Origin of the sequence: Methylobacillus caricis, from assembly GCF_020532705.1 — a bacterium.
In the GTDB taxonomy this organism is placed as follows: Bacteria; Pseudomonadota; Gammaproteobacteria; order Burkholderiales; family Methylophilaceae; genus Methylobacillus; species Methylobacillus caricis.
Genome location: NZ_JAJAVD010000001.1, coordinates 286,603 through 401,945, shown reverse-complemented (window position 1 = coordinate 401,945; position 115,343 = coordinate 286,603). Strand labels below are relative to the sequence as shown.

106 protein-coding genes and 1 CRISPR repeat array (2 of these 107 only partly in view) are annotated in these 115,343 nt (G+C 51.2%); of the genes, 57 read left to right on the top strand and 49 right to left on the bottom strand.

Going from position 1 to position 115,343, the window contains the following annotated elements; all coding sequences use genetic code 11:
* Positions 1-229: the 3' portion of a hypothetical protein gene (locus LG200_RS01965; protein ID WP_226755921.1), read on the top strand. 62 nt of this gene lie to the left of the window's left edge; the window shows 229 of its 291 coding nt (coding positions 63-291); its start codon lies off the left edge, out of view; the stop codon is at positions 227-229.
* A gap of 485 nt (positions 230-714) precedes the next feature.
* On the top strand, positions 715-2,760 hold the full coding sequence (locus tag LG200_RS01960) for an AsmA family protein (protein ID WP_226755920.1): 2,046 nt from the start codon (positions 715-717) through the stop codon (positions 2,758-2,760).
* 1,002 nt (positions 2,761-3,762) lie between these two features.
* Here the strand turns inward: LG200_RS01960 and LG200_RS01955 are convergent.
* Entirely contained in the window at positions 3,763-4,278 is a 516-nt protein-coding gene (locus tag LG200_RS01955) for a hypothetical protein (protein WP_226755919.1), read from the bottom strand.
* Between the two features lie 483 nt (positions 4,279-4,761).
* Here LG200_RS01955 and LG200_RS01950 point away from each other — a divergent pair, with 483 nt between their 5' ends.
* Positions 4,762-5,034, top strand: a complete 273-nt coding sequence (locus tag LG200_RS01950; protein ID WP_226755918.1) for a hypothetical protein — start codon at positions 4,762-4,764, stop codon at positions 5,032-5,034.
* A 135-nt stretch (positions 5,035-5,169) separates the two neighbouring features.
* On the opposite strand, the gene LG200_RS01945 is transcribed toward LG200_RS01950, so the two are convergent.
* The 4 genes from LG200_RS01945 to LG200_RS01930 form a co-directional block, all read right to left on the bottom strand.
* The gene (locus LG200_RS01945; RefSeq protein ID WP_226755917.1) at positions 5,170-5,307 is read right to left on the bottom strand and encodes a hypothetical protein; all 138 of its coding nucleotides are present in this window, start codon (positions 5,305-5,307) and stop codon (positions 5,170-5,172) included.
* A 511-nt stretch (positions 5,308-5,818) separates the two neighbouring features.
* A complete protein-coding gene (locus LG200_RS01940) occupies positions 5,819-6,232 on the bottom strand; it encodes an HhH-GDP family DNA glycosylase (protein WP_226755916.1) in 414 nt (137 codons plus the stop codon).
* Between the two features lie 49 nt (positions 6,233-6,281).
* On the bottom strand, positions 6,282-6,470 hold the full coding sequence (locus LG200_RS01935) for a DUF3008 family protein (RefSeq protein WP_226755915.1): 189 nt from the start codon (positions 6,468-6,470) through the stop codon (positions 6,282-6,284).
* Positions 6,471-6,645: 175 nt separating this feature from the next.
* On the bottom strand, positions 6,646-7,824 hold the full coding sequence (locus LG200_RS01930) for a zinc-dependent alcohol dehydrogenase (protein ID WP_226755914.1): 1,179 nt from the start codon (positions 7,822-7,824) through the stop codon (positions 6,646-6,648).
* A gap of 305 nt (positions 7,825-8,129) precedes the next feature.
* On the opposite strand from LG200_RS01930, the gene LG200_RS01925 reads away from it, so the two are divergent.
* Complete coding sequence (locus LG200_RS01925; protein ID WP_226755913.1) at positions 8,130-8,387, top strand: hypothetical protein; 258 nt, start codon at positions 8,130-8,132, stop codon at positions 8,385-8,387.
* On the opposite strand, the gene LG200_RS01920 is transcribed toward LG200_RS01925, so the two are convergent.
* From LG200_RS01920 to ku, 3 genes are read right to left on the bottom strand one after another with little or no spacing between them, the layout of a single operon-like run.
* Complete coding sequence (locus LG200_RS01920) at positions 8,378-8,824, bottom strand: hypothetical protein (protein WP_226755912.1); 447 nt, start codon at positions 8,822-8,824, stop codon at positions 8,378-8,380. The two genes, LG200_RS01925 and LG200_RS01920, sit on opposite strands and share 10 nt — an antisense overlap.
* A 19-nt stretch (positions 8,825-8,843) precedes the next feature.
* Positions 8,844-11,351 (bottom strand): DNA ligase D, encoded by a 2,508-nt coding sequence (gene ligD / locus LG200_RS01915; RefSeq protein ID WP_226755911.1) that lies wholly within the window; start codon positions 11,349-11,351, stop codon positions 8,844-8,846.
* Positions 11,352-11,361: 10 nt separating this feature from the next.
* Positions 11,362-12,210: a non-homologous end joining protein Ku gene (ku, locus tag LG200_RS01910; protein ID WP_226755910.1), complete on the bottom strand. Its 849-nt coding sequence runs from the start codon at positions 12,208-12,210 to the stop codon at positions 11,362-11,364.
* Positions 12,211-12,562: 352 nt separating this feature from the next.
* Here ku and LG200_RS01905 point away from each other — a divergent pair, with 352 nt between their 5' ends.
* A complete protein-coding gene (locus tag LG200_RS01905) occupies positions 12,563-12,832 on the top strand; it encodes a hypothetical protein (RefSeq protein ID WP_226755909.1) in 270 nt (89 codons plus the stop codon).
* Between the two features lie 170 nt (positions 12,833-13,002).
* Here the strand turns inward: LG200_RS01905 and LG200_RS01900 are convergent, their stop codons facing one another.
* The 6 genes from LG200_RS01900 to LG200_RS01875 all read right to left on the bottom strand — a co-directional run bounded on the left by LG200_RS01900 (position 13,003) and on the right by LG200_RS01875 (position 21,665).
* Positions 13,003-16,587, bottom strand: a complete 3,585-nt coding sequence (locus LG200_RS01900; RefSeq protein ID WP_226755908.1) for a TonB-dependent receptor domain-containing protein — start codon at positions 16,585-16,587, stop codon at positions 13,003-13,005.
* Between the two features lie 73 nt (positions 16,588-16,660).
* Positions 16,661-17,638, bottom strand: coding sequence for a FecR family protein (locus LG200_RS01895; protein ID WP_226755907.1), 978 nt, complete (start codon positions 17,636-17,638; stop codon positions 16,661-16,663).
* Between the two features lie 25 nt (positions 17,639-17,663).
* Complete coding sequence (locus LG200_RS01890; RefSeq protein ID WP_226755906.1) at positions 17,664-18,158, bottom strand: sigma-70 family RNA polymerase sigma factor; 495 nt, start codon at positions 18,156-18,158, stop codon at positions 17,664-17,666.
* Between the two features lie 207 nt (positions 18,159-18,365).
* Entirely contained in the window at positions 18,366-19,088 is a 723-nt protein-coding gene (locus LG200_RS01885; protein WP_226755905.1) for an endonuclease/exonuclease/phosphatase family protein, read from the bottom strand.
* 29 nt (positions 19,089-19,117) lie between these two features.
* Entirely contained in the window at positions 19,118-21,307 is a 2,190-nt protein-coding gene (locus LG200_RS01880) for a VTT domain-containing protein (RefSeq protein ID WP_226755904.1), read from the bottom strand.
* 67 nt (positions 21,308-21,374) lie between these two features.
* Positions 21,375-21,665, bottom strand: coding sequence for a hypothetical protein (locus tag LG200_RS01875; RefSeq protein ID WP_226755903.1), 291 nt, complete (start codon positions 21,663-21,665; stop codon positions 21,375-21,377).
* Positions 21,666-22,000: 335 nt separating this feature from the next.
* On the opposite strand from LG200_RS01875, the gene LG200_RS01870 reads away from it, so the two are divergent.
* The 5 genes from LG200_RS01870 (at position 22,001) to LG200_RS01850 (ending at position 32,832) form a co-directional block, all read left to right on the top strand.
* Complete coding sequence (locus LG200_RS01870) at positions 22,001-24,142, top strand: alpha-1,4-glucan--maltose-1-phosphate maltosyltransferase (protein WP_226755902.1); 2,142 nt, start codon at positions 22,001-22,003, stop codon at positions 24,140-24,142.
* Positions 24,143-24,144: 2 nt separating this feature from the next.
* Positions 24,145-27,531: a maltose alpha-D-glucosyltransferase gene (gene treS, locus LG200_RS01865; RefSeq protein ID WP_226755901.1), complete on the top strand. Its 3,387-nt coding sequence runs from the start codon at positions 24,145-24,147 to the stop codon at positions 27,529-27,531.
* A 38-nt stretch (positions 27,532-27,569) separates the two neighbouring features.
* Positions 27,570-29,432, top strand: coding sequence for a malto-oligosyltrehalose trehalohydrolase (gene treZ, locus LG200_RS01860; RefSeq protein WP_226755900.1), 1,863 nt, complete (start codon positions 27,570-27,572; stop codon positions 29,430-29,432).
* Positions 29,425-32,274 (top strand): malto-oligosyltrehalose synthase, encoded by a 2,850-nt coding sequence (gene treY, locus LG200_RS01855; protein ID WP_226755899.1) that lies wholly within the window; start codon positions 29,425-29,427, stop codon positions 32,272-32,274. The genes treZ and treY overlap by 8 nt, the downstream gene beginning before the upstream one ends.
* Positions 32,275-32,376: 102 nt before the next feature.
* Complete coding sequence (locus tag LG200_RS01850; protein WP_226755898.1) at positions 32,377-32,832, top strand: hypothetical protein; 456 nt, start codon at positions 32,377-32,379, stop codon at positions 32,830-32,832.
* Between the two features lie 239 nt (positions 32,833-33,071).
* On the opposite strand, the gene LG200_RS01845 is transcribed toward LG200_RS01850, so the two are convergent.
* The gene (locus LG200_RS01845) at positions 33,072-34,028 is read right to left on the bottom strand and encodes a methyltransferase (protein ID WP_226755897.1); all 957 of its coding nucleotides are present in this window, start codon (positions 34,026-34,028) and stop codon (positions 33,072-33,074) included.
* A 175-nt stretch (positions 34,029-34,203) separates the two neighbouring features.
* Between LG200_RS01845 and LG200_RS01840 the strand changes: the two genes are divergently transcribed.
* The gene (locus LG200_RS01840; protein ID WP_226755896.1) at positions 34,204-35,652 is read left to right on the top strand and encodes an iron-containing redox enzyme family protein; all 1,449 of its coding nucleotides are present in this window, start codon (positions 34,204-34,206) and stop codon (positions 35,650-35,652) included.
* A gap of 29 nt (positions 35,653-35,681) precedes the next feature.
* Here the strand turns inward: LG200_RS01840 and LG200_RS01835 are convergent, their stop codons facing one another.
* Entirely contained in the window at positions 35,682-35,936 is a 255-nt protein-coding gene (locus LG200_RS01835; protein WP_226755895.1) for a hypothetical protein, read from the bottom strand.
* Between the two features lie 136 nt (positions 35,937-36,072).
* Positions 36,073-36,963 (bottom strand): SDR family oxidoreductase, encoded by an 891-nt coding sequence (locus LG200_RS01830; RefSeq protein ID WP_226755894.1) that lies wholly within the window; start codon positions 36,961-36,963, stop codon positions 36,073-36,075.
* A 249-nt stretch (positions 36,964-37,212) separates the two neighbouring features.
* On the opposite strand from LG200_RS01830, the gene LG200_RS01825 reads away from it, so the two are divergent.
* A complete protein-coding gene (locus LG200_RS01825; RefSeq protein WP_226755893.1) occupies positions 37,213-37,692 on the top strand; it encodes a nuclear transport factor 2 family protein in 480 nt (159 codons plus the stop codon).
* A gap of 813 nt (positions 37,693-38,505) precedes the next feature.
* Here the strand turns inward: LG200_RS01825 and LG200_RS01820 are convergent.
* From LG200_RS01820 to sodC, 3 genes are all read right to left on the bottom strand, one after another.
* Positions 38,506-38,946, bottom strand: a complete 441-nt coding sequence (locus tag LG200_RS01820) for a hemerythrin domain-containing protein (protein ID WP_226755892.1) — start codon at positions 38,944-38,946, stop codon at positions 38,506-38,508.
* Between the two features lie 152 nt (positions 38,947-39,098).
* Positions 39,099-40,709 carry a phospholipase D family protein gene (locus LG200_RS01815; RefSeq protein ID WP_226755891.1) on the bottom strand — a complete coding sequence of 537 codons (1,611 nt, stop codon included), beginning with the start codon at positions 40,707-40,709 and terminating at the stop codon, positions 39,099-39,101.
* Positions 40,710-40,802: 93 nt separating this feature from the next.
* Positions 40,803-41,315, bottom strand: a complete 513-nt coding sequence (gene sodC, locus LG200_RS01810; protein WP_319004526.1) for a superoxide dismutase [Cu-Zn] SodC — start codon at positions 41,313-41,315, stop codon at positions 40,803-40,805.
* A gap of 168 nt (positions 41,316-41,483) precedes the next feature.
* Here sodC and LG200_RS01805 point away from each other — a divergent pair, with 168 nt between their 5' ends.
* Positions 41,484-41,765 carry a hypothetical protein gene (locus LG200_RS01805; protein ID WP_226755890.1) on the top strand — a complete coding sequence of 94 codons (282 nt, stop codon included), beginning with the start codon at positions 41,484-41,486 and terminating at the stop codon, positions 41,763-41,765.
* Between the two features lie 54 nt (positions 41,766-41,819).
* Here the strand turns inward: LG200_RS01805 and LG200_RS01800 are convergent, their stop codons facing one another.
* Positions 41,820-42,056 carry a hypothetical protein gene (locus LG200_RS01800; RefSeq protein WP_226755889.1) on the bottom strand — a complete coding sequence of 79 codons (237 nt, stop codon included), beginning with the start codon at positions 42,054-42,056 and terminating at the stop codon, positions 41,820-41,822.
* Between the two features lie 46 nt (positions 42,057-42,102).
* The gene (locus tag LG200_RS01795) at positions 42,103-42,297 is read right to left on the bottom strand and encodes a hypothetical protein (protein ID WP_226755888.1); all 195 of its coding nucleotides are present in this window, start codon (positions 42,295-42,297) and stop codon (positions 42,103-42,105) included.
* A gap of 257 nt (positions 42,298-42,554) precedes the next feature.
* Between LG200_RS01795 and ybaL the strand changes: the two genes are divergently transcribed.
* Positions 42,555-44,222, top strand: a complete 1,668-nt coding sequence (ybaL, locus tag LG200_RS01790; RefSeq protein WP_226755887.1) for a YbaL family putative K(+) efflux transporter — start codon at positions 42,555-42,557, stop codon at positions 44,220-44,222.
* A 33-nt stretch (positions 44,223-44,255) separates the two neighbouring features.
* Here the strand turns inward: ybaL and LG200_RS01785 are convergent, their stop codons facing one another.
* The 3 genes from LG200_RS01785 to LG200_RS01775 form a co-directional block, all read right to left on the bottom strand.
* Positions 44,256-45,392, bottom strand: coding sequence for a GNAT family N-acetyltransferase (locus tag LG200_RS01785; protein ID WP_226755886.1), 1,137 nt, complete (start codon positions 45,390-45,392; stop codon positions 44,256-44,258).
* Between the two features lie 176 nt (positions 45,393-45,568).
* On the bottom strand, positions 45,569-45,781 hold the full coding sequence (locus LG200_RS01780) for an osmotically-inducible lipoprotein B (RefSeq protein WP_226755885.1): 213 nt from the start codon (positions 45,779-45,781) through the stop codon (positions 45,569-45,571).
* Positions 45,782-46,002: 221 nt separating this feature from the next.
* On the bottom strand, positions 46,003-46,572 hold the full coding sequence (locus LG200_RS01775) for an EF-hand domain-containing protein (protein WP_226755884.1): 570 nt from the start codon (positions 46,570-46,572) through the stop codon (positions 46,003-46,005).
* A 364-nt stretch (positions 46,573-46,936) separates the two neighbouring features.
* Here LG200_RS01775 and ompR point away from each other — a divergent pair, with 364 nt between their 5' ends.
* Entirely contained in the window at positions 46,937-47,665 is a 729-nt protein-coding gene (gene ompR / locus LG200_RS01770; protein WP_226755883.1) for an osmolarity response regulator transcription factor OmpR, read from the top strand.
* A 12-nt stretch (positions 47,666-47,677) separates the two neighbouring features.
* On the top strand, positions 47,678-49,042 hold the full coding sequence (locus tag LG200_RS01765; RefSeq protein ID WP_319004525.1) for a sensor histidine kinase: 1,365 nt from the start codon (positions 47,678-47,680) through the stop codon (positions 49,040-49,042).
* Here the strand turns inward: LG200_RS01765 and cysG are convergent.
* Positions 48,963-50,366 carry a siroheme synthase CysG gene (gene cysG / locus LG200_RS01760; protein WP_226757273.1) on the bottom strand — a complete coding sequence of 468 codons (1,404 nt, stop codon included), beginning with the start codon at positions 50,364-50,366 and terminating at the stop codon, positions 48,963-48,965. The genes LG200_RS01765 and cysG overlap by 80 nt on opposite strands.
* A gap of 144 nt (positions 50,367-50,510) precedes the next feature.
* On the opposite strand from cysG, the gene miaB reads away from it, so the two are divergent.
* The 5 genes from miaB to LG200_RS01735 all read left to right on the top strand — a co-directional run bounded on the left by miaB (position 50,511) and on the right by LG200_RS01735 (position 54,646).
* Complete coding sequence (miaB, locus tag LG200_RS01755) at positions 50,511-51,839, top strand: tRNA (N6-isopentenyl adenosine(37)-C2)-methylthiotransferase MiaB (protein WP_226755882.1); 1,329 nt, start codon at positions 50,511-50,513, stop codon at positions 51,837-51,839.
* Positions 51,840-51,849: 10 nt separating this feature from the next.
* Positions 51,850-52,833 (top strand): PhoH family protein, encoded by a 984-nt coding sequence (locus LG200_RS01750; RefSeq protein WP_226755881.1) that lies wholly within the window; start codon positions 51,850-51,852, stop codon positions 52,831-52,833.
* Position 52,834: 1 nt separating this feature from the next.
* A complete protein-coding gene (gene ybeY, locus LG200_RS01745; protein ID WP_226755880.1) occupies positions 52,835-53,284 on the top strand; it encodes an rRNA maturation RNase YbeY in 450 nt (149 codons plus the stop codon).
* A 9-nt stretch (positions 53,285-53,293) separates the two neighbouring features.
* Positions 53,294-54,160 (top strand): HlyC/CorC family transporter, encoded by an 867-nt coding sequence (locus LG200_RS01740; RefSeq protein WP_226755879.1) that lies wholly within the window; start codon positions 53,294-53,296, stop codon positions 54,158-54,160.
* A 75-nt stretch (positions 54,161-54,235) separates the two neighbouring features.
* Positions 54,236-54,646, top strand: coding sequence for a hypothetical protein (locus LG200_RS01735; RefSeq protein WP_226755878.1), 411 nt, complete (start codon positions 54,236-54,238; stop codon positions 54,644-54,646).
* Positions 54,647-54,729: 83 nt separating this feature from the next.
* On the opposite strand, the gene mscL is transcribed toward LG200_RS01735, so the two are convergent.
* Positions 54,730-55,149 carry a large conductance mechanosensitive channel protein MscL gene (gene mscL / locus LG200_RS01730; protein ID WP_226755877.1) on the bottom strand — a complete coding sequence of 140 codons (420 nt, stop codon included), beginning with the start codon at positions 55,147-55,149 and terminating at the stop codon, positions 54,730-54,732.
* Between the two features lie 127 nt (positions 55,150-55,276).
* Between mscL and lnt the strand changes: the two genes are divergently transcribed.
* The 8 genes from lnt to hmpA all read left to right on the top strand — a co-directional run bounded on the left by lnt (position 55,277) and on the right by hmpA (position 63,743).
* Positions 55,277-56,755, top strand: coding sequence for an apolipoprotein N-acyltransferase (lnt, locus tag LG200_RS01725; protein WP_226755876.1), 1,479 nt, complete (start codon positions 55,277-55,279; stop codon positions 56,753-56,755).
* Positions 56,756-56,892: 137 nt separating this feature from the next.
* Positions 56,893-57,831, top strand: coding sequence for a glycine--tRNA ligase subunit alpha (gene glyQ / locus LG200_RS01720; protein WP_226755875.1), 939 nt, complete (start codon positions 56,893-56,895; stop codon positions 57,829-57,831).
* Entirely contained in the window at positions 57,828-59,936 is a 2,109-nt protein-coding gene (gene glyS, locus LG200_RS01715) for a glycine--tRNA ligase subunit beta (protein ID WP_226755874.1), read from the top strand. The genes glyQ and glyS overlap by 4 nt, the downstream gene beginning before the upstream one ends.
* Positions 59,937-59,941: 5 nt before the next feature.
* Complete coding sequence (gene gmhB / locus LG200_RS01710; protein ID WP_226757272.1) at positions 59,942-60,484, top strand: D-glycero-beta-D-manno-heptose 1,7-bisphosphate 7-phosphatase; 543 nt, start codon at positions 59,942-59,944, stop codon at positions 60,482-60,484.
* Between the two features lie 8 nt (positions 60,485-60,492).
* The gene (locus LG200_RS01705) at positions 60,493-61,203 is read left to right on the top strand and encodes a lysophospholipid acyltransferase family protein (RefSeq protein WP_226757271.1); all 711 of its coding nucleotides are present in this window, start codon (positions 60,493-60,495) and stop codon (positions 61,201-61,203) included.
* Entirely contained in the window at positions 61,200-61,913 is a 714-nt protein-coding gene (locus LG200_RS01700) for a M48 family metallopeptidase (RefSeq protein WP_226755873.1), read from the top strand. Before LG200_RS01705 ends, LG200_RS01700 begins: the two co-directional genes overlap by 4 nt.
* Positions 61,914-61,981: 68 nt before the next feature.
* On the top strand, positions 61,982-62,431 hold the full coding sequence (locus tag LG200_RS01695) for an RrF2 family transcriptional regulator (protein ID WP_226755872.1): 450 nt from the start codon (positions 61,982-61,984) through the stop codon (positions 62,429-62,431).
* Positions 62,432-62,537: 106 nt separating this feature from the next.
* Complete coding sequence (hmpA, locus tag LG200_RS01690) at positions 62,538-63,743, top strand: NO-inducible flavohemoprotein (protein WP_226755871.1); 1,206 nt, start codon at positions 62,538-62,540, stop codon at positions 63,741-63,743.
* 67 nt (positions 63,744-63,810) lie between these two features.
* Here hmpA and LG200_RS01685 read toward each other — a convergent pair whose 3' ends face one another.
* The 12 genes from LG200_RS01685 to LG200_RS01630 form a co-directional block, all read right to left on the bottom strand.
* On the bottom strand, positions 63,811-64,011 hold the full coding sequence (locus LG200_RS01685; RefSeq protein WP_226755870.1) for a (2Fe-2S)-binding protein: 201 nt from the start codon (positions 64,009-64,011) through the stop codon (positions 63,811-63,813).
* 185 nt (positions 64,012-64,196) lie between these two features.
* The gene (gene bfr / locus LG200_RS01680; protein WP_226755869.1) at positions 64,197-64,676 is read right to left on the bottom strand and encodes a bacterioferritin; all 480 of its coding nucleotides are present in this window, start codon (positions 64,674-64,676) and stop codon (positions 64,197-64,199) included.
* 13 nt (positions 64,677-64,689) lie between these two features.
* Positions 64,690-65,175, bottom strand: coding sequence for a bacterioferritin (gene bfr / locus LG200_RS01675; protein WP_226755868.1), 486 nt, complete (start codon positions 65,173-65,175; stop codon positions 64,690-64,692).
* Between the two features lie 169 nt (positions 65,176-65,344).
* Positions 65,345-67,771, bottom strand: coding sequence for a heavy metal translocating P-type ATPase (locus LG200_RS01670; RefSeq protein WP_226755867.1), 2,427 nt, complete (start codon positions 67,769-67,771; stop codon positions 65,345-65,347).
* A gap of 7 nt (positions 67,772-67,778) precedes the next feature.
* Positions 67,779-68,576, bottom strand: a complete 798-nt coding sequence (locus tag LG200_RS01665) for a FixH family protein (protein WP_226755866.1) — start codon at positions 68,574-68,576, stop codon at positions 67,779-67,781.
* 4 nt (positions 68,577-68,580) lie between these two features.
* Positions 68,581-70,020, bottom strand: a complete 1,440-nt coding sequence (ccoG, locus tag LG200_RS01660) for a cytochrome c oxidase accessory protein CcoG (protein ID WP_226755865.1) — start codon at positions 70,018-70,020, stop codon at positions 68,581-68,583.
* A gap of 98 nt (positions 70,021-70,118) precedes the next feature.
* Complete coding sequence (ccoP, locus tag LG200_RS01655) at positions 70,119-71,063, bottom strand: cytochrome-c oxidase, cbb3-type subunit III (protein WP_226755864.1); 945 nt, start codon at positions 71,061-71,063, stop codon at positions 70,119-70,121.
* A 15-nt stretch (positions 71,064-71,078) separates the two neighbouring features.
* Entirely contained in the window at positions 71,079-71,246 is a 168-nt protein-coding gene (locus LG200_RS01650; RefSeq protein WP_226755863.1) for a cbb3-type cytochrome c oxidase subunit 3, read from the bottom strand.
* Positions 71,247-71,257: 11 nt separating this feature from the next.
* A complete protein-coding gene (gene ccoO / locus LG200_RS01645) occupies positions 71,258-71,992 on the bottom strand; it encodes a cytochrome-c oxidase, cbb3-type subunit II (protein WP_226755862.1) in 735 nt (244 codons plus the stop codon).
* A gap of 41 nt (positions 71,993-72,033) precedes the next feature.
* Positions 72,034-73,491, bottom strand: coding sequence for a cytochrome-c oxidase, cbb3-type subunit I (gene ccoN, locus LG200_RS01640; protein ID WP_226755861.1), 1,458 nt, complete (start codon positions 73,489-73,491; stop codon positions 72,034-72,036).
* An 80-nt stretch (positions 73,492-73,571) separates the two neighbouring features.
* Complete coding sequence (locus LG200_RS01635) at positions 73,572-74,147, bottom strand: SCO family protein (RefSeq protein ID WP_226755860.1); 576 nt, start codon at positions 74,145-74,147, stop codon at positions 73,572-73,574.
* A gap of 93 nt (positions 74,148-74,240) precedes the next feature.
* A complete protein-coding gene (locus tag LG200_RS01630; protein ID WP_226757270.1) occupies positions 74,241-74,900 on the bottom strand; it encodes an OmpW/AlkL family protein in 660 nt (219 codons plus the stop codon).
* A gap of 287 nt (positions 74,901-75,187) precedes the next feature.
* Between LG200_RS01630 and LG200_RS01625 the strand changes: the two genes are divergently transcribed.
* Complete coding sequence (locus LG200_RS01625) at positions 75,188-76,108, top strand: branched-chain amino acid transaminase (RefSeq protein WP_226755859.1); 921 nt, start codon at positions 75,188-75,190, stop codon at positions 76,106-76,108.
* Positions 76,109-76,136: 28 nt separating this feature from the next.
* Positions 76,137-76,325: a zinc-finger domain-containing protein gene (locus tag LG200_RS01620; RefSeq protein ID WP_226755858.1), complete on the top strand. Its 189-nt coding sequence runs from the start codon at positions 76,137-76,139 to the stop codon at positions 76,323-76,325.
* A 77-nt stretch (positions 76,326-76,402) separates the two neighbouring features.
* On the opposite strand, the gene murI is transcribed toward LG200_RS01620, so the two are convergent.
* Entirely contained in the window at positions 76,403-77,236 is an 834-nt protein-coding gene (gene murI, locus LG200_RS01615; RefSeq protein WP_226755857.1) for a glutamate racemase, read from the bottom strand.
* Positions 77,237-77,338: 102 nt separating this feature from the next.
* Between murI and LG200_RS01610 the strand changes: the two genes are divergently transcribed.
* From LG200_RS01610 to LG200_RS01585, 6 genes are all read left to right on the top strand, one after another.
* Entirely contained in the window at positions 77,339-77,884 is a 546-nt protein-coding gene (locus tag LG200_RS01610) for a cob(I)yrinic acid a,c-diamide adenosyltransferase (protein WP_226755856.1), read from the top strand.
* 352 nt (positions 77,885-78,236) lie between these two features.
* Complete coding sequence (locus LG200_RS01605; protein WP_226755855.1) at positions 78,237-79,808, top strand: alginate export family protein; 1,572 nt, start codon at positions 78,237-78,239, stop codon at positions 79,806-79,808.
* 189 nt (positions 79,809-79,997) lie between these two features.
* Entirely contained in the window at positions 79,998-80,195 is a 198-nt protein-coding gene (locus LG200_RS01600; RefSeq protein ID WP_226755854.1) for a YezD family protein, read from the top strand.
* A gap of 41 nt (positions 80,196-80,236) precedes the next feature.
* Positions 80,237-81,247, top strand: a complete 1,011-nt coding sequence (locus tag LG200_RS01595; protein WP_226755853.1) for a sulfate ABC transporter substrate-binding protein — start codon at positions 80,237-80,239, stop codon at positions 81,245-81,247.
* Positions 81,248-81,320: 73 nt separating this feature from the next.
* On the top strand, positions 81,321-81,659 hold the full coding sequence (locus LG200_RS01590; protein WP_226755852.1) for a DUF2325 domain-containing protein: 339 nt from the start codon (positions 81,321-81,323) through the stop codon (positions 81,657-81,659).
* Positions 81,660-81,731: 72 nt separating this feature from the next.
* On the top strand, positions 81,732-81,947 hold the full coding sequence (locus tag LG200_RS01585; RefSeq protein WP_226755851.1) for a TOBE domain-containing protein: 216 nt from the start codon (positions 81,732-81,734) through the stop codon (positions 81,945-81,947).
* A gap of 110 nt (positions 81,948-82,057) precedes the next feature.
* Here LG200_RS01585 and LG200_RS01580 read toward each other — a convergent pair whose 3' ends face one another.
* The 3 genes from LG200_RS01580 to epsC all read right to left on the bottom strand — a co-directional run bounded on the left by LG200_RS01580 (position 82,058) and on the right by epsC (position 85,904).
* A complete protein-coding gene (locus LG200_RS01580; protein WP_226755850.1) occupies positions 82,058-83,971 on the bottom strand; it encodes a family 2A encapsulin nanocompartment cargo protein cysteine desulfurase in 1,914 nt (637 codons plus the stop codon).
* Entirely contained in the window at positions 83,958-84,875 is a 918-nt protein-coding gene (locus LG200_RS01575; protein ID WP_226755849.1) for a family 2A encapsulin nanocompartment shell protein, read from the bottom strand. The genes LG200_RS01580 and LG200_RS01575 overlap by 14 nt, the downstream gene beginning before the upstream one ends.
* A 72-nt stretch (positions 84,876-84,947) precedes the next feature.
* Positions 84,948-85,904, bottom strand: a complete 957-nt coding sequence (gene epsC, locus LG200_RS01570; RefSeq protein ID WP_226755848.1) for a serine O-acetyltransferase EpsC — start codon at positions 85,902-85,904, stop codon at positions 84,948-84,950.
* 396 nt (positions 85,905-86,300) lie between these two features.
* Between epsC and LG200_RS01565 the strand changes: the two genes are divergently transcribed.
* The 5 genes from LG200_RS01565 (at position 86,301) to LG200_RS01545 (ending at position 91,226) form a co-directional block, all read left to right on the top strand.
* Positions 86,301-87,290, top strand: coding sequence for a sulfate ABC transporter substrate-binding protein (locus tag LG200_RS01565; RefSeq protein WP_226755847.1), 990 nt, complete (start codon positions 86,301-86,303; stop codon positions 87,288-87,290).
* 14 nt (positions 87,291-87,304) lie between these two features.
* A complete protein-coding gene (locus tag LG200_RS01560; RefSeq protein ID WP_226755846.1) occupies positions 87,305-88,216 on the top strand; it encodes an EAL domain-containing protein in 912 nt (303 codons plus the stop codon).
* Between the two features lie 148 nt (positions 88,217-88,364).
* Entirely contained in the window at positions 88,365-89,201 is an 837-nt protein-coding gene (gene cysT / locus LG200_RS01555) for a sulfate ABC transporter permease subunit CysT (protein ID WP_226755845.1), read from the top strand.
* A 10-nt stretch (positions 89,202-89,211) separates the two neighbouring features.
* Entirely contained in the window at positions 89,212-90,105 is an 894-nt protein-coding gene (cysW, locus tag LG200_RS01550; RefSeq protein ID WP_226755844.1) for a sulfate ABC transporter permease subunit CysW, read from the top strand.
* Positions 90,106-90,146: 41 nt separating this feature from the next.
* Positions 90,147-91,226 (top strand): sulfate/molybdate ABC transporter ATP-binding protein, encoded by a 1,080-nt coding sequence (locus LG200_RS01545; RefSeq protein ID WP_226755843.1) that lies wholly within the window; start codon positions 90,147-90,149, stop codon positions 91,224-91,226.
* 301 nt (positions 91,227-91,527) lie between these two features.
* Positions 91,528-92,101: a CRISPR direct-repeat array (repeat unit 38 nt; unit sequence TGTTCCGATACCCCACCATCGGAATGCCTGATAAACTC).
* A 39-nt stretch (positions 92,102-92,140) separates the two neighbouring features.
* Here LG200_RS01545 and cas2 read toward each other — a convergent pair.
* The 3 genes from cas2 to cas9 are packed head-to-tail and all read right to left on the bottom strand — an operon-like array spanning position 92,141 to position 96,799.
* Positions 92,141-92,449, bottom strand: coding sequence for a CRISPR-associated endonuclease Cas2 (gene cas2 / locus LG200_RS01540; RefSeq protein ID WP_226757269.1), 309 nt, complete (start codon positions 92,447-92,449; stop codon positions 92,141-92,143).
* 14 nt (positions 92,450-92,463) lie between these two features.
* On the bottom strand, positions 92,464-93,384 hold the full coding sequence (cas1, locus tag LG200_RS01535) for a type II CRISPR-associated endonuclease Cas1 (protein WP_226755842.1): 921 nt from the start codon (positions 93,382-93,384) through the stop codon (positions 92,464-92,466).
* Positions 93,377-96,799 carry a type II CRISPR RNA-guided endonuclease Cas9 gene (cas9, locus tag LG200_RS01530; RefSeq protein ID WP_226755841.1) on the bottom strand — a complete coding sequence of 1,141 codons (3,423 nt, stop codon included), beginning with the start codon at positions 96,797-96,799 and terminating at the stop codon, positions 93,377-93,379. The genes cas1 and cas9 overlap by 8 nt, the downstream gene beginning before the upstream one ends.
* 242 nt (positions 96,800-97,041) lie before the next feature.
* On the opposite strand from cas9, the gene pcnB reads away from it, so the two are divergent.
* From pcnB to panC, 5 genes are read left to right on the top strand one after another with little or no spacing between them, the layout of a single operon-like run.
* Entirely contained in the window at positions 97,042-98,415 is a 1,374-nt protein-coding gene (pcnB, locus tag LG200_RS01525; RefSeq protein ID WP_226755840.1) for a polynucleotide adenylyltransferase PcnB, read from the top strand.
* Between the two features lie 3 nt (positions 98,416-98,418).
* Positions 98,419-98,901 (top strand): 2-amino-4-hydroxy-6-hydroxymethyldihydropteridine diphosphokinase, encoded by a 483-nt coding sequence (gene folK / locus LG200_RS01520; RefSeq protein WP_226755839.1) that lies wholly within the window; start codon positions 98,419-98,421, stop codon positions 98,899-98,901.
* 9 nt (positions 98,902-98,910) lie between these two features.
* Positions 98,911-99,558, top strand: a complete 648-nt coding sequence (locus tag LG200_RS01515) for a deoxynucleoside kinase (protein ID WP_226755838.1) — start codon at positions 98,911-98,913, stop codon at positions 99,556-99,558.
* A 6-nt stretch (positions 99,559-99,564) separates the two neighbouring features.
* A complete protein-coding gene (panB, locus tag LG200_RS01510; RefSeq protein ID WP_226755837.1) occupies positions 99,565-100,353 on the top strand; it encodes a 3-methyl-2-oxobutanoate hydroxymethyltransferase in 789 nt (262 codons plus the stop codon).
* An 8-nt stretch (positions 100,354-100,361) separates the two neighbouring features.
* A complete protein-coding gene (gene panC / locus LG200_RS01505; protein WP_226755836.1) occupies positions 100,362-101,195 on the top strand; it encodes a pantoate--beta-alanine ligase in 834 nt (277 codons plus the stop codon).
* 247 nt (positions 101,196-101,442) lie between these two features.
* Here panC and LG200_RS01500 read toward each other — a convergent pair whose 3' ends face one another.
* A complete protein-coding gene (locus tag LG200_RS01500; RefSeq protein WP_226755835.1) occupies positions 101,443-103,188 on the bottom strand; it encodes a DUF4153 domain-containing protein in 1,746 nt (581 codons plus the stop codon).
* 96 nt (positions 103,189-103,284) lie between these two features.
* On the opposite strand from LG200_RS01500, the gene panD reads away from it, so the two are divergent.
* Genes panD through LG200_RS01480 form a run of 4 tightly spaced genes read left to right on the top strand, consistent with a single transcriptional unit; the run spans position 103,285 to position 105,941 of the window.
* Positions 103,285-103,665 (top strand): aspartate 1-decarboxylase, encoded by a 381-nt coding sequence (gene panD / locus LG200_RS01495; RefSeq protein ID WP_226755834.1) that lies wholly within the window; start codon positions 103,285-103,287, stop codon positions 103,663-103,665.
* Positions 103,665-104,024: a ribosome silencing factor gene (gene rsfS, locus LG200_RS01490; protein ID WP_226755833.1), complete on the top strand. Its 360-nt coding sequence runs from the start codon at positions 103,665-103,667 to the stop codon at positions 104,022-104,024. Before panD ends, rsfS begins: the two co-directional genes overlap by 1 nt.
* 10 nt (positions 104,025-104,034) lie before the next feature.
* A complete protein-coding gene (gene rlmH / locus LG200_RS01485; protein ID WP_226755832.1) occupies positions 104,035-104,502 on the top strand; it encodes a 23S rRNA (pseudouridine(1915)-N(3))-methyltransferase RlmH in 468 nt (155 codons plus the stop codon).
* On the top strand, positions 104,502-105,941 hold the full coding sequence (locus LG200_RS01480) for a cryptochrome/photolyase family protein (protein WP_226755831.1): 1,440 nt from the start codon (positions 104,502-104,504) through the stop codon (positions 105,939-105,941). Before rlmH ends, LG200_RS01480 begins: the two co-directional genes overlap by 1 nt.
* On the opposite strand, the gene LG200_RS01475 is transcribed toward LG200_RS01480, so the two are convergent.
* Complete coding sequence (locus LG200_RS01475) at positions 105,931-106,935, bottom strand: class 1 fructose-bisphosphatase (RefSeq protein WP_226755830.1); 1,005 nt, start codon at positions 106,933-106,935, stop codon at positions 105,931-105,933. The genes LG200_RS01480 and LG200_RS01475 overlap by 11 nt on opposite strands.
* Before the next feature lie 216 nt (positions 106,936-107,151).
* On the opposite strand from LG200_RS01475, the gene LG200_RS01470 reads away from it, so the two are divergent.
* Positions 107,152-107,865 carry an MlaA family lipoprotein gene (locus tag LG200_RS01470; protein ID WP_226755829.1) on the top strand — a complete coding sequence of 238 codons (714 nt, stop codon included), beginning with the start codon at positions 107,152-107,154 and terminating at the stop codon, positions 107,863-107,865.
* 105 nt (positions 107,866-107,970) lie between these two features.
* Here the strand turns inward: LG200_RS01470 and pmbA are convergent, their stop codons facing one another.
* A complete protein-coding gene (pmbA, locus tag LG200_RS01465; RefSeq protein ID WP_226757268.1) occupies positions 107,971-109,269 on the bottom strand; it encodes a metalloprotease PmbA in 1,299 nt (432 codons plus the stop codon).
* A 98-nt stretch (positions 109,270-109,367) separates the two neighbouring features.
* Here pmbA and yjgA point away from each other — a divergent pair, with 98 nt between their 5' ends.
* The 5 genes from yjgA to LG200_RS01440 form a co-directional block, all read left to right on the top strand.
* Entirely contained in the window at positions 109,368-109,910 is a 543-nt protein-coding gene (gene yjgA, locus LG200_RS01460; protein WP_226755828.1) for a ribosome biogenesis factor YjgA, read from the top strand.
* A gap of 237 nt (positions 109,911-110,147) precedes the next feature.
* Complete coding sequence (locus LG200_RS01455) at positions 110,148-113,033, top strand: monovalent cation/H+ antiporter subunit A (protein ID WP_226755827.1); 2,886 nt, start codon at positions 110,148-110,150, stop codon at positions 113,031-113,033.
* The gene (locus LG200_RS01450; RefSeq protein WP_226755826.1) at positions 113,021-113,350 is read left to right on the top strand and encodes a Na+/H+ antiporter subunit C; all 330 of its coding nucleotides are present in this window, start codon (positions 113,021-113,023) and stop codon (positions 113,348-113,350) included. The genes LG200_RS01455 and LG200_RS01450 overlap by 13 nt, the downstream gene beginning before the upstream one ends.
* A complete protein-coding gene (locus LG200_RS01445; RefSeq protein ID WP_226755825.1) occupies positions 113,347-114,879 on the top strand; it encodes a monovalent cation/H+ antiporter subunit D in 1,533 nt (510 codons plus the stop codon). The genes LG200_RS01450 and LG200_RS01445 overlap by 4 nt, the downstream gene beginning before the upstream one ends.
* On the top strand, positions 114,879-115,343 hold the 5' portion of the coding sequence (locus LG200_RS01440; protein ID WP_264193799.1) for a Na+/H+ antiporter subunit E. Its footprint extends 24 nt past the window's final position; only the first 465 of its 489 coding nucleotides appear in the window; the start codon lies at positions 114,879-114,881; the stop codon falls past the right edge of the window. The genes LG200_RS01445 and LG200_RS01440 overlap by 1 nt, the downstream gene beginning before the upstream one ends.

The following is a 115,343-nucleotide window of genomic DNA, read 5'->3' as shown; positions in this document are numbered from 1 at the left end:
CTATTTAATGTGGATTTCGATTGTTATCGCGCTCGTTTTTCTTGGCTATACAATACAAAGCGCACATGACCCTGTTAATCAAGAAAAAGTCATTAGCCGTGATGTGATTAATGCATGCTGGAATGACTACGCTAATAAATCATTGGACAAAACAACCAAGAATTTTATTGCTGATACATGCAATAAGCTTGAGGCTGATTTCAGGTCAAAATATAACGAAGCCCCATAGGGGCTATTAATCTGGCATATCAATTCCCATTTCAAGTAGTACCTCCTCGCAAGCAATTTGCAGGGCTTCAAGCGATGTTAAGGAGCAATACCCCAACAACCCCTCCCATCATTGCTATCCCCATAACGGTCATGCCGAGAGCAACCCAAAGCTCTAGTTCCGGTTTCATTTCTTCTCCTTAATTTTCCCGAGTCAGATGTTATCTATGAAGTGGATTTCTCACTATCGGGGTTTGTCTGACATCTCATAACCCTTAAAAATGTGAGCCTCATAGAAAACTACATGTCCGTATAGAAAAAAGAAGGTCTCGGCTAACCCCTGTAAAGCTAAACCTACGCACTATCCGCTTTTATCCTACGTAAATTTTAGGGCTTGCCTGACAGAGGTTCTAACCCCTGGCCGTCATACTTAATCGCCAGCATTGTTTTTTCTCAATGGCTTACGTCGATCGCTATTTAACCTGGTCAAGGGATAAGTCACTAAAAATGTTTGAGACACTTTCCAGAGGTAGAAGAGTAACCACTTCAAGGAGCTTCCTTAATTCATTCCTAGTAATCGTCGGTACCCTAATATTACTAGTGCTGCTTTTTGAATTGCTGGGCTGGCCATTTCTAAAAACCCCTTTGACTCACTTGATGGAAAAGCAGCTGGAACGATCCGTCAAAATTGAGGGACCGTTCAAGATTAGGTTACTGGGGGGGATTCGCGCGCAAGCGGGTAGTTTGTGGATTTCTGCGCCTCAAGGTTTTTCTGAGCCTCACCTTGTATCTGCTCAAGAGATCGAGCTCAAGCTCAGGTATTCGGATTTATGGGGCATTCCACCCGAAGACCCTTATATGATCAAAGGCATTCAGGTAGGCCGGCTGGATGCCCGCTTAGCGAGATTGGAGAATGGTGACTCCACTTGGCAGTTCAGCAAGGAAAAGCATGATGCTCCTCGCCCCTTTCCCATCATTCAATCCCTAGTGGTGAAACATGGCACCGTCAACATTGATGATGTGCTGACAGACGCCAAGCTTAAGATCGATTTCAATACCAAAGAAGGGGCTGCCCAAGCTCAATCGACTTCCGAGGTCAAGCTTGATGGACACTTCCGTGGGCAGCCTATGCATGGCCAGCTGACTACACAGGGGTTTCTACCTATCGCCAACCAGTCCAAGGATTCACCCCCGGTATCTTCAACTGGTTGGCTTGAGTATGGCAAAGTCACACTGAAATTCAGCGGATCTGTCTACGATGCTCTGGGGGAACAAAAGATCAAAGGCAATCTGCATATTTCAGGTTCATCCTTAGGGCAATTAGGCGATTTGTTCAATGTCACCCTTCCCACCACCGAGGCTTTCACCATTGATGGCGATTTGAACAAAAATGAAACTGGCTGGGGCGTCAAAGTGACTTCTGCCAAGGTAGGCAGAAGCCAACTATCGGGTGATTTCCATTACGACCCACGCCCCGAGAAAGCTACATTGAATGGCGAGCTCAAAGGTAAACGATTCATCCTGGCTGACCTTGCCCCGGCCTTTGGTAATGATCCCGGCTCTCCCGACAAAGACAAGGTTTTCCCCGACAAGCCGCTGAATTTTACCAGCTACAACCGCATGAATGCCAATATTGGTGTAGATATTGATTATGTGGACCTAGGCAAAGCCTTCCGTGAGCCCATTGCTCCGCTGAAGGCAAATTTGAACCTAAACAAGAATAAACTATCCTTGGCCAAGATCAGCGCCAAGACAGCGACAGGCAGCTTATCGGGCACCATTTCAATAGATGCTCACGAACAGCCCGCCACCAATCTTAATGTTGATCAAGACAAACCCCATCGTCCACCAGAGTGGGCAGTAGATTTGGTGCTAAAGGAAATTGACCTGGGAAAACTGATTGCGGTTTCTCCTTCGCGCGAGAAACAATTTGAAGCGGGAAAGACGCAAGAGAAAAGCTATATATCAGGCAAGCTGAATGGAGAAATTGCAGTCAAAGGCATTGGTGAGTCAACCTCGCAATTGCTGAGTAGCCTGAATGGGGAAGCATCCCTGCATGTGGTTGATGGAGATATCTCCCACCTGGCCATGGAAGGCGTTGGCATTGACGCCGCACAAGCCTTGGGAATCATAATCAAGGGGGATGCCAACCTGCCAATGGAATGTGCGGTCGTCAATTTCAAGGCCAAGGACGGCGTGGCCTTCTCACAGCTATCCTTGATAGATACTCCAGTCACGATGCTTTTATTGAACGGCGATATCCAGTTGCACCAGGAGCAGCTCAACCTAAAAATGAGGGCCTATCCTAAAAACTTCTCTCCGTTGACTGCCAGGTCCCCGATATTGATCAATGGCACGTTCAAGCATCCCAGTGTAGGCATTAAGAAAGCCCCAATCGCAGCAAGAGTTATTGGGGGAATCGGATTAGCGGTGATTAATCCATTTGCGGCCATCATTCCCTTTCTGGATCCTGGTGAAAGTGACCCTATGAAGATCAAAGAATGCAAAGCCACTGCCGAAAAGATAAAGCAGAGGGTTGATGAGTCATCCTAAGGTTTCAGTCGAGGATTTTTTGATTTCCTCAGTTTACGGATGGCGGCGAGTGTTCCGTCAATAGCTACTTCATTTCGGCGTTCTTTTCCGTTGGAATCAAGACTAAAAACAAGTGGGATAAGGAGAGCCAATTTGGAAAATTTCGACTACAAGGGAAAGCATGTACAGGTTCTCTTCAAATTTTTTGATGCTGGATTTGTATGGATAGTCCTCATTAGTGGCAGATTCGTCGGTCCCCCTGATGAGGAAAAAACTCTATACCCAACTTCCAAAGAGGCTTGCCTGGCTGGAATAGACTTCGCCAAGAATTACATAGATTCGATAGGGTAAGACATGTGCAGATGATTGCGCGGAGGCGCTTATTTCACAGCATTATGTAGACGTTTTTTATCTGGAAAAATACCAAAAACCGTAAGATAGTCTTATATTTTTCCATCTATTTAAGGTGTAGTATAGGATTGTACTAGCTTCGCATTTCGTAGTTAGTATATCTCTTTGCTCAACATAGAGAACCTTTCGCGCCTCAGTCCTCCCCGATCAGGCGCGCTTTTTTGCCTGTCGTAATGCCACCCCAGTATACGAACCCGCCCCGCAAAAATTTCAGGCTAAGAGCTAAGCAAGGCAGCGATAGATGGACCCTGTTGACAGTACTCGTGTTGGCGCTGGAACGTTGATGAAAAAAACCTCTGATGGGAAATCTTGCGCGCCTAGACATCTTCACCCAACGAAGTATCTGGAGTGATATGCCAAATCGTCGAGTTGTTAGTCAACGACGGGGAGAATCCTGAAGTGTTTGGAGTGTATGCCAGATTACGGATCGTGTCTTTGAATTGCGGTCGCCATGGATATTTCCAGATAGAATCAGGCCACGCGACTCTCAATATCTGGCTGGGACTGGAATTGGGGATTCAAACATAAATTCAACCTAGCCTAAGTTCCAGTTGCCTTTAGGCAAGTCAATCGGATAGCTATGCAAAGATAGCTATCCAATCCTAACCGTTTCTATGAGTAGATGTTGTAGCCTTGATTTTCTTCCCACTCTCTGGCTAACCTTTGTGAGTCATCCTCGTTGCGTGAGCGGACACCAATTAATATGCCGCCTTTACTCACGCCCTCTTCATATTCCTTAAGCCGGTCTTCCGGAATTGCCCAGCCTATCAGCGCTCCCACAATTCCCGCAGAGACACCCCCAGCACCCGCTCCTGCAATGGCAGCGGCCAAAGGGCCTGCCACTACAAGTCCTAAACCAGGCAATGCCAATACCGTGCCGGTTGCTGCAATAGCAGCGGCAATGGCACCTGCTGTGGCTCCAATTGCGCCTCCAATCGCAGCTCCCTCTGCAGACTTGTTACCTACTTCAGTTTCCAGAGTCTTATTTTTTCCATAAAAGCGTTCGCGCGTCTCTTCAGACATAACCACATCAATTTCATCAGCACGGTAACCCGCGTTGGTTGCGCTCAAATATGCTTGCTCAGCACTTTCTTGATCATTGAATAGACCAGTAACTGTTTGTGCCATGATGCCTCCAATTAATAATTATGAGTATCAGATATTTTTCTGATGATTGAAGTATGGGGTAACTCTAAGCCATAGGGCGTAGGCTACTACCTGAGATGATTGTAAGATCACTACACAAAGTGATGTAGGTTAATAGCTACGTCAGCCTTCACAGAGTTGATTACATACATGTACTGAAGGGTTTTGGATAGGATTATCCTGCGGACATGAGGGTGGTTTAGAATTTTTTACTGTGAGATTCCCTGTAAAGATGTAGGAAATCTCTGGCGCTAATAAAGGCACTATTCCGACATAATAAATATTTATTCAGTATTTAATATGATGGTAAATTTCATCAGTGATAATAGGCCTTTCTAATCTTATCCAGCCTATCATTCCAGTTTCTATCAATAATTCATCTATAACTTTGTTGTACCCTGAAAATTATTAGAACTCCTAACAGTAACTACTGCCAAGAATTTACTAACCATAAGGATAAATATTATGAGTGTATCCATATTTGACCAAATTGTAGTTGACAAGGAAGTACACTTTAAGGCCCTGCAAGATGGGGTGACGTACAATGGTGTAGTTTCTGCGCCCGTTTTACAAAAATGGGCACAATTGACTGAAGTTGAAATTATTGAGGATTTAAAAAAACTGGAAGTATTCCAGCAATTTGAACAGGAAATCGGAAGCGCCATAGAGAAAATTATTCACTCAGGAAAGCAGGGCGTAAATAACAATACTATACTGATAGGGCCAAACGATTTATAGAACTCAACTGTATAAACCTTCAGCTAATAAATTGCCTTCCCCATTTTAATTCCCTTAGTGAAGTTACCAGGCTCCAGCTCTACATCAAACAAAGCTTTCTGCATTCCATGCTAATTGGGTTGCAGGACTCTTTTCCTAGTCTTCAATTGAAACTTTCTCAAGATGACCCACATCAATGGCGGCATGGATAAAACTCCCTGCACGAGTTGAATATTTGCCTATAGTCGATGCCTTGCCACGATGACAGAGGCGTAGCTGGGGATTATGCGCCATTTGTACTCAGTCGTCATCGAGAGGATGTGCCCGCGGCTCATAGCTCCTGGGCAGGTTGGGAAGCGAAGCTGGCCGGCTGATCCTGATAGCGGCTAAAATGCATACTGTACAAATGTACAGCGCATATATGTCATTTCACATAGCAAAAGCTGTTTTCTGTAATTTATGCTATGCCAATCTGGCAACCGTCAGATAACCAATCAATTAATAACCAATAACAAGAAAGAAATAATAATGGAAAAAAAACCCGACTGGATAGGATGGGGAGTGCTTTTGCTCGCTATCCTTTTTATTTGTTTAATGGGTCTTGGCAACTGGTTATGGGCCGGAGGAATGGTTTAAGCCTTCACCCCATATGGATCAGAGCTTAATTTCAATTCTGATCCAGATAAACCTTTAACCACAAAAAAGCACAGGCTACTCCTGTGCTTTTTTCAATCAATCCTCGGAATAATCCCCATTGTCGTTATGATGGATAATCTGTAGAACCTTGCAGCATGCCTATCAAGATTTAAATCTCACGTAAAAATATTTCTGCAACCTTAGGTCCCACGCCTTTTATTTCCTGCAGTTTGTCGCTAAGGTCTTTTTTGTCTTTCGCATCGGAAATTATTTGGCTGATCTTGCCGTGATATTTTTCTTGCAGGAATGCAGCCATATCCAACATATTTCTGGCCGTAGACTCGTCGTACCGTTTGTAATGCCCTTGGCCAAGCAAATCCACGAGCTGCTGCCAGGATCGGGCAGATATTTGCTTGGTCGAGTAAATGCCGCTATCCATAAACACTTTCCAGGTATTGACCGCTATTTCTTGAGATATGCGGTGTCCAAACAAATAGCAAGCCAAGAACCATTTGAATAGCTCAGGCTCTTTACCTGACTTTGGATCCAAACCAAGCTCGCCAGCTCCGACCTTTCCACTCATATCTTTCCTCCGGCCGTCCATTTACCTGGATGAAATGGCTCTGGCCTAGTTATTTCTTGGCGTTATGTTCGGGTTTGTTCTTGCGTGAGGTAGAGGCCATTTTGTGCAGTTCTTTTTCACTCATTGATTTCTCCATAGAACGGGAAGCACCTTTAAGCTCACTCTTACTCATATCTCCACGCTTGGCTGCCAATGCAGCGCCTGCTGCTTTTTGCTGGGCTTGTGACTTTGCTGGCATGATGAAACTCCTTTAATAGATTAATTTGCTTAATACGGACTATATTCAGCACCATAGTGGCTACATAATAAAAACAATTTATATAATTCCTAACCCCCTCTTGTCCTATTAAATTGTGAGAATTCAACAACAATTGCAAGGCGGACTCTATTGTCAGGCTTGATTGGCTCAACGCTTACTGCACGCTTGGCAAGCCGGGCGTAAGGACTACCTTTCTACAGTCTTGTGACGCTTCATTGAAAATTTGGTAACCCAGCACAGCATCCTCAAGTGACATTCGATGCGTGATAATGTCAGCCGGCTGCAAATCACCGTTTTCAATGAACTCAAGTAATTCAGGCAAATAACGGTGAACATGGGTCTGCCCCATTTTGAAGGTCAGCCCCTTGTCAAAGGCATCTCCCACCAAGAAGCCGTGAATAAACCCTGCGTACACCCCAGGAATGCTAACAGTGCCTCCCCGCCGGGTCGCCGCGATACATTGCCTGATGGCTTCCCCGCTGCTGGTTTCCAGCTTGAGGGCGGTGAGGGCTGTCTCGATGGCGCTGCCCTTAGCCTCAAAACCGACTGCATCAATCGAGGCATCTACTCCCCTGTGATTGGTTTTTCCAAGTATTGCCTGGGCGGGATCATCATGACTTAAATTGATACTAATGGTTTCGTATCGCTCTGCAGCAAAATCAAGACGGTATTGAAGGTCATCAATCATGAAGATGGTTTCCACACCCAGCATGCGAGCACAAGCCGCGGCCATCAGGCCAACAGGGCCGGCCCCGAAGATTGCCAGAGTCCCGCCCTCGCGAACGCCAGCATTAAGAACGGCTTGATACCCTGTGGGTAGGATATCGGTGAGAAAAAGGACCTGCTCGTCCACTAGGCTGCCGTTGACCTTGAAAGGCCCCACGTTTCCCCGGGGCACCCTAACCAATTCGGCCTGCCCCCCGGGCACGCCACCATACATATGGCTATAACCAAACAGGGCTGCTGGAGGCGTGGCGCTTTTTTTATTGAGGCTGGCACCAGGGCCGGCATTCGTGGTTTCGCAAGCAGCAAATTGCTGCTGGTCACAGAAAAAACAATGTCCGCAGGCAATCACGAATGGAATGATGACCCGGTCGCCTTTTTTGACGTTGGTAACTTCATTGCCCACGTCCTCCACAATTCCCATGAATTCATGCCCCAGGATGTCACCATCATGCAGCTCAGGAATCTTGCCGCGGTACAAGTGCAGGTCAGAACCGCAGATAGCGGTCGATGTGACACGCAGAACGACGTCATCAGGATCGTGCAATACAGGATCTGGAACAGTTTCGACTCGGACATCTTTGCTGCCATGGTAAGTTAACGCGCGCATGGGAATCTCCTGATGTTGATATTTTTCAAACGGGAATGGCGAGGGCATGCTAAAAAAACAACTGTAGCGATATATGTTAATTTTTTTGCAATGGATATATCGTAAGTGCATGTCTTAATCTCTTGTAAGACTTACAACACGATCAAGACAATAATTGGTTAAAGGATTGCAGTAATTAAATTGCTAATGTAATTAAATCAGACAAATCCAAATGAATTTATCCTCGTAATAATCAGCATATTCTTACATGGTTTAAATTTTCTCCATTGTATGGTTAGTTTTCAATTAACATTAAGGAGATAACCATGAAATCATTATTATTAATCAGCGCTTTTTCCCTAGGTACCATATGCATTTCTGTACAGGCTGAAGAAATCAACCCGCGAACTCTTGATGACAAGAATACGCTTCAACAACAGCAAGAAAGGGCTAGCCAGGATGGAAAATCAAAATCGCTAAATAATGCTACTGATCAACAATCAGATCCCAAAGTTAAAAACAAACACAACAAGGAGAAATCAAAAACTGATCAAGAAAATCAATCTACCAGAACTCATCCCTGAGCAACTTGATCAATTGATGTCATAGAAGGCCACCGATCATGAACCCAAGAGCATTCAGGAGGTGAATCGGTGGTCACAATATAGAGCCTTTCCTCCAAATGCCTTTTGACGATAACAGCTTGGATTGCGTTACCCTCTGGTACATCGAACCAATGCAAGTTGCCATCCTTGTCCTTTTCCATATATCCCTGAACCGCAAGATTGACTAGCTCTGGTTCAAACTTTCCCCATTGGCCTTGCTCCAACGAATCGTTGCTTGCCCATCCTCCTTGAATGAAATCAACCAGTTCAGGACTGGTTTCCTCCTCACGCCTCCCCCACTTCACCCATTCAATAACGCCCATATCTCTCAATACAGGTATGTATGCTTTGGGGTTAGAAAAATATACTTTCCACTCTTTATGGGCTAGGTCTAAGTATCGTAGTCCCTCGCACATGATTTTCTCCTAAAGTCGGTTAGGTAAACATTTGTAGCAATTTAGCGCTCAAGCGCTGTTTCGTTTGCAAATAGTCTTTCCAGGGATCGGATTCCATATTTTCCAAACGTGTCATTACATTGCCAATGTTAAAAGTATCCGCCTGGACCTCAGGGCCAACCTCATCCCAGTCCAGAGGGGTGGCTACCGGAGCAAAGGCTTTTGCACGAGTGGAATATGGCACTACTGCGGTTGCCCCTGCGCTGTTGCGCAGGTAATCAATAAATATCAGGCCATCACGTTTTTTCTTGGATAGATTTGTAGTGAAACGATCAGGAGCATGAGTCTGCAAATGACGGGCAATGCCATGAGTAAACTCTTTCACTACCTCCCAGGAATGCTCGGGCTTGATGGGAATTTCGATATGCAGGCCCTTGCCGCCAGTTGTTTTGACAAAGCTTCTCAACTCCAGCTCTTCCAATAGGCCATGTAACAATAAGGCTGCTTCCGTTACATTTCCCCAAGATAGTCCAGGGGCAGGATCAAGATCAAAAATCATTTTGTCGGCAAGATGCGTTTTAGGTGAGCGAGAGCCCCAGGCGTGCAGTTCCAGCACGCCAAGTTGCACTAATTCGATCACTGCGGATAAATTGTTTGCCGAAAAGTATTCTGAATTTTTGTCTGAAGTGTTGATATTCACGGCCTTTAAATGGCTTTTGCTATCCAAACTTACATGCTTCTGGAAAAAGCAATGTTGATCGTAGCCTTCAGGGCAGCGCACTATGGAAAGGGGCCTATCCTTGAGATAAGGCAGTATCCAGTTTGCTACCGATTCATAGTACCGGGCCAGGTCTAGCTTGGTGAAACCGCCATCTGTGAATAGAGTTTTTGATGGATGGGAGATCCTGATGTTTGCAACTTCCACTGGGCTGGGCGAGCTTTGTGAGGAATTTTTTACTCCTTCGCCACTACCAGCAAGTCGCTCAGTAGGCTGCGCTGTTTCATGGGTCACATGCCGGGCCGCCTTGTCATCGCGCAAACCAACAAAGCTTGCATGTCGAATACGGCCAGCGCTTGTCCATTCAGCAAACTTAACCTCCGCCACCAATGTCGGCTTAAGCCAATGAGCCCCCAAAGCGTCCCGCCCGGTCGGAGGGTTCGCAAAGGCTGGATTGTTGATATGCAAGGTCTTGAATTGGCTGGCTATCAACCTGAGGCTGCCCTGGTTAAAGCCGGTGCCCACACGGCCGGCATACTGCAACATCCCCTCTTCATCATATACGCCAAGGAGCAGGGCTCCGAATTCCTCACGGCGGCCCGAGGGATCAGTATAACCCGCCACCACAAACTCCTGCCGCTGGCCGCACTTAACTTTAAGCCAATCACTGCTGCGTCGCTGTTGGTAAGGGCTCTCGGCATGCTTGACCACGATGCCCTCCAAGCCGTGCATGCAGGCATGTTTTAATACCTCGGATGCATGTCCCTCCAAGTGCTCGCTGAAATGCAAGGGACCCTGCTTCCCCTGACTTTCCAAAAGAGTCTGTAGAAGCAGCTTGCGTTGTTTCAATGGTTGTTTGGTTAAATCGTGTCCATTGAGATAAGGCAAATCAAAGATGAAATAAGCCAGATCAGCTTCGTTGCCAAGTTTGAAGGAAGTCTGCAAGGCCTGAAAACTGATGCCCCCTTCTTCATCAAATGCGACAACCTCCCCATCGAGCCACGCACTCTCGACAGGCAACTTGGCCAGCGCGCCAGCCAGGTTTTTCCATTTATTGGTCCAATCATTACCATTCCGCGAATATATTTTCACGTCGCCATGTTCAATTCGAGCCAATGCGCGATAACCGTCATATTTAATCTCGGAAAACCATTGGTCTCCCTGAGGTGCCTGAGTCACCAGGGTAGCAAGCTGTGGCTTGATTAAATCCGGCATTTGCTTGGTCGGGGCTGCTTCCATGGCTAGGTCGCCATCGACACTTTCCAGAGCGGGGCCATCATCTTGAATAAGGCTCACGGAGGCAGTGGCCGTTTCTGTTATCTGCGCTTCAGGGCCATGCCGGGCCTCTTCGTCTTTCTCCTTGATCAGCAGCCAGTTGGGCTGATTGTCCTTTTCCCCGGGCTTGGCTTTCATGCGCACCAAAGCCCATTTGCCGCGCAGCTTCACGCCATTGAGCCGGAACTTGAGGGCGCCTTGCCGGTAGCCTTCTACCGGGTCGCCTATGGCCTCCCATGTTCCCTTGTCCCACAACATGACATGGCCTGCCCCATATTGGCCCTTGGGGATATCTCCCTCGAAAGTCCCATACTCCACAGGATGATCCTCTACCTCGACTGCCAGGCGCTTGTCATTAGGGTCCAGGCTCGGTCCTTTAGGCACCGCCCAACTTTTTAGGGTACCTTGCAGCTCCAGCCTGAAATCGTAGTGCAGCCGACGGGCATCATGCTTTTGGATATAGAACGCAAGTTGACGGCCTGATTTTTCTACCTTGCCGCGCGGTTCATGCGTCAACTTAAAATCACGTTTCCCCCAGTATTGCTGCAAGCCCATGCTCTTCTCCTCAGGCAGTCTGCTTACGATTAGGTTTGGAAGAACCAGAGCTGATACGCTTGACTTTATCGCCTATGCTGGCTTTGAGCAGTTGCATGAGATCGACCACATTGGTGGTCTTGGTTTCAACTGGTTCCTCGTCTGGCTCGGTGAGCACATGGGTTTGCTTCGCCTTCACCTTTTTCTTGACCAGGGTCAGGATGTCCTTCTTGAAGTTATCCTCATATTGTGAGGGGTCCCATGCTTCGCTCATGTCCTTTACCAATGACAGGGCCATTTCCACCTCCTTGGCTGAAACCTGGCTTTGCTTGCTGCCTGTCTTGGGCTGAGGAATCTCGGGCAATTCGCGGATTTCTTCCTGGTAACGCAGCAGGTTGAGAATAATGGCATCTTGCTCAGGTATGAGGGCGGCCAAGTGCTGTTTGGTGCGTATCACCACCTGTCCCAGCCCCAGTTTGCCCGACTGTTCCAAAGTCTTGCGCAGAAGAGCGTAGACTTTCTCCCCACCTTTTGTTGGCACCAGATAATAGGGCTGGTCGAAATACATGGGAGGGATATCGCTTGCATGGACAAAGGACAGGATATCGATGGTCTGGGTGCTCTCGACGTTGGCTTTCCTGAGGTCAGCGTCCGTCAGTACTACGTACTGGTCTTTTTCGTAAGCATAGCCTTTTACGATATCCTGCTGGGTGACTTCCTTGCCAGTCACCTTGTTGTATCGGCGGTATCCCACGGGGGCAAAATCCCGCTTGTCCAACAAGTCAAGATCAATGCCAGATGCCGCGCTGGCCGAATGCAGCTCTACCGGGATATGAACCAAGCCGAAACTGATGGCACCTTTCCAGATAGGACGAGACATAAGGCAATTCCTTTGGAAGAAAGACTTTCATTTTCCGCAAACCATGAGCTAAACGCGCATCAGCTTTATTCTGAATCTGGTGTAGGAAAAGCGTGCAAACCTTGAAAAGAGGCTGTGTCATTCAAGCTGGCAGTCATAGTGAAGCAGATCAGGCCAGTCAACAGGGGCTTGGAAGCAATGTCCAAGTGCCTCTCACGAGCCGTCAATTTATCGTTTTGACTAGAACAGCCAAGCAAGATACAGATTGCTGCGTTGGTGGGTGTGTCTGAAAATAATTAACACATTGGGGCGCATGTATTGCTTATAAAAGATACCCTTCCTCTCATAGGGTTTTGTATGGAGTAAACAACCGATGAAACTTGTGATAATTTTCATGCTTGCCGTTATTTCTACCTTGGCACAGGCTGGGCATATCAACGACCCCAGGGAAGAAGCCCTGCAACGCCAGCAGGTGGAAAGCATCCGACAATATGACCGCAGCGGCCATCGCGAACCATTGGGCGGTTATAACGGGCGCTTGGGGGATACACCTCAGCGCCCTATCACTAATGACACCGACGAAAACGAAAAAACAAACCAGGCCAAACCCTACGACAATCAATACGATTGGCAAAAGCGCTAATGACTCAGAATGAAAAAAGACTGAGCACCAATACTCCAAGTTCCAATGTCAGTAAAAGGAAAAACATACTTGGCAGGATAATAAGCCAGCAATCATGGTCCTGCCATTGGCTAAGCAACCGGTTCAAGCCAAGCCAAACTTTATGCAGAAGCTGCATAGCTTGAGTATCGTTATTTTCTTGGATCAAACGAGTAACTCAAACTGATCCAGGCTGCTCTAGGCGCTCCGGGAGCAAGGAAATTGGTCATTAGCCAGTCGTTAGAGTTATGGTTATAGCCATCTGGCCCAATAGCACCATAAACAGAGGGGGAGAATGGATTGCGTCCTAATTGACCTGCTGAGAAATACTCTTTATCTAACAGGTTGTTGACTCTCAATCCCAATGTCCACTCGGGGGTAAGTTGATAGCTGGTTTGCAGGTTGAGCACCAAATAGCCAGGAGTAGTACCTGGATTATTTGCAGCTTGCCTAATCACTGGAATAATGGCGCCATTATCATCTTTGACAGAGTCGTAGAGCACTTCACCTGTGCGGTGCTTGTTGTTTTCATTTCCGCGCACAAAAGCAAAGGAGTGAGCTACCGCAGTGAGACCAACCTGCCACTTGGGAGTAACCTGATAGCTTAAGGTGGCATTGAGGTTATGTAGCGGCACACCCGGCATACGGTCGCCAGGGTTAACTTTGATACGGCGGCTATATTCTTGATTGCCGAAATACTCTTCTACTGAACTGCTATTGTCATTGGCTGGCATCCAGAAACTATCCTGGAAGGTAGCTTCTGTAAGGGCATAATTCAGCCGCAAACGCCATTTCTCAAATGCAGCAGTAATTCCTGCTTCGAGTCCTTGTCGACGGGTATTGCCTATGGTGTCGAAGAAATTGCGATTGCCGGGATAGCCGATCATGTAAATGTCGTCACGCAGGTCGGTACGGTATACGCCGAGATTCCATTCCATGTAGTCATTGATCCTGCCACGCATACCAAAATCAAATGTTGTGGCTTTAATTTGTGGCAGGTAGGGGTCACCTGACAGCGTCGTAGGCAACGAACAGGCCCGGTTTTCAGCTAGACTTCTTGGAACATAAATCGGGTTCCCATTCGCATCATTACCTCTATAACTAGGAGTTCTATCAAAAGCACAACCCAACTCCACCACAGAAGGTACACGTGTACCTTGGCTGACATTGCCATAGATATTCAGGTCAGGCGTTGCTTGCCAGGTAGCCCCTAGTGAAGGATTCAGGGAGTAATAGCTGAATTTCTCTTTTTCAGCGGCATTCAGGAGATTAGAGGCGTCTGGAACGGTATAGCCAGTCGTTGGATCATTGGCGCAGTTAGGCCATGTACCTATACAAACGTTGTAATAATCAGGCGATGCTTGTAGCTGTGCCAGGTTCCAGACATAAGAACCCCAGGTGCGCGAAGCAATCTTGTTCTTGCCCTTGGTGTCGTCGTAACGCAAGGCACCCGTGATATTCAGGGTCTCAATTGGACTCCAGGTTTCACTGGCATAAATGCTCTTGGTAACTTGACGACCCTTGAAATTGCTGTTGCTGATTTCCTCGCTGGCAGCAGCATATTGGTCACGGATTTCATCAGGTGCCAGATAAGCATCGCGTTCTGCATCGAACATTCCAAACATCTGTCCGCTTTTGTAAGTAGCAGAAGGCATATCTACTGACGCGCCAACCATGAATTTATGTTTTTCATAATTCCAGTTGAATTGGATGGAAGCACCATCGGTGACCTGATTAATCGTGGTATCAGTAATGACAGCAGTGGGCGTACCTTCCACATAACCAGTACCAGTACCATTGTTATAGGCAGCGCCATCTACAGTCGTCCAGCCACCATTCGGACCGGGAACTTTGAGTTCATCGTTATCGACATCACCTTGACAGGCGGCAGCGTTAGCTGGAGGAAGAATCAACAGGACATGTTTGAGACCAATGCCATCACCAGGGGTTGGGTCATTTCCTTCACCATCAGGGGTGTAATAGTAGAATGCAGTTAATCCATAAGAAGAAATATTTCTAGGAAGAGTTGCAGTTCTGAGCGATGAAAGCGTAGTTTGTGTGGAGTAGCTATATTGCGGTCCCTCTACCGAATAGTCTACATATGGTGGTTCAGGGTTAGTGGCGTTGCTTGAGCCTGGAGTGAAGAGGTTATTCTGATTCCAGTTCTGGTTGTATTTCATCATTGCTTGAGCATATGCAGCAAATTCTGGATCTAAATCTTGGTTGATAGCGTTAGCAGGTAGACTGTTAAATGCGGCTTCAATTGATGGAGATAAATAGAATTGAACCAACGGATGATCTGGGTCTTGCCCATTCAACTCTCCAACGCTTTGTATGCCATCAGGTACTTCAACGACTGCGTAATCAGGTAATCCATATTTATTGGTACTATTAAATATGCAGGTATATTGCTCGCCATCAGCAAGATTTCTTCTTACAAATTGGTTTTCAAATTCTGTATAAACATCCGCGCCACGCTGTTTGCGCTTGCTGTTCCTGCGATACACCTGCCCAGTAATCGAAAAGTTATCATTAACGAAATAGCTGCCCGAGAGCTGGAATTGCAGCAAGCGGTTATCAGTCGTGTCGGGGGAAGTAAAGACGCCGTTGCGGTCTTGTTGATACATTTCATTTGGGATCAGGCCGTTACCGGTCAAATCATTCCATGAGACCAGGGTGCTTAAGTTGAGGTCGAGCTTGTCGCCTCGGTAGCTGCCTTTGGCGAATACCTGATTGACTCTACTCGGAGAATTTTCGCGCCAGCCGTCCTCAAGGAAGATATTCGCAGCTGCAAAGCCAGCAATGGTGCCGTTGTTCCAGCCACCCTCGGCTTGCAGTTGACGCCTGCCAAACGAACCGGTGAGGATTTCAGCATCGATTTTGGTGTTATTGAAACCGTCCTTGGTCTTCATGGAAAGGGCCCCTCCCAGGGTACCCAGGCCAAATATGGGATTTGACCCAGGGAACACATCAAAGCTGGCCAATGCATTCATGGGAATCATGTCCCAGTTGACGACATCACCGAAGGGTTCGTTGACACGGATGCCATCGAGAAAAACTGAAAGACCTTGCGGGGTACCGATCTGGGGACCTGCAGTAAACCCACGATACTGCACATCCATCTGGAAGGGGTTGCCTTGGTAGTCATTCACGTTGACTGATTGCAGCCTGGAGTTCATGAGGTCAGCGATACTGAGCGAGTGTGCTTCCTTGATGTCCTTGGCAGTGAGGCTTTGTACGTTGCCGGGGATTTGTTCCTTGGTCAAACCAGTGCCACCTAATGGGCCGATTTCGTAGAAGCGTTTGGAACGCACGTCAATTGCATCAAGCTTGAAATGCTCAGTTTTAGAACCAAGGTCCGGTAAAGACTTGTCTTCGATGGGTGCTGGGCGTAGCTCGTAAATCCCCTGCTTGTCAGAAATGACCTCGAGCCCCGAGCCTTGAAGCAATCTTCCAAATGCTTCCTCCGGGGTATACGTTCCTTTGAGAGCCGGGCTTGTCTTGTCTTTGATGATGGCAGGGTCATAAACCAATGGCTTGCCAGTCTTCTGGGAAAGGCGATTCAGGGCAGAGCCAAGGTTACCTGCTGGGATATCGAACTCACTTCTTGTGTTAGGAAGTGAAGTGTTAACCCCGCCTCCCGCAATTGCTGGCTGGTTTGCCAATGCAATACAGAATAAGAGGCCGGCACCCTTTGCCAAAGAGTTGATGTAAGCCAGCTTGATAGTATCGCCCATGAAAATACCCTCGTGATGAATTTCATGGACATTGACGAATGGGTTTTGGAAAGTGATAGGGGAAAGTGAAAGTTTATTTTCTTTCCTCTGAGCCAGCCTTCCTTTCCACTACCGTGAGATATGGATAGCGTTGGATGGATATTGGCAACAACTTGGACAGCATTGCAAAAGCTCTATCAATATCAGTGACTGGCACCACTCCTGACACGTCTAGATCACCGATGGACGCAGAATCGAAATAGATTTTTCCTGGCACATATCGCTCCAGCTCATGCAATACAGTTGATAAGGGAGCCGATTCAAAGCTGAGATAGCCACCAGTCCATGCCGTGATTTCATCAACATCGACGGGGTTAGCTTGCATACCAGGCTTGATCTCTGCCACGCCTGTTGCGGGGGTGAGATTCAAGCACTCAATCCTCTTGTGCGCAAAATAACCGCCAGCCGTGCAGACTTTCACAATAGATTCAATCACTGCAACCGAGGTGCTGCCAGCAACGGTTTTAACTAAATATTGAGTGCCGAGCGCTTGGGCGGTGCCGTGCTCGGTTTCCACAATGAATGGCCTTGTAAGGTCTTTAGCGACTTGCACCACAATTTCGCCTTGCCTCAATTTGATTAATCGGCTGGTACCGGAATAGGCTATGTCAATAGCTGACCCGGTATTCATTTTGATACGGCTGCCATCATCCAAGACCAGGTCCCTCATCTCTCCGGCAGTCGTGCTGTAATCTGCAAGGTAATGGTCACCAATTGAACTGTTCACCAGCGCCCACATTGATACAGCAGCAAGGAACACAGAGAGGCTGGCTTTGATGCCCATGGTAATTTTTTTCTTGGATGGCATATCCAGCAATGCTGACTTGGCACTCGCTGGGTCCAGGTGCTCAAAAGAGTCCCAGAATTTTTCCACAATTTTATATGCCTTCTTGTGCTCTAGGTCTTCATTCAACCATGTTTCAAAAGCCTGCTGCTCGGCTACGGTTACTTCACCAGAGGTAAGCAAAGTCTTCCAGGCAGCAGCCTGTTCGATATGGTTGGGATCTTTCACAAAGGCCTATATAACAAAATTGTGATCAAAGCTCACTGACACTGCAGCATTTAACGATCACTTGGGCAAGGTATTGCCTTACGCGGGGAATGGAGATGCCAAAATGTACTGCAATTTCAGCATGCTTCATGCCGTCAAGCCTGTTCATCAGGAAAATCTCTCTCGCTTTTGGCGAAACCGAATCAAGCATATTGGCAATAGCCACTAAAGATTCTACAGCTATGGCCAATTGCTCTGGGGAGTCAACAAATTGTTCCGACTTGGATAACTGCAGGAATTGAAGATATGTAGTTTCCAAATGGCGACGACGGATCATATCTATCATGATCCGTGTAGCCGTAGTCGTCAGGAAAGCCCGGGGTTGTGCAAGCTCGGAAAGATTCGAGTGATTGAGTAATTTAATAAACGTATCTTGCGTAACGTCAGCGGCTTGGTGTTGGCATTTAAACTTGCGTACCAAATAGCTGCGTAGCCAAAAATAATGAGACGTATAGAAAACCTCGAAGATATTATTGCTCATCTATCTCAACCAGTTGGAATTTTAAGAATATTTAGCAAGATAAATGCCTGTTAATAACATATTGAATATTAGTTAATAATATTTTCAATATCTTACAATATGGTTGTATATAACCGCATTGTGGCTATATATAACCACCAAATGCGCATGGGTAAAAGGAATCCTAATAGCTATGGATATGCCTGCCATAATTTCTTTTTTTACTAATCAAACTCTGGTACTGGAATACTCAAGCTCTACAACAATAGGCAAATGATCAGATAAGCGTCTTATTCCTTCCCCTGGTAAACGATGAGCAGTGACCTTTATACCGGGAGCGTCATGCCACACCCTGTCCAGACGGAATATTGGGCAGATTGAAGGAAAGGTGGGCTTGCAAGGCAAGGGAGTCAAGTGCTGGTTCAGGTGCCGGAGCAAGGCTGACGGTATTTGCCACTCGTTGATATCGCCCATCAATAACATGGGGTTAGGCTCTTCTTCCTCAACAGCCTGCATCAGCCTCAACAAATTGCGGGCCTCAGATCTACGCTCGAAAATTGAAAGTGACAGATGGGTGCCGATCACCCTCAACTTGCCCCATGGGCCCTGTATCAGGGCATCTGCTGCATGGCGCGGCTCAAGGCTGGGGTGTGTTTCCAGGTTATGCAGCAGGCCACGGATAATGGGATAGCGACTTACAATCAGGTTGCCGTACCATCCCTCCCCCTCTTCCATGCTGGGGCAAGCTAACCGGTAAGGACGCTCCGGGCCAGACAGCGTATCAACATCTGTTGTCATGCCTCCATGCGATTGACGGGTTTCCATTTCCTGGAATACGCCGATATCGATATCCATCCGTTGCATCAAGCCATGGATACGGCTCAAGTCACGTCTTCCATCCAGGCTCCGTCCACCGTGGATGTTGAAACAAAGCAGTCTTATTCTTTGCATACATGATCGCTTTTAGGCCTATTAAACACTTACTCTTGGTGTCCGCTTTTCTGCCAGCGCCTGGCGAAAAAATGTGTCAGCACAATGACAAGTATCCAAAGCCCCAGGCCGATTCCCACCAGGAAAAAATTCCTGGGCTCAGGATGTTTGAACAGCTCCACTGCCGACTGGCCAATGAAAACCGATACCAGGGTACCGGGCAACAAGCCCAATACAGTAGCAATCAACAGCGTCATATAAGGTACTTTCATCATTCCCAACACCAGATTGACCACAGTAAAAGGGGCAATTGGCATCAACCTCAATAATGTCAGTCCCACCACCCCGCCATTCTTGGCATATTGGGATATTTTCCCTGCATGCCTGCCGAGCACGGCCTGCAAAGATTGTTGTCCCAGGCCAAGCCCTGCTGCCCATCCTATGCTTACACTGATGAGAGAACCAAGCATGGCAACCAGGAACGCTTCCAAGGGAGCGAAGACTATGACGACTGTCCCCGTCATGACGACGTGGGGGAAGAAAATCAGCGTACCCACTACATAGGCCGCCATACCCGCAGGGAACGCCCATGCGGTATTGCGCACCTGCTCCAATAGCGGCACGATCTTTGCCGGCGTGGCAAACTCAGCGAGTGGCGTCACTTTCCAGACCAGGGCAAGCGCTGCAGCAAAAATTATGGCAAAAATAAGCCGGAACGGCACTCCCCGTTTTTTTGCCGCTGGCCCGCGGCGCGAAGTCATGAGCTCCGGAAGGATGGGGCGCGAAGGGTCGGCAAAACGTTTGGCAAGGCGGGTGAAGCGCTCATTCCTGTATCGCTCGTCATTGACTTTGCGCAAATGCTGGCGGCTGTGGGGGACATCAATGAGAAACTCGGCTATATCCACACCTTCGTCCTTTACCATATGCTCAATTTCCACCAGCTCGCGCCCAGTATGCTCGCGGATCAGGTCATTACGCATCGCTGCGACCTGTCCACGCTGCAGGTCACTTTCGGCCTCAATGACAATATCGCACTCGCTGTCCAGCGTCATGGAACGATTATTGATATTGCTGGAACCGATGCGGATATATTTGTCATCCACCACCATGACCTTGGAATGAATGCGTATCGCTCTTTCTTCATCCTGCTCGCAACTGACCGGATAAGCCAGTGCAATCCGGTCGGCCACTCCATGGGCCTCGACGATTTCGCGGAAAATCACCCTGCCGTGATACATGGCCTTGCGTTCCATAATACCCTGGCTGTTATAGCAGCTGACCAACAATACCCTGAGCCTGGGATTTTCCTGCAGCCTGCGGTTGAGGGCCTCAGCTATTCTCTGTTGCGTGAAGAACTGGTTTTCCATGTAAATGAAAAACTCTGCCCGGGAAATCATATCCAGATATAGCCGTTCGATCTGGCGAATCAATGGTTGGCGACGAAACCGCGGCATGGTCAATGCCACGCCCAGGCCTGCCTGCTGCATCACCGGCTTGATGCTGGCGGGCCAACTGGCTGGCAACTCATCGTCATGCGCCTTGCGCAGCGCCAAGGCCCTGCGGCCATTACCAAAATGCCATCGGTAACGGGCCAGTCGAGCCAACACAGCTGCAGCAGGTCCTGCCAGCAACATCTGAACGTCATGGTAAGGGTCAAACTTTTTTTCCAGGCCCATTTTCAGGCTGCCATCTGGGTCGGTGCGGTCGGGGTTGCGTGTATGGTGATGACGGTTGTCCCAGCGCGCTATCGCCACATCCATGCCCCCGCAAAATGCCACTTCATCGTCAATCACGACCACTTTTTGATGATGGCTCGCCCCTAACGGCAGTTGACCATCAAAAAGAAAATGCAGATTATCCGGTCCGCTCAGCTTCCATTTGGCCTCAGAAAAGCTTTCCCTGTCCGCCGATAAAAAGATTGAGTAATTCCAGCGGTTAAGATAAATCTGTATCTCAGGCGCCTGGCGTGCCTTCCATTGCAACAGTTCGAACAAGGTTGTAGGACAGGACAATGCCTCTGCCTCGGCGCCACGGATCAGGTCAATCCGGCTGTCTATATCCCATCCAAGTATAAAAATGGAACGCTGCGCACTACAAATTGATTCATGCAGCGCCCGGTAGTAATTGGCACAATCGATTACTGGCGCCATGTAGCTGGCGCGAGCCTGCTTCCAGCAGTTATGGCCGGTGCGGAATAATGCAATGGCATTTGGTTTGTGTGCGGCGGAACCGTGCTTCATCGATCATCCCCAAATTATGAAAGTGGCTTCCAGGCCTGTGGCGTAGCGCTTCATTTCAAGCAAGGCTTCACTTTTTGGGCAATTTCCTGTCTTCAATATCCGGCGTCCTGGTGCGAGGATCATTGTGCAGCCCTTCGGCTGGAACTTCAGGCGGGACAATCACGCTATCACGCTCCCCAGGCATTGAGGGCGGTGCTTTCAGGCTGTCCGAATCGATTTTGCAATCCGGTTTGCTGGTCGTTTGGGAGCTATCGCACGGCGGAACCGTATTGTCCACAGGCGCGGGATCGGCCTGCACTCCCAAGGGGGAAACAATGGCTAGCAAAAATGCAGCCACCCACATCAGACGTTTATCCATTTTCCTGTCCTCCAATATTGGATCACGCATATATCAATCTTTCGTAAAAGCACCAGCCCTGTCGGTGAGCTCATCAGCACTTTGTTGTATGTAACTGCTAAATCCACGCAGATGCAACACAGCCCGAAACTCCCTAAAACTCACAACACAATGATTTTAAAAACAAATCATGACGCACGTAAAAATAATCCTACAAGCAAATCAGTAGCCCTCTTATCGGTGACAGCTCGTCCTTGTTCTTATGATGATTCAACTGTCATGGCCTTTTTCATGCCATCTACAGCTTTCATCACGGCCTATCTCACCCACCCAGTTCAAGCAGGAAAGTACGGATTATGGTTAGAACAGCCCCGCATTCCGCCAAGCAACATAGTCCCCCCCCTGACCTGTCCCATCGTCATGGGGAACGCGCCTGCCTGCTGCAGGCCCCCAGGATTGTGGTAGACCAGGTAAGTCCATCTGTGGATGGAGGCCGATTTCCTGTTAAGCGGCTGGCATTTCAGCCCGTCGAGGTGGAAGCCGATATTTTCATGGATACCCATGACAAGCTGGATGCCCAACTGCTCTGGCGGGAACCTGGAAGTCAGCTCTGGCATGCCGTGCCCATGGCACTGGCAGACAACCACCGGTGGCGTGCAAGTTTCACTCCCAGCCTCCCTGGCCTGCACTTGTTTGCGGTTGAAGCATGGCATGACCGGTTTGCCACTTACCGTGACGGCCTGCTGAAAAAGATGCGGGCAAGCGTGGACATCATCATTGAGCTGGAAGAGGGCCGGCTGTTATTGGAGCGGATATTGTCTCAATCCAGGCAGCAGGCCGAGAACAAACCAGGTTCGGGTGACGAGTTCCTGAAGAAGGCAGTCAAGGCGTTAAGAACGCCGGCCGCCACCGAAAAATTGCTGCAAACAACCGGCTGCACGGTGGATCCGGCATTAACCACCCTGTTGCAGCCCTATGCAGCAAATCAGCAGAAAAGTCTGCAATTGCTGCTTTCCGCCGAATTGCGTGACCAAGTGCGCAAGCTGGATCTACATGAGTTCCTGGCACGCAGCCGCGAATACCCCGTGCGTGCCGAACGAAAGGCAGCAGCGTTCTCCAGCTGGTATGAGATGTTTCCCCGCTCGCAAAGCGGGGATGCCGGCCGCCATGGCACGTTTGATGACGTGATCCAGCGCCTGCCGGCTATTCATGCAATGGGTTTCGACACCCTATACTTTCCTCCCATTCACCCCATAGGCCGCCGCAACCGCAAAGGCCGCAACAACAGCCTCACAGCCCAGCCAGGCGAGCCTGGCAGCCCTTACGCGATTGGATCGCGGGAAGGGGGCCATGAGGCTATCCACCCTGAGCTTGGCACATGGGATGACTTGCGCCGCCTGAGGTACGAGGCGGCCATGCTGGGCATGGAACTGGCGCTGGACTTTGCCATTCAATGCGCCCCGGACCACCCCTGGCTGGAGGAGCACCCGGAATGGTTCGACTGGCGCCCCGACGGCAGCATCCGTTATGCCGAGAACCCGCCCAAGAAATACCAGGATATCGTCAATGTCGACTTCTATGCCGAACAAGCCGTGCCTGACTTATGGATAGCCTTGCGAGATCTGCTGCTGCTATGGGCTGAGCAAGGCATACGCGCCTTCCGCGTAGACAACCCACATACCAAGCCGCTGCCGTTCTGGGAATGGGCGATCAGCGAGGTTCAGGCCCGATATCCTGATGTCATTTTCCTGTCCGAGGCATTTACGCATCCCAAGATGATGAACCGCCTGGCCAAGATTGGCTTCACCCAGTCCTACACCTACTTCACCTGGCGCAATACCAAGCAGGAACTGACTGAGTATCTGCTGACGCTCAACAGCCCTGAGCAGCGCGAGTTCTTCAGGCCGCATTTCTTTGCCAACACCCCAGACATACATCCACGCTACCTGCAGCATTCAGGCCGACCAGGGTTCCTGGTGCGTGCAGTGCTGGCTGCCACATTGTCAGGTCTTTGGGGGATATCCAGCGGGTTCGAGCTGTGTGAGGCCGCAGCCTTGCCGGACAGCGAGGAATTCCTTAACTCGGAAAAGTATGAAATCCGCGCCTGGGACTGGCAACAGCCAGGCAACATCATAGAAGAAATCAGCGCGCTCAACCGGCTACGCCGCCAATATCCATCCTTGCAGACTCACCTGGGCGTGAGTTTCCATCCCTTCAGCAATGATCAGGTCATCTTTTATTCAAAAGCCGATCCGCACGACTCGCCTCCCCTCAGGCGGCTGATCGTCATCGCCGTCAATCTCGACCCTCACCACGTGCAGCAGGGCACCATGGAGCTTCCCCTGCATTTGCTCGGGCTGGGTGATCACGATCAAGTAGCGGTGGAAGACCTGCTGCATGGCTACCGCTTCGATTGGCACGGGAAATGGCAGCAACTGCGCATGGACCCGCAGGAAATGCCCTATGCAATCTGGCAAATCCAAGTGAAGGAGCAATGAAAATGGCCAAGGGGCAAGCGTTCAAAAGAAAAGCCAAGGCAGAAAAAGACCTGCACTTCAACGACGACCCTTTATGGTACAAGGATGCCGTCATTTACCAGGTGCATATCAAGTCATTTTTTGATGCGAACAACGACGGCATTGGAGACTTTGCGGGCCTCATACGCAAGCTGGACTATATTGCCGAGCTTGGCGTCAATACCATCTGGCTGCTGCCGTTCTATCCATCGCCAAGGCGCGACGACGGCTATGACATTGCGGAATACCGTGGCGTGCATGCCGACTACGGCACCTTGTTTGATGTAAAACGATTTATTGCCGAAGCCCACAAGCGCAGCCTGCGCGTGATCATTGAACTCATCATCAATCATACCTCCGACCAGCACCCTTGGTTCCAGCGTGCGCGCCATGCCAAGCCCGGCTCAGCAGCCCGCAACTTCTACGTTTGGTCCGATACGGACACCGCCTATAGCCAGACGCGCATCATCTTCACCGATACCGAAAAGTCGAACTGGACCTGGGACCCTGTCGCAGGTGCTTATTATTGGCACCGCTTCTTCTCGCACCAGCCCGACCTGAACTTTGATAACCCGCAAGTGCTGAAATCGGTCATCAGTATCATGCGTTTCTGGCTGGACCTGGGAGTGGATGGACTGCGGCTCGATGCGGTCCCCTACCTGATCGAAAGGGAGGGCACCTCGAACGAGAACCTGCCTGAAACCCATGCCATCCTCAAGCTGATCCGCCGCGAAGTTGACGAGAACTACCCCGACCGCATGCTGCTGGCCGAGGCCAACATGTGGCCGGAAGACGTACAGCACTACTTTGGCGATGGAGAGGATGAATGCCATATGGCATTCCACTTTCCATTGATGCCCCGCATGTACCTGGCGCTGGCGCAGGAGGACCGTTTTCCTATCACCGATATCTTGCGGCAGACACCCGATATCCCAGCCAATTGCCAATGGGCCATCTTCTTGCGCAATCATGACGAACTGACCCTGGAAATGGTCACAGACAGCGAACGCGCCTATATGCTCAATTTCTACGCGTCTGAAAGCCGGGCCCGCCTCAATGTAGGGATACGCCGCCGGCTGGCTCCGCTGCTGCAACGCGACAGGCGGCGCCTGGAACTGCTCAACAGCCTGTTGCTTTCCATGCCGGGCACGCCCGTGATTTACTACGGCGACGAAATCGGCATGGGAGACAATATTCACTTAGGAGACCGCGACGGCGTACGCACCCCCATGCAATGGACCCCGGACCGCAATGGCGGATTTTCCAATGCCGACCCGGCCCGCCTCGTGTTGCCGCCCATCATGGACACCCAGTACGGCTATCATGCCATCAATGTAGAGTCGCAAAGCAGCGATCCGCATTCCCTGCTCAACTGGATGCGCCGCCTCTTGGCGGTACGCAAGCAGTACCATGCATTCGGCCGCGGCACTATGCGCCTGCTTTATCCCAACAACCGCAAAATACTGAGTTACCTGCGTACCCATACGCCTGGCGGCGAGAAGCCTGATGAAGAGCAGGTGATCCTCTGCGTGGCCAATATCTCGAGCTCCGCACAGGCAGTGGAACTCGATCTTTCGGAATTTTCCGGCTATGACCCGGTAGAAATGCTGGGAGGATCGGTATTTCCTCGCATCGGGCAGCAACCTTATGTATTAACACTGTCCGCCTATGATTTTTATTGGTTCCGCCTGACCAGGGACAAGGATTCTCCCAATACAGAAGGCAATAGCGGCAACTCCCTGCCGGAATACCTGACCCTGGTAATTAACAAGGGCCTGCCCAGCTTGTTTGGCCTTCCGCTACGCAAGACCATGGAAGAAGACATATTGCCTGCCTACCTGCCCTGCCAACGCTGGTACGCCGGCAAGCAAGACCATGACCAGACCGAGATCGGGTTAAGCCTGCTGGGAGTACTGGAACCGCTCAAGCCCGGTGGATCCTCGGTCTTACTGAGTGAAGTGAATACCAGCACCGCTGCAGGGCAGGAAAAGTATTTCCTGCCTATGGGGATTTTTCCCGATGGCCAGGAAATCCCTGCTTTGGCCCAGAAACTGGCATTTGCGCGCGTACGCCAGGGGCCGCACGTGGGCGTGCTCACCGACGCATTCGCCCTCGATAGCTTTGTCTGCATAGTGGTACAGCACCTGATGAACCAGAGCACGCTCAACACTGAGGCAGGGGAAATCCACTTCAACAGTACCCAGGCCTTGCGGCAGAATGAACTCAAGCCCGACCCGGAAATCAGGCGTACCAGCGGCGAGCAGTCCAACAGCTCTCTCATTATCAGCGACTTGGCCGTCATGAAAATATTACGGCGCATCCACCCCGGCATCAACCCCGAGCTGGAAATGGCGCGCCATCTGGTCGCGATAGGCTACGCCAATACGCCTGCCCTGCTGGGTGACGTCACCTTTATAGCCGAGGACGGCGTGCCACGCACCCAGGTAATCCTGCAGGCTTTTGTGCACAACCAGGGCGACGCGTGGCAATGGACACTGGACAGGCTGGGACGGGTGCTGAATGACAGCAATTCGGCCGACATCGTCAAGCAGGCGCTGGCGGTTGATGACGCCAGCCCGCTCAAGGAACTGACCAGCTTCGCCAGCATGGTGGGGCAGCGCCTGGCTGAGTTCCACAATGCCCTCGGCATGACTTCGCCTGATGCGGCCTTCAATCCGGAAACCGCTTCCAGCGCCCAGGTTGATACTTGGCGCGCCAATATTCATATGCAACTAGATGAGGTGCTTGAGCTATTGGAGCGCGGAACATGGTCCAGCGATGAGGATGCAACAAACGCCTCCGCCGTACTTTCACGCCGCGAGCAGTTGACCGCCGCTATAGACAGGCTGGCGCAACACGGCCTTGAGCAGCCGCGCATCCGTATCCATGGTGACTTCCACCTGGGCCAGGTTCTCGTGATTTCAGGCGATGTAATGATCATAGACTTTGAGGGAGAGCCTGCACGCAGCCTGGAACAGCGGCGCCAGAAAGACCATCCTCTGCGCGATGTGGCAGGCCTGCTGCGTTCATTCTCGTATGCAGCCGCCTACGTGGAAAAGAGCGATATGGCAAAGCCTGCAAGCGATGGCGCAGAACGGCGCCAGGCAATGCTGCAAAAGTATGAGGAATGCTCGACGCATGCGTTTATGCAGGCCTACTGCGTACATAGTACCCAGCCTGAGGAGCCAAGCGACGCAGAAAGCTGCCAAAACCTGCCGCCCACTGAGCAAGCCATTCTGCATTTATATCTTCTGGAAAAAGTCATTTATGAAATCGCCTACGAGGCTGCCAACCGGCCGTCCTGGATAGGCATGCCATTACGCGGCCTGCTAGGAATGCTGCAGGAAATCAATGAAGAAGGCCAGAGCTAGGCTGACAGTATTTTCACTCACCGTTAAAGGATCAAGCAATGACGCTATACCCACAAGCCAATGAGATGCTGGATGCCAGCAGGCACAACAGCCATATGCGGCTGTTGCCGGCTGGCGCGCAAATCCTCGGGCCGGGAGAGGTGAGGTTCAGGCTGTGGGCACCCAATGCAGAGAAAGTGAGCGCGATACTGGGAAACGGGCAAGAGTACGAGATGGCTGCTGAAGCTGGTAGCGGCTGGTTCAGCCAGGAGATCCCGGCAAATGCAGGAACCCAGTACCGCTACCAGATACGCGACAAGCAGGGTGCTGAACTGCTGGTACCCGACCCATGGTCCCGCTCGCAGCTGGACAGCGTTCACGGCAATAGTGTAGTGATAGACCCCCAGGCCTATCCCTGGCGCAATCCGGACTGGCAAGGCCGGCCATGGCATGAAACCATTTTGTATGAAGCCCATGTGGGCGCCCTGGGAGGATATCAAGGGGTGCGTGCGAGATTGCCGCAATTGGCCGCCATGGGCTTTACTGCCATAGAACTGATGCCGCTTGCCAGTTTTCCCGGTGGCCGTAACTGGGGTTATGACGGCGTGCTGCAGTTTGCACCTCAATTCTCCTATGGTTCGCCTGATGATTTGAAAGCCCTGGTGGACGATGCCCATACCCTGGGGATAAGCGTTCTCCTGGACGTGGTATATAACCACTTCGGCCCAGACGGCAATTACTTGCATCATTATGCCCCCCAGTTTTTCTGCCATGAACACCAGACGCCATGGGGCGATGCCATCAACTTTTCCCATCCGGAGGTCATAGAGTTTTACAGCGAGAACGCGCTCTACTGGCTGCAGGAATTCCAATTCGACGGTTTACGCTTCGACGCCTGCCATGCCATCTGGGATCAGGACTTTCTGCTGAACATTGCCGCAAGGATACGCGAGGAGTTCCAGGACAAGCGCCTCGTTCACCTGGTCGCGGAAAATGACAACAACTCAGTGACGCTTCTGCAAAACGGTTATGACGCCCAATGGAACGATGATAGCCACCATGTATTGCACGTGTTGCTTACCGGGGAAACCGAGGGTTACTACTCCGATTACGCAGAAAATACCATAGACAAACTCGCCCGTTGCCTGGGAGAAGGGTTTGTCTACCAAGGAGAAACCTCGGCCCATCGCAACCACACTCCGCGAGGTGAGCCCAGCAGCGGGCTCGTGGCGTCCAGTTTTGTCATGTTCCTGCAGAACCATGACCAGATCGGCAACCGTCCATTTGGGGAGCGACTGACCACCCTGGCCCCAGAACATGCACTCAAGGTGGCAAGCGCTTTACTGCTGCTGAGCCCGCATGTGCCGCTGATGTTCATGGGCGAGGAATACGGCGCTACCGAGCCTTTCATTTACTTCACCAGCCATGCGGATCCGGCACTGGCCAAGGCTATACGCGAAGGCCGGAGGGCCGAGTTCTCCACTTTCGCACAGTTTCAGGATCCGCTATTGGCAGACAGCATCCCCGACCCGAATGCCGAATCCAGCTTTAACCGCTCCATTCCCCATGACCATCAAACGGTGGAACAAACTGCCTGGCGCGAGTGGATCAGCCATTTATTGCAACTACGCCACCTTCACCTCCTGCCCCACCTGCTGCTATGCCGCGCCCTGCGCTATGCCGCCTTTGGGCCTTATGCAGTTTATGCCCAATGGCAATTGGGTAACGGCTCTGTTCTCACCCTGGTGGCTAACCTCGGCCCGGAAGCTGCCAGCAAACAGCTTGATGACCTGGTGTCAGGCCCTGCCCAGGTATTGCTGGATCACGGAAACGCCCAGGCCGCCCTGATTGCAGGGCAAATGCCTGCTTACAGCGTCATGGCTTGCCTTGAATCCCCACTTCCACTGGTCGACCATGCCTAGATCGGACATTACCGCCACCGTACGCCTGCAGTTTCATCAGGGCTTTACCTTTGACCATGCCCTGGAACGCATTCCCTACTTCGCCAGCCTGGGCATCAGCCATGTCTACGCCTCGCCCATACTGGCCGCGCGCAGCAGCTCAACCCATGGCTACGATATTGTTGACCCCACCCAAGTCAGCGCGGAACTGGGGGGGGAACAGGGCTTAAGGCGCCTGGTCGATGGATTGCGTGCCGCCGGCATGGGCCTGATCGTGGACATCGTGCCCAACCATATGGGGGTTGGCGGCGCGGAAAACCCTTGGTGGCAACATGTTTTTGAATGGGGACAGAATAGCCCTTACGCCTTCTGGTTCGACATAGACTGGCACTCCACGGACCCAGCCCTGCATAACAAGATTTTGGCTCCCTTCCTGGGAGAACCTTATGGGGAAGTACTGGACAAGGGGGAGCTAAAACTTACCTATAACCAAGCCACAGGCCAGATCGCAGTCGCTTATTACGACAACCTGTTCCCGATTGCGCTGCCAGACTATCCTGCCGTCCTGCATCAGGCAAACAGCAAGCTGCTTCAACCGGTAATAGATGCTCTGGATAAACTGGATGACCAATTGCCCTTCCAGCGGTTGAAAAAAACAGTGATGCCAGCCCGGCAAGCCCTGCAGGAGATTGCCAGCAGCGCCGCGGGCAAAGCTGCTCTTGAATCGGCCCTCTCCCATTACAATCGCGCTGATAGTGCAAGCCGCATGAAGCTCCACCTGTTGCTGGACCGTCAGCACTACCGTCTCACATGGTGGCGCAACGCGGCAGACGAGATCAATTGGCGCCGGTTCTTTGAGGTAAGCGAGCTGGCCGGCATCCGGGTTGAACTGGATGAGGTATTTGAGGCAACCCACTCATTGCTATTCAGTCTTTACCGCCAGGGCCTGGTGGACGGGGTACGGCTGGACCATATCGATGGACTGGCCCACCCTCGGGAGTATTGCACCAAACTGCGGGCAAGATTGAAGCAGCTATGCAAGCACAGGCCCAAACACCTGCAGCAAAGCCCCTACATCATTGCCGAGAAAATTCTCGGCCCAGGCGAATGGCTGCGCAAGGATTGGCTTTTGGACGGCACCACGGGCTACGAGTTCATGGATCAGGTGAGCGCCGTCCTGCATGATCCACGCGGTGCCGTGCCGCTCACTGCCTTCTGGCAGAAAACCACTGGCGACCGGTACGACTTTGCACACCATGTCCGCAGTGCCCGCTATCAATTGCTTTCCGAAAACCTGGTGGGCGAATTCAATGCCACGGCTGCCGCAATACACCGTATTGCCCGGGCCGAGCTGCGCACCCGGGATTACTCCCTCGCCGCCATCAAGCGCGTACTGGCAGAAATCCTTGTCCACTTTCCTGTCTATCGAAGTTATGTTGGCACAACCGGTCCAGACCAGATCGACCATGCCATCTTCCAGGCCACCGCCACCAACGCCCGGCGCACCCTGGGCCAGGTTGACAAGCCATTGGTGGATATCGTGCTTGGCTGGCTAAGCGCGGAGCTGGTGATTGCTGATCCCGAAAGCCAGCTCTCAGACCTGTCACAGCGCGCCATCACGCGCTTCCAGCAGCTGATACCGCCGTTATGCGCAAAATCCATGGAGGATACTGCCTTCTATCGTTTTGGACGCCTGCTTTCACGCAATGAAGTGGGAAGCGACCCGGATCACTTCTCCCTTGCACCGCAAGACTTTCATCAAACCTGCATCAAGCGCCGCAAGCTTTACCCAAACACCATGCTTAGCACGGCCACCCATGACCACAAGCGCGGCGAGGACACCCGGATGCGGATTGCCGCCCTGAGCCAGATGCCCCAGCGCTGGGAAACAATGGTGCAGGAATGGCTCACCATGAACGCGCGCTTCCACCAGGACATATGCCCGGAAGAAAACTTGACCGTCAGCTACAATGCCCCCCGCTCCCAGCATGAGATCATGCTCTATCAAATGCTGATCGGCGCTTGGCCTTACGAGTTGCATATTGACGATGCTGAAGGCCTCAAGGCGTATGCCGACCGTCTCAATCAATGGATGATAAAGAGCGTTCGCGAGGCAAAGCGCTTATCTGGCTGGATGCAAGTGAATGAGGAATATGAAAACGCCTGCAGCAGCTTGCTATTCAATATCCTGGACCCGGAACAAAGCATGTTGTTCCTGCAGTCCGCATACGCCTTTGTACAGGAAATATCCGCCACCGGGGCAACCAACAGCCTGGCTCAAACCCTGTTGCGCCTGACGACTCCCGGCATTCCCGATCTTTACCAGGGAACCGAGCTTTGGGATTTCAGCCTGGTAGATCCTGACAACCGCCGCCCCGTGGACTACTCACACAGGGAGCAATTGCTGGAATCCAACGCGGCACTTCCGGACAAAGTGGCACTCTGGCAAAACGGAGCAATCAAGCAGCACCTCATCCGCAATCTATTGCAGCATCGGAAAGAACAGCCAGACCTATTCAGCCGAGGGGACTATATCGTGCTGAAAGTCACAGGGCCGCGTGCTGCCCACGTGCTGGCATTTATGCGCAGCTTTCATTTTCAGGCAATTATCGTCGTGGTGCCAAGGCTTGCTGCTCTTTATATGGAAGGAAGGCAAAGGCTGGCCCTGAACCTGGAGGCGTGGAAAGACACTGTCATTCACCTGCCTGCCGAACTCAATGCGGAAGCGCTGGACATAGTCTCTGGCCAGCCGCGCCACATTTATGCAGGACTGATCAAAGTGAATGAGCTCTTTTCCAGCCTGCCGTTAGCCGCGATCTCAGTGGATATCCGTGCTGTAAAAAACAAGGGGCGTTCCTCATGACTTGCAAAGAGATTCTTACAATGCAATCAGTATTTATCTGATGCCGGTGGCCATGGCCTGTGCCTACTATGAAGCTCGGATCAAATTTTAAGGAATATCACCATGAGCTCCCATATTGATGACAAGCACCGGGGCCAAGAGCCTGATTATGGTATTTATCGCCAGACTTTGCAGGATCCTGAAAAGGGCAAGGGTTTGGATCAGGCACTGGACGGCATTGTTGAGGATAATCCCGACATCCACCTTCAGAACCGCAATGTCAGTGGCGGCCAGAATGTTCCGTCCTCCCATGCCATCCCTGGAAACAAGCTGAAACACGCTGAGGAGGAAGGCCATGGCGAAGAGGCCACACAGGCGTTGAAGGCGAATACCCTGCCTCATGAGACAGAGCACAACAAGCCTATCAAGCCAGATCCAGAACAGCCCTACCAGCCTACCGAGCCTGATGAGCCAGACGTGCAGCCCGAAATCATTGATGAAAATAATGAAGGCGAAAGCCCTGAATCCAAAGTGGCTCCTGCTCCTGAGGGGTTCGTTATCAAGGAAAACATCAGGTAGACCGACAATCCCAGGAGTGTAGGATGTTTAAATTCAGCGTGGTCGAAGTCTCTATGGTTGCCATTGCCGGCGTTTGGCTGCTTTATAATTTCGCCTTACTTTGATAGAGCCCATGTACAAAGCCGTTTGCACATAACGGCTCTCCGTCGTTTCAAAAGTATGCAGACGCAGCTTCCGGGCCATTTTCTCGGAAGTGTTGCCCGTAGCTCTGGCATGCTCAAAAGGGCGCCTTGGCAACCCTAACGTGCCGGCTTATTTACAATCAATTCCACTGCAGCCAGTCTATCTACGCTAGCGTAAGCAGGATTACGGAGTTCTTCCCCAAAAATATCCGGATCTATTTCCCGATATTGATATTGCATCGTGCTTCCGCCCAACATGGATTGCACCTCCCGCAAGAAAAGGTCTTCCCCGTTCACCACGGCAATCCCCGTATACAGCAATAAAGTCCCTTGGGGAGCGAGCCGATTCATTGCAGCCTCCACAATCTGTAAAGATATCCCGGCCCCCAACAAGCCGCCACCATGGCGGTAGGCACGTTCCGAGGCATCCACGAGGTAAGGAGGATTGGCAACAATCAAATCAAATTCACCCTGTAGTTCACGCAGAAGGTTGCTGTTTTTCCAATGAAGATTGGAAAATCCGCTGGCCACGCCATTTGCGTGGGCAAACGCCAAGGCCTTGTCGTTAATATCCACACCGTATACCTGGGCCTGGGGCAGGTTCTGGGCCAGGAGGATAGCACCGGCGCCACTGCCACATCCTATATCCACGGCACACCGCACCTCAGGTTGGTAGAGGGCAAGATATTGCTCGATTACACGGGAGAACCGGTAGGTATCCGGACCAAAAAATATAGCGTCTGCCTCAGTGGTGGGAAATGCTGAATGCAAGAACAGTTGCCCAGCCATGCTGGAGACCCGGAGCCGGCTGCGCCATGCATTTCCATCAAAATCCAGGGCCTCGGCTTGCTCCAGCAAGGCGAACAGCTCTTTTCCCGCCACTTCAGGCTTAAAAGGCCGGTTCCATCCAAAAATTCCTGCCAGGTCCCTGCCCAGCTCATTTCCTGGGCGGCGATTCACTAATTCATGGCTAGCGGGAGAGATGGTGATGAACTCATATTCATGCCGCTGCAGCAATTCAAGGATAGCGGACAAGGCAGAGATCTTTTCGCTCGATATTGTCTTTACGGTCATAGGATGATGTCCTGGAAAACCAGGCTTCCAAATTTGCTTATTTCCAGCCTAACAGAATAAGCGCGGCTTGCCTGTCGTCCCAGTCTTACAGCAGATTAATCCTCTTCCTGATAACTGGCATGGAGAGATGAAATGAAAATAAAGGAATCAAATTCTTCTTGGATGACAGGAACAAATGCATATATTGAGCCAATCTGCCCCTTCCCCGTTGCAGGATACGGTAAAGACAGGGATATCGCCGCGAGAGCTGTATTTCAGCCTGCTGCGCGATTCTGGCGCGGACAGCAGCCGGGCCAGCGGACTTGCGTTCCTGCAGCAGCAGCTTGAGAATTGTACCGAAGACGCCTCCCCCATCCCCGCTGACATAGAACAGCTGGAGGACTGGATAGTGCAAAGCAGCCAAGATGCTGGCAGGGAATATCAAAAATACCTGCAATCACGCAAGAATGGGGCACCCCGCCGCTATTTCAGCAGCAAGGCACACGCATTGAACTTCATCAAATCGGTAGCTCCCACAAAAATGGTCGACGGGGCATGGCTTTACGGCCTGGTCAAACGCTGGAATGACCCTGGCTTCAGTGCATTGCTGGATATATATCTTGAGGAACTGGGTGATGGGCATGAGGAAAAAAATCATGTCGCCATTTATCGCAAATTGATTCACTCCTATGGATGCGAACAATGGAAAACCCTGGACGACCGTTATTTTACCCAGGGAGCAATTCAGCTGGCGCTAGCCGCTCATGCCGACCAATTTCTACCAGAAGTCATAGGCTTCAACCTTGCTTACGAACAATTGCCGCTTCATTTGCTGATTACCGCAGCTGAGCTGAACGAGCTCAATATCGACCCTTATTACTTCACCTTACACATCACCATCGACAACGCGCTATCCGGGCACGCTATTAAAGCGGTCAATGCAGTACGCGATATCATTCCACAATTCAACGACCGCCAGGATTTCATCAGGCGGTTGTGCAATGGAGCCAAACTCAGCAACAGCGGACTGGGATCAGTTGAGATCATAAAGTCCTTTGATCTGGAAAAAGAGGTACTGCAGATATTCCGGGAGAAAGCGACTGTTGGCCAGTTCATGCACCATCATCATTGCCGGATCGGCGGACTGAGTTTGCAAGAATGGTTATCCAATGGCGATCAAATACCGGTTTTGCTGCAGGCGCTACAGGATCATGGGTGGATTAACCGCCATCGTGATCCGCAAAGCTCAAGGTTTTGGAAACTCATTGATGGCCATCAAGGCCAGATGTTCGGAGTATTCACCCCCTATGAAAAACAGGTGCTTTATGACTGGACAGCGGGAGATATTCTAGAACAATTGCCAAAACGTGATCGGCTGGGTGAGTCTTGGCGGGTACAAAAGCGCCGTAAAGACAAGTATCAGAATACCGAGAAAACCGATCCATCCTCGAATATCATTCAATTGGTAAAATCCGACAATGCCCCGCAAACCGATGAACAGCGCCTTTTCAACCAGCAGCTTGAAACCATTACCGACAAAGACGTATTAATGCGGCTATTGGGAGCATGGATATCCCCTGCCATGCACCATTACCCTATAGGGCTGGTTGCGACACGCATTTTTAAAGCAGAGTTACTAAACTAAGCCAGCCTGGCGTCCTATCATGATCGCGCTCATGCATTTTCCTGCATGGGGAGCGCAGGCTCGCTTTTATGTAATCCACGGACATTCATGATGGCCAAGCCAAACTGAAGGACGATCAAGGCATACGCCTCGGCATACCATCCCCAAACCACCCAGAGCACATTGCTGCAAATGAAAACCCAGAACCCCCAATTGCGCTTGTATCGGGAAGACGACCCGACCAGCCAGGCGGCAGCGATGGTCACAATCATGGCAGGCCACTGCAGCAAACTCAAGTAGTCCATATCTTTCCTCGATAATGTGCCCCAATTGGCATGATGAAATATCCCATTCTATGCTTCCGATGGAAGTTTTACGCCGAAAGCGGCCTCGGGCAGCGGTAAATTCAGGCAAGCCTGTGATAGGCAGCTTGCATGGGGTTTACCCATTCACCACGGTGCCTCCATTCGGGTGTATGACTTGTCCGGTCATGTACGAGGAGTCATTGGAAGCGAGGAACACATAAGCAGGCGCTACCTCGCTCGGCTGGCCTGGACGTTTAAGCAAAGTTTCCTTGCCGAATTCCCCCACCTTATCTGCAGGAAAACTCGCAGGAATCAGAGGGGTCCATATCGGGCCTGGTGCAACCGCGTTCACATAAATTTTCCGCTCACTCAACTCTACCGCCAATGAACGCGTAAATGAAACGATCGCGCCCTTGGTTGCAGAATAATCCACCAATACAGGGTTGCCCTTGTAAGCAGTGACAGACGCGGTGTTGATAATATGCGCACCCTTTTTCAGGAAAGGCATTGCTGCCTTGACGATATAAAACATTGAAAATATATTGGTACGGAAAGTGAGTTCCAACTGCTCCTGGTCAATATCTTCTATACCACGTTGCGGATGCTGCTGTGCTGCATTGTTGACGACGATATCCAGTTGGCCAAACTCTTTGACTGTACTTTGCACTAGTTCCTTGCAAAAATTTTCCTGCCCAACATCTCCTTGGATAGCAATTCCTTTAACCCCCTGCTCCTTGATAAGGTCTAACGTTTTCTCAGCATCACCACGTTCGTGGTCACTCAAATAATTGATGACTACATTTGCACCCTCTACCGCAAAATGCACCGCCACGGCACGACCAATACCGCTATCCCCTCCAGTAATCAATGCCGCCTTGCCTTCCAGCTTCCCACTACCGCGGTATTCCGGGTCTATGTATTGAGGACGTGGCTCCATATCCGACTCCACCCCAGGTTGCCGATCCTGCACCTGCGCGGGCTGATCCATTTCACGGTGGTCATCCTTGGTCTCATATTCTAAGGTCATGGTAGTCTCCTGTTTCATCAAGTGAACTGAAAGTTTCATGCTAACGTGCAAGTTGTTATTTCCCTTATCAGCCAATACTTAAATTCGTGTCGGACTTTCTTTATGCAGAGGTTCCATTTTCTGATGTCATAGCAGATAGGGGCAGCCCAGGAACGGTAGATGCAGTTGTCGAACATTTGGCAAGTTATGTGATTAAATTACGCTATGAATTAGCCCAAATAAGCCCCCCCTTCCAATCAGGAGAACGTCATGACATCCGTTGATGAAGCTAAACCACCCTTCCCGCCTTTCACCAGGGAAACCGCTATACAAAAAGTGCGAATGGCAGAAGACGGCTGGAATAGCCGTAACCCAGAACGGGTGTCATTGGCCTATACAAGCGATAGTCAATGGCGCAACAGGGCTGAGTTCGTCACAGGCCGCAAGCAAATCGTCGATTTCCTCGACCGCAAATGGAAGCGAGAGCTCGAATACCGGTTGATCAAAGAGTTATGGGCATTTGATGGAAACCGTATTGCGGTTCGATTTGCTTATGAATGGCATGATGATTCCGGCAATTGGTATAGGTCTTATGGAAATGAAAACTGGGAATTCACTGAGACAGGCCTGATGCAATACAGGCATGCCTCTATCAATGACCTGCCTATCATGCCAGAAGATCGCAAATTCCATTGGCCTCTGGGAAGGCGCCCTGATGATCATCCGGGGCTGACCGCGCTAGGATTATGATCCCGCTCTGATCATTCAAATGTAATTGAACAACCTCGGGGGGAGGAACTGACCAGCATTGCATCATTTTGTCCGGGAAATGTGCGTTGAGTTTACTTGATAGCGCCCTCAATGCTGGTCAATGGAGACATCTTACCCAAGCCTTGCCCGGGCTTTCAAGCGGGAAAAACCGGCCACGAAAATCCTTTCAAGGCGCTTCCCGAAATTGGCTTTCAAAATCATACGGATAGAGATAGCCTCCTGCTGCCTGTAGGATAAATCTTACTATATTTTCAGACACTTACCGGCACTTCATCACGCTGTTTCAGCGATGTTTGATACTTCTTCAAACGCTTATCTCACCCAATAAAAAACCGCATTAAATACAATCCAGATGAGAGCAACCGTCATAATTACGCGGGCAATCCAGTCAAATCTATTAAACATTGCATTACTCTCAAAATTTCCGCAATCCCCGATATCCGATATAGCCTTGATGTTCTTCGATCACTTTTAGTAGTGAATTCTTACGCTAGGGTACGCTGGGATATGGAGCGCGCCTATGTGAAATGACATAAGTGGCTGACTAGTATGGAAATGTGGTCTTTGCAAGGAGAATGTGTGAATGCAGAGTAGATGAATATTGCTACTCATGATTGAAAGGAATGGGACTTGCCTGGTCGGCCTTAACAAGGTGGCTGATGTAGTTTTGCTCCTCCCCTTAGGGAATATGCTTTCTACCCTCTCCCGGTGCAGCGTATTTTTTTGTGATATTCGAGATATCAGGCGCAATCCAACTGATTATTTGCATTTATTGCCACCTTTAGCACACTACTACTGCCGCAAGGCTTCCTGATAGTCCTTTAAATAAGGCTTGGAAAGCGCTTCTTTCTGCTGGTCCGACAGTATCTTGCCAGCCATCTGAAAAAACTTGTGCTCTTCTTCCTCTAAGTGATGCAAGACTTTCTCCTGTAGGTTTCTGGCATATGCCAGCCAGGCAGGCGATGAAGGTTCGGTCTCGTCCAGTTTCTCAAGGATTTCGTCAATTTCATGATGCTCTGCAATGCCATGCCGAGAAGGTTCGATACCATTATCATCTGTCATGATAGGAATATAAAAATGCCGTTCTTCGGCGCGCTCGTGTGCTGCCAGCTCGGCCTTGACTTGCTTGAAAAGCGCATCACGCTCAGGCGTATCTCCACTGGTTTTCACCAGTTGGTCCAGAATTTCCCTTTGACGAACATGACTTTCCCTTAACGCTTCAAAAATATTCATATGCCCTCCCTTGGTCCATCTTTAACTTGCTCAATATAACGGGACAAACGAATCCCGTTAGTCAGTCAAAAGCATGAATGTGCGTAGGAAAGTTCTGATGACACTTAAGAGTCATTGCACGATGACTGCAAGCCGTCTCAATACGCTGATTGCTATAGCAACCAGTCTATTGGAAACACGGAGAGGATGCTGACCCCTAACCGCTTCAGGAAACTGGTTCCAGGATCAGTGTAATAGATTAATTCCTCTTCTCCCTTGCGCTCTATCCAGTAAAGCTCTCCCTCATCATTGAGCCTGACTTCATATGCCAGCTCCGGCACATTGGATTCAAAAGCCTTCTGGATTTTTTCAGCCAAAGCCGGGCTTTCTACGATAAAACCCAGTTCAGTGTTCAAGCGTGCTGATCTTGGATCAAAGTTGAAAGATCCCACAAACACTCGTGAACTATCAACAGTAAAGGTTTTGGCATGTAAACTCGAGCCGGAGCTACCCAATGGGCCGAGACGCTGCTCCCATTGGCTGGCATTTCCCTGGCGCCGCATTTCATACAGCTCAATCCCGGCTTTCAGCAACGCTTTTCGGTGTTTGGCATAACCTGCATGTACAGCAGCCACGTCGGTGGATTCAAGGGCATTGGTGAGGATACGAACCTTGACGCCTTGTGCCGACAAGCGGCTGAAGCCAGCCGCGCCGGTTTTAGTCGGCACGAAATAAGGTGAGACAAGGTCAACAGAAGCGCGTGGCTGGCGCAATATCCGCTGCAGATCAAACATGAGAAAATCCTTGTTTTCAGCCAATCCCAAGCCTTTTTTTGGGTCGTCGCTGATCATCTCCACCTTGGCCCAGTCAAAATCATGCCTTCCATCCAGGAAATCACGGATAAACTGGCTATCCCCCAAAGCCTTGACGTATCCCTCATTGGTCACTGCCTGTTCCACATCGTTTGCAGCCTCAGTAAGAAACCTCAACTCTTCAACCGGCCTTTGCGGCAATATCTGACTTGCTGGGTAGGCTGAATCGCTCGCCCAGTAACGATCAAAATCACTAGAGGTTTCCCTGACCACGTCACCAATTGCCATCAGGTCCAGATCGGCAAATAGCACGCCATCAGTGGCGCCAAAATACTCATCTCCAATGTTGCGTCCCCCAACGATCGTGACCTGGTTATCGACAGTGAAGGATTTATTATGCATACGCCGGTTTACCCGGGAAAAATCAGTCAGATACCCAAGAAACTTGGCTGGGCGAAAGGGAAAAGGATTGAACAAACGCACTTCTATCATGGGATGGCTATCAAGGGCAGCCAACCTGGCATCCAGGCCCGGGATGCCATTATCGTCAAGTAACAGGCGTACCCTCACCCCCCGGTCGGCAGCCTTATGCAACGCTTCCAGCAATAAGGTACCGGTATTGTCATTGCGCCAGATATAGTTTTGGATATCCAGGGTTTTCTCTGCGGAGTTTGCCATCAACATTCGGGCAGCAAATGCGCTGTGCGCATCCACCAACGGCATGATGCCGGATTTCCCGCTGTGCGGCCGCTTGATCGGCTCCAGCACCCTTCCCAGAGTGGTTGCGGAAGATTCTTCCGCCGTCAGTGCAGAAGAAAGGGTGCGCTCCTTGACTTGTGGCAACGCACACGCCCCCAGCTGAACCCCCAGCAGTAGGATAGCGAGATAACGCAGCAATACGGTATGGACTGGAGTCATGACGATAGACTGGGTCTGCCTTTCAGCACTTGCCTGCATTGCCGCGATCAGCATGGATATGTCATCCAGGCTAATCTCACATTGAGGGATCGAATTTGAATGCCTTTTCTGGCACTGGCCACACTGCCGGCTTGACAGTAGATCTGCTTACTTAATCACGCCGCAGGCAACGCGTGCTCCACCACCTCCAAGCTTTTCCGGCTGATCGGCATGATTATCACCGCCGGCATGTATTATCAGCGCGTGCCCAGTCAAATCCTTAACCTTCAGGCGCGGAGCCAATACAGGCTGCGATGCGCTGCCATCAGAATTCACATACAAGGGAGGCAAATCACCTAAATGCCCTTTGCCCCAGGGCGTGCCATGCTGCGCTGAATTTGCGGGATCGAAATGCCCGCCTGCCGCGCCTGCTGCTTCTTTCTTACCGTCTTTTTCCTTGGCGTCGCAACTTGGATTCTGATGCAGGTGGAACCCGTGCAGACCAGGTGCCAACCCCTTCAGTGATGCGGTAAAAACCAGGCCATATTGGTTCTCTACAATACGTATAGTACCCGCAGACTCACCTACACCCTGATCACTTACCAGATTGATCGGCACCACAATGTCTGCAAAAGCACTTGAGGCCCAAAACGAGATTAAAATAGTCGCAATATATTTCACAGACTTCTCCTTAAGTAAGGGTTAAGAATCACAGTATCGATGATACTTTTTCCAGCCACATCAAAAGAATTGCACATCATGGAAAAAGAATGAACAATCCAGTAAAAATTCAATCCATATCCACAGTCGACAGCACATTCCAACCAACAAAAAAACAAAAGGGACAACATGACAAACGCAACTCAGCAAAACTCTGGTAATGGCTTAAGCCTCAAAGCCAAATTATGGCTTTTCCTGGCTCCCATCGTGGTGGTGCTCACCTATCTTTTTGTCACGACCAAGCACGAGGCAATTGATACCAAAGAGCTAGCCAATGACCGCGAAGCCATTAAATCGTGCTGGAAAAATCACGCCAATACCCCATTGTCTCCTACTGAGAAAAAATATGTGGCGGAAGCCTGCGAGTTCATGGAAAACGAGTTTTTGCTCAAATACCGCACAAAACCTTAACCAACTCAATGGTCGGGAGGCGGAAAACACCATGCTGATACAAGACAAGCCATGCTAATGTACATGGCTTGTCTTGTGAAAGTAGACCCGCGTATAGCTCGCACTATTCTTCTTATGTACAGCCGATACTTTGTAATCATCTTCGGCATATTTCATGGCTTCCTCGGCGACTATTTGAAATTCCTCAAAAGCATGCTTGCTTGCGTCCACAGGCATAATGGAAAATCCGTTGCCTGTCAGTGAAACCCGATGTGCAGGCGATGGGGTTTTCAATTTATCAATCAACTGCATGACTGCCCTCCTTTTCCAACCAAGACGACCATGATCAAGCACAGGCTTACTTTTCCACGTAAGCAAAACTCGCTTCGATGACCACATCCACTGTGTTCCAATCAGGCCGTTCCATCTCAAATTGTGACTTGCCGATCCTGTAGGCTTCCTCAATGTCTGCCGCTGTAATGGACTCTTTCCACAATAGCGCTCCCTTATTTTCAGCATTTTTTTCAGATACAGATATAGTGAAAATCGCCATGGGCATTCCTCTTTTTATGTGCTGATAACATAGCTCATGCGCTGAAGATGTCCATATAGGTAACTAGCTGAAAAGTTTGTAGGAGAACGCCAGATACATGGCAGATAATATAAAACGCTGATTGCCCATCCATCGCGTGCAATAATTGTCATATTAATAGTTGCACGCTGACATAATATTGAGGTAATTTTTGGGGACCTCGCTGGGCACCACGCGCGTTGCCTGTCTAAACCATATGTGAAAGGCCATACCCCCGGATGGAGCACTCCCCCCTCATCGCCACTATTGTTGGAGGCCTTGTGCTGGCGTTTGTCTTTGGCATGCTGGCGAATCGTCTACGCATGCCTCCACTGATCGGCTACCTGATCGCAGGAATTGTCGTCGGCCCGTTTACCCCCGGTTTCGTTGCAGATGCCGACCTCGCCCATGAATTGTCTGAAATTGGCGTCATCCTGTTGATGTTTGGGGTCGGGCTGCATTTCTCCCTCAGGGATTTGTTGTCTGTCAAATCCATTGCCATCCCAGGCGCCATTGTCCAGATCGCCATTGCCACTCTGTTTGGCATGTCATTAGCGCTGTTCATAGGATGGCCCCTTGGCGAAGGGCTGCTTTTCGGCTTGGCGCTCTCTACTGCCAGCACTGTGGTATTGCTCACAGCGCTGCAGGAACGACGCATTCTGGAGACCAAGCGTGGCCAGATTGCCATCGGCTGGTTGATTGTGGAAGATATTGCCATGGTGCTGGCATTGGTCATGGTACCTGCCATCAGCAGCATGATTGGCGGGGAAGGCAATGCAGTCACCACTAGTGAGCTGATCCATACCTTGGCAATCACTATCGGAAAAGTCATTGCATTCGTGGCTGTCATGCTGCTTGTAGGGAGGCGCATCATCCCATGGATGCTCGCACGCACAGCAGCCACTGGCTCCCGGGAACTATTCAGGCTGGCAGTCCTGGCAATTGCCCTAGGCTTTGCCCTGGGGTCGACTTACCTGTTTGGCGTGTCCTTTGCACTGGGTGCTTTCTTCGCCGGCATGATTTTGAGCGAATCGGAACTGAGCCATAGGGCCGCTGAAGAATCACTGCCATTGCGAGATGCGTTTGCCGTGCTTTTTTTCGTCTCGGTAGGCATGTTGTTCGACCCCTCCATCATTATGCGGGAGCCATGGCTGATATTGGCCACTCTGTTCATCATCGTGATTGGTAAATCACTGGCAGCATTTGCAATCGTCATCGCGTTCCGCCATCCCCTTGGAACTGCACTGACAATTTCGGCAAGCCTGGCACAAATAGGCGAATTTTCCTTCATTCTGGCTGCCTTGGGGGTTTCCCTTGGCTTGTTGTCTGATACCGGGCGCGACCTCATCCTGAGCGGTGCGATTCTTTCCATCCTCATTAATCCCTTGCTCTTCATGGGGCTGGACAAACTCAAACCGTGGCTGCTTAACCGCGAGGAAAAAAGGCCCCTCAAAGGCGAAAGCGGCACGCGCACTATTTCCTATCCCTATTTGCATGCACATGCCATCCTCATCGGATATGGCCGCGTGGGCAAACTGGTAGGCGCCTCCTTGCAGCAGCAAGACCAGCCATTTATCGTGCTGGAAGATCAACCGGAAGTTGTACAAGCCTTGCGCGAACAAGGCATACCAGCGTTATGCGGCAATGCCGCTGCGCCCGGTATGATGGAAGCCGCCAATATCCGCTCTGCCCGCTGGCTGCTGGTTGCCATCCCTGATGCGCTCGAAGCAGGCCAGATCATTGAACATGCTCGCAGGATCAACCCACAGATTGAAGTGGTGGCTCGCGCGCACTCGGATGCGCAGATCGAACACCTGGAGAAACACGGTGCCTCCTACACCATCATGGGGGAAAGGGAAATTGCCAAAGGCATGGCCAACTGGGTACGCGCTGGTGTGGAATGGTAGTCAGCTTCCGCACGCAGGCGCACGCTAGAATAATCACTTGCCCATCTCCAGCTTCTTGTAAGGAACCCTCTCGTCAAGCTCTTGATGATATTGAGCCATCCCGCGTTCCTCACGCATAACAAAGCGCCTGACTGCCGCCTCAAAATCCGGATGCGCCAGTTGATGGAATGAACAAGTCTCCCGCGGCGTGAAACCGCGTGCCAGCTTGTGCTCACCCTGTGCGCCGCCTTCAAAATAACGTATGCCCCGCGCTATGCAGAACTCCTGTGCCTGGTAATAGCACAACTCAAAATGCAGGTTGGGCACATAAGCCAATGCTCCCCAATAACGGCCATACAAGCATTCGTCATCATAAAGATTCAATGCCCCAGCCAGCGGTTTGCCATTCACCTCAGCCAGCACCAGCATCACATGGTCTGGCAATCGCTGACCAAGTTCATGGAAAAATTCTCTTGTGAGATAAGGCGTTGAGCGATGTTGCAGATAGGTATTGACGTAGCAGGCATAAAAGAAATCCCAGTCGCGAGTAGTGATCTCACTGCCTATCAACTGGCGACAACTGATGCCTGCCGCTGTTACTTTCTTTCGCTCCTGGCGGATTTTCTTGCGCTTGTCATGCGCAAGCGTCATCAGGAATTCGTCAAAACTTGCAAAACCCTGATTTTCCCAGCGAAACTGCACACCCGGACGCCTGATCCATCCTTGTTGCTGCAAAGTCGCTGCCGACGCCTCATCTGGAAACAGGACATGTACAGATGAAAACTGGAGGCTGAACAAATATCCTACCATCTGATCCGCCATCTGCTGGCGAATTATCGGATCAGGAGAAAGCAGGCGTGCACCAGTGATAGGCGTAAAAGGAATGGCTGCCACCAGCTTGGGATAATATTCAAGACCATGTTGGGCATAGGCATCAGCCCAAGACCAGTCAAATACATATTCGCCATATGAGTGGCTTTTTACGTAGAGCGGAACGGCGCCCACAAGGACGCCTCCCCTTCTCACCAGCAAAGGGCATGATTGCCAGCCAGTTTCGCCACCTACACATCCCGTGTATTCCAAAGCACTAAGCAAGGCATGGCTGAGCAAAGGTGACCCATCTCCGAGTGCATCCCACTCTGCCGGCTTAAGTTCCCCGATGCCTGTACCAATTTCAATGTGCTCACTCATGGTATCAACAGCTTACCGCATGTACATCCGCCATGCATGATGGCGTTAAACAATCCTTAATTCTAGCCATCATCAATAAAGAGGTTGTCCCGTCTCGGAATTGAGACAAGAACAATCAGAAGAATGAAACCTGCTGTCAGATCAGGCTATTAAACTGTCTATCAATCCCGACAGGCTTATTTCTTCTTGCCAACAGAATCCACACCATGGCCGATCACCCCGCCAATCGCGGCACCGCCTACTGTACCGAACGAGCTGCCGCCTGTCAGTACGGCACCGGCCACTCCACCAATAGCAGCACCGGTTGCAGCATTTTTCTGCCGGGTGGACAAGCCCGAACAACCACTCAACATGATGAGTAACAATACACTAGCAATGGTCTTATTCATTTTAATTTCCTTGTGAAAAAAAAGAGGCTCTACCAGAGCAGAGTTAAGCTCAGCAATATTCAGGCCATGTATTTTTTATGATTATTATCAACACGCTATACTTCTACCAGCTATCAAGCACAGTAAGTTCGTCGTGGCCAACGGACAAAAAAAAGCACTGTCCCGGCAAGGCAGTGCTTCAGGTTTCACAAGGAAGGTTTATTATTGGAATAACAACTTAATTACAATGACCGCTTGGTTGGTATTACTGCGGCCTCTTTGGATTTCGTTTTTGCCTGCTCGGAAATATCCTGTATTTCCTTTTTCTCAATCGCCATATGCTGCCGTTCAACGATACGGGCTTGTACGGTCTCCAGTTCGCTCATGGTGATCACTCCATCACCATTGAGATCAAACTGCATGAAATGACGGGCCACCTGCGGCAAAAGCTCGGTGGCCTCTTCGCGCGAAATCACGCCATTATTGTCACGATCTGCTTCCTGAAATCGCTCCAACATGCGTTGACGCATGACCCGGCGACGGTCTTCTATCTGGACGTGAGCAGCATCAGCACTTCGAGAGTATTCATCGAGATCACGACGCAAGCGCAACCTGTCTTCAAGGCTGATCCTGCCATCCAGCGTCTGGTGAATCTGGGGGCCAGGCATGTCTTGCAATTCGCTTTCTGCCAATGACTCGGCAGTTTTGTCACGAGGACCGGCAGCAATCGCCAATCCAGCGCAGCCCATCAAGGCCAGGGCAATAAGCAATACATGCTTTTGATGAGCAATAAGATCAGTCACTATCAACATAAAGCTAAACCGTACACTTCCAGATCATATGGTTCATACGCCTCAATTCACAGCTTTCAATCCGAGCAAGAACAGGTAAACACCTGCTGCCGTACACATTATGGAGAAAATATTCTCTCTTTAAATAATAGATCAGACTAACACAAGAAGGTTTGATTTGATCTTGATTGAGGCGACATCATGCTCCATTGATGTAAACTGAATGTTTCATATCAGCGTCGCATTGTAAAATTTTGTAACAATATTGATAGCTCTTGAATATATGGATTTCATGCCAATCAAGCATATAGTCCGTGGACGTTAAATTAGTACACAACGATAAATAACACTTTTCATTGACCTCCATTCCGCAGAAAATATTACTATGCAGATACCCTCTAAGAAAATATTAATGGTGGACGATGACTTGCGCATGCGCGAGTTATTGCAACGCTATCTGGGCGAACAGGGCTTCAACGTGAAGACTGTCTCCGACGCAACCGAAATGGATCAGGCGCTGGCACACGAACATGTGGACCTGCTGGTATTGGACCTGATGCTGCCCGGGGAAGATGGCCTGGCCATCTGTCGCCGTTTGCGCGCCAATGGCAGCACTATTCCGGTGATTATGCTCACAGCCCGCGGCGATGAAATTGACCGTATTATCGGCCTGGAAATGGGTGCAGATGATTATCTGCCCAAGCCATTCAATCCACGGGAACTGCTGGCCCGCATCAATGCCGTCATGCGCCGACATGGCCGCCTGCCGCCAGGAACACCGGTAGCAGAAGCCGACAATATTAGCTTTGGGGAGTTTGTGTTTGATCCATCCACCCGCTCCCTGACAAAAAACGGCGAATCCGTGACCATCACCAGTGGTGAGTTTGCCCTGCTCAAGGTATTTGTAGATCACCCACGCCAACCGCTGTCGCGTGACCGCCTGATGCAACTAGCACGTGGCCGCGAACTGGATGTATTTGACCGCAGCATTGATGTACAGGTATCACGCCTGCGCAGGCTTATCGAGCCCGATCCTGCCCATCCACGCTATCTGCAAACCATGTGGGGGTTTGGCTATGTGTTTGTTCCCGATGGCGAAACCCAGAAAAGCTGACCCTCGTTTATTGTGAGCCTACTACCTCGCACCCTGCTTGCACGCGTCATGCTGCTGATCGCCCTGCTGCTGGCCGCAGGACAATTTGCAGCACTCAAGCTATTCGATTATTTCGAGAGCGAACCCCGTGCCATGTCTGCAGCTTTGCAGGCCATCACCGTAGTGAACTACACGCGCGCCTCGTTGCTGGCTGCACATGAGAACCGGCGATTGGCTTTACTTTCAGAACTATCCGGCCGGGAAGGGGTGCGCATCTATGCAGCCGATATGCTGGAAGAAATCGAGCCTCTGCCGAATGACCTGCTGATTCGCCTGATCGCCAAGAAAATCCGCGAACGCCTGGGCAAGGATACGCTGGTGGTCATGAACCATTTTGGCATTCCCGGCCTTTGGGTAAGCTTCAGCCTGGGCCAGGATGACTACTGGGTGGTGATACCACGCATACAAGTAGACCGCCCCTTCCCTTGGCAATGGCTGGGATGGGGCGCGCTGGTGATCATGCTGTCATTATTGGGCGCCTACCTGATCGCCTCCAACATCCACCACCCTCTCAGGTTGCTGGTAAAGGCCGCAGGCCGTCTTAGCAGCGGTGAGTATCCGCCTCCACTGCCGGAAGAAGGCGCACATGAGCTGCGCGAAGTCAGCCGAACCTTCAATGAAATGACAGAAGCCCTGGTCAGGCTGGACAACGAGAGAACATTGTTGCTAGCCGGGATTTCGCATGACTTGCGCACCCCTCTCGCACGACTGCGACTTTCCGTGGAAATGCTGCCTGATGAGCATTGCTCCAGCCTCAAGGCCGGCATGATTCAGGATATTGGCGACATGGACAGCATCATTCACCAGTTCCTGGACTTTGTACGCGGCATTGAGGGCGAACCCACGCAGATGATGGACCTCAATGCCTTATTGACGTCAATTGCCGACCGCCACATTCGTGCAGGACGAAAGCTCACGCTCTCATTAGGGCCCACCCACCTCATTCCCTTGCGCCCACTGGCGATGCAGCGACTGCTCGGCAATCTGGTGGACAATGCATTTGCCTATGGAGGCGGGGAAGTCACGCTCACTACACGCATTACCGCCGGCAACATCATCCTCAGCGTACTGGACAATGGACCAGGCATCCCAGCCTCGCAAATGGAACGCCTGCTGCGCCCCTTTGAACGGCTGGATACTGCGCGTGGCAACAAGAGCGGCAGTGGGCTTGGCTTGGCAATCTCCGACCGCATTGCTAAATTGCATAAAGGCCAGCTGACCCTGCTCAACCGTCCACAGGGCGGCCTGGAAGCCAGGCTTATTCTGCCGATCCAGCCCCAGGTGACGGTTCAAACCAAGCAAGTTTTTCGCGCAAACTCACCACTTCCCCGACAATAATCAGGCATGGCGCCTTCAATGCGGCAACCTGCACCTTCTCGGCCAAGGTGGCCAAGGTGCCGGCAATCACGCGCTGCCGCTGTGTGGTGCCTTGTTGAACTATCGCAATTGGTCGATCGGCAGGCGCTCCATGAGCAACCAATTGCCGGCAGATTTCCGGCAGGCCGATCAGCCCCATGTAAATCACCACGGTTTGTCCAGACCTGACCAATGCAGGCCAATCCAGATCAACGCTGCCATCCTTGAGATGCCCAGTGGTAAACAGGCATGATTGCGCATAATCACGGTGCGTCAACGGAATCCCGGCATAACTGGAAACACCATTGGCTGCAGTAATCCCGGGCACTACCTGGAACGGCACCCCGTGTTCCATCAGGGTTTCTATTTCCTCCCCCCCTCGGCCAAAAATGAAAGGGTCGCCCCCCTTCAAGCGCAATACACGCTTGCCTTCCTGCGCCAGCCGCACCAGCAGATCATTGATCTTCTCCTGCGGCAAGGTATGCTGATCCCTGGCCTTGCCAACATAAATCAGGTCGGCATCACGACGCACCAGCTCCATCACCTCCTTGCTGACCAGCTTGTCGTAAACACACACATCCGCCTGCTGCATCAGGCGCAAGGCACGAAAAGTCAGCAAATCCGGGTCGCCTGGCCCGCCGCCTACCAGATACACCTCTCCGTGATGGGCATCGCCGGAATCTTTCAATACCTGCTGCAATGCAAGACGGGCCGCTGGCTCCCGGCCTGACAATACCTGCTCGCCGATCGGGCCCTGGAATACATCCTCCCAGAAAATGCGCCGTTGCTGGCTATTGCTGAAACGCCGTTTCACCTGATCGCGGAAATCCGCTGCCAGCGCCGCCAGCCTGCCATAACTGGAAGGAATCATGGTTTCGATCCGCGCTCTCAGCATGCGAGCCAATACCGGCGCCGCACCACCACTGGAAACTGCCACCAGGATGGGTGACCTGTCAACAATCGAAGGAACGATGAAAGTACATAACTCGGGAGCATCCACCACATTCACCGGGATATTGCGTGCTCTCGCTGCCTCGGATACCTGCCGATTGACGTCTTCATCGTCAGTCGCGGCAATCACGACACAGGCCTCATCAAGCTGGGACGGTTCAAATACGGTATTGAGATATTTGATATTTCCAGCTTTCAACAACTCAACCAGGCTTGCATACAGCATAGGGGCAATGACAGTGACATCCCCACCAGCCTTGAGCAACAGGCTGACTTTACGGCTGGCGACATCACCACCGCCGACTACCACGCATGGGCAATCGCGGATTTTCATGAATATTGGGAAGGTTTCCATGCGCGACATTTTACTCTGCGATTGGCATTCCGCATCAGCTAAGCTAAAATAGGAACTTACCCTACTGTTTTTTTAAGATATTTTGCACCCTGCAACGCTCATCCCACATCCAGTGCTCCAATTAAGCACATTTCAACCTGCCACATGAATACGCCGAAAAAAGTCTTTATCAAGACCTTTGGGTGCCAGATGAACGAGTACGACTCGTCCCGCATGCTAGATATGTTGCATGCAACAGAGGGCATGCTGACCACGGAAAACCCGGAAGAAGCCGACGTCATCCTGCTCAACACCTGTTCCGTGCGCGAAAAGGCGCAGGAAAAGGTATTCAGTCACCTAGGCCGTTTTGGTCCGCTCAAGGAAAAAAATCCCAACCTGGTGATAGGTGTGGGTGGCTGCGTAGCGAGCCAGGAAGGTGAAAGCATCGTAGCGCGTGCGCCTTACGTTGATGTGGTGTTCGGGCCGCAAACCCTGCATCGCCTGCCGGAGATGATTCGATCCCGCCGTACCACAGGAGTCTCACAGGTAGATATCAGCTTCCCTGAAATCGAGAAATTTGATCACCTGCCGCCTCCACGTGTGGAAGGCGGCGCAGCTTTCCTGTCCATCATGGAAGGCTGCAGCAAGTACTGCACTTTCTGCGTAGTGCCATACACCCGGGGTGATGAAGTATCGCGTCGCTTTGACGATATCCTGACCGAGGCTATTCAACTGGCCGATCAAGGAGTAAAGGAAATCACCCTGCTGGGGCAGAATGTTAACGGCTATCGCAGCGAAACTTCAGAAGGCGAGAATGCAGACCTTGCACTGCTGATTGAATACCTGGCCGAGATTCCTGAAATAGAGCGCATACGCTATACCACTTCGCACCCCAACGAGATGACAGCCGAGCTGATCGACTGCTATGCGCGCATTCCCAAACTGGTGTCGCACCTGCATTTGCCCGTGCAAGCAGGTTCTGACCGCATATTGATGGCAATGAAGCGCAACTACACGGCACTGCAGTACAAGTCCGTGATTCGCAAGCTACGTGCGGCACGGCCCGACATCTGCATTACGTCCGACTTTATTATTGGATTTCCCGGCGAAACCGAGAAGGAGTTTGAAGCCACCATCAAACTCATGCAAGACGTGGGTTTTGACTATAGCTTCAGCTTTACCTACAGCCCGCGCCCCGGCACTCCCGCCTCCTATCTTCCAGATGACTGCAGCCAGGAAGAAAAGCTGGCAAGGCTCGCCCGCCTGCAGGCATTGAATGAGACCCAGGGCAAAGCCATCAGTGAATCCATGGTAGGAAGCGTACAACGCGTGCTCGTAGAAGCGCTGTCAGCCAAAAGCGCAAGCGAGCTGGCAGGCCGTACGGACAACAACCGCATCGTCAATTTCCCTGGTGATGCCAGACTGATCAACCAGTTTGTCAATGTGCGGATCACCGAAGCAGCACCGCATACGCTGCGTGGCGAATTAATATAGGACATATTGAGTGGAACTCACGTTACAACCCGAAGATAACTTGCGGCTCTCCAATCTATGCGGTGCCCTGGACGAAAACCTGAAACAGATCGAAGATGCATTGGATATCACCATCTCCAGGCGCAGCGGCCATTTTCGCTTGTCTGGTGATCCAACCAATACGCGCCTGGCTGCACAATTGCTGGAAAACTTTTATGAGCGTGCCAAAAACCCGATCGGCCTGGAAGAGATACAACTTGGCCTGGTAGAACTTGACCGCCTAGCGCCAGAGCAAGTCAGCACCGCCATGCCCACGCTCATGACACGGCGTCAGGACCTGCATGGCCGCACTCCGCGCCAAGTCAGCTATTTGCAGCAAATCCAGGACTTTGACATTACCTTTGGTATCGGCCCCGCCGGTACCGGAAAAACCTACCTGGCCGTAGCCAGCGCGATTGACGCCATGACCCGTGACCGTGTCAAACGCATTGTCCTGGTGCGCCCAGCAGTGGAAGCAGGCGAGCGTCTGGGCTTTTTGCCTGGTGACCTTGCCCAGAAGGTGGATCCCTATTTGCGCCCTCTTTATGACGCCCTTTATGATCTGGCAGGCTATGACACGGTGAACAAGATGTTTGAGCGCGGCGCCATTGAAGTTGCCCCGTTGGCCTATATGCGCGGCCGCACCCTGAACCAGAGCTTTATCATCCTGGATGAAGCGCAGAACACGACGCCCGAACAGATGAAGATGTTCCTTACCCGCATAGGGTTTGGCACCAAGGCAGTGATTACCGGCGATGTGACACAGATTGATCTGGGACGTGGACAGAAAAGCGGCCTGGTAGAGGCGCAGAAAGTGCTCAAGGATGTGCGAGGCATTGCATTCACCCAGTTCCTTTCAGATGACGTGGTACGCCATCCATTGGTGCAGAAAATAATCAATGCCTACGAACGGTACGATAGTGACAAGCACGCACAGCCTGTCACACAACCAGGCGATAATGCAGGCAAGGCATAAAATGCCTAAGCTCGCGCTCAGCATCCAGTATGCCTGCGAGGCTGGCGGAATGCCGTCTGAAACACAATTCCGCAAATGGGCCCGCAATACTCTACGGGTGGATACCGAAGCCACGCTGCGTATTGTAGACGAGGAAGAAGGCCGTATACTGAACCGTGATTATCGTGGCAAGGATTATGCTACTAATGTATTGACGTTTCCGCTGGTCGAGGAGCCTTGGCTGATTGGCGACATTATCCTCTGTGCCCCGATAGTGGCAAAAGAGGCAAGGGAACAAGGCAAGACACTGGAGGCGCATTATGCGCACCTGACTGTGCATGGCATACTGCACCTCCACGGTTATGACCATGAAGAAGAGGCGCAAGCCGAGCTGATGGAGTGGCTGGAATCCGGCATACTTACCAGGCTTGGTTATGCTGACCCCTATTTATCAGAAAAAACGGACATTTAATCAACCATCATGGCTGAACCTGACAAACGAAGTCCCAACGAAAAACCCCACTGGCTTGAACGCCTGACCAACTTTCTGCTCCGAGAACCCGAAGACCGCGAGCAGCTGATAGAACAGCTCCACACTGCCTACGAAAACAGCTTGCTCGATGCAGATGCATTGGCAATGATAGAGGGCGTGCTGCAAGTTTCGGAAATGCAGGTCCGCGACATCATGATCCCGCGTTCCCAAATGGATGTGATCGATATCACTGACCCTCCCGAAAAATTCATCCCATTTGTGATTGAAGCCGCCCACTCGCGCTTTCCCGTCATAGATGAAAACAAGGATGACGTTATTGGGATATTGCTGGCTAAGGACTTGTTGCGCTACTACACCGGCAAGGATTTTGATGCGCGCGAAATGCTGCGTCCTGCAGTTTTCATACCGGAATCCAAGCGTCTGAATGTCCTGCTCAAGGAGTTCCGCAGCAATCGCAACCACATTGCCATTGTGGTAGATGAATACGGCGGCGTGGCAGGCATGGTGACTATTGAAGATGTCCTGGAGCAGATCGTCGGGGATATCGAGGATGAGTTTGATGAGGATGAGAACGAAGACAACATCATCCAGGATGCGCAGGGTCGCTACCGGGTTAAGGCATTGACCGAAATTGCCGACTTCAATGAAATACTCGGCACACAGTTCAGTGATGAGGAATTTTCCACCATAGGTGGCCTGGTGGTCAGCAAGTTCCAACATATGCCCAAACGCGGGGAAGAAGTCAGTTTCGACAATATCAATGTAACGGTGCTGCGTGCCGATAGTCGCCGCGTCCATTCTTTGCTGGTAGAGCCGACAGTCCCCAGCGGGGATGATGACACGGCTTCCGTCTAATTGCTTGTTGCGTCAGGAACTTTAGGGAATAATTCCTTATCCAACCAGCATAACCTTGCCTGATGGGAGTTCGTGATGAAAATCGTGTGGCTTGCCCTGCTATTGGCTCTGCCTGGGTTGGTGTTCAGCCCCGGCAAATCGCTTGCTGAAGAAGCTGAGCAAGCGGAAGCGTCACCAGCGCTATCCGCGGATGGTATCCCGATTGATGAAACCACATTTATTGAGAACATCCATCAGTTTGACAAGGATGCCATCATTGCCCAGTTTGGCGAACCTGCGCGCAAAAAAGATTATCACCGTGCAGGAACCGACGAGTTAATGGCTTCCGTCTGGCAATACCATTACATCAATACCGGCCTGGACGGCACTTACTACCAAACTACCGAACTGGACTTTGTCGGGGACCGGGTCGTGTTGGTGGTGTTCATGAACCACGACGGGGATGACGGTTCAACAACACGCCAGGAAGTCGTTCCAGGCCTGTGAAGTCAAAAAATGCAATAAAAAAGCGATGCATAGCATCGCTTTTTTTATGATGGCCCTTCCAACTGGCCCACCATGGGCTTGAACTATTTCTTCAATGAATCACGGATATCGCGCAACAACAGGATATCTTCAGGTGTAGCGGCTGGCTCGGCTGGCTCTTCAGTCTTCAGCTTGTTGATCGTACGGATCAGCAAGAACACGGCAAATGCCACAATCGTGAAACTGACCACTGCATTGATAAACAAGCCGTAATTCAGTGTCACAGCTCCTGCTGCATGCGCAGCCGCAACCGAGGCATAAGGTGGTGCGATTTCAGCGCCATCCCTGAGGACAACAAACAAGTTGCTGAAATCCACATTGCCAAGCAACAAGCCTATGGGCGGCATGATCACATCATCCACCAGTGACTTGACGATAGCACCGAATGCAGCACCTATAATGATACCCACGGCCATATCGACCACGTTCCCTCGCATGGCAAACGCCTTGAACTCTTTAAACATAATTTCTCCTCGCCAAAAACATGTTGATACCAGGATAGATACGGAAGCCGAATGCTCCATGCCTGTCTAAGCCGCTATAATGCAATAAATAACAAACTCCAGTCTATACCAAGCTTTAAGGACCGTCTTGAAATTTTCCCGCCCCCGCCTGCCACATTTCATCGCACTGTTGCTGGGTGCATTGTCGGTATCAGGCTTTGCGCCATTTTACTTTTACCCTGCCACCATCATTAGCCTGGCTGGGCTGTTCTACCTCTGGCACCGGTCCCATTCCGCAAATAACGCATGGTGGCTGGGGTTCAGTTTTGGCCTGGGACTGTTCAGCTTTGGCATTTACTGGATTTACATCAGCCTGCATGACTTTGGCGGAATGCCTGCGGCAATGGCCATTTTCGCCACCTTCTGTCTCAGCGCATTCATGGCCCTGTTCCCAGCAGCTACTGGCTGGCTGGCTCGCAAGTTGGGCTCGCAATATCTCGCCATGCCCTTGATTTGGGTACTGCTGGAATGGGTGCGCAGCTGGATATTTACCGGCTTCCCCTGGCTGCTGGGCGGCTACTCACAAATTCCCGGCAGTCCGCTGGCAGGGTTTGCGCCTGTCTTGGGCATACACGGTGTTTCGCTTGCCGTCACCATCAGCGCCAGCATCCTGGCCTGGGCACTGTACCAGCGACGCAACCTCCCATCCCTGCGTCGATCAGCCCTGCTTTTGCTCACCCTGTGGCTGGCAGGTGGCCTACTCAAGCTCAACACCTGGAGCACGCCCACAGGGGAACCTGTCACTGTGGCATTGTTGCAGGGCAATATCACGCAAGACCTGAAATGGGAGAACAATACCCTGCGCCAGACCTTGCAACAATACCTGGATATGGCGCTACAAAGCCGGGCCCAGCTCATCATCCTGCCCGAAACAGCCTTCCCATTGCTTTCCAGCCAAATCCCGCAGGACTACCTGCAGCAACTGGCCGACCATGCCAGGGACAATGGCGGTGACATCCTGATTGGCACCGTGGAACACCAGGATAACGCTTATTACAACAGCATGCTGAGCATGGGACAGTCTCCTGAGCAGGCTTATCGCAAAACCCATCTGGTGCCATTTGGCGAGTTCATCCCGCTCAAGCGGGCATTTGGCTGGATTTATGAAAACTGGCTCAATATCCCGCTGACCGACCTGGCCCGTGGCGGTTTTCAGCAAAAGCCCATGCATATTGCCGGGCAGCAGGTGGCTATCAATATTTGTTACGAAGATGTGTTTGGCGAGGAAATCATCCATCAGCTTCCGGAAGCCACCCTGCTGGTCAACACCAGCAATGACGCCTGGTATGGTGAATCTCTGGCAGCCTATCAGCACCTGCAGATTGCCCAGGCACGCTCACTGGAAACTGCCCGCATGATGCTGCGCTCCACCAACACCGGTGCCACCGCCATTATCGATACCGATGGCCAGTTGCTGGCCCATGCGCAACATTTCACCGCTACCACGCTTGAAGGCACCGCCCGGGGCTATGTGGGCATGACACCTTATGTACGCTGGGGCAACTGGCCAATGCTTGGTTTCCTGTTTAGTGCACTTGGCCTTTTGTGGGTGCGTAAAAAGAAGTAAAATCAAGCCCTTTTGACGTCTCATGAATATCAGGGATGTGCATACTGCACTTTCATGGCAGCGCCGCAGATGATGCGATTGCCGTGCGAGATTTTTGATTTAAACAACCATAGAACTATAACCATACACTGACCGCCATGCTGACTTTTCAACAGATCATTCTGACCTTGCAGCAATACTGGGATAAACAGGGTTGCGCCCTGCTGCAACCTTACGACATGGAAGTGGGAGCAGGCACCTCGCACACTGCCACTTTCCTGCGCGCCCTGGGGCCAGAGCCGTGGAAAGCTGCCTATGTGCAGCCTAGCCGCCGCCCAAAGGACGGCCGCTATGGTGAAAATCCCAACCGCCTGCAACATTACTACCAGTTCCAGGTGGTGCTCAAGCCAGCCCCTGACGATATCCTGGAACTCTATCTGGGCTCCCTGGAGGCACTAGGCTTTGACCTGAAGAAAAACGACATCCGCTTTGTCGAGGATGACTGGGAAAACCCGACATTGGGAGCCTGGGGCCTGGGATGGGAAGTCTGGCTCAACGGCATGGAAGTCACGCAGTTCACGTATTTCCAGCAAGTGGGCGGCATCAACTGCAAGCCGATCACCGGAGAGATTACCTATGGCCTGGAGCGCTTGGCCATGTACCTGCAAGGCGTAGAAAACGTCTATGACCTTGTGTATTCCAAAGGCATCAATGGCGCGGCTGACCTGAAGTATGGCGACGTGTTCCACCAGAATGAAGTCGAGCAATCCACCTACAATTTTGAACATAGTGATGCCGACTTCCTGTTTGTCGCCTTCAACGCGCACGAGAAAAAAGCCCAGGAACTAATGGAACACAAACTGGCCCTGCCCGCTTATGAGCAAGTATTGAAGGCCGCACACACCTTCAACCTGCTGGACGCACGTGGCGCTATTTCGGTCACCGAGCGTGCAGCCTATATCGGCCGCATCCGCAACCTGGCCCGCGCCGTAGCCGCAAGCTACCTGGATAGCCGGGCAAGATTAGGGTTCCCCATGGCGCCTAGAGCATGGGCAGATGAAATATTGGCAGAATTGGCAAAGAAGGCAGCAGCATGAGCAGCAAGAACCTATTGGTAGAACTTTTCGTTGAAGAGTTGCCCCCCAAGGCACTGAACAAACTGGGAGAGGCCTTTTCCTCGGCCCTGCTGGACAGCCTGAAAGCCCAGGGCCTGGCCGCCGCTGGCTCCACCGTCACCGCCTATGCCTCGCCCCGCCGTCTTGCCGCCCATATCAATGACATCGCCGCCAAGGCTGCAGACAAGCAGGTCGCGCAAAAGCTGATGCCTGCCAGCGTGGGCCTGGATGCCTCTGGCAACGCCACTCCGGCATTATTGAAAAAGCTAAGCGCACTGGGTACCGATGCCAGCGCAGTCCCGCAACTCAAGCATGAAAATGACGGCAAGACGGATGTCCTGTTCCTGGACCAGACCGTGGCTGGCGCCACGCTGACCGAAGGCCTGCAAAAAGCACTGGATGATGCCATTGCCAAGCTCCCTATCCCCAAGGTCATGACTTATCAGTTACAGGATGGCTGGAGCAGTGTCAATTTCGTGCGCCCGGCGCATGGCCTGGTTGCATTGCATGGCAGTGACATCATCCATATCTCCGCCCTGGGCCTTACCGCAGGCAACCAAACGCAGGGACATCGCTTTGAAGCCAAGGTCAGCCCTATCGTGCTGCGCGACGCAGACAGCTATGCTGAACAACTGCAAGAAGATGGTGCCGTGATTGCTGGCTTTGCTGCCCGCAGAGCTGAAATTTCCCGCCAGCTTGGGCTGGCCGCAGGCAAGCAAAACCTGAAGCCGATTGAAGACCCAGCATTGCTGGATGAAGTGACTGCACTGGTAGAGCGCCCCAACGTGCTGCTTGGCCAGTTCGAGGATGAATTTCTGGCAGTACCGCAGGAATGCCTGATCCTGACCATGAAGGCCAACCAGAAGTATTTCCCGCTGCTGGATGCCGATGGCAAGCTCACCAATAAATTCCTCATTGTGTCGAACATCAGCCCTGTGGATGCCAGCGCAGTGATAGGCGGCAATGAGCGCGTGGTGCGCCCACGCCTGGCCGATGCCAAGTTCTTCTTTGAACAAGACCGCAAGAAAACCCTTGAGTCCCGGATTGCAGGCCTGGACAAAGTGGTATACCACAACAGGCTGGGCTCTCAGGGCGAGCGCGTCACGCGCGTGAGCACCATTGCCCGATTGATTGCAGAGGCCATTGGCAACCAAGCACTGGCACAACAAGCCAGCCAGGCTGCCCGCCTTTCCAAGGCTGATCTCGTGACCGATATGGTAGGCGAGTTCCCGGAACTGCAAGGCATCATGGGACGCTATTACGCCCAGCACGAAGGCCTGGACAATGATATTGCCTACGCTATTGAAGATCATTACAAGCCTCGCTTTGCTGGAGACGAACTGCCGCGCAACCAGGTGGGAGCAGTGATTGCGCTCGCCGACAAACTGGAAACCCTGGTTGGCCTGTTCAGCATAGGCGAGAAACCTACTGGCGAAAAAGACCCATTTGCCCTGCGCCGCCATGCGATCGGCATCCTGCGCCTACTGACTGAATCCGGCATTGCAATCCCTTTGGATCAATTGCTGCAACTCGCCTTTTCCGCCTTCCAGCATACATTTGACCAACAAGCGGTATTGCTTGCACTGAACGAATTCATCTTCGACCGCTTGGCTGGCAACTTGCGCGACAATGGTTATAGCGCTCAGGAAGTGGATGCCGTACTCGCATTGAAGCCACAACTGCTGGCAGAGATTCCCAAGCGCCTGGAAGCCGTACGCGCTTTTGCATCATTGCCAGAAGCAGAAAGCCTGGCAGCCGCAAACAAACGTGTAGGCAACATATTGAAAAAAGCGGAAAGCTCAGTCAGTGCCAACATAGACAATACACTGCTGCAAGAAGAAGCTGAGCAGGCCTTGGCCCAAGTGCTGGCAAACGTCAAACCAGCTGCTGATGCCGCTTTTGAAGCCGGGGACTATGCCAAGTCCCTGCAAACCTTGGCCGCACTCAGAACACCGGTGGATGCCTTCTTCGACAATGTCATGGTCAATGCCGATGACCCCGCACTTAAGGCCAACCGCCTGGGTCTGCTGGCCACATTGCATCAGGCCATGAACCAGGTCGCCGACCTGTCCAGGCTGGCGGCATGAAACCCATGAAGCTTGTCATCCTGGACCGCGATGGTGTCATCAATTACGACAGCGCCCAATTCATCAAATCCCCAGATGAATGGAAGCCGATACCAGGCAGCCTGGAAGCCATTGCCATGCTGAACCAGAGCGGCTTCCGGGTGGCGCTGGCCACCAACCAGTCCGGCATAGGCCGCGGCCTGTTTGACATGGCTACCCTCAATGCCATCCATGACAAGATGCACAAAGCCCTGGCACAATTTGGCGGCCGCATCGATGCGCTGTTCTACTGCCCACATGCTGCTGACTCCAATTGCAGTTGCCGCAAGCCCAAGCCAGGCATGATAGAAGAAATCAGCAAACGCTTTGGCATAGACCTCAAAGGCGTTCCCAGCGTCGGTGACTCCCTGCGCGACTTGCAGGCAAGCGCTGCCTTTGGCGCACAACCCATATTGGTACTCACTGGCAAGGGCGAGAAAACCCTGGCAGCAGGCGGCCTGCCTGACAACACCTGGGTATGCGCTGACTTGGCCGAAGCCGCACAACGCATTATCACAGAACTCCCCTGAAGCCGATGATGATCTACCTGCGCTCCCTTATCTATACCTTGGGCATGCTGTTATTTACCCCTGTTTTTACCACAGCAACGCTACTGACCTTTCCGCTGCCGCGACGTACACGCTATATCATTATCAGCGGCTGGGCCCATAGCATGCTGTGGTGGCTGCGTATCACCTGCAAACTGCGTTACCGCGTGATAGGACGCGAGAATATTCCCGACCATCCCAGCATCATCCTGGCCAAGCATCAATCTGCCTGGGAAACCCTGGCTTTGCAGCAGATATTTCCACCGCAGGTATGGGTGCTCAAGCGCGAGCTGCTCTGGATTCCCTTCTTTGGCTGGGGCCTAGCACTGACATCGCCCATTGCCATCAACCGTGCCGCAGGCCGTGAAGCGCTCAAGCAGTTGGTCAGCAAAGGCAAGGAACGTCTCAAGCAGCGCTTCTTTGTCGTCATTTTCCCGGAAGGCACACGCATGGCGCCAGGCACCCGTGGCAAGTACCATATTGGTGGTGCCTGGTTAGCCACCCACACCAAAAGCACAGTGGTACCGGTTGCCCACAATGCAGGCGAGTACTGGCCTAAGAACTCCTTTCTCAAATACCCGGGCACCATTACCTTGAGCATAGGCAAGCCCATAGACACCACAGGCCTCAAGCCTGACCAGCTTAACCAGATGGTAGAACACTGGATAGAGCAAGAAATGTTGCAGCTGAACGCCAGATGAGCAGCCACACCCTCGCCCTTCCCAATGGCGAGCATATTCCCTACCAGCTGGAACGCAGGCAGCGACGCACCATAGGCATGAAAATCACTGCCAGCGGCCTGGTGGTGCATGCGCCACAACGGCTGGCCCAGCACCAGCTTGAACAGTTGCTATTGAGCAAGGCCAGGTGGATCAGCAGCAAGCTGCAAGCGCGGCAGGAAATTGCAGTCCCTGCACTGCATTGGCGCGATGGTGCCCAGCTATTGCTATTGGGCCAGCCAGTCACACTGGAAGTGATCCCATCCACACGCAACAGCCGCCCTCGGTATGAGGCGGGCATACTGACCGTTGCCGCCATTGATACTAGTGACGAAGCCGCAATTGCACGCAAGGTTCTGCACTGGTACCAGAAAGAAGCGCTGGCAGACTTTACCAAACGCCTGCAAATTCTGGCCGCGAAACTGGGTGAACCATTGCCGCCCTTGTTTTTGTCCAATGCCAAAACCCGCTGGGGCAGTTGCAACTCCAGGCGGGAAATACGCCTCAATTGGCGTTTGATCCAGGCCTCCCCTGCCATCATCAATTATGTGACTGCGCACGAACTGGCCCACTTGCGCGAAATGAATCACTCTGCCCGCTTCTGGTCCACCGTCGCTAAAATCTATCCTGATTACCGACAAGCCGAACTGGCATTGAAAACCTGCTCCCAACAGCTTTACTGCATGGGCTGACCATAGCCTATATCACAACCAATTAATTTATTGTTTAAATTTAAATGCAACAATAGTATGATTACCACATGCAATTAACCAAATTCACAGATCTGGGGCTACGTGTCCTCATGTATGTCTCGCAGAATGATCGCAGCAAGCCGATTACCATCAGCGAAATTGCCACGCAATTCAACATCCCGCGCAATCACCTGATCAAGGTAGTGACTTTCCTCAACAAGACCGGATGGATACAAACCACACGCGGCCCCAATGGTGGACTGCGCCTGGGAATTGACTCATTGTCACTTAAGCTTGGTCATGTCATCCGCGTGCTGGAGGGCAGTGAATCGCTGGTAAACTGCCAGGAACCGCCTTGTCCGTTAAGCGGGCAATGTGGACTGAAAAGTGCGCTGGACCAGGGCCTGAATGCTTTTTATCATTACATGGACTCCTACACCCTCAGTGATGTTATCCGTAATCGCACGGCTAACGTGATTGTGCACTTACAACATACCCATCTGGCGGGATTACATTAAATATTCCGGCGTTCATTTGTCAGCCATTGGTTTTGAACGATTCGCAAGCAATTGCGATATTTTTTGGATTAATTGTTTCATTTTATATACAACAAAAGGAGCCTATATGCTATCCGCGACTGCCCGCCCTTATATCGATGCCAGCGTTCCTGTATTGCGCGAGCATGGGATTGACATTACCCGCGTGTTTTACCAGAACATGCTGAATGCCCATCCAGAATTGAAAAACCTGTTCAATATGGGAAACCAGGCTAATGGGATTCAACAGCAATCATTGGCCGCAGCTGTGTTTGCCTATGCGGCCAATATTGATAACCCTTCTGCGCTCGCGCCGGTGGTCAAGCGCATTGTGCACAAACACGCCGCCGTGGGGCTCAAACCCGAGCACTATCCAATCGTGGGCGAGCACTTGCTTGGCGCCATCAAGCAAGTGTTAGGTGATGCTGCCAGTGAAGAATTGATTGCCGCCTGGGGAGAAGCCTATTGGCTATTGGCCAATATGTTGATCGAAGAAGAAAAATCCCTATATCAAGCCACCCCGACCACCCCAGGAGAATTGATCTCTTTGGAGGTAATACGCAAGGTACAAGAGACAGACCACATCATTTCTTTCTATTTGCAAGCAGATGGCAAAAGCCCAGGACCATTCAATCCTGGACAATATATCAGCGTGGAAATGCAATTTGACCAAGGACGTGGACGGCAATTACGGCAATACAGCCTGTCTGACTCCACGGAAGCCCCATGGTGGAGAATCTCGGTCAAACGTGAACAGGAAAACGACAAGCCACATGGCCAGGTATCAAACTGGCTACATGATGAGGTAGAGGTAGGTGAGACATTGCGGGTCACGCCAGCTTTCGGCGACTTTAGACTGCATACAATCCAGGACTCGACGCCGGTAGCCCTCTTATCAGCAGGAGTCGGCATCACGCCCATTCTATCCATGCTCAACACATTGAAGGACCGAGCTCCAGAGCGTCCCGTATATTTTGCACATGCAACACGTAGCCCTGCCTGGCAGACGCATGGCCAGGATATACAAATGGCAAAGCTGAACATGCCAAACCTGGAAACCGCTTTTTTCTATGAAAGTATGGACGGAACCGCTCCCGGCCTTGGCGGAGTGCATAATGGATATATGGATGCAGGCGCCCTATGGCCCAGGCATTTGAAAAACGCAGAGATTTATATGTGCGGCCCGATCGGTTTTATGCAGGCACAACGCAAGAGCCTGATGGAAGCAGGCGTTCCCGCCGAACGCATCCACAGGGAAGTGTTTGGCCCCGACTTGCTTGATCACTTGCTATAAGTGCTGTTTGACATGTGAATGACCGTGACAACATGGTCATTCATAAAACTTGTGGAAAATGGAGGACTCAGGCGAAACTGATTGGCATGGCAGCAGTAGCGTCGCCCTGATGGACTTCACGCAAGCATTGCTTGGCACAACTGGCGCATTGGCCACATTCTGACGCAACGCCCAGCTCCCGCCTTAAATCTTTGAGGCTGCTGGCCCCGGCACGCGCTGCTTGAAATATTTGACCATCAGTCACTGCGCGACAAACACAGACGTACATATAAACCGACCAGATACTTTCTTTATCAAGTTAAGAAATAATCAAGCTACAAAACAAACGATAACTATTATCGTTTTTAACTCAAGCACTTGTCAAGAAGCATTTGCATTTGGACGCAATAAAAAAGCCGCAGACTTGCTGCGGCTTTTTCTGTCATGGGTATTTAGGCTAATGAGTACAGTTCATTAGTCCGCAGCTTCCATATGGGCTTGCAGATAGTTAGGCAATGTAACATCAGCAATCAAGCTGTGCTGTGTTTCAAGCCAGTCGATCGCACCTTCACTTTTTTCCAGCAACTCTTCCAGCAAGTCACGGCTGACATAATCCTGTAGCTCTTCACAGAGGGCAATCGCCTCCACCAGCAAGGGACGATGAATTTCCCTTTCGTACTTCAGGTCACCTTGCAGACACTCCACCACGTTTTCCCCGATCAGCAGCTTGCCGAGGTTTTGCAGGTTAGGCAATCCATCCAGAAACAAGATGCGCTCTATCAGCTCATCAGCCTCTTTCATCACACGGATTGATTGCTTGTACTGGTAGTCGTTCAGCCTTTCCAAGCCCCAGTTACGGAACATGCGCGCATGCAGGAAATATTGATTAATCGAAGTCAGTTCATTCTTGAGTACTTTATTCAAGATCTCAATAACCTTTTTATCACCCTTCATTTTGCTTCCCTTCTCAAACAGCCGCGTCAGACTTCATCTGACTCTGCAGGTAGTTTTCAAGCCCGATCATGCCAATCAGACGCAGTTGTTGCTCAAGCCAGTAGGCATGATCCATCTCGGTATCATCAAGCTGTACCAGCAACATGTCACGCGTTACGTAATCACTTGCCTTTTCGCATTGCGCCATCGCAGCTTTCAAATCTCCCACCACCTGATATTCAAGGGCGAGGTCAGCCTTCAGCATCTCAGGAACGGTCTTGCCTACTGTCAGGGAGTTACGCTTTTCCAGGTTGGGCTTGCCTTCCAGAAACAGGATGCGCTGGATAATGGATCGTGCATGTTGACGCTCGTGCTCAGACTCATGCAGGCTTTTCTGTGCAAGCTGGTTAAGGCCAAAATCTGCATACATTTCACCATGAATCAAGTACTGGTCGACAGCAGTGAGCTCTCCTGCCAACAGTTCGTTCAAGGTTTCAATGATTTTTTTATCGCCTTTCATAGCGCCTCCACGGAGTATTTTTCGATTGAATGGATGATACCGAAAAAGCCGCAGGATGCATACAAAAATTTTAAGTTAAATTATTGATTTAAAATGATTTTATAAACAATAACACCAACAATAATCATTCTTTATCCAATGCTGGATGGGGAAGCGAAATTAGGGGGGATTAACGCAGGCGTAGCGCATTGACGACAACGATCAAGGAGCTGATAGACATACCAATTGCTGCCATCCATGGCGCGATCAATCCGATGGCCGCAAATGGCAGCGCAACCGCGTTATATACCAGGGCCCAGGCAAAATTCTGCCGGATTACGCTGACAGTAAAACGGCTGGTGTGAATGGCATGGTCGATTTCCAGCAGATTCTCATTCAAAAGCACAATGTCGCCAGAAGCCCTGGCCATTTGAGTGCCGTTGCCCATGGCAATCGAAACCTGGGCTCCTGCCAGCACTGGCGCATCATTAATGCCATCACCCACCATGACGACGATGTCTCCCTGTTGCTGCATTTGACGCAGAGCCTGCAGTTTTCCATCAGGTGAAAGTCCAGCCTGCCAGTCATGAATGCCCGCCCCTTCAGCAAAACTCTGCACTGCAGGCATGGTGTCCCCACTCAGGATAGTCACCTGGATATTGCGTGCTGCCAGGTTGCTCACCAACTCCGGGATACCGGGACGCGCTGCATCCGTCAGCATGAAAGCAGCCAGCACCTGGTGCGCATCACTTAACCACACCATAGTTCCCCCTGCGGACAATTCGCCTGGCATTTGACACTGTGCATAGCCCGCTACCGTCGGATTAAGGTTGGCACTACCAATGAAATAACGCGTCCCATCAACCTCACCACTAATGCCCTTCCCCGGGGTATTCACCACAGCACTTACGGCCAACAATGTTTGCCCCGACAGCGCTGTAGTAAAACTTCTGGCCAATGGGTGCTCTGAAGCCTGTTCCAGGCTGGCTGCTATCAACAGGGCTTGTTCAATGGATAATCCAGCGGAAACCACTGTTTGAGTAATGACCGGATGTCCAACGGTCAACGTACCGGTCTTATCAAGGACTACTCGGGTAACCCGTGCCAGGCTTTCCAGCGCATGGCCTCGCGTAAGCAGCACGCCACGCCTGACCAAATGGGAGCCCGCCGCCGCAAAAGCGGCCGGCGCTGCGAGAGATAATGCACATGGACAGCTGACCACCAACACAGCCAAGATAATTTCAAAGCAGCGCTCAGGGGCAATTACCCACCAGGCAAGCCCAATGACGGCCACGGCAACCAACAACACAGAGGTAAAGTACACTGCCACGTGATCAGCAACCCTCGCAAGCCTGGGTTTTTCAGCCTGTGCCCTATCCAACAGACGCGCGATTCCGGCAATCACGGTTTGCTCTCCTACACCTGATACCTTGATCACCAGCGGACTCTCGTAATTAATGCTGCCAGCATAGACATGGCTGCCTGCAATCTTTGCAACGGGCCGGCTTTCGCCAGTGAGCAGCGACTCATCCGCACTGCTTTCGCCATCAATGACCAGGCCATCAGCCGCGATGGTTTCCCCCGGTTTGACAAATAGATGGTCTCCCATATTGATTTCAAGCAAGGTCACTAGCTGGGGTTGCTGATCCGCATTGAGCCGGGTGGCCATCAGCGGGATTAGCTTATGCAGGTTTTCTGCTGCCTCTATCGACTTTTCACGTGCATTCCGCTCAAGATAGCGCGTGGCAAGCAGGAAAAAGATCAACATGGTCAAGGTATCAAAATATACAATGCCCTCACCCTGCACAGTGACCCAGACGCTGCCGATAAAGCCCGTCAATAATCCGAGGACAATCGGTACATCCATGCCTATACGCAGATTAACGAGACCGCGCCAGGCTGCTTGGTAAAAAGGCCAGGCAGAATAAACCATGGCAGGCAAGGTCATCACAAGACTGAACCAGCGCAGCAATTGCTCCGTAGCCGGTTCCAGTCCCTGGGCCGGCCCTGCATAAAATGCCACTGCCACCATCATGACCTGGGCTGCCGATAGCCCGGCAACCGCAAGGCGACGAAAATCGAGGCGCCGCTGCTGTTCGCGCACGGCCTCCTGCTGTTGTGCACTGAATGGATGGGCGTGATAGCCCAGCTTGCGAATTTCAGCCAGTATCTGGCTCAACTTGATCTGAGCATCATCCCAGCTGACGCGCGCCCTGTGAGATGAATAATTGATGATCACTGTCCGAACGCCGGCAAGTTGCTGCAAGTGGCGTTCATTGAGCCAAATGCAGGCAGCACAGGTAATGCCTTCCAGGATCAGTGAGGCTTCACGCAGGTTGCCCTGTTCGCTGCTGACAAAACTTTTTTGCACTTCGGGATGATCGTACAGCGCCAATTGGCGTAGTTCATCCGGCACCAGCTCTTCCGCGGTCTTAGGTAATTCAGTACGGTGCTGGTAATAGTCTTCCAGCTCGTTAAGCACGATGGATTCGGCTACCGCCTGGCAACCATGGCAACACATCTGGCGACGGTGTCCAAGTATGCTGACATGAAAATCACCCGCTGCCGGAACCGGCAAGCCACAGTGATAACAAACAGGAGAACCAGTGGCCGTCATCGCGGCCTTATTCAGCGCCTATAAACAGCGACTGTTGTTTTCGATAGCGTTTATCGCCTTGCTTAACTAAAACCTCCACGACCCAGCGGCCAGAATCAGGTAAAGTTACCTCACTAATGTACTCACCTCCGCCTTGTTCAATGGCATCGTAGATTTTGTCATCACGGCTGTTGGCCATGCGCCAGAAATTCAGCTGCACATCCGCACCAGTGACAGCCTTGCCGTCATTGTCTTGCAAGACTGCGCCAACCCGTTGTCCACGATCCGGCCTTAGCTCATCCAACCCTTGCAGGCTTAAATGCCATCCCAGCTCCTGCTGCTGTTCTAGTTGTTGCAGATGCGGTTGGTAGCTCTTGTTACGGTCATGTGGCATGACACCGGGAAATCCGGTGTGTACCCGTTGGTTTTCAGGAGTAGGCAGGAATACAGATGCCAAGTTTTGTGGCAGACCCCTGCCGGCAATGGACAACAGCGCTGCGTTGGAAACCACCAGGAAAATGAAAAAGCCTATTATCAACTTGGGCGCCCAGTGCATGGATTGCTTTTTCTGCTGCATGCCGCCAAACACTCCCAACAACCCGGCGTTCGCAAGATAAACCGCGAAATGGATTGCCATCACGTCTCCGCCTGCCCAATGCTGGGTGCTATAAACAATATAGCAAACAAACGGCAGTGCTCCACTCAGTACCGCTGCCCAGAAATTGGACAGCCCGAGGCGGCGGACGATGAAAAACAAGGCAATGGCAAACAACAAGCCACCAAATAAGGTTTCTGCAATGGTTAGTAGTGGGATGGAGCTCAACATGTCATTAATGGCTGTGGAAGTTGGTTTTGACCACAACAGGCTCAGCCTCTGCAATCGTAGGAGTGACGACGAATGAAAACTGCTTGGTCATCTTGGCTTGCTCACTAGTGAGATCCACCTTGGCATTCAGGCTGAGCGTCTTGCCTGCCCGGACACGGATCTCGGGAATATTCCCCAAATCCAGCGATTCCGCAGGAATACCCTGTACTTTGAGGTAATAACGCTGCTCATGTTCGGTTTTATTGATGATATTGACCTGGTAGCGGTTACGTACGCTGCCATCGGACAACATGACAAACAGGGGCTGGCGAACTTGCTGCACATTGGCCTCGGTATCACTACGGGTACCAATGTTATAGAACAGGATGATTGAGGCTATCACCAGCGAGGCTGCATACCCCAGGACCTTGGGACGCTTCCATTCAAGCCTGGGCTTATGAGGCACCGGACTGGCGATGTTCTGCTCGGAATCATAGCGGATCAGCCCGCGCGGAGAACCTACGGAATCCATGATGTTATTGCAGGCATCAATACACAAACCGCAGGAAATGCACTGGTATTGCAGACCGTCACGGATATCAATCCCGGTGGGACAAACCTGCACACAGAAACCGCAATCTATGCAGTCGCCATGGCCCTGAGCCTGGCGCTCTTCACGGGTACGCAAGCCTTTGCCTGGGGCAATACGGCCAGCTGTGCCTTCCCCGCGACGAACATCATAAGCCACCGCCAACGTGTCCGGCTCATACATCACGCCCTGGAAGCGTGCGTAAGGACAGGCAAGTGTACAAATGTGCTCCCTGGACAAACCAGCGGCGACATAGGTGGTAATGGTCAACACCACTACGGTGATATAACCAGCCTCAGCTGCATGCCCGGTAAAGAGATTGTGAACAAAGTCGGGAGCATATGTGAAATAAGCGGCGAACGTGACGCCCGTCCAGAATGACACCAGAATCATCAAAAAATGCGAGCCACCCAATTTAAGGATTTTTTCTGCATTCCAAGGCTGTTTTATCAGCCGCAGCCGGGCTGGGCGCTCGCCCTGTATCAAGCGCTCGATCATGATAAAGAGATCTGTCCATAAGGTCTGGAAGCAGAAATAGCCGCACCAGGCGCGCCCGATCAGGCCTGTAGTGAAAAACAACAAGGCCGCGGCAATAAACAACAGCATTGCAAGCCAGAAGATATCCTGGGGGTAGACCACCAGATTGAAAATAAAAAAACGGCGTGACTCAAGATCAAACATCAAAGCTTGACTTGCAGCATTGCTGCGCTCCCACGGCATCCAGGGCAGCAGGAAGTACACCGAATAGGCAATCACCATGACGGCCGTCTTGAATGTACGGAATTTTCCTTTAACCGAACGGGTAACAATCGGGATTTGCCGATTGAGTAGCGGGGATGGTTTTTTTACAGGACTTGCTGGACTGGTTGCTTCCATAAATCTCGAATCACTACCCTTGTTCAATGTAGCGGTTAGGGCAAAAGTAATAAAGGCCCACGCGACAACGTGAGCCTTTACCGTTCAGCATACTCGTATTACTTTCCGCCGCCCAGACTGTCATGTACGTAGACAGTCAATAACTTGATTTGTTCTGGCTTGAGACGACCACCCCAAGCTGGCATCACGCCCCGGTCAAGACCGCCACTAATGACCTTCTTCACCTCTGCAAGTTTGCTTTCCTGTGTTGCCTTGCCAGGAACATCCGCCCACAACCAGATTTTGTCTGTCAGGTTGGCAGAACCCATCTGCGTATTGCCCTTGGCATTTTCGCCATGGCAATAATAGCAACCAGCATCCTCGCTCTTGAACAACTGTGCACCGGCAGTGGCAAACGCAGCGTCATGCGGCTCGCCAGACAGGCTGAGTACATAGTTGGCAAGTTGAGTAATCTGCTGTTCATTCAGCACTTCCTTGAAGGCAGGCATAAAACCCTTGCGGCCATGATTGATGGTTTGCTGGATTTCATCATAGGTACCGCCAAACTGCCAGTGATCGTCGGTCAGGTTGGGCGAGAAAGCAATCTTGCCCTGACCGCCTGCCTGGTGACATGGCGCGCAATTATCCGAGAAAAGGGTCTTGCCCGCAGAGTTAACAAACTGCATCAGCTCGGCATCCTTGGAAACATCGGCAAAGGACATGGCAGCCACTTTATCAAACCATTGCTTTTGGACACCTTCCATCTCGTTCATTTCGTGCATGAACTTGGAACGCATATTCCAGTGAGTGGTTTTCTCCACTTCCTTGCCATCAACCGTAGTGGCTTTATAGGTAATGGTATGCAAGCCGGGAATACCCTTGGTGAACTTATCACCAATTGGCCACGCCGGATAGAACAACCAATAAACGACAGTAAAGATAAACGTAATGTAAAACCCCCAGATCCACCAGGTGGGAAGCGGGTTGGTGTATTCCTCAATACCATCCCAGTTATGCCCTGTGGTCTTTGGTGTTGTTGTAGTCGCAGCCTTATCCTGACTCATGATGCTTCTTCCTAACTAAATTTCGTCGTCTTGTAGCGGGATGTTTTTATGACTTTCCAGTCTCTCGCCACGCTTCTTGCTTCCGAAGACATAGAACAGAATGCCGCAGAAAACGATGAAGAAAATCGCCAAAGACAAAGGCTTGGTATTTTCAAATCGAGTAAACCAGAGCAACCATTCCATGGTGTAACCTCTTAACGGAATTTGACGAAATAATCGTCATCATATTTCTTGAAATCAACCATGGTGCCCAGCACTTGCAAGTAGGCAACCAACGCATCCAGCTCGGTAATATTGCTTGGATCGGTATCGTAGTTGCCCAGCTTGGCCTGTGCCACCAGGTTCTTCTCCGCATCAGGAATATGCAGCGTCTTGGCCACATCTTCACCGAAATCCTTCACATTGCGCTCATATTCAGCCTGGCTGTTTGAATATGGAACACCCGTCGTACGTAACGCCTTCAGGCGTAGCTCAATATCGGAGTAGTCCAGATTGGTTTTGGCCAGCCATGGATAATTAGGCATGACAGATTGCGGCACCAGTGAGCGTGGGGCAATCAAATGCTGGGTATGCCAGTCGTTCGAATACTTGCCGCCGACGCGCGCCAGATCCGGGCCTGTACGCTTGGAACCCCACTGGAACGGATGGTCGTACTTAGACTCCGCAGCCAATGAGTAATGGCCGTAACGCAATGCTTCATCGCGGAACGGGCGGATCATTTGTGAATGGCATAGATAGCAGCCCTCACGGGTATAGATATCACGGCCGCGCTGCTCCAGAGGTGTATAAGGGCGGACGCCTTCCACCTTCTCAATCGTTTCCTTGATGAAGAACAGCGGGATGATCTCGACCATGCCCCCGGCACTGATTGCCAGCATTGTGAATACCAGCAGGATGCCGAGGTTGCGCTCAATTTTGTCATGCTTCATGAATAACTCCAGTACCTTGTCTCTTTACAATCAAGCGCCTATCAGGCCGTAGCCACGTTCAGGCCAGCATGAGCCTCTGTGCTGCCCTGACGGATGGTCCTATACATGTTGTAGCACATGATGATCATGCCGGTCAGGAAAAACGCCCCGCCCAGTGCACGCATGACATAAAACGGATGTGCTACAGCAACAGACTCGACAAAAGAGTACTGCAAGTTACCGAAGTCATCGAAAGCACGCCACATCAAACCCTGCATAATGCCGGAAATCCACATCGCAACGATATATAGCAGCACGCCAATTGTAGCAAGCCAGAAATGCACATTGATCAGGCGCAAGCTATACATTTGAGTATTCCAGATACGTGGCACCATGTGATACATGCTGCCAAAGGTAATCATGGCAACCCAGCCCAATGCGCCCGAATGTACGTGACCTACAGTCCAGTCAGTATAGTGCGACAGTGCATTCACATCCTTCAGCGACATCATGGGCCCTTCAAAGGTTGACATACCATAGAAGGAAAGCGCCACGATAAGGAAGCGGATAACAGGATCAGTACGCAACTTGTCCCAGGCGCCTGACAGGGTCATGATGCCGTTGATCATGCCGCCCCAGGAAGGCAGCAAGAGCATGATGGAGAAAGTGGCCGCCAGTGTACCTGTCCAGTCTGGCAACGCAGTCCAGTGCAAGTGATGCGCACCAGCCCACATGTAAAGGAAGATGATTGCCCAGAAGTGCAGGATGGACAGGCGATAGGAGTAGACCGGACGGCCGGCTTGCTTGGGAACAAAGTAGTACATCATCCCAAGGAAAGCAGCGGTCAGGAAGAAACCAACCGCATTATGGCCATACCACCACTGCGTCATCGCATCCTGGGTACCGGAGAACAAGCTGTAGGACTCAAGCGAGAACAGCTTTACCGGCACTTGCAGGTTGTTGAAAATGTGAAGCAGCGCAGTGGCCAGGATAAAGGCAAGATAGAACCAGTTGGCCACATAAATGTGCGGTTGCTTACGCTTCATCAGAGTGCCAACGTAGATTGCCAGATAGCTTACCCATACCACAAGGATCAGCAAGTCTACAGGCCATACCATTTCAGCATACTCACGGGCCTGGGTATAGCCGAACATGTAGCCCAGCGCAGATAGCGCTACTGCCGCCTGCCAGCCCCAGAACGTGAAGTTGGCAAGCCGCTCACCGCCGAACAGGCGGGCTTGACAGGTACGCTGCACCACGTAATAAGAGGTAGCAAACAACGCGCTGCCACCAAAACCAAAAATCACACCACTAGTATGTACTGGGCGCAAACGACCGAAAGTAATGTACGCACTATCAAAATTCAGGAATGGGAAGGCAAGCTCCGAGGCGATATAAACGCCCACGAACATACCAATCGCACCCCAGACCAACGTCATGATGGCGAACTTGCGGACAATATCGTAATTATATTGCTCACTAGTACCAACACCAGCAGTAGTCACGCTTGCCGTTGCCATTACTGTCTCCTCACACAAAATCCATACTGGAAAAATCCCAAAATTATATTCCGTATCCAATCCCTTGGACAAGAAAAACCCTAAAAAAATTGGGTAATATCATGCGCCAGTTGCTCGGGCGATTGATCATGTTTCAGATATGCTCTGATTTTCCCATTCCGGTCAAACAGATACACACCCGCACTATGATCCACCGTGTATGCACCACCATCTTCAGAAACCTGTTTTACATACACCACCCGATACTGGCTGGCTGCACTTTTAAGCTGGGCCTCCGTTCCGTACAATCCGATAAAACTTGGATAAAACGAAGGTACATACTGCGCCAGCACATGCTGCGTATCCCGCTCAGGATCCACTGTCACAAACAACACCTGCACCTGGCCGGCCTTATCCCCCAGCAACTTCATGGCATCGGCCATCGCCAACATGGTGGTGGGGCATACATCGGGACAATGGGTATACCCAAAAAACACCGCCACCAGCCTACCCCGAAAGTCTTCCAGATGCCGCACCTTGCCAGTGTGGTCCGTCAACTCAAATGCACCAGATATATCGGCCCCTGTGACATCAGCCCCATATAACTGCACCTCCTGCCGGCCCTGCCCACAGCCAAACACCAACAAGGACAGAAAAACAACCATCCATCTACGCACGCTAAACCTCTTTGCCAAATCGCCCAGGCAGCCATTATCAGCCACCTGAGCAACTTAGCCAAACCCTGAGGCTTGTTACAAATAAACTACATTTTAGAAACGCTTACCAAAACCAAAACCAACCACCCATGGATTGATATCCAGGCTATCAATCTTGGGACCGTTCTTGAGCTTGATATCAGTATCAATCCAGAGATATTTGATATCCGCATTGATCAACCAGCCATCAGGCAGGTTGTAGTCAAATCCGGCCTGCAATGCAGGGCCCCAGCTATTACGTTCAACACGGATATCCTGATTCAACTGGTCAGAATGCAGACCGTTATCCATGAAGCGGGTGTAATTGACACCTGCCCCTACATACGGGTCAAAAGCCTGGTCGGGGCGGAAATGCCACTGGGCAGTCAGTGTGGGAGGCAACAAATTGACTGATCCCAGGTCTTCGCTCGCCACACCATTGGCGCCCTTGATGCCAACGTTATGACGGGTACCTAGTGCCAGCACCAGCTCCAAGGCTATATTCTTGGTGACATAATAGGAAATATCGAGCTCAGGAATCACCTTGTCGCTCACCTCAAGCTTGGATCCCGCGCCCGCACCAAGCAAGCTATTGGTATAGTCACCCAGCTTGCTATCTTCGTTAGGACTGACATTCACCGCCCGGGCACGCACCACCCAATCTCCTGCCTCGGCCATCACCAACCCTGATGACATCAGGCCACAAATCAACAACGCCGTACTTTTAATTTTCATCATACTCTCACCTCGACAATTAACCACAAAAACTTTATGGATTTAATTCTACCCCTATTAACCATAATTTAAAAGTGGTTAATGTCCTACTACGGCAGTCAACTATTAGCATGCGTACTAAACCTGTCTTCCGATAAACTTCAGCAATAGAATGCTGCTATCCAGCCAACATTACTAAAGAAAAAATTTATCGATCTTGCTTCCTATATTTGCCTGTCCTGCTATCCAAGTACAAGGCCTTGCGTTTACAATTAGACCTTTAGCTTGCATAGGTATGGAGAAACAAGATGTCGATGGCCGACCGCGATGGTCTGATTTGGTATGATGGGAAAATGGTACCTTGGCGCGAAGCAACCACCCATGTTCTCACCCACACGCTACACTATGGTATGGGTGTATTTGAAGGCGTACGCGCTTACAAGACTGACAAGGGCACGGCCATTTTCCGCCTCAAGGAGCATACGGACCGTTTGTTCCGCTCTGCCCATATTCTGGGCATGAAAATGCCTTTTGACAAAGCCACCCTCATTGAAGCGCAAAAGGCTGCTGTACGCGAGAACAATCTTGAATCTGCCTACATGCGCCCGATGGCATTCTACGGCGCAGAGGCGATGGGTATTTCTGCAAAAACCCTATCCACCCACGTGATTGTGGCTGCCTGGACCTGGGGCGCATACATGGGCGATGCTGCTATCCAGAATGGTATCCGCGTCAAGACTTCCTCCTTCGCACGCCATCACGTCAATATTACGATGTGCAAGGCAAAGGCCAACGGCAACTACATGAACTCCATTCTGGCCCATCAAGAAGCCGCCCATGACGGTTACGACGAAGCATTGCTATTGGATGTTGACGGGTTTGTCGCTGAAGGTTCCGGCGAAAACATATTCATCGTGCGTAATGGCAAGCTCTACACGCCAGACCTCACCAGTGCGCTTGAAGGGATCACCCGCGATACCATTGTGCAGTTAGCGGAAGAAATTGGCCTGCAGGTAATTGAAAAGCGTATTACCCGCGATGAAGTCTACTCTGCTGATGAGGCATTTTTCACGGGAACTGCCGCTGAAGTCACACCGATTCGCGAACTGGATAACCGCGCAATTGGCAATGGCAAACGCGGCCCCATCACTGAAAAACTTCAAACCCTGTACTTTGATGTAGTCAAAGGCAAGTCCGCCAAACATCAGGACTGGCTGACCCTGGTTTAACCCACCCCCCATCAGGAAGACTGGACAAATGTCTGATACCCGCGAAATAGAAGTAACTGCAAAAGACCTGCCACTGCACTGTCCGACAAAGGAAGTGGCATTATGGAGCTCCCATCCGCGCGTCTTCCTGGATATTGGGGAAACAGGACAGATCAGTTGCCCTTACTGTGGAACCAAGTATCGGCTGAAAGCTGGGGAAGTCATTCATTCTCACTAAAATGCCATGCAGCTCAAAATAATAAAGCGGAACTTGTTCCGCTTTATTATTTGCTCTCAATATTCGAAAAGCATCCTTCAGACATTTCCTGAAACCTCCTGTGCAAAGAACTTCCACTTGCAGCCAGGTTCTGTCCACAAAGATGCAATTACACGCTCTGCCTTGAGAGCATCAGCCTCATTACTATAAAAAGTAATATCTCCATCAGCATCACGCCGACTCAATAACCCATGCTCACCCAACCGCTTTTTCAATTGCCTCGCCACGGCTGCACCGGTTTCAATAAGCGCAATGTCGTTGCCCACAATCTCCCGGATAGCTGAGGACAGAAACGGGTAATGCGTGCATCCCAATACTATTGTATCAACGCCTTGAATCAACAACGGATCCAGATACTGTTTGAGCAAGCCATGTACTGATTCACCGCTCAGTTCCCCACGCTCCACGCACTCAACCAACCCATGTCCAGCCTGAGTAATGACCTGGATATGCTGCCCGTAGCTTTCCAGCAAAGCAGCAAACTGCGCACTTTTCAACGTACCGCTGGTTGCCAGCACGCCAACCACCCCGGTTTTTGTTGCCTGTGCCGCTGGTTTGACTGCAGGCTCCATCCCGACAATAGGAATGTGATAGCGTTGCCGCAGCAATTCCACTGCGGCGGCAGTGGCTGTATTACATGCCACTACCAGGGTTTTGATTCCATGATGTCTGATCAGGAAATCCGCAATATAAAAACTGCGCTCAGCAATCGTCTCAGGCGACTTGGTACCATATGGCGCAAAATGAGAGTCAGCATAATAGACCAGGTTTTCCGCAGGCAGGGCGCTGCAGATATGTCGCAATACGGAAATACCGCCCACACCGGAGTCAAAGATACCTATTGCTGAATTTGATGTGCTCACGGAATGCATGGCCTGAATGATTTTGAAAGCTGGGGAAGTTTAGCCGATGCGCTCATGCCGTGCCACTATCCGCTTCAGCTACAATATATCCATACAGTCAGGAAACATCATATGGGCAACCGTCTAAGCAAAATTTACACAAGAACAGGTGATGATGGCACCACCGGCCTTGGCGATGGCAGCCGCGTGGAAAAAGACAGCCTGCGCGTGGAGGCCATGGGTACCGTAGATGAGCTTAATGCCGTGCTGGGAATACTGTTGACAGAGCCCCTACCTCTCCATATCAGCAATATGCTGACGCTAATACAACATGACCTGTTCGATCTTGGCGGGGAGCTTTCCATCCCGGGCCACAACATGCTACAGGCTATTAGAATAGAAGAACTGGAGCGGTTGCTGGATGCATTGAATGCCGACCTGGCGCCATTGAAAGAATTTATCCTGCCCGGAGGCACACGGGCCGCAGCTTATTGCCATCTGGGCCGCACAGTATGTCGACGCGCAGAACGCATATTGACAGCCCTGAACCGTGAACAGAATATTGGACCGGCCGCCTTGCCTTACATCAACCGACTATCTGATCTGCTCTTTGTTGTATCACGCAGTCTGAACTTGGCTGCCGGGCGCAACGACGTGTTGTGGAATCATCAGAAATGAACAAAAAGAAACAGTAAAATGTTTATATTCCAACACCTAATATAGATATAAAGAATAAATATTTTTAATTATTAAAATTCATTGTTAAAGTGCCGTCATTCTTTTTGCAATATCTAGCGGACACTTGGCATGCAAGCATCGACACATTTTTTATCGCCTTTAATTCCCGCATTACAGAATCTAATATCTCATCCGTTGTATATGCTGTACGGAAAATGCCATGGCAGCAGTGTATACACCATTCACTGAATACCTACTGTCAGCACCAGCGGTCATCTATAGCAGTTAATCAGACAAAGGCAGTCTTACCGGTCATCCGGAAGCGCCATAACAAAACCAGGGAGAATTTATTTTGTTCAACAAATCAGGAATCATTCAGTTGTTGATTGCCGGCGGCATCGCACTATCCAGCAGTCTTGCTTATGCTGAAGATGCAGTAGCCACAACACTGAGCGCCGAAGAAGCGGATCAACAAGAACGTATCAAGGCACGCAAAGCTGAACTGGCTGCTGAAGCGGCAAAAGCCAAGAAGGCCGAGAGAGGCTATTACGTTGCTCCACGTGCCTACGGCACCACACGTGAATCGGAACCCCCAAAATTCACCAAGCCAATCAATCAGACCTGGCTGAAAGAATATACCGATATTGACTGGCTGGATGTGGGGGCTGACTATCGCTTCCGTTATGAAAACCGCGAAAATGATTTCCGCCGTGGCATCAATGTGACAGATGAGCCGTTCCTGCTACGTTCGCGTATCTATGTCGCCGTACGCAACAAGTTCGACCCGTTACGTTTCACCTTTGAAGCCGAAGATGCACGCCGTAACCACAGTGCTTTTGCACGTGATAACCGCGATGTCGACCTGGCTGAACCTATCCAGGCCTATGCAGAGTTGTTCTTCAAGGACGCGCTGGGCAAGGATGATCTCGATAACGATCGCCCTGTCAGCATCAAAGCCGGCCGCATGGCATTTGAGCAACTAGATAGGCGTTTGATTGCCCGTAATGAGTGGCGCAATACAACCAATACCTTCCAAGGCGTTCGTGCCACCTTTGGCCAACACAAGAATGACTGGGAATTGGATTTATTCGCCCTGCAACCCATTGTGCGCTTTCCAGAACAATTGAATCAGCGTGATAAGGCGCAATGGTTCTACGGTGCAATCTTTGATTGGCGCAAATGGTCGGATGTCATTACGCTTTCCCCATCTTACTTCTATCTTAAGCAAGATGGCGACGAGGTGAAATACAACGCATCCGGTGCCAGAGTCACCAATGTTAATGACTTCAGAGACCGTGAAATTCATACCGCAGGCCTGCGTGGTTATGGGGTAGTTGGCAAAACCGGGTTTGACTATGATGTCAGTTACTATCGCCAATGGGGTGAAGAAGACAGGACTCCCACTGCCAAGCGTGACTATAGAGCTTACTCCTATATCACTGAGATCGGATATACAGCTGACCATGCCTGGAAACCACGATTCAGTGCAAACTACGGTGTTGCAAGCGGTGACAAAAGCTCCAGCACAGGCACCAATGAACGCTTTGACCGTCTTTTCGGCTTTGCGCGCCCATGGTCAAGCAATGATTACATCCAGATGGAAAACATCAATGCAACCAAGATTCGTGCCGAGTTCAGTCCGTTTACTGGCGTCAATGTTGATACCGGCTATAGCTGGTACAAACTGGATAGCGCCACCGACCGCTGGGGTGCAGGTAACAACCTGGTCAACACTAATGGCAATAAGGACAGAGATCTTGGTGAGGAATGGGATATCCGCGTGCGTTTTCCATTGCACAAGCAAGTAGCTGCCAATGTGGGTTATGCATACTTCAAAGGTGGTGACTTTGTGAAAAACAACACTGGAGACCGCAAAGACACATCCAACTTCTTTTACGTAGAGCTGACTGTCAGCGCTTTCTAACCTACCTCGCAAGCCACATTCTATATCTCTTAAATTTAACCGGGACTCATTATTGAATCCCGGTTTTTTTATTGCCTATACCTGCATTCTTTATTCTTTTATAGAATAAAAATATAAAAACAAATTATTTTTAACTATTTAAAGATGTTGCTAGAGTAACAGCATCGCATTTAATTAATAGGCCTGAACATGTCGCAAGAAACTCAATCCAGAGCAAGCAATGAAGTACTGCAAGAAATCATACGCTCAATTGATCTCCTGCGATTCGGCTCCATCGAAATCACCGTGCACGATGGCCGAGTTACCCAAATTGAGCGCAGGGAAAAAGTACGCTTCAACAATGACATTCAAAAACAAAAGGCAGCCAACAATACGGTTGCCGCATAAACAGTAGCATTCATTAGCACACCCATACAAAAGGAATTTGCATGAAAACGTTTTTCCCAGGTCTTTCCGGCTTGATCGCAATTGCAGCACTGACGAGCCCTATCGGGGCAGCAGCAGCCGATATCACCCTGTTAAATGTCTCTTACGATCCCACGCGCGAACTCTATCAAGAATACAACACCGCTTTTTCCAAATACTGGCAGGCCAAGACTGGTGACAAAGTCACCATCAAGGCCTCGCACGGCGGCTCGGGCAAACAGGCACGCTCTGTGATAGATGGGCTGCAGGCAGATGTGGTCACCCTGGCACTGGCTTACGATGTGGATGCGCTTTATGAAAAAGGCAAACTGATCAACAAGGACTGGATCAAACGCCTGCCGGATAACAGCTCTCCTTATACATCTACTATCGTTTTCCTGGTTCGCAAGGGCAACCCCAAGCAGATCAAGGACTGGGATGACTTGGCCAAGCCTGGCGTCGGAGTCATTACTCCCAACCCGAAAACTTCTGGCGGCGCACGCTGGAATTACCTGGCCGCCTGGGCTTATGGTCAAAAGAAGTTCAATAATGACGAGGCAAAGACCCGCGAGTTTATTGGCAAAATCCTCAAAAACGTCCCAGTACTGGATTCTGGCGCTCGGGGATCCACCACCACCTTTGTAGAACGCGGCATCGGTGATGTATTGCTGGCATGGGAAAACGAAGCCTTCCTGGCTCAAAAAGAGCTGGGTCCAGACAAGTTTGAAATTGTTGCCCCTTCGCTTTCCATCCTGGCCGAGCCATCAGTATCCGTAGTTGACAAGGTGGCAGATAAACGTGGCACCCGCAAGGTAGCAGAAGCCTATCTGGAACACCTGTATAGCGAAGAAGGCCAGGAAATTGCCGCGAAGAACTACTATCGCCCGCGCCTGGCATCAGTCGCCAAGAAGTATGAAAAGAGTTTCCCCAAACTGTCCCTGGTAACAATAGATGGTGCTTTCGGCGGCTGGCAGAAAGCCCAGAAAACCCACTTCTCTGATGGCGGCACTTTCGACCAGGTTTATCAGCAATAGCATTTCAACTTCCAATTAACGGGCAGCGCCGGGCAAAATCTGGCGCCGCCGACAAATAAAGGAGACTCATACAATGAGTACTGCATTAATTGTAGGTGGCGACCAGATTGACGGCATCAAACAGGAGCTGTCCAATTTTGGTATCACACATATCAATCACTGGTCAGGTCGCAAAGTGGGCGATGGCAAGAAAGTCATCCCTCAAGACACCGACCTGATTATCTTGATCACGGACTGGATCAGCCACACGTTTACTCATAAGATCAAGCAGAATGCGGCCAAGCGTGGAGTCAAGATCGTATATACCCCCAATGGCCCGGCGGCATTGCGTACAAGATTACAGAAACTGGATCCAGATTACGTTGTCGAGACTGAATGTAGAGAAGATCACTCGAGTTTTTCCCTGCATTAGGAAGAGTTACAAGCATAAACCTGGTTTTATTCAGCATCCGGCATATAGATAGTACGCAAAAGGAGAGTCATCATGGCAATACACGCAATCAACGTTCGCAATCAGTTCCGCGGCAGAATCAAGGAAATTGTCGTCGGCCCGGTCGTCTCCGAAGTTGATGTTGAAACGCCTGTAGGTATTGTCACTTCGGTGATCACCACACGTTCGATCAATGAACTTAACCTGCAAGTTGGTACCGAGGTATTGGCCCTGATCAAGGCCACTGAAGTCTCCATCGCCAAAGTCTAAGGTAATCCACTTGGCAGCACGGTTGTTAGCCAAACACATGAAATGACTAATAAAAAAGCCGGGATACATCCCGGCCTTTTCTTTTAGGCGTTGAGCTGCTTAAGTCGGTATTACTGCAAACCACTCACGCCTTTAGCAGAGGCAAGCTTGAGCAAGGTATTCTGCAACACATCGATTTCAGCATAAGTGTTGTAGAACGCCAGCGATGGCCTGACCGTTGTTTCCACACCGAACCGGCGCAGAATCGGCTGTGCACAATGATGGCCAGAACGTACGGCAATCCCTTCCTGATTCAAGGCAGCGCCCACCTCCTCGCTCTTGTACCCATGCAGGTTAAACGACAACACGCTGGCTTTTTCCTTGGCAGTGCCAATCAAACGCAATCCTGGCACCTTGTTCAATGCAGCTGTTGCATAGACCAGCAGTTCATGCTCGTAACGGGCAATATTGTCTATCCCCAAACGCTCCACATACTCCAGCGCAGCTCCCATACCCACGGCATCGGCAATATTGCCGGTACCAGCTTCGAACTTGGCTGGTGCTCCATGATAAACCGTCTTTTCAAAGGTAACATCCTGGATCATGTTGCCACCACCTTGCCAGACCGGCATGTCATTGAGCACCTCTGGCTTGCCGTACAGCGCCCCTATGCCAGTGGGACCAAACACCTTGTGACCAGAAAACACGAAGAAATCGCAATCCAGCAACTGGACATCAGTACGCATATGGGACACAGACTGAGCACCATCCAGCAACACCTTGGCGCCAATACTATGGGCCATCTGTATCATTTGCTGTGCAGGAGTGACAGTGCCCAGGGCATTGGACACCTGGGTGAAGGACACCAGCTTGGTACGAGACGTCAGCAGCTTTTGGTATTCGTCCAGCAATACCTGACCACTGTCATCCACCGGCACCACTTTAAGCTTGGCGCCTGTTTCCTGGCATAACTGCTGCCACGGCACGATATTGGCATGATGCTCCAGATTGGTGACAATCACTTCATCACCCTCGCCCAGATGCTTCTTGCCCCAGGTCTTGGCAATCAGATTGATCGCTTCAGTGGTACCGCGCACAAACACGATGTTCTCAGCCGATGGCGCATTGATGAAACGACGAACAGTTTCACGTGCACCTTCATAGGCATCAGTGGCACGCGCGGCCAGCTCATGCGCTGCACGATGGATATTGGAGTTCTCGTGTTGATAGAAATAGGCCAGACGGTCTATGACCACCTGTGGCTTTTGCGTGGTAGCGGCATTGTCCAGCCAGATCAGAGGCCTGCCATTGACCAGTTCACGCAGGATAGGAAAATCCTTGCGTACCAGGTTGGCATCAAACGGCGGATGAGTGGAAGCTGAAGACTGCGGCACGCCTGGACGGTCACCCAGGAAGTAGTATTGCGAAGACCTGCTGCCAGCAACGCTGGTAGCAGACTTATCAGCTCCGCCACCCGCACTGGATGGAGATACCAGGAAACTTTGCAGGTCAACTTGATAAGGGATATCCATCCCACCCAGCAAACCACTGATATCCAGTACACCCAGGATGTTGCCGTCCAATGGGACTGTGGATGCTCCAGGGACGGGCCCAACCGCCTCAACACGCTCCTGGCTGAACTCAGGTGGCAAGCTGGATGGAGACACGCCCAAACCCGGGGAACTGACTGGCACTGTTTCCGCACCGGGAACCACATTGGTAGCCGCTGGCAATCCTGCCGGCACAGCAGAAACAGCTGCTGGAGCAGCCGGTACTGGCGCACCTATGGTTGGACTACCAGCCGCATAGGGGGCTGCCGAATCGGTCAATGACGCAGTCGACGGCAGGCCCTGCGCATGCGGAAAACCTTCTGCATATAGTTCATTGGCAATCCGGGTCAGCTCATCTATATCCAGATGACCACCTGCCTGTGCCTCGCGCCCCACAGCCAAACCAGCAGCCATTCTCGGATGCTCGCCCGGCAAGGAAGCCAATATGGCCTCAGGCTCGAAGGAGGACAAATCGTTGAAGTTACTTGTAGTCATAGTAGTTGCCTACGTCTACATTCTCCAGCACGGCAATCGCATCTTCGGTCAATACCGCCAGCGAGCAATAAAGTGAAACCAGGTAGGAAGCAATCGCCTTATGGTTGATACCCATGAAACGCACAGAAAGCCCCATGCTCTGCTGGCCTGGCAGGTTGGGCTGATACAGCCCAACTACGCCCTGGCGGCTCTCACCGGTGCGCAGCAACAGGATATTGGTCTTGCCCTTGGTCACGCGCAGCTTGTCGCACGGAACCAGTGGGATGCCGCGCCAGGTAATGAATTGGGACCCGAACATGCTGACAGTCGGCGGTGGTACGCCACGACGTGTACATTCACGACCAAATGCGGCAATCGCTTGAGGATGGGCAAGGAAGAAAGCTGGCTCTTTCCAGACCCGGGAAATCAGCTCATCAAAATCATCTGGAGTAGGCGAGCCTGTACGTGACTTGACCTTCTGGCCAGCCGCCACATTGTGTAGCAGGCCATACTCCTTGTTATTGATCAGCTCACTTTCTTGGCGCTCTTTCACAGTTTCAATGGTCAAGCGCAGCTGTTCACGAATCTGGTTATGCGGGCTGCTGTAAAGATCGGAAATACGGGTATGCACATCCACCACGGTATTTACCGCATTCAGTACATATTCCCGCCCCCACTCTTCATAATCGACAAAGGTCGCTGGCAACTCGCGCTCATCCTTGTTGGAGCAATCTACCTCTACATTGTGGTTGTCTTTCACCTTGTTGACTCGGTAGATACCGGCCTCTACCGGCACCCATTGCAGCAGGTGTACCAGCCAACGCGGGGTGATAGCACCCAGCATGGGGACCGTTTTGGTGGCATTGGCCAGCGTGCGGGCTGCAACATCCCCTAATGCAGTATGGGCCTGATGAATATCTGACATGAAGCTCTCTCCTTTAATTAATTACCAGTTTCAAAGAGGCGGCATATAAAAAACCGCCGGTTTAGTTAATACTCAGGTTGCAGCATCGGGATGACGGCCTGATGGCAAAGCCTCCTTCATCTGAGCCTGCGTAATATTGCTATTGGGTGGAATACTGTAGGTAAGCCAAACATTACCGCCGATCACTGAACCCCTGCCTATCGTGATGCGTCCGAGAATAGTCGCTCCCGCATAAATGACGACATCATCCTCAACAATCGGATGACGCTCATTCCCCTTGACCAGTGCACCATCAGCATCGACTGGAAAACGTTTGGCTCCCAGTGTCACTGCCTGGTAAAGACGCACATGCCGGCCAATAATGCTGGTTTCTCCGATGACAACACCGGTACCATGATCAATGAAAAATCCTTCGGCAATCTGCGCCCCCGGATGTATATCAATACCTGTCGAGGAGTGTGCAATTTCGGTAATCATGCGTGCAATCAGCGGCATACCCAGTTGATGTAGCACATGGGCAATCCGGTAATGAATAATGGCGTTAATGCCCGGATAGCACACCAGCACTTCATCCACACTCCTGGCGGCAGGATCACCCTCATATGCAGCCCGGATATCAGTATCCAGCAGCTTCCGGACTGCGGGCAGACGGCTGGCAAAATCTCGCACCAACACTATCGCCTGCTCACGTGATTCCTCAAACGTCGTTGCAATTTCTGCGGAAAAATTCAACTCCAGGGCAACCTGCGTTACCAGCTCACGCAAGGCCACATCCAGTGTGTGTCCAACAAAATAGTCCAACCCTTCTTCGCGCAAATCTGGCAAACCAAGGCGATTAGGAAACAGGGCCGCACCTAGCCCATCCACCACTTCAGCCAGGACTTTCCGGGCCGGCAGCTTGGGAGGCCTATTCAGGCGGTTCCTGTGCTCAAGAGATGCCTGCCGTACCGCACGTAGATCGCTGACAATCTGGCTGATTCCCAGCTCGTCAGAAAACAATGGCTGATCTTTCTTAGTATCTTGACTCATACACTTGCATCCAGGATGGGGGCGTAAAACAAAAAAAGCCAGCAAGCCTCTACTAGGCAAACTGGCTTCCGGTTTTCCGGTCAGCTAAACACTAACAATAAATAAACAGTCATTATCATGCAAAGGGCTTGGCTTTTTGTGAAGTAACAAGACCATCGGACTGCTAACTGCTAATAATACTTGGATTTTTTTCATGAACGCTGCAGCAAGCCTATCAATAATGAAAGATTATCACATATTCTCATTAATTATATACATATAATATAAAAATATATAGAGCTACGCACCTAAATAACAGAAACAACCACTTATATTCAACTATATTCTTTTACATTATTTTTTAAATTGCATATAGTGCATGAAAGTTCTGTTATATCCATCACCATTGAGACCCCCATGTTAAAAAGAATATTGGCCATCAGTCTGCTGGCGGCTTCATCGCTAGTTCATGCAGACAGCTCCCTGCTTAACGTTTCCTATGATGTTACACGCGAGTTTTACAAGGACTTCAATCCGGCATTTGCCAAATACTGGAAACAAAAAACAGGTGAATCCGTCACCATTAACCAATCTCACGGCGGCTCTAGCAAACAGGCTCGTGCAGTAGTCGATGGCTTGCAGGCCGATATCATCTCCATGAACCAAAGCAATGATATTGATATTCTCGCCGAACGCGGCAAACTGATTCCTGCCGACTGGCAAAAGCGCCTGCCCAATGAAAGCGCGCCTACGACATCCACGACCGTCTTTCTAGTACGCAAAGGCAACCCCAAGCAAATCAAGGACTGGGCAGACTTGGTCAAACCCGGCATTAATGTCGTGGTACCAAATCCCAAGACTTCAGGCAATGGGCGGTACAGTTATCTGGCAGCATGGGGAGCCGTACTCAAAAAGGGTGGCGACGAGGCCAAGGCCCGTGACTTTGTGACGCGTTTGTTCAAGAACGTACCGGTATTGGATACCGGTGGTCGAGGCGCCACCACCACGTTTGTTCAGCGTGGGATCGGGGACGTGCTGCTTACCTTTGAAAATGAGGTTTTCCTGATCAAGAAGGAACTGGGCAATGATCAATTTGATGTGGTCTACCCTTCCACCAGCATCCTGGCCGAAAACCCGATTTCCCTGGTGGACAAGGTCGTCGACAAACGCAAGACCCGCCAAGTGGCACAAGCCTATCTTGAATTTCATTACTCCGAAGAAGGCCAAGAGATTGCCGCACAGCATTATCTGCGTCCACGCTCAACAGCCGTGCTGACCAATCATAAGGCTGACTTCAAACCCTTGGAGCTGTTTACTGTGGATGAAGTGTTTGGCGGCTGGCAAAAGGCGCAGAAAACGCATTTTGCCGATGGTGGGGTATTTGATCAGATCTACTCGAACAAGTAATGTGGGGAAACGCCATGCCTAAAATACATGCCAAGCAAAACTCACCACAAGAACCCAAGATTTCCTCCACCCATATAGAGCAACTGAAAACTCAGTTAAGGGAATCGCTTTATCTGGATCTGGATGAATACGGACTGGAAGAACAGCAGTCTGGTGAATTCAACAGTACCTTTCTTGGCATACAGCTGAATAGCGCTTTCCAGCCTATTTACGACAGTGAGGCAGGTGATCTCCACGGGCACGAAGCATTTTTACGCCCTTCACTTGGAGGCTTGCAGTCGATTAGCCCTGAGTTCGCATTCAGCTTTGCTGATCAAGTAGGGAAGCTGGTGAAGTTTGATCGCGTTGCCCGCACCCTGCATGTACTGAACTTCCGCCAGATTTATGCCGAGAACGGCCTGCTGTTCCTCAACGTACATCCCAACCTACTCATCAGTGTCAATGCCCACGGCAAGGTGTTTGAACGCATATTGCACTCCAACTCGGTGCCAACCGATAGAGTGGTAATCGAACTCCAGGAAAGTTTTGTGGAACATGAAAACCAGCTTGCTGAAGCCATAGAAAACTACCGGGAACGCGGCTACCGCATTGCAATTGACAACTTCGGTAACAAGCATTCACATCTTGAACGCTTGTGGAAATTGTCACCTGAGTTCGTCAAGTTCGACACCGGCTTGATCAAGGAAGCCGAGCGCAATCCAAGGTTACGCAAGATTCTGCCTAGCCTGATCCAGCTGGCACGGGACATTGGGGCTCAACCAGTGATTACTGGCATAGAGTCTCAGGCGGGCCTGGATATTGCAATCGCCTCTGGCAGCACCTTGCTGCAGGGCTATTTCCTGGGCCGGCCAGTCACTGCCAGAGAGTTGCAACCCACTGATGCCATCAAGCCAACATTGCAGCTGAGAAAACGCGCCGTCGCCTAAACTGCATCTGCCAACAGCCAAAAACCGCCAATGAAATAACAGGTGGCTATATCATTATAAAAACTTATTATTTTTTATAAGACAGGCCGTCTGTTACATTGGCACCCGCTGAGCGTGCTCGCTGCATATACTGGATTGATTGAACAACATGGCAAAACATAAACAGAAGAACGTATTACCAGGATTCAATCTATCCCTGGGTTACACCCTGCTCTATCTCAGCCTGATCGTGCTGATTCCATTATCCGCTGCTTTTTTCAAAACCACTGAGCTGACCTTTGCAGAGTTCTGGCACACTGTCACCACTCCGCGCGTGGTTGCTTCCTACAAGCTCACGTTTGGTGCTTCATTGTTCGCGGCCATCATCAATGCCATCTTTGGCTTGCTCACTGCATGGGTACTTACTCGCTATACCTTTCCCGGCAAGAAACTGGTAGATGCATTGGTTGACTTGCCATTTGCATTGCCTACCGCCGTCGCCGGCATTGCACTGACAGCAGTGTATGCCACCAACGGCTGGCTGGGCAGCATCCTGGAACCGCATGGCATCAAGGTAGCATTCACGCCCCTGGGCGTTGTCGTAGCGCTCACCTTCATCGGGCTACCTTTCGTCGTCCGCACCGTGCAGCCAGTCTTGGAAGACCTGGAAGCTGAAACTGAAGAAGCTGCTGCCAGCCTGGGCGCAAACCGCTGGCAGACATTCAGGAGGGTTATCCTCCCCGCCTTATGGCCGGCGTTGCTCACAGGCTTTGCACTGGCATTTGCTCGCGCCGTCGGAGAATATGGCTCGGTCATCTTCATTGCGGGCAACATGCCCATGGTCTCTGAAATCACGCCGCTGATCATCATCACCAAGCTGGAGCAATACGACTATACCGGTGCTACGGCAGTTGCCGTGGTCATGTTGGTCATCTCATTCCTGCTGTTGTTCGCCATTAATGGCCTGCAATGGTGGAGCAGCCGCCGCAACAGTGCATCGAGATAGGAATATAACAATGTCAACAACCGTTTCCCAACTCGCTCATTACAATGCCAAGGTGGCACGCAGCCGCGCCACATCAGAACCTGCCTGGGTCCGCTGGAGCCTGATCATCATCGCGCTCCTGTTCCTCAGCCTGTTCCTGTTTATCCCATTGGCCGCGGTGTTTACAGAAGCGCTACGCAAAGGTTTTGAAACCTATATTGCCGCCCTGGTAGAACCGGATGCATTATCCGCCATCAAGCTGACACTGATCGCAGCAGCCATCTCCCTTCCACTCAATCTGGTATTCGGGGTGGCCGCCGCATGGGCCATTGCCAAGTTTGAATTCAAGGGCAAAAGCATATTGATCACCCTGATTGATCTGCCGTTTGCTGTTTCCCCGGTGATCGCAGGCCTGATCTATGTGCTGATTTTCGGGTTGCAGGGCTGGTTCGGCGAATGGTTGATTGATCATGACCTCAAGGTGATATTTGCCATCCCCGGTATTGTACTGGCCACCATTTTTGTCACGTTCCCGTTTATTGCCCGTGAACTCATTCCTTTAATGCAGGCACAGGGCAAGGAAGAGGAAGAGGCCGGGTTGGTACTAGGAGCTTCTGGTTGGCAGATTCTCTGGCATATCACGCTGCCTAACATCAAGTGGGGACTTCTCTACGGCGTCATTCTTACCAATGCGCGCGCCATGGGTGAGTTCGGCGCAGTTTCGGTGGTTTCCGGACACATCCGTGGCATGACCAATACCATGCCGCTTCATGTGGAAATCCTCTACAACGAATACAACTACGCTGCCGCATTTGCTGTTGCTTCGTTACTGGCTTTCCTGGCACTCGTCACACTGGCACTGAAATCCTATATTGAGTGGCAAAGCGCCCATAGTGTCATTGCTGCAAAACCCGTAGACGAATAACAAGACTCACTTTAAAGAATACCTGGCACAAGGATAGCCCCATGAGCATAGAGATCCGCAACATCAAGAAGGAATTCGGCAATTTTACCGCCCTCGACAACGTCAATCTGGACGTACCAAACGGCGAGCTTGTGGCCCTGCTCGGTCCATCGGGATGCGGCAAGACCACCCTGTTACGCATCATTGCGGGCCTAGAGTCACCTGACCATGGAAGCATACACTTCCATGGAGAGGAAGCGACTGATCGCGACGTGCGGGAACGCCAGGTAGGATTTGTATTCCAGCACTATGCGCTGTTTCGTCATATGACGGTATTCGAGAATGTCGCCTTCGGCCTACGCGTGCGCCCAAAGAAAACGCGCCCCACGGAAGCCGAAATCCACAGGCGTGTGCATCAGCTCCTGGAGCTCGTGCAACTGGACTGGCTGGCAGACCGCTACCCTCCTCAACTATCAGGTGGTCAGCGGCAGCGTATTGCACTGGCACGTGCATTGGCAGTAGAACCCAAGGTATTACTGCTGGATGAGCCATTCGGCGCTCTGGATGCCAAGGTGCGAAAGGATCTGCGCCGTTGGTTGCGCCGCCTGCATGACGAACTGCATATCACCAGCGTGTTTGTGACCCATGACCAGGAAGAAGCCCTGGAAGTGGCTGACCGCATAGTCGTCATGAACCATGGCCGTATAGAACAAATAGGCTCACCTCAGGAAGTTTACGATAATCCGGCTTCACCGTTTGTCTATAAATTCCTTGGCAACGTGAACCAATTCAATAGTCGCGTCAATGAAGGCCAGGCGCATATCGGCGACATTTCACTCAGCCTGAATCAACATCATTCCATACAAAACAGCAATGCGCTGGCTTATGTCCGTCCGCACGATATTGAAGTGTTTACAGAGCCCAATGGCGAGCAAACTCTACAAGCCATAGTGAGCTACATCCACGCAGCAGGCCCATCAGTCAGGCTTGAGCTTCAGCCAGTCAATGAAAGCGATACGATAGAGGCTGAAATTTCGCGAGAACGCTTCCGCGAGCTTGCGCTCAATCAAGGTGCACACGTTTACCTGAAGCCGCGCAGAGTTCAAGTTTTCTTGGAAACTGGAACTACAACGCCTAGCTGAATAATACAAATCTATATCACGGCCGAGCTGACAACAGGGAGGCATCTACGTAATCAACATTAGGTGATGGCTTTTTTGTGATTGGCTGGTGCCTGAAAGCTACTGCGAGACCCTTTCACTATTTGATTATTAATCAAATGATTGAGTATATTTTCGGTAGCAATGATTTAGAAATACAGATAACGCTAAAAAATCTATTAAAAGAGAATCCCCTCAAACCATAAAGCCACTTTACTCAGTCATTAGCCACCCTCGGAATGCCCGATAAACTCTTGATCATCGCGGGTCACGTTCTTGATATTGTTCCGATACCCCACCCTCGGAATGCCCGATAAACTCTTGATCATCGCGGGTCACGTTCTTGATATTGTTCCGATACCCCACCATCGGAATGCCTGATAAACTCACAAAACCAGAAATAGAAGTGGTTTCCTGCGTTCCGATACCCCACCATCGGAATGCCTGATAAACTCAGGCGCCATCGCATTTGCCCGTGACTTCATGTTCCGATACCCCACCATCGGAATGCCTGATAAACTCTCATCCTCGGCAACGAACATGCCGCCGGCTGTTCCGATACCCCACCATCGGAATGCCTGATAAACTCAATTTTACCAATTATGGATTATATATAGATGTTCCGATACCCCACCATCGGAATGCCTGATAAACTCGCATTGGTTATGCGTATGATCAGGGTTATTGTTCCGATACCCCACCATCGGAATGCCTGATAAACTCGAACAAGGCTCAACGTCACCTCCACATAATGTTCCGATACCCCACCATCGGAATGCCTGATAAACTCCGGTGGCGATGTAGCGCGTATGGTACTTTTGTTCCGATACCCCACCATCGGAATGCCTGATAAACTCTAGTTGTTCGCAACTGGTTAATTTATAAAGAAGTAATTACTAAAAAAGCTCAACTTGCTCCGGCATGTTGGGCTTTTTCTTTGTGGGCTTAGTACCAAAAAACTCTTTGGTCATGCCGTATTGTTTGTCAGTCACAATAAAAAATGCGACTTGCGCATCTTTAGGGATGAGTGGACGCAACCTCACAATCGTCGCTTCACCCACTGCAATCGTCGGAAAATGATGCACATACAGAGAATTTTGCAGTTGCACAAAATTTTCTTGTAGCAAACTACGCCGAAACACGCTGTAATCATGTCTCGCTTCGGAATCAATCATTGGACAGTCATATACACAGATCACCCACATCACGCGCCACCCGTTTACGCCCATGACTCGTCTTCATCTCTTTGCAGCAGGGCATCTTGCGGCAAATGTAACTGTTCAGCACGACCATCCAGCACTCGCACAAAACTGGCAATGCTCTCGTTAATTGCAGCGGGCAACCGATAACCCGCACCATTAAGTTTTATTTCTTTTTCTATAAAGCTCAAAATCTCTTTACGTGCTTTGCCATCAAATTCACCAAATTGTCCGAGCGCCACATGCCGCTCAACCACAAAGCGATAAGGCTCTATAAAATCATCTGCCAGATTAAAAGGATTTTCCATATTGCTATGCCCCAAACCCAACGCAGGGTTTAAACCCGCCATGACAAGTGAACGCGCCACCATCGAACGCAACACGGCATAGCCAAAGTTAAGCCTTGCGTTAAGTGCATCTTCCGCACCTTGTTTTTCCCGCTTGAAATCCCCGTCAAACAAATATGCCCAATAATGCTTGGCACCTTGGCCTTCGCATTTGGTTTTGTCTGCGGGTTGCACTTCTTTTGCCAGCCGCTCAAGTCTGAGTGCACCTTTACGATTCAAAACCCGTAAGTTTGCAGCTTGAGTATTTAATCGAGCTTGAACAATGGCCTGCCAGAGCCGATCTCTAGCAGCACTAGTGTCCAACACTATCTGCTGTCGCAAACGGCGCACCAAATCGCCATTGCCGACTTGCGGTAGCAGCCATGCGCAAGGGTGATGAACTTCATCAGTAACCATCACACTGGCACCGGCCTCAGCCAATACTCGTAAGGCTTGCACAGAGATTTGTATGGTGTGGTGATGCAGACATAGAACAGCTATGTCTTTCGGCGGCACAAAGCTGTCGTCAAAACCATCGCGCCTGATCCTTAGCCTGCCTAAATCTACCGATAGCGAGGCAGGGTTCTCAATAAGCAGGATGCGATGGTCAGACATTTTGATTAACGAGTTTTATCTGTAACAAACGCTCGTTGAAGAAATCCATACGTCCAGCGGACTGCTTTATTTTCCCGACATCTTCTGCACTTTCAGTCCATGCCAATGTAATCATAGTTGGACGCGGTTTCTTGCCGTCGCTAGCCGCAAATTTTTTGATTCTGTATCTCTTGCCAGTAGTTAAATCTTCGACGACATCTCCCTTGTAATAACGGGTAACGCTTTGTGGTTCTTTTTTGCCTTTTTCTGCCAGCCCCTCCTGTACACCTACCAATCTGACCGTTGGTAAGCCATGTTCGTGCTTGGTAATCTCCATGTAAGCGTAGCCATCATCCCGCAGAAATTTTTCAAGGGGTTTGACAGGCTTTTTACAATTCGGATGATCTACAACCTTACGTTTATTGGGGTGCTCAATGGGAGATGCTTCCTCCGCCGAATACGCGGTGAAGCAAACCACTTTTTTAATGGGTAATGACTTAGTTTTTCCTGAATAGATGTCTTGATATATCGGTTCAGACATTGCTTCAATGATTGTTTTTCCTGTTTGGATGCGTTTATCAAACTCTGCCAAAACAATCCGACGCGTTGTGTCGCTAACGATGCTTAGAATATTTTCTCGAGCCTGATCTTCAATGGTTTTCTTTGGGGAACCATCTTTTGCTTTTTTCTCTTTTAAATCAGCTACCAAATCAATTAGCTTATAGCGCTTGGTCAGCATAAGACGCTCAGCTTTATCGTTATATGCTCTCCCATAAGGATTATCTTTGAAAATAGCGCCATCAGGATAACGATCCGGCTTGATTGAAAGCGGGCATTCCTTCACTGCTGCCAACGCCAATTCACGCACATTTTTCAGCGGTAAAGCTTCGCCGATGCGTAACCTTGGTTTTTCACCCACCTCGACATGTTCACTATCCAGCTTGTATTGCCGTGCCATTTGCTGGAACAAGGCGCGAGAAGTCAGCGCAATAGTGATAGCGTCAATCAGGTGGTGCCTATGGTCTATGCGTTTATCGAGCTTGCGGTCGGTATGGCGTGATTTATCCAGCTTGCCGTGGTTATCCAGCACTCTGTGGCCCTCCCACACATCGCGGTACTTTGTAAAGTCTTCTGGTGAGATGACCTGACCTTCCTCATCCAGCACTGGTAAACCCTCGGCAATTCTGGCCTGAGGAATGACGGTTTCCAGCTTCCATTTGCGACGTAAGCCGGCTGTCATTTCGCCGCGCGAAACAGACACGGGCGTTTTGCATATGCTTTGCAGCCACTGCGCCGCCTCTTTGGCGATCCATGAAGTTTGGTGAAACTGGCGGTCGGCAAAACCGTCTATGGATTCATCGGTGAGTACCTCTTGCTCAAAGTCTTCCAGTAGCAACAGCTTGGCTTTGCGGTAGTGCTTGTTGTCCGCAAAGTATTTGGCGCGCGCCTGAATTACTTGCCAGCGCTCAGCGTCATGACCCCATGCTTGATAAGGTGTGCGGTTGCCTTTTTCCTGATTGCAGCTACGGTGTGCCAGCACAATCTCGCTGCGCTTCAAACCCACCTGGGTAAGCGAGCGTGGAAGGATATGTTCATATTCGGTTTCAGCACCGCTCAGTGCATCAGCTAACGTAATAGTTTTGCTGCAATACGGGCAATGCCCGGCGCCTTGTTCTTTCCACAACAAATAACGGCGCACTCTTGACGGCGTAACGGTTACGCCATGCTGGCGGATTTGTTCTTCTGCCTCCGATCGCGCTTTGCGATTTTTGGCATTTGCTCCCTCACGCTCATTGCGTTTAGTTACTCCCAGGCTCAAATCCCGTGCCATCTCCACTACAATTTGCTCGGGTGTTGTACCTAGTTCCTCGATCATGCGATTCACCACGTAGCGAATCTGCCGCAAGGAACCATCCACTACGGCGTTGCCTGTCACAAGGGGCACATCGAGCTTATCTAGAAGAACAGTCTTACGACGTTTTCTAAATTCCTCTCGATAACAAACACGCGCAGCTCCATCCTCGTCTATATTTTTTGTGCCATCCTCTTTATCATTCCAATCGCCAGGCCATGAAGGATTATCTAGCCATTCAGTCAGCATTTTTAACGCTTTGATGGAATAGGATGCGCGACCACCCTCAAAGCCCATCTTGCTCAGACGATCAAACTTCCCCTTAGCTTTCAGATCATTGATAAAGGCAACGAGTGCTGCTGGCAACTGGCGTGGAGTGCCATCAATCTTGGCAAAGCGGGTATGCCATACGGGGTCATCTAACTGTTCTGGCGAACCCAAATCCGCCAGAAAATTGATGGCCTGTATTTGCGTACGCTCATCCAGCGCCAACCATACCTGCTCCATATCCAGTTTGCGAAATACGTGGTTGGTTTTATTACCCGGAATTTCATCGCGGCTTAGGCGATCCAGATTCAGGCCCTTGGTTTCCGGTTTTGGGCAACCTGCAACGGTAAGCGCTTTGTAGACAGCCTCAAACTTCACCACCTCTTTTTCATCACAAAGCTGCCGAATAACGGCCTTTTGTCCGGGCGTGAGCTTTTCCGCACGCTTACCTGCACCCCATCGTAAATCCGCCAGTGTTTTTTCAATACGAAAACGCTGAAAAGCCAACTGCGCACGTGGAGCACGAGCGAGGGTCGGTTCCAAGTTGCATTGTCCAACCATGCCACCTACCGCTTTTAACGGGCGCTGATGAAAAATCGCTTGGTGAAAAACTTCCTTGAGTGACTTACCCTGATGTTCTGTGCGCAGGACGGGATAAAACTCAGATTGTGTTTGCCAGATTTGTTCGAACTCGACTTCAAGCTGGCTTCTGAGTGCGTAGAGGTTTTTATCCGTGGTGGTTTTATCGTCGGGCTCTTTAATTTTCAGTTTGGTGGGTTTGTTGTCCAGCCAGCGCTGGTACAGAAACTCACCAACCGTAAGGCTTTGTTGCCCTTTAGCTTCAGCTAAAACCTGCATTTCAATTTTTAAATCGTTATTTCCACCCTCAACCTCGCCAAGCTTGGCACCCTCTTTCTTAGGGCGGAACTCGCCGGCGTAGCCTCGCCGTTTGCCGATTCGGATAAGTATTCGGATAAGGTCAGAAAGATCAACTTGCTCTCTAGCTGCTTTAGCTCTTAACTCAAGCAAAGTACGTCCGCTATCAAGAGATGGCTCAAGCTGAATCCCAAGTAGCGTTGCTAACCCTGCAATTCGTTTAGTTCTACCTAACCGCCTATCAATCTGACGCCTTTGCATGCGCGCCGTTCGGCGCGCAGCCTTTTTGGATTTGAGACCGGCTTGGCTCTTTTCCAACGGCTCATCAAAAATCCTTACATGCTTCCAAACTAAATCAATAGGGTTATTGAACTCATCCAAAGAAAATGCAGCAACCCCCAATGATGCTGTGCCTACATCCAAACCAACTCTATACCTCATATGGATTATCCCTATATTGAAGTTATTCATTGTTGTGGTAGAGTAATAATCGTATCAGGTATTCCGATGGTGGGGACTATCGGTAACAAGGGGAAGTTGAAAAACGACCCCACCGATATAAAAGGCAGACTTCGGTCTGCCTTTTTCATGCCTACACTCATTGTTTAATTATCTTAGTAAATAAAGCTTAAGTTATAATTCACCAGTTTTCTATCAACTGGACGCTCAGGCTCTACCTCTCAATGATCAAAAAACTGCTGCAACGCGTTTTTAAGTCCTCAAAAAAACCCGCCTCGCCCCCTGTCGTCACAGACAAGAATTCAACCAGCAATGGTAATGCCAAGCGCATTCCGGCAAAAATCCACCGTATTGATCGCAAACTGATCAGCCATGCCGCCATCAAGACAACTGAGGGATTGCAAAAGGCTGGATTCGAGGCCTTTATAGTAGGCGGGGCTGTCCGTGATCTTTTGCTCAAGAAACGCCCCAAGGATTTTGATGTGGCCACCAATGCCACGCCGGAACAGGTGAATCGGGTTTTCCGCCGCTCACGCATTATTGGTCGCCGATTCCGCCTGGTACACGTCATGTTCGGTGATGAGACCATAGAGGTATCCACATTTCGCGGCAGCCACCTGGGAGATGAAGGTGATTCCAAAGTCGCGGATAGCGGCCGCATTCTGCGCGACAATGTGTTTGGCAATCAGGAGGAAGATGCAGTACGCCGTGACTTCACGGCCAATGCACTGTATTACGACCCCTCCAGCGAGGAAGTGCTGGATTTCCACAATGGGGTAGCTGATATCCAGGCGGGTGTGCTGCGCATGATTGGTGACGCAACAACGCGCTACCGGGAAGACCCGGTGCGCATGTTGCGTGGCGTCAGGCTCTCAGCCAAATTGGGACTCAAGCTGGACCCGGCTACAGAAAAGCCGATTTCACAACTGGCAGACCTGTTGCATGATGTGCCGCCCTCGCGCCTGTTTGACGAAATGCTCAAGCTATTCCTGTCTGGACATGCTCTGGAAAGCGCCAGTGCACTGCGACAACATGGCCTGCATCATGGTTTGCTGCCATTGCTTGATGTAGTGCTGGAGCAGCCGATGGGCGAACGTTTTGTCAAGATTGCGCTGAAGAACACGGATGACCGCGTGCTGGCAGACAAACCTGTTTCCCCCGGCTTCCTGTTCGCCACGTTGCTCTGGCATGAAGTCCTGCTCGCCTGGAAGAAATTCGAGAAACAAGGCCAGCGCCCCATTCCGGCTTTGCATATGGCAATGGATGAGGTATCGGACATTCAGTCCGAGAAAATGGCCATTCATAAGCGTTACAGCGTGACCATGAAGGAAATCTGGGGCTTGCAGCCACGTTTTGAACAGCGTTCAGGCAAGCGGCCATATAGCTTATTGGAAAATCCACGTTATCGTGCTGCTTATGATTTTCTGCTGCTGCGTTGCGAGTCCGGCGAGCTGCCGGAAGAACTTGGCCAATGGTGGACTGCCTTTGCAATAGCAGATGCCGATGAACGCCAAGCCATGCTGCAACCGGATACCACACCCAAAAAACGTCGTCGCCGCCGCAGCCCCAAGAAACCGGGCGCCAGCGCTGGAGAGTAAGCAGTGGCACGTGCATACATAGCTCTCGGCAGCAATCTTCAACAGCCCGAGGTTCAGGTCCGGCGTGCATTCGATGAGTTGTCCTCATTACCACAGACCAAACTGGTCAGAGCGTCATCGCTTTACCGCACAGAGCCGGTTGGATACGATAACCAGCCAGATTTCATCAATGCCGTTGCCGAGGTGGATACCACGCTTGAACCACTGGCATTGCTGCGCGCCATATTGGCGCTGGAAAACCTGCATGGTCGTGAGCGCCCGTTTCCCAATGCTCCGCGCGTGCTGGACCTTGACCTTTTGTTTTACGATGGGATTGCACTGCAAACACAGGAGTTGACCCTCCCACATCCCCGCATGCATGAACGCGGGTTTGTGCTGTTACCATTGGCAGAGATCGCAGCAGAACTGGACATTCCTGGTTACGGCAAGGTTTCAGACCTGGCTCAGGATTGCATGGATCAAGGTATTGAAAGAATGGCAGACTAAAAGAGCGTGATGAGTATTTTCGACCGTTTCCATTACATTGTGATTGAAGGCCCGATCGGCAGCGGCAAGAGCACGCTCGCACGCAAACTGGGCGATATATTCCCGGTGAACCTGCTACTGGAAAATGCAGATGCCAATCCTTTCCTGCCCAAGTTCTATCAGGATGCACCGCGCTATGCCCTGCCCACCCAGATGTTTTTCCTGTTCCAGCGTGTAGAGCAAATACGCAGCCTCAGCCAGCGCGATATGTTCAGCCAGCATACCATTGCTGACTTCTTCCTGGAAAAAGATCCCCTTTTTGCGCAGATGAACCTCAACGATGAGGAATATGCGCTTTACCGGCAAATGTACAAGCACCTGCAAGTGCAGGTTCCTCCGCCAGACCTGGTCATCTACCTGCAAACCCCGGTGGATACTTTGCATGAGCGCGTGAATCAGCGCAACACAAGCTACGAGCAGGAAATCCCCAAGGAATACCTGGCCAGGCTGGCCGATGCCTACAGCAACTTTTTCCATCAATATGATGGCGCGCCAGTACTCATCGTCAACAATGAGAAACTCGACATTACGGAAAAAGAATCCGCCATGAACATGCTGCTGGAACGCATCATGCAGATACGCAGCAGGCGCGAATTCTTCAACCCCAACCTGGAGTGAGAGGGCATGAATCTGCTTTCCCTGCAACAAATGAAACAGAATGGCGAGAAAATCGCCGTGCTCACCAGCTACGATGCCAGCTTTGCCGCATTGTGCGAGAAAGCGGGTGTTGACGTATTGTTGGTGGGTGACTCACTGGGCATGACCATACAAGGCAACCTCAGTACCCTTTCCGTCTCCATGACAGATATGCAATACCACACCCGCTGTGCCACCAACGGCGCCAAGGCTGCTTTTATCGTCACCGATATGCCGTTCGGCAGCTACCAGCAAACGCCAGAACAAGCATTTGAAAATGCTGCCTTGCTGATGGCCGCAGGTGCACAAATGGTGAAAGTGGAAGGTGGCATGGTGATGCGCGACACAGTGAAATTTCTCGTTGAACGTGGCATCCCGGTATGTGGACATCTTGGCCTGACCCCCCAATCCGTACATCAATTTGGCGGTTATCGTGTGCAGGGCCGTGGCGAGGCAGCCGCACAGCAATTGCTGGCAGATGCCAAAATACTTGAAGAAGCCGGCGCAGGCCTATTGGTGCTGGAAATGGTGCCAAGCAGTCTTGCCGGTATGGTCAGTGAAGCACTGACCATACCGGTCATTGGGATTGGGGCGGGCGCAGACTGTGACGGGCAAGTGTTGGTAATACAGGACATGCTGGGGATTTACGCGGGAAAATCACCCCGTTTCGTGCGCAATTTCATGCAGGGAGCATCCAGCATTCAGGAAGCTGTAGCCGCCTATGTGGCCGCCGTCAAGGACAAGACCTTCCCTGCGGCCGAACATTGTTTTGAGTGAGATACCGATTGGAAATCATCGCAAAGATTGATGTACTGCGTGAACGCCTGGCACAAGAAGGCACTATTGCCTTTGTGCCTACCATGGGCAACCTGCACGCAGGGCACATTCACCTGGTAGAGATGGCACGCCAGCATGCGCAATGCGTAGTTGTCAGCATTTTCGTGAACCCATTGCAATTTGGTGCCAATGAAGACCTAGCCAGCTACCCCCGCACCCTCAAGGAAGATTGCGAAAAACTGCAGGCAGCGGGGGCCGATGTCGTCTTCACACCCACCGAGCAAGAACTCTACCCTGTAGCGCAAACCATGCTGATCGAACCACCATCCATCGCCAATGAGCTTTGCGGAGCAAGCCGCCCAGGCCATTTCCGTGGGGTGGCAACCGTGGTCATGAAACTGCTCAATATCGTACAGCCGCAAGTGGCTGTATTTGGCAGCAAGGACTTTCAGCAATTGTTCATCATCCGCGAACTGGTCAGGCAATTCAATCTGCCAATCGAGATTATCGCCGGTGCTACACAACGTGAAGATAATGGCCTGGCTCTCAGCTCACGCAATGGCTACCTCAGTGCAGCACAAAAGTTGGAGGCCCCACGGCTCAACCGGACCTTGCAGCAGATAGTAGACAATGTGCAGAAGGGTAACCGCGACTATGCGGCGATAGAGACCCAGAGCAGCCAATACCTCACCCAGCTCGGCTGGATAGTGGATTACATCTCGATCCGCTCAGCCAGGACCTTAGCCCGCGCGGCTCCAGAAGACCGCGAACTTGTCGTGCTTGCCGCTGCACAGCAGGGCAAGACTCGCTTGATCGACAATATAGAATTCAACATTACGTAAAATAATCAGGCTCAATCGCCTACCTTGGACTGACACCATACTTCAGCTACTCAGAGCCCTTTACTCAACTGTGACGAGCAATAAATGACTCTCAAAGGATATCCTATCAACTTGACTCCAGGCTCCGCTATTGAAGAGGAATGCGTTGCCCGATGCAGTTACAGTAACGGCTATTATGGCAAACCTCACCGCGTAACATTCACAACGGCCTATCGCTGGTAAGGAAAGGGCAGTACATTTGTGTGCATTACTCCTCTTCCTGCACTCCGTACTTCATATTTCCTATCCACAAGTCATGCCACCGGGCCGGCTTGCTGGCAAAGCCCAGGCTGTCCAATGCATCCAGGGTTTCCTTGGCATCCAGCTTGCCCAGGTCCATCCCGGACAATCTGCCCACAGGCTGCCATTGCCCATGATTCAATCCAAAAATACGGCTTGAATAACGGTTGAGCAGTACCAGCTCATCCATGCCATCGCTGTTCAAGTCCAGCTTCAGCACAGGGCAAGGCTTGTTTTCCCGGCAATTAAGATACAAGGCCCGGCTGTTCAATTGTTCCCGTAGGTATTGAATAAAAGAAGCAGGCAATTCGGCGTCATGTGGATAGATCCTGAGTTGGCGCCGCACGGTTTCGTCACTGAAATCCTGACTGTCTTTCGGTTTATAAGTACGATATTTCACCTTGGCTGCGGCATCTGCCTTTTGCCTCAACAACGCGGCTTGCGGGTGAGATTGCTCATGGCTGAGACGCGAAAGCGCCTGGTTTCCGTAACGTCCCGCCTCCAGGCGCAAATACTCGAAATCAAAACTGCTGACAGCTACTTTCTGTTGCAGCAGGCGCGCTACCTGGCTATTGACGGCGATCCTGGCCGGATCGAGCACTGGGCTGCAGGCAAGAATGGCCAGTACGACCGTGATGAGGGCAGCACCAATGTTAATCCGGCTGGCAGATTCCATCCAGACCGGTTGCCGGCGCAATACCACGCAGGCATATCCGAATGCATAAATGGCCATGACCGCGATCACCAGCGCCGCCCACACACGGTCTATCGTCCAGCCATATTGGGCAACGCGCAAACCCAGTGAATAAACAGATAAGGCGATATAGACTGGCATCGCCAACAATCCCACACTAATGAAACGCAGCAGCCATTTGGGAAAGCGCTGCTCACCAGAGGCATCCTGCCAGGCCGCATTGAACAAGAATACGGTCCAGGCCAGCAGGCACAGCATCAAGCTGGTGGCATAACCGGTTTTCCAGAGCAAGGCCAAGCCCTGGAAAGGCAGGGCCAGCAGGAACAGGATCAAGATAAAGCTCACTACCGGCAGCAGCCAGCCCAGGATATTCAGGCTTGCGCGGTAAATTCCCACCAATGCCTCCTCTTTTGCCGCGTAAAGGGAAAGCCCTATACCGAAAACAATGGCGGTGACTGGATAAGCAAAGATTCTACTGGTGAAAAGATCCATGAGGAAACTGACATTGAGCACCTTGAACAAACCTGCGAGCAGGAACAACAATGCCCAGAACAAGCCAGTAAATACCCCCGCCAATAGTAGCTTGACCAGGTTGCGCCAGGCAGCAGAAAACAGGAGGGAATAATCACTGAACCAGCCACCCCGGCTCAGCCTGTGTTCGGCAAACGGCAGCAAGACAAACCAGCTTGATAAGGTGATGACACTCAGGATAAAGCCAAGCTCGCCGGTTTTGTTAAGAGGCAAATCTGCCACCCATGCCTGGCGACCAACATAAGCTGCAGCACCAGCCATCGACAATGAAAAAGCCGCAGCCAAGCCCCACAAGCGTCTCTGGTGACGATATGCGGAGAGCAACATTTGACTGAGCGGCAAGGTGATGATGAATACATACAATGGCCAGATTAAAGTGAAATATTGCCCCGGGGTTGATAGCAGAAGTATCCACTCATGCAGCAGCCACAGCCCCACTCCTTGTAGCGTTGCCCAGGCAATTATCCAGCTTCGCTCCTGCCTATCCATAACCCCATCTCCCCCTCAGCAATAAAACTTCATTTATTCAGCGTGTTGTTTACACTATAATAGCCGGTCTTATTTTTACATTACAATTGGTAGGCCATGCAAAGAACTATGCTCAAATCCAAGCTTCATCGCGTGCGTGTGACGCACTCGGAGCTGGACTATGAGGGATCCTGCGCCATTGATGAAGCGTTGCTGGAAGCTGCGGACATCCGCGAATACCAGCAAATCGACATCTACAATATCAATAACGGTGAACGTTTTACAACCTACGCCATCCGTGCCCAGCGTAATTCCGGCACAATTTCGGTCAATGGGGCGGCTGCCCGCAAGGCAAGCCCAGGCGATCTGCTGATTATTGCGACTTATGCCAGCTATACTGAAGCCGAGCTGGCAACATTCAACCCCCAACTGGTGTACGTTGATGCAGAAAACCGCATCAAGGACCAACGCCAGCATATACCTATACAAGCCGCCTAATGTTAGATCTAGAAGAAATGAAGCTGGCCGTCGTAGACGCGCTGGAAGATATCAAAGCCTTTGATATCACGGTCATGGATGTACGCAAGCTCACATCCATGACCAACTATATGATAGTCGCCAGCGCGAACTCCACGCGCCAGGCCAAGGCTGTTGCCGATAATGTACGCGAAAAACTTAAAGCCAAGGGTGCCAACCTGCAAGGCACTGAAGGCGAAAAAGAAGGCGAATGGGTGCTGGTTGACCTGGGCGATATCGTCGTTCATGTCATGGTGCCTGCCACCCGTGCCTATTACAACCTGGAACAGCTCTGGGGCGAGGCGGAAAGCCGCCGTGGCCATATCAAACCCACAGAGTAGTTAGCTTTCCTTGAAGCTGCGGATCATTTCTGTCGGTCATAAAATGCCGGACTGGGTGCAATCTGCATGTATCGAATACATCAAGCGCATGCCGCGCGAGATGTCAGTGGAAATCATCGAAATCAAGCCAGACAAGCGCGCTTCCGGCAAGAATTCTGCTGTGGTGCAGGAAGCAGAAGCCAAGCGCATTCTTGAAGCCGCTGGACGCGATTATCTGGTAGCGCTGGATGAACGCGGCCAGGAAGTCAGCACCTTGCAACTGGCCGAACGCATGAAAACCTGGCTGGGCAATGGCCGCGACATCAGCCTGGTCATAGGCGGCGCTGACGGCCTGCATGAGGATATCAAGCAACGGGCAGACTGGCTCTGGAGCCTGTCGCGCCTCACCATGCCGCACGGCATGGTACGCGTGATGCTGAGTGAACAGCTCTACCGTGCCCATAGCGTCATCAGCAACCATCCCTACCACCGCGAATAATGCCCAAGGCCCTGGTCTGGTTCCGGCGCGACCTGCGCGATTATGACCATGCAGCGCTTTACCATGCGCTGAAATCGGCCAGGCAGGTGTATTGCGCATTCATCTTTGACGCCGGGATTCTCGATCAGCTCACAGACAAGGCTGATCGCCGCGTAGAGTTTATCTGGGAGAGTGTTGGAGAGCTCAAGACCGCACTGCAACAGCATGGTGGGGAGTTGATTGTCAGGATCGGCAATCCTGTCGAGCTCATCCCTGCCCTCGCAAAAGAGCTAGGCGCTGAAGCAGTGTTCAGCAACCATGACTACGAACCTGCAGCCATCCAGTGCGACCAGGCAGTGCAGAATGCACTGGCTCAGGATGGCATCACATTCCATAGCTTCAAAGACCAGGTCATTTTCGAGAAGGACGAAATCCTCACAAAAACTGGCACCCCTTTCAGCGTCTTCACACCCTATAAAAACGCCTGCCTCAGAACACTCAATGACTTTTATCTCAGGGCTTACCCGGTAGACCGCTATCTGGCCAACCTGGCGGTTCATCAGCATCAAGGCACGCCCACATTGGAATCCCTGGGATTTGAGCGCACCAACCTGAAAGAGCTCAGATTGCCCACCGGCATGTCCGGCGGCCTCGCGCTATTTGAGGATTTCAGCCAACGGATACAGCGCTACCGCAATGCACGCGATTTTCCTGCCATCAAAGGGCCTTCCTATCTTTCTGTGCATCTGCGCTTTGGCACGGTCTCCATCCGCCATATGGCAAGAACCGCTTGGAACATGGGTGGGCAAGGCGCTGAAACCTGGCTGAATGAGTTGCTGTGGCGCGACTTCTATTTCCAGATATTGCATCACCACCCTGAAGTGGCTGCCGGCCATGCCCTCAAGCCCGAGTTCAACCAAATCCAGTTTCCCAATGACACGGGGCTGTTTGCAGCATGGTGCGAAGGCCGTACCGGATATCCCTTGGTGGATGCCGCCATGCGCCAGCTCAATCAGACCGGCTACATGCACAACAGATTGCGCATGGTCGCAGCCAGCTTCCTGGTCAAGGACTTGCTCATAGACTGGCGCTGGGGCGAGCGATACTTTGCAGAAAAACTGATTGATTTCGATCTGGCCGCCAACAATGGCGGATGGCAATGGGCTGCCTCTACAGGTTGTGATGCACAGCCTTGGTTCCGTATATTCAATCCAGTCACACAGTCGGAAAAATTTGATACTGAAGGCAAATTCATCCGCAAGTATGTACCCGAGCTATCCCAGTGCGACAACAAAGAAATCCACGCTCCTTGGCTGATCCCGCCCTTACGCCAGCAATCACTGGACATCGTGGTTGGCAGAGACTATCCACACCCGGTCGTAGACCATGCCACCAGGCGTGAACAGGTATTGGCGCTGTACAAACAGGCATCCAGACCTGATCAAACCTTTAGGCAGTAGGATCCTTCAGAGAATGGTAGCTGAGTAACAGCTCAATCTCCTCCTTGGCGCCCAGCATCACCGGCACCCGCTGGTGCAGTGCTATTGGTTCTATTTCCAGCAGGCGCCTGTGCCCTGTAGCTGCAAGACCTCCAGCCTGCTCGAGTAACCAGCCCATGGGATTGGCTTCATACAGCAGGCGCAAACGGCCTCCCTTGCCCTTGGTACGACTATCCAGAGGATAGAGAAACACTCCTCCCCTGACCAGCAGCCTATGCACCTCCGCCACCATGGAGGCGACCCAGCGCATATTGAAATCCTTGCCTCGAGGACCATCGGCGCCCGCAACACATTCATCAATGTATCGCTGCACCGGAGGCTGCCAGAAGCGCTGGTTGGACATATTGATCGCAAACTCCTGTGTATCGGACACAATCCGCATGCCAGGGTGTGTCAACATGAACTCCCCACTAGCAGTATCCAGCGTAAACCCATCAACACCTTGACCAGTGGTCAATACCAGCATGGTTGAAGTGCCATACAAGGCATAACCCGCGCATAGTTGCTGCGTACCAGCCTGGAGAAAATCCTGCTCAACCAAGACACTGTCACCTGCAGGCCTTGGCAGTATGGAAAAAATACTCCCGACCGACAGATTGAGATTCACGTTGGAGGAACCATCCAGAGGGTCAAATACCAGCAAGTAGTCTCCGGCCTTTCCTGAAAAAACCAACGCATGTTCCATTTCCTCAGAAGCAATACCGGCGAGATTGGGATTATCTTCAGCCAGCTTGATGAATATCTCATTACTCATCACATCCAGGGTTTTCTGCTGCTCTCCCTGGACATTCTCATTGCCAACGTCACCCATATTACCCAGCAACGCGCCATGGCCTACCTCCCTGGCAATCGATTTGCACGACTGCGCAATACCCATAATCACAGACAACAACTGTGGAGAATCAGAGAGCAGCTTCTGCATTTCAAGAAAACGTAACAATGTGATTGGTGGCATGCATTCATCCTGTCAGAAATACGAACTCGTTGGCGATGTTATCTGGAATGGCACTAGCTAAGCGCCTATCAAATGATCATCAGTGTTTCATTTTTACAACTAATGCATAGAGAGCATGCTCACTGCATTCCAAATAAGTGGACAAGTAAAAATCGCTCGGTTAAAGTTGGCTCCGTGTGTCAATTTGGAGACACACAATAATAACTAGGATAATGTATGCGCTTTCAAATTTCCGGAATTGCTGCCAGTGTTGCTCTTGCTTTGACATTAACTGGCTGTGCTTCCCAAGCTAACAAGGATCCGTTGGAAAGCATAAACCGCGGAGTCTACAAGTTCAACGATACTGCAGATAAGGCAGTCATCAAGCCAATTGCGGGTGCATACAAAGCAGTACTTCCTAGCCCGATCAGAACAGGTGTGAACAATTTCTTCACCAACCTGACCACGATTACGTCCATCATCAACAATATTCTCCAGCTTGAGCTGGGCAAGGCCATGGACAATACCGGTCGCGTGTTGATCAACAGTACGCTAGGTCTGGGCGGGATTATTGATGTGGCTTCCATGGACAATGTGCCAAGACATTACGCTGACTTTGGCCAGACACTTGGACATTGGGGCATGGGTAGCGGTGCCTACCTCGTGATTCCTTTCCTCGGCCCTAGCACTGCCCGCGACTTTGCTGGCTTGGGGGTGGACACCCTGGTTTTTGATCCAATCCAGTATGTGGACAACGTACGCGCCCGTAACCAGCTGCGTGCCGTTAAATTCATCGACCTGCGCTCGCAATACCTGCCAGCTAGTGACCTCCTGGATGATGCTGCCCTGGACCCTTATACCTTCATGCGGGATGCTTACCTCGCACGTCGTGAACAGTTTGTGACTGGCAAGGCTGCGGCTGATCCTACTTATGAAGACGACGATGAATAATAAGTGACTTGAGCAATACATCGCGCAACCATGAATAAAAAAGCCCCGGGTTTCGGGGCTTTTTTATATTCAGCTATTTAAGCTAAGAGATATGGGTCAAACCGTTTATTCGCCACTCGCCACGGTCATGCGCTCAATCAGGATAGAGCCGGTTTGCTTGGAGCCTTGAGTCAGGACATCACTCCCAACAGCAACAATCTGTTTCAACATGTCACCAAGGTTGCCAGCAATGGTGATTTCTTCCACAGGATAGGCAATCACGCCATTTTCCACCCAGAAGCCAGCAGCGCCGCGCGAATAATCACCCGTCACCATATTCAGTCCATGTCCGAGCAACTCAGTCACCAGCAAGCCTGTCCCCATTGCATTGAGCAAACCCTGGAAATCCAGATCGCCATGCTGAATGATCAGGTTGTGATTACCGCCTGCATTACCGGTACTGATCATGCCCAGCTTACGTGCGGAATAACTCCCCAACATATAGCCTTGGAGGACTCCATTCTTTACCAGCATACGTGGTTTGGTCGCCACACCCTCATTATCAAATGGGGAGCTCGCAAGGCCGCGCTTGATGTGTGGCAGCTCCTCAATATTGATAATGTCAGACATGACTTGTTTGCCAAGACTATCCAGCAGGAAGGAGGATTTACGATAAAGGCTGCCTCCGGAAATCGCTGACACCAGATGAGAAATAAGGCCCGACGCCAAGGGTGCCTCAAACAACACGGGCACTTGTGCCGTCTTGATCTTTCTGGAGCCCAGCCGCCTGGCTGTACGCTCTCCGGCACGCATACCTACGGAACGGGCTGAGTCGAGCTCCGAGGCAGACCTGGCGCTGGTATACCAGTAATCCCGTTGCATGCTTTCGCCTTCCTCAGCAATCACCGAACAGCTGATGCCATGCCGTGAGCTGGGATATCCAGCATTGAAACCATTGCTATTTGCGTAGGAAAACAGGCCTTCATAGGTAGAAACTGAAGCCCCTTCAGAATTCACAATACGCGTATCGGCATCCCGTGCTGCCTGCTCGCACTCCAACGCAATGGCAATTGCTTCATCCACAGAGAGCGGCCAAGGGTGATGTAGATCCAAATCGGGTATTTCACGTGCCAGCAAAGCCGGATCAGCCAGACCACAAAATTCGTCCTGAGCTGTATAACGGGCAATATTACAGGCGGCTGCCACCGTATCACTCAATGCCTGTGGGGAAAGATCGGAAGTGCTGGCATGGCCTTTTTGTTGGCCGAAATAGACCGTTACCGACATGCCTTTATCACGGTTGTACTCTATGGTTTCGGTTTCACCCATACGCACCGAAACATTCTGACCAACCCCCAGGCTAACCTCAGCTTCAGCAGAAGTTGCGCCGGAAGACTTTGCCAAACGCAACACTTCGTCACTCATGGCTTTAAGCTGATCTAGCGAATATGAAAAGCGCGCATTGCCCGCTGTCTGGTCTTTCACAAGAGTCTCTTTGCAAAAAACTGTTATCATACATCAGCATGAAACCTAACAAGACAGAAAACACGGCTGATGAGCTGGAGCCTATCAGCAAAACCAAGCGCAAGGCAGAAGCCGATGCATTACAGGACATAGGCGTTAAGCTGGTTGATTTACCCAAGGACAAGCTGAAAAAGCTGGATTTACCAGAAACTCTTCTGGATGCCGTCAATGAAGCAAAACGGCTGACAGCCAATGGGGCTATTCGCCGACAGATGCAATATCTGGGTCGCTTGATGCGCGATATCGATACTGCTCCCATCCTGGATCAGCTACAACGCTGGGAAGGCACCCATACTGAAGAAAATGCCCGCTTCCATCGACTGGAGAGCTGGCGTACACGGCTGATAGAAAATGAATCTGCGCTTGCAGAGTTCATTAAGGAATATCCACAGACCGAGGCACAGCAAATCCGCAACCTGATTCGTAACACCAAACGCGAACAGGACGCAGGCAAGCCGCCCAAGAGCAGCCGTGAACTATTCAAGCTATTACGCACGATTACAGAAAATAATCATAATGACGATGAACTCGACAGTCTTTAGGCACTCAGTGTAGTAGCCGCGGGCTTATGTAGCCCCGCTCTGAAGTGTATTCTCTGAATTCTTATAATTCAGGTTACACTAAATATCGCTCCGCGCGACAGAGCTCTTCAAGGTTTGCCTGGCGAGCCTTAGCCATGTTAAACATGACTTGTATGCCTGGGCACTGCCTACTGACAGCCAAGCCGAGCATTCAAGCAAAGGCTGCTGACAATATTAATAATTGAATTTAAATAACTCATGGGCCTAGCGTACCTCACATTTATTCCTTTTATCGGGGCAGCTTTCACCACGGTCAGTACACGACTGGGCCGATACTCATCCGCCTGGGTGGCAGTGATAACGGCAGCGGCTTCACTTTCGCTACTCTTGCCCCTGGCGCATGACGTGATGGCTGGACAGACCATCATCCAGCATGCGAGCCAATGGGTGCCATCACTTGGCTTGAACATCGCTTTCCGCCTTGACGGCCTCAGCTTGCTGTTTACCCTGATGATCCTGCTGATTGGCCTGGTGGTGATCATCTATGCGCGCTACTACCTCTCCCCACGCGACAGTATGGGGCGCTTCTATGCCTACCTGCTGCTATTCATGGGCTCAATGCTGGGTATCGTCCTATCTGAAAACATTATCCAGCTTCTGATTTTCTGGGAATTGACCAGCCTGTCCTCCTTCCTGCTGATCAGCTACTGGCAACAACGTGAGGAAGCCAGCCGCGGCGCGCGCATGGCGTTGACTATCACAGGTGGCGGCGGGCTGGCGATGCTGGGCGGCTTTCTTCTATTGGGCAAGATCGCTGGCAGCTACGAACTTTCATCCATTCTGGAATCTGGGGACATGATCCGTCAGCATGCCCTTTATCCCTACATGCTGATATTGATTCTCCTGGGCGTGTTCACAAAGTCTGCACAATTCCCTTTTCACTTCTGGCTGCCGAACGCAATGGCAGCCCCCACCCCCGTCTCCTCATATCTACATTCAGCCACCATGGTCAAAGCGGGGATTTTCCTGTTGGCGCGCTTTTTCCCTGCCTTATCCGGCACTCCTGAGTGGACATGGATTGTCACACTGACCGGCCTCATTACCTTTCTGACCGGCGCTTATATCGCCCTGTTCAAGCATGACATGAAAGCTCTGCTGGCCTATTCCACCATCAGCCACCTCGGCCTGATTGTCATGTTGTTTGGCATAGGCACGCCGTTGGCAGTGGTGGCCGCCGTGTTCCATATCATGAACCATGCCATCTTCAAGGCATCCCTCTTCATGCTGGCAGGTATCGTCGATCATGAAACCGGCACCCGTGACATGCGGCAACTCCGCGGCCTGCGCAAATACATGCCTTATACGGCTTTACTCACAATGATCGCGGCAGCATCCATGGCAGGCATTCCATTTCTCAATGGGTTCTTGTCCAAGGAAATGTTCTTTGCCGAAACAGTGGAGCATGGCAACAGCATGGCACTGCCGTGGCTCTTGCCGCTGATCGTCACTGCGGGTGGCATTTTTGCAGCAGCATATTCCATCCGCATTGCGCACAATGTGTTCTTTAATGGTAAAGCCGAAGACCTGCCGAAGATTCCACACGAACCTTCCCGCGGTATGCAGATCCCGGTAGAAATCCTGGTTGGCCTATGCCTACTGACCGGGATTTTCCCGGCACAGATCGCGGGGCCCATGCTGTCCGTTGCAGTCACCAGTACGCTACAAACGACTGCCCCAGACTACCAGCTGGCAATCTGGCATGGCGTTAACCCTGCCCTGATCATGAGCATGGTTGCGGTAGCTGGCGGCATATTGGTATATCGCAGCCGTGAAGCATTATTTACCCTGCAATCCCGGTTTGATGGAATGTTTGAAGCCAAACGTATCTACAACGGCGCCATACGCAGGCTATTCAACTGGTCCAGCAGCATCACCATGAATGTAGACAATCTTTCCCAGAAACGCATGTTGTGGCTATTGTTTGTAGCTTCCATCGTCATGGGAGCTTCCGGCTTTATTGTGCATGATGCCCCATTGGCAGGTGCCCGCACCATGCTGCCGGTTGACCCGATGAGCGCCATGGTGGCCTTTATCATGATAGCTGCTGCCATCAGCACGGTAGTCATGCATCAGCAGCGTTTTACAGCCCTGGTACTAGTGAGTGCTGTCGGATTGGGAGTGGCACTGACATTTATCAAATTCTCAGCCCCTGATCTGGCGCTGACCCAGCTTTCGGTAGAATTCATTACCGTAGTGCTGCTATTGCTGGCATTGTTCTTTCTTCCACAACGGACTCCGGATGAATCGGACCGCCTGCGTCAGGGTAGAGATATCGTGATTGCCTTGCTGGCAGGCAGCGGCGTAGCCGCACTCAGCTACGCTGTGCTTACCCGCGAATACAGCACCATTGGAGACTACTTTATCAGCAACAGCGTGTCGGGAGGTGGTGGCGCCAATGTCGTGAATGTACTATTGGTCGATTTCCGCGGCTTTGACACCATGGGTGAGATTACCGTGCTTGCACTGGCAGGGATCGGCATTTACGCTATGCTGGACAAGCTCAAACTACTTAGCCCGCAACAGGATGAGGATGGTCGGCCATGGAATCCCGACACTCATCCAGTCGTCATGGCGACCTTCAGCCGCTTGCTGTTGCCACTGGCACTCATGGTCTCCATTTTTATCCTGCTGCGCGGCCATAACCTGCCTGGCGGCGGCTTTATTGCCGGCCTGGTCACTTCGGTGGCGCTCATCGTGCAGTATTTGGCCAATGGCGTGGAATGGACACGCACCAAGCTGCCAGCCAACACTCACCCCTTGATAGGCAGCGGCTTATTGATCGCAGCCAGCACCGGTGTTGCGAGCTGGTATTTCAGTTACCCTTTCCTGACTTCCACCTTCCATCATTTCCATATCCCCCTCTTGGGTGACCTGGAACTGGCATCTGCCATGGCCTTCGACCTGGGCGTATACCTGGTCGTCGTGGGTACTTCATTATTGATCCTGATCAATCTGGGACTGATACACCAGGTAAGCTACCAACCGCGCATCACCAAAAAAAATCTGGCATCTCCAACAACAGATAGTGACACGACCCCTTCCAGGTCCGCTGCACTCAAGAAAGTCCTGCCATGGAAGCGTTAATATCATTACTGATCGGAGTGCTCACTGCAGGGGGGGTTTACCTCTGCCTGCGCAGCCACACTTTTCCGGTGGTACTCGGACTCACCCTGTTGTCCTATGCCGTCAATCTATTCCTGTTCATGATGGGACGCCTGGTCATAGGCAAGCCGCCTATCATCAGTGAGAGTGCCACCGGCTATGCAGACCCTGTACCCCAGGCGCTGGTATTGACGGCTATCGTGATCAGCTTTGCCATGACCGCATTCATCATTGTGCTTGCGTTGAAAGCACGTACCGAGATGGGCAATGACCATGTGGATGGAAAGGGCGTCAATTGAATCACATTGTCATCGCTCCATTACTGTTGCCCCTGTTTACTGGTATTTTTCTACTGCTGCTGCGCGAGCAGCGCATTTACGTCAAGCGATTGATTGCCGGGGCTAGCGGCATCGCACTGATTACCATCGCCTTTAAGCTTCTATGCCAGGTATCAGATGGCACTATCCTGGTCTATGCCCTCAGTGACTGGTCTGCTCCTTATGGCATCACCTTGGTCGCAGACAGGCTGGCGGCCTGGATGGTGATGACCACTTCACTGCTTTCCATATTCGCCCTGATCTATGCCATGCATGGCACGGACCGGGAAGGCCGGCATTTCCATATCATGTTCCAGTTGCAATTATTTGGACTGAACGGCGCATTCCTGACTGGTGACCTATTCAACCTGTTTGTGTTCTTTGAAGTGCTGTTGCTGGCCTCCTACAGCCTGCTGCTGCATGGTGGTGGACGCAAACGCATACGCTCCGGCCTGCATTTTGTCGTGATCAATGTAGTGGGCTCATCTTTGTTCCTGTTTGCGGTTGGAACACTGTACGGTGTGCTGGGCACGCTCAACATGGCTGACCTAGCCATCAAAGTGGCAGCCACCCCGCCAGAAAATCTGGTATTGGTACACAGTGCAGGCATGCTGCTGTTTGCAGTGTTCGCACTCAAAGCCGCACTATTGCCGTTTTACTTGTGGCTACCTTCCGCCTACTCCCAGACAAGTGCACCTTCAGCCGCACTATTCGCCATCATGACCAAAGTCGGCGCTTACAGCATATTACGCATCTATACGCTGATTTTCGGAGATCACGCAGGGCCACTAGCCAACTTGCTGGAAGGATGGCTACTGCCCATGGCATTGCTTACCATCATCATCGGGACTTTTGGCCTGCTTGGCAGCAAGCGGTTGCGGCAACAAGTCTCCTATCTCGTGGTGATTTCCGCTGGCACCCTGCTGACCGGCTTCAGCCTGGATTCCGCGGCAGGTATCGCAGCCGGGCTCTATTACCTGCCCCATACCACTTTTGCCACCGCAGCCATGTTCCTGCTGGCGGACCTCATTTCAAAACGTCGCGGCCTGATGGAAGACCGGCTGGATGCGGGTTATGTGATTACCCAGCAGAAATTTCTCGGCGCGGTGTTTTTTGCATTAGCCATCCTGGCGTCGGGCCTGCCACCATTGTCAGGTTTCCTTGGTAAGTTCATGTTGCTGCAAGCCGCTCTGGATCATCCGGCAATTGTGTTTATCATGGGCATCGTGCTTCTCAATGGCCTGCTAACGGTGATCGGGTTGGCTCGCTCAGGCAGCCTGATGTTCTATGAGGCCCATGCGGTGGATAAATCTACCAATACCTATTACAGCCAGGTGTCGCCTGAACCGCTGAATGTACGAGAATTGCTGCCTGTCTTCTCATTGCTGGGCTTATGCCTTGCGATGACCATCGGGGCAGGGTCGCTGACAGAATTCACTGCCAAGACTGCGGCACAACTATTGGATACCTCTGCATATATAGAAGCTGTGTTGAGCAAGGGAGCGCCATAATGCAAAGATTTCTGCCCCACCCATTACTGACGGTCATGCTGGCACTGATCTGGCTACTGCTATCCAACAGCATTGCACCCGGCCAGATGGTGCTGGGAATATTGCTCGGATGGGCCCTTCCATTCTTTGCGCTGCAATTCTGGCCAGACAAAGTCAAGGTGCACAAGCCTCTCACCTTGCTCAAGTTCACCTATATCCTGCTGCACGATATCATTGAAGCCAACTTTATTGTGGCCCTGCGCATCCTTGGCAACCCGGATAAACTGCGCCCGGCATTTATCGTTGTGCCCATAGACCTGAATTCGGACTTTGCGATGAGCATCCTGGCCAACACCACCTGCCTGACCCCAGGCTCGCTCTCTGCACTATTGGCACCAGACCGTAAAAGCATACTGGTGCATACCATGGATGTAGGCGATATAGATGCCTTTATCCACACAATCAAGACTCGCTATGAACAACCG

Bases quoted from the DNA above. Each gene is read 5' to 3' on its own strand.
- LG200_RS01545 (WP_226755843.1), top strand. From the start codon at position 90,147: ATGAGCATAGAGATCCGCAACATCAAGAAGGAATTCGGCAATTTTACC.
- ybaL (WP_226755887.1), top strand. From the start codon at position 42,555: ATGGAGCACTCCCCCCTCATCGCCACTATTGTTGGAGGCCTTGTGCTG.
- LG200_RS01830 (WP_226755894.1), bottom strand. From the start codon at position 36,963: ATGACCTTAGAATATGAGACCAAGGATGACCACCGTGAAATGGATCAG.
- epsC (WP_226755848.1), bottom strand. From the start codon at position 85,904: ATGAGTCAAGATACTAAGAAAGATCAGCCATTGTTTTCTGACGAGCTG.
- LG200_RS01900 (WP_226755908.1), bottom strand. From the start codon at position 16,587: ATGGGCGATACTATCAAGCTGGCTTACATCAACTCTTTGGCAAAGGGT.
- pmbA (WP_226757268.1), bottom strand. From the start codon at position 109,269: ATGAGTGACGAAGTGTTGCGTTTGGCAAAGTCTTCCGGCGCAACTTCT.
- LG200_RS01565 (WP_226755847.1), top strand. From the start codon at position 86,301: ATGTTAAAAAGAATATTGGCCATCAGTCTGCTGGCGGCTTCATCGCTA.
- LG200_RS01835 (WP_226755895.1), bottom strand. From the start codon at position 35,936: ATGGACTACTTGAGTTTGCTGCAGTGGCCTGCCATGATTGTGACCATC.
- LG200_RS01845 (WP_226755897.1), bottom strand. From the start codon at position 34,028: ATGACCGTAAAGACAATATCGAGCGAAAAGATCTCTGCCTTGTCCGCT.
- cas9 (WP_226755841.1), bottom strand. From the start codon at position 96,799: ATGAGGTATAGAGTTGGTTTGGATGTAGGCACAGCATCATTGGGGGTT.
- LG200_RS01585 (WP_226755851.1), top strand. From the start codon at position 81,732: ATGGCAATACACGCAATCAACGTTCGCAATCAGTTCCGCGGCAGAATC.
- LG200_RS01705 (WP_226757271.1), top strand. From the start codon at position 60,493: ATGATCTACCTGCGCTCCCTTATCTATACCTTGGGCATGCTGTTATTT.
- glyS (WP_226755874.1), top strand. From the start codon at position 57,828: ATGAGCAGCAAGAACCTATTGGTAGAACTTTTCGTTGAAGAGTTGCCC.
- LG200_RS01840 (WP_226755896.1), top strand. From the start codon at position 34,204: ATGCATATATTGAGCCAATCTGCCCCTTCCCCGTTGCAGGATACGGTA.
- LG200_RS01940 (WP_226755916.1), bottom strand. From the start codon at position 6,232: ATGAGTGGAAAGGTCGGAGCTGGCGAGCTTGGTTTGGATCCAAAGTCA.
- LG200_RS01885 (WP_226755905.1), bottom strand. From the start codon at position 19,088: ATGCAAAGAATAAGACTGCTTTGTTTCAACATCCACGGTGGACGGAGC.
- cysT (WP_226755845.1), top strand. From the start codon at position 88,365: ATGGCAAAACATAAACAGAAGAACGTATTACCAGGATTCAATCTATCC.
- LG200_RS01595 (WP_226755853.1), top strand. From the start codon at position 80,237: ATGAAAACGTTTTTCCCAGGTCTTTCCGGCTTGATCGCAATTGCAGCA.
- ku (WP_226755910.1), bottom strand. From the start codon at position 12,210: ATGTCTCGTCCTATCTGGAAAGGTGCCATCAGTTTCGGCTTGGTTCAT.
- ccoO (WP_226755862.1), bottom strand. From the start codon at position 71,992: ATGAAGCATGACAAAATTGAGCGCAACCTCGGCATCCTGCTGGTATTC.
- LG200_RS01875 (WP_226755903.1), bottom strand. From the start codon at position 21,665: ATGGATAAACGTCTGATGTGGGTGGCTGCATTTTTGCTAGCCATTGTT.
- LG200_RS01870 (WP_226755902.1), top strand. From the start codon at position 22,001: ATGGTTAGAACAGCCCCGCATTCCGCCAAGCAACATAGTCCCCCCCCT.
- LG200_RS01575 (WP_226755849.1), bottom strand. From the start codon at position 84,875: ATGTCAGATATTCATCAGGCCCATACTGCATTAGGGGATGTTGCAGCC.
- LG200_RS01620 (WP_226755858.1), top strand. From the start codon at position 76,137: ATGTCTGATACCCGCGAAATAGAAGTAACTGCAAAAGACCTGCCACTG.
- LG200_RS01475 (WP_226755830.1), bottom strand. From the start codon at position 106,935: ATGCCACCAATCACATTGTTACGTTTTCTTGAAATGCAGAAGCTGCTC.
- LG200_RS01740 (WP_226755879.1), top strand. From the start codon at position 53,294: ATGGCTGAACCTGACAAACGAAGTCCCAACGAAAAACCCCACTGGCTT.
- LG200_RS01780 (WP_226755885.1), bottom strand. From the start codon at position 45,781: ATGAATAAGACCATTGCTAGTGTATTGTTACTCATCATGTTGAGTGGT.
- LG200_RS01880 (WP_226755904.1), bottom strand. From the start codon at position 21,307: ATGAAGCACGGTTCCGCCGCACACAAACCAAATGCCATTGCATTATTC.
- bfr (WP_226755868.1), bottom strand. From the start codon at position 65,175: ATGAAAGGCGATAAAAAAATCATTGAAACCTTGAACGAACTGTTGGCA.
- yjgA (WP_226755828.1), top strand. From the start codon at position 109,368: ATGAAACCTAACAAGACAGAAAACACGGCTGATGAGCTGGAGCCTATC.
- LG200_RS01685 (WP_226755870.1), bottom strand. From the start codon at position 64,011: ATGTACGTCTGTGTTTGTCGCGCAGTGACTGATGGTCAAATATTTCAA.
- cas1 (WP_226755842.1), bottom strand. From the start codon at position 93,384: ATGTCTGACCATCGCATCCTGCTTATTGAGAACCCTGCCTCGCTATCG.
- LG200_RS01920 (WP_226755912.1), bottom strand. From the start codon at position 8,824: ATGTGCGAGGGACTACGATACTTAGACCTAGCCCATAAAGAGTGGAAA.
- glyQ (WP_226755875.1), top strand. From the start codon at position 56,893: ATGCTGACTTTTCAACAGATCATTCTGACCTTGCAGCAATACTGGGAT.
- LG200_RS01775 (WP_226755884.1), bottom strand. From the start codon at position 46,572: ATGTTGATAGTGACTGATCTTATTGCTCATCAAAAGCATGTATTGCTT.
- ligD (WP_226755911.1), bottom strand. From the start codon at position 11,351: ATGGGCTTGCAGCAATACTGGGGGAAACGTGATTTTAAGTTGACGCAT.
- LG200_RS01815 (WP_226755891.1), bottom strand. From the start codon at position 40,709: ATGCTGATCGCGGCAATGCAGGCAAGTGCTGAAAGGCAGACCCAGTCT.
- LG200_RS01955 (WP_226755919.1), bottom strand. From the start codon at position 4,278: ATGGCACAAACAGTTACTGGTCTATTCAATGATCAAGAAAGTGCTGAG.
- panB (WP_226755837.1), top strand. From the start codon at position 99,565: ATGAATCTGCTTTCCCTGCAACAAATGAAACAGAATGGCGAGAAAATC.
- LG200_RS01930 (WP_226755914.1), bottom strand. From the start codon at position 7,824: ATGCGCGCGTTAACTTACCATGGCAGCAAAGATGTCCGAGTCGAAACT.
- LG200_RS01820 (WP_226755892.1), bottom strand. From the start codon at position 38,946: ATGAATATTTTTGAAGCGTTAAGGGAAAGTCATGTTCGTCAAAGGGAA.
- LG200_RS01480 (WP_226755831.1), top strand. From the start codon at position 104,502: ATGCCCAAGGCCCTGGTCTGGTTCCGGCGCGACCTGCGCGATTATGAC.
- ccoP (WP_226755864.1), bottom strand. From the start codon at position 71,063: ATGAGTCAGGATAAGGCTGCGACTACAACAACACCAAAGACCACAGGG.
- LG200_RS01935 (WP_226755915.1), bottom strand. From the start codon at position 6,470: ATGCCAGCAAAGTCACAAGCCCAGCAAAAAGCAGCAGGCGCTGCATTG.
- LG200_RS01800 (WP_226755889.1), bottom strand. From the start codon at position 42,056: ATGCAGTTGATTGATAAATTGAAAACCCCATCGCCTGCACATCGGGTT.
- LG200_RS01825 (WP_226755893.1), top strand. From the start codon at position 37,213: ATGACATCCGTTGATGAAGCTAAACCACCCTTCCCGCCTTTCACCAGG.
- cysW (WP_226755844.1), top strand. From the start codon at position 89,212: ATGTCAACAACCGTTTCCCAACTCGCTCATTACAATGCCAAGGTGGCA.
- cysG (WP_226757273.1), bottom strand. From the start codon at position 50,366: ATGGAAACCTTCCCAATATTCATGAAAATCCGCGATTGCCCATGCGTG.
- LG200_RS01665 (WP_226755866.1), bottom strand. From the start codon at position 68,576: ATGTTGAGCTCCATCCCACTACTAACCATTGCAGAAACCTTATTTGGT.
- ybeY (WP_226755880.1), top strand. From the start codon at position 52,835: ATGCCTAAGCTCGCGCTCAGCATCCAGTATGCCTGCGAGGCTGGCGGA.
- LG200_RS01455 (WP_226755827.1), top strand. From the start codon at position 110,148: ATGGGCCTAGCGTACCTCACATTTATTCCTTTTATCGGGGCAGCTTTC.
- murI (WP_226755857.1), bottom strand. From the start codon at position 77,236: ATGCATTCCGTGAGCACATCAAATTCAGCAATAGGTATCTTTGACTCC.
- treS (WP_226755901.1), top strand. From the start codon at position 24,145: ATGGCCAAGGGGCAAGCGTTCAAAAGAAAAGCCAAGGCAGAAAAAGAC.
- LG200_RS01795 (WP_226755888.1), bottom strand. From the start codon at position 42,297: ATGGCGATTTTCACTATATCTGTATCTGAAAAAAATGCTGAAAATAAG.
- LG200_RS01950 (WP_226755918.1), top strand. From the start codon at position 4,762: ATGAGTGTATCCATATTTGACCAAATTGTAGTTGACAAGGAAGTACAC.
- LG200_RS01590 (WP_226755852.1), top strand. From the start codon at position 81,321: ATGAGTACTGCATTAATTGTAGGTGGCGACCAGATTGACGGCATCAAA.
- ompR (WP_226755883.1), top strand. From the start codon at position 46,937: ATGCAGATACCCTCTAAGAAAATATTAATGGTGGACGATGACTTGCGC.
- LG200_RS01560 (WP_226755846.1), top strand. From the start codon at position 87,305: ATGCCTAAAATACATGCCAAGCAAAACTCACCACAAGAACCCAAGATT.
- LG200_RS01805 (WP_226755890.1), top strand. From the start codon at position 41,484: ATGACAAACGCAACTCAGCAAAACTCTGGTAATGGCTTAAGCCTCAAA.
- miaB (WP_226755882.1), top strand. From the start codon at position 50,511: ATGAATACGCCGAAAAAAGTCTTTATCAAGACCTTTGGGTGCCAGATG.
- mscL (WP_226755877.1), bottom strand. From the start codon at position 55,149: ATGTTTAAAGAGTTCAAGGCGTTTGCCATGCGAGGGAACGTGGTCGAT.
- LG200_RS01735 (WP_226755878.1), top strand. From the start codon at position 54,236: ATGAAAATCGTGTGGCTTGCCCTGCTATTGGCTCTGCCTGGGTTGGTG.
- LG200_RS01695 (WP_226755872.1), top strand. From the start codon at position 61,982: ATGCAATTAACCAAATTCACAGATCTGGGGCTACGTGTCCTCATGTAT.
- LG200_RS01960 (WP_226755920.1), top strand. From the start codon at position 715: ATGTTTGAGACACTTTCCAGAGGTAGAAGAGTAACCACTTCAAGGAGC.
- LG200_RS01925 (WP_226755913.1), top strand. From the start codon at position 8,130: ATGAAATCATTATTATTAATCAGCGCTTTTTCCCTAGGTACCATATGC.
- LG200_RS01625 (WP_226755859.1), top strand. From the start codon at position 75,188: ATGTCGATGGCCGACCGCGATGGTCTGATTTGGTATGATGGGAAAATG.
- LG200_RS01515 (WP_226755838.1), top strand. From the start codon at position 98,911: ATGAGTATTTTCGACCGTTTCCATTACATTGTGATTGAAGGCCCGATC.
- LG200_RS01580 (WP_226755850.1), bottom strand. From the start codon at position 83,971: ATGACTACAAGTAACTTCAACGATTTGTCCTCCTTCGAGCCTGAGGCC.
- LG200_RS01670 (WP_226755867.1), bottom strand. From the start codon at position 67,771: ATGACGGCCACTGGTTCTCCTGTTTGTTATCACTGTGGCTTGCCGGTT.
- LG200_RS01890 (WP_226755906.1), bottom strand. From the start codon at position 18,158: ATGAGCAATAATATCTTCGAGGTTTTCTATACGTCTCATTATTTTTGG.
- rsfS (WP_226755833.1), top strand. From the start codon at position 103,665: ATGTTAGATCTAGAAGAAATGAAGCTGGCCGTCGTAGACGCGCTGGAA.
- LG200_RS01450 (WP_226755826.1), top strand. From the start codon at position 113,021: ATGGAAGCGTTAATATCATTACTGATCGGAGTGCTCACTGCAGGGGGG.
- bfr (WP_226755869.1), bottom strand. From the start codon at position 64,676: ATGAAGGGTGATAAAAAGGTTATTGAGATCTTGAATAAAGTACTCAAG.
- LG200_RS01600 (WP_226755854.1), top strand. From the start codon at position 79,998: ATGTCGCAAGAAACTCAATCCAGAGCAAGCAATGAAGTACTGCAAGAA.
- LG200_RS01785 (WP_226755886.1), bottom strand. From the start codon at position 45,392: ATGAGTGAGCACATTGAAATTGGTACAGGCATCGGGGAACTTAAGCCG.
- hmpA (WP_226755871.1), top strand. From the start codon at position 62,538: ATGCTATCCGCGACTGCCCGCCCTTATATCGATGCCAGCGTTCCTGTA.
- ccoG (WP_226755865.1), bottom strand. From the start codon at position 70,020: ATGGAAGCAACCAGTCCAGCAAGTCCTGTAAAAAAACCATCCCCGCTA.
- LG200_RS01700 (WP_226755873.1), top strand. From the start codon at position 61,200: ATGAGCAGCCACACCCTCGCCCTTCCCAATGGCGAGCATATTCCCTAC.
- pcnB (WP_226755840.1), top strand. From the start codon at position 97,042: ATGATCAAAAAACTGCTGCAACGCGTTTTTAAGTCCTCAAAAAAACCC.
- LG200_RS01470 (WP_226755829.1), top strand. From the start codon at position 107,152: ATGCGCTTTCAAATTTCCGGAATTGCTGCCAGTGTTGCTCTTGCTTTG.
- LG200_RS01610 (WP_226755856.1), top strand. From the start codon at position 77,339: ATGGGCAACCGTCTAAGCAAAATTTACACAAGAACAGGTGATGATGGC.
- LG200_RS01850 (WP_226755898.1), top strand. From the start codon at position 32,377: ATGAGCTCCCATATTGATGACAAGCACCGGGGCCAAGAGCCTGATTAT.
- treY (WP_226755899.1), top strand. From the start codon at position 29,425: ATGCCTAGATCGGACATTACCGCCACCGTACGCCTGCAGTTTCATCAG.
- gmhB (WP_226757272.1), top strand. From the start codon at position 59,942: ATGAAGCTTGTCATCCTGGACCGCGATGGTGTCATCAATTACGACAGC.
- LG200_RS01905 (WP_226755909.1), top strand. From the start codon at position 12,563: ATGAAACTTGTGATAATTTTCATGCTTGCCGTTATTTCTACCTTGGCA.
- ccoN (WP_226755861.1), bottom strand. From the start codon at position 73,491: ATGGCAACGGCAAGCGTGACTACTGCTGGTGTTGGTACTAGTGAGCAA.
- LG200_RS01630 (WP_226757270.1), bottom strand. From the start codon at position 74,900: ATGAAAATTAAAAGTACGGCGTTGTTGATTTGTGGCCTGATGTCATCA.
- LG200_RS01500 (WP_226755835.1), bottom strand. From the start codon at position 103,188: ATGGATAGGCAGGAGCGAAGCTGGATAATTGCCTGGGCAACGCTACAA.
- cas2 (WP_226757269.1), bottom strand. From the start codon at position 92,449: ATGTGGGTGATCTGTGTATATGACTGTCCAATGATTGATTCCGAAGCG.
- treZ (WP_226755900.1), top strand. From the start codon at position 27,570: ATGACGCTATACCCACAAGCCAATGAGATGCTGGATGCCAGCAGGCAC.
- LG200_RS01650 (WP_226755863.1), bottom strand. From the start codon at position 71,246: ATGGAATGGTTGCTCTGGTTTACTCGATTTGAAAATACCAAGCCTTTG.
- LG200_RS01945 (WP_226755917.1), bottom strand. From the start codon at position 5,307: ATGGCGCATAATCCCCAGCTACGCCTCTGTCATCGTGGCAAGGCATCG.
- panD (WP_226755834.1), top strand. From the start codon at position 103,285: ATGCAAAGAACTATGCTCAAATCCAAGCTTCATCGCGTGCGTGTGACG.